We start from the raw sequence: 86,150 nt of genomic DNA, 5'->3' as shown, positions 1-86,150 counted from the left end.
CTGCAACTACGACGGCTACCAAAAGCACCAAACCATCATTGAGGAGGGGGTCTTCATGGGGAGCAACACGGCCCTGGTGGCCCCAGTCAAGATCGGGAAGGGGGCCTTGGTGGGGGCAGGATCGACCATCACCAAAGATGTCCCCCCCTATGCCCTGGCGGTGGGCAGGGCCAAGCAGAAGAATATAAAAAAGTGGGTAATAAAGAGGAATAAAAAGAACCGATGAGGATGAGCAGATCATGTGCGGGATAGTCAATCATCGAGCCCCTCGAACCTCCCCGTCCCCGTACCGATGAGATCCTGTAACGCACGAAAATGGTTTGTATTACGAGACTGACAGGGGAGAGGCAGCCTATCCCAGTAAGCAGGTATCGGGATGTCTGAAAAAATGTAAATCCTCTACCTTTTGAGAAGCTCTTTGATCGCTTATGTCCTCAATTTCAATGCCCTTATCGGTTATAGTGCTTATATGATCCAGCACATATTCGGCAGCCTCTCTGTCGATAACATAGATCATAGTACCCCCATTTTTAGACAATATGTGCCCGTAAGACATAGGTATTTCGGGGGTGGGATCATTCATGAGTGATTCCATGACCGGCTTTGCCTTACGACCTCCGTTGGCAAGCAGTACCACGGTCTTTGCCTGATAGACAAGCTCAGCCCCCATGGAAATAGCATACCAGGGGCTCTCTTCCTTGCTCGCAAAATGTCCATCCGCTACAGCATTCTCCACGGTGTTATCATCGAGCTTCACCAGGAGCATCTCGTTGCCATCAAAGGGGATACCCGACTCGTGGAACGCCACATGGCCCCGTCCGCCGACTCCCACGATATGTAAATCGACCCCTCCCCGTTGTCTGATCTTCGCGGCATAGGCGTCCAGAATCGACGTCCGAATCCAATAGAGGTACTCCGATCGGGCATCGCGTAGGATAACAATCGCCTTCCCCTTATCGACCCCCTGCTCTTCCCAATCCTCGGGATGGGCCTTGAGCTCCGCTTCAAGCCTTTCCTGATCAACGAGCGTCCCCCAGGGAACATTCACCTCTTGAAACTTCTTCTGCAGTAGGCCGAAGAGTTCCTGGATCATAAAAAAGCTGTAGCTCTCTTTATGCAAGGTCCGCTGCTGTGCGTTCTCTCCCGGAAGGCCGATATATTCATCGAGATTAAAGCTCTCGATCTTCGACGAATCGAATTCTCCAGTATTGGCAGCCTTGGCAAGATGTTTATAGAGACCGGTCGGTGAGTTGCCGGTTGCCAAACCCAAAACATAGCTGTCCTTTGTGCTCAGGGTCGTTTTGATATGGTCAACAACGATGCGGGCGCCAACTTCGCTCATATGATCGAAATCACGCGTTATAATGACTTTGAACGGCATATCTTCAACCCCCTTAGGATTTTAGATGGCTGTGTTTTATATTCCGGGCTTAAAACCCTATGTATTCGTCTCACAGATGAGATCATCTATCCGAGTTTCGCTTTAACGACATCGGCGATTTGCCGACAATATCTCTCGGTCGCTTCATCCGTCGGTCCCTCCACCATGACTCTACACATATTCTGCGTCCCCGAATAGCGGACAAGGACCCTCCCCTTGTCGCCTAATGCTTTTTCCGCGGCCTCGACAACCCGGACAATTTCCGGCACTGTGGATAGCTCGGGTTTCGATTTCACGCCAATGTTGATCAGCTTTTGGGGAAAGACCGCCATGATCTTCGCCAACTCAGACAACGGCTTTTGTTCCTTCGCCATCGCCGCCATAACCTGTAACGCCGTGATAATACCGTCACCTGTGGTATGATGTTGCAGAAAGATCACATGACCCGATTCCTCACCACCGATACTGGCACCTTTGGCTCGCATTTCTTCGAGGACGTATCGATCACCGACCCTGGTAACAGATTGCTCGATCCCGAGCTCCTTCAGAGCCGCGCTCAGCCCGATATTACTCATGACGGTGCTCACGACCAGATTATTGGTAAGCCTGCCTGTGTCCTTCATCACCTTGGCACAAATGGCTATCACCTGATCCCCGGTCAGCACGTTCCCCTTTTCGTCAACGGCGATGAGGCGATCCCCATCTCCGTCAAAGGCAACGCCCACGGCTGCATTTTGTTTGACCACTTCTTCAGCCAGTGTCTCGGGATGCTGTGACCCACACTCGACATTGATGTTCTCTCCATTCGGCTTATCAAAGAGAGTGATCACGTCGGCCCCCAATTCGAAAAACGTCTCCGGGGCAACCCGATAGGTAGCCCCATTGGCACAATCAAGGACGACCTTCATTCCCTCGAGGTTATACTCTTTAGGGAAACTGCTCTTCAAAAAGACGATGTATCGACCCATGGCACCTTCAATTCGATATGCCTTGCCCAATTCCCGGGGTGAGGGGTGAAGGGTATGCATATTATTTGAAAAGATGAGTTCTTCGATCTCGAGTTCCTTTTCATCAGGGAGCTTAAACCCGTCGCTGGAAAAGATCTTAATGCCATTATCCTGGAAGGGATTGTGAGAGGCAGATATAACAATACCTGCGTCAGCGCGCATGCTACTGGTTAAAAAAGCAACCCCCGGTGTAGGCATGGGGCCAAGCAAAATGGCATCCACTCCCATGGAACAGATACCAGAGACCAAAGCATTTTCAAGCATATATCCGGAAATCCGTGTATCCTTGCCGATAATAATCCTGGCGTGGTGCCCTTTCCGCTTAAACAAATGGGCTGTTGCCCTTCCAATATTTAAGGCCATTTCAGCAGTCATCGGGTATTCATTAGCTACCCCCCTCACCCCATCGGTGCCGAACAAAGCTCCCATAATCCTCTCCCTGAAATACCTGAAAGATCTCTAAAAATAAAATTACCACGCAAGACAAGAAAAAAGCAAGAGCGGAAAAGGCGAAAAGACCCTGCACGGTTTGTGAAAATGGAGAGGATTTCAGCCCAGCTTTAGATTTGTTCCTTCTTGACAGGGAATCGGTCTTAGATATAAGGTGATGAATCAACTGAAACCCATTGCCAAGAGCGTCACCGTGGAGTGAGGCCCCTGCTTAACAGATGACCGATCTCAACCCTGTAAAAGAGCTGCTGCGCTCTCTCAACCCTCCCCAGAGGGAGGCGGTCACCGCCCAGGAGAAGGCCATCCTGGTCTTTGCGGGGGCGGGAAGCGGGAAGACGAGGGTGTTGACCTACAGGATCGCCTTCCTCCTCCTTTCGGGGAGGGTCGCCCCAGAGGAGATCTTGGCAGTGACCTTCACCAACAAGGCCGCCGGTGAAATGAAAGAGAGGGTCTGTACCCTGATGGGCACGCAGGGACAAAGGGCCTGGGTCAGCACCTTTCACTCAGCATGCCTGCGGATCCTGCGCTCCCATATCCATCACCTGGGTCTCCCAGGGGACTTCGTCATCTACGACGAAACGGATCAGCAGCGGTTGATGGAGGGACTCTTGAAGTCCGCAGGCGTGGGGCTACACGCCTATCCTCCCAAGACCATCCTGAAGGAAATCGAGCGGGCGAAGAATCGGGGGATAGGCCCTGACGAGTACCACCCCGAAGACTTCAACCCTTATCAGAAGAAGGCGGCGGAGTTCTACCCCCTCTACCAAGAGGCCCTGAGGGCGGCCAACGCCCTCGACTTCGGCGACCTCCTCTACTTTGCTCACCTCCTCTTTCAGCGCATCCCACAGGTCCGGGATTATTATCAGAGGAGGTTTCGCCACATCTTGGTGGATGAGTATCAGGACACGAACTATATACAACACCTCCTCATCAAGGACCTCCTCGGCCCGGATGCCTCCCTCTGTGTGGTGGGGGATGATGATCAATCCATATACCGCTGGCGGGGGGCTGAACCCGCCAACATCCTGAGCTTTGAGCAGGACTTCCCCATGGCCAAGGTGGTCAAGCTGGAGCAGAACTACCGCTCCACCCAAATGATCTTGCAAGGGGCCAACGCCGTGGTCTGCCGAAACCGCTGGCGCCAGGAAAAAAGGCTTTGGACGGCCAACGAACCCGGGACCCCTCTCACCCTCTTTCTGGCCGAAGATGAGGAAGAGGAGGCCAGTTGGGTGGCGGGCCGCATCGCCGCGGAGGCGAAGGGGCAATACCGGCGCTGCGCAGTCTTTTACCGGATAAACGCCCAGTCCCGCGCCCTGGAGGAGGCCCTGATGCGCTGGGGGATCCCCTATACCCTGGTGGGTGGGGTAAGGTTTTATCAGCGCAAGGAGATCAAGGATCTCTTGGCCTATCTCCGGGTCATGGTGAACCCTGAGGATGTGGTCAGCCTAAAGAGGATCTTGAACGTTCCCCCCAGGGGAATTGGTCCCAAGACCCTGGACACATTAGAGGAATTGGGCCATCAGAAGGGGTGCTCCCTTTACCAGGCCCTGCAGGAGGCCCTTGTCAGGGAAGATATCTCTCCGGCGGTGAGAAAAAAGGCCCAAGAGGTCTTCTCCCTATTGGAAAGTCTAAGGGCCCAGACCCATTCCCTCCCCCTCTCCGAGCTGGCCTCTCAAATCATAGAGGGGACGAATTATATGGAATTTCTCATGGCCCAAGGTGAAGAGGGGAACACAAGGATAGAGAACATCAAGGAGTTTCTCGGGGTACTTAAGGCGCACAAGGGAACAGGGATCGAAGGATTAAAGGAATTCCTCGACCAGGTGGCCCTCCTCACCGACATCGACGAATATGAGGATGGGGCCAATCGGGTCAGCCTCATAACCCTGCACAGCGCCAAGGGTCTGGAGTTCCCAGTGGTCTTTATAGTAGGACTGGAGGAGGGCCTTCTGCCCTATTACCTACGCCTGGGCAATCCAGAAGACCTGGAGGAGGAGCGACGCCTCTGCTATGTGGGGATGACCCGGGCCCAGGAGAGACTCTATATGAGCTGTGCGACCAGGAGGACCCTCTTTGGGGGGGGAGGGAGGAGGATCCCCTCCCGCTTTCTCCGGGATATCCCCCAAGAGATCATCTGCCCGGAGGGCAGAAGGACCCCCTTGCTGCCATCCTCTTGGGCCTGGGAGGAGGGGTTGTTTTCCGAGGATACGTATTATGAATATGAATAAAAAGAGGGGGGGACTAAGACCCTTTCCTGTAGTCTTGCGGTTGGGATGAGAATTTTCACCTCTTGCAGGTTTTATTATATTAAGCATGCTCAGGCAGTAAAAGGCCCATGGTGTGGGGCTGGGGTGGCTGATTCTCTCAGTTGATTAAATGAAAAAGAAATGCTAATAAACGAACGTTCATAGGCTAATATGTTAGACCAATAATTTAATGAGATATGATACTGAACGATCAACAAGAAAGATTCCTTGATAAGAGAAGAAAGCTTGTAAGAGCTTGGCCAGTGGTTGGAATGGGAGTCCTATTAGTAAGTTTTGGTTTCCTGGTTTGGCTATTTCTTCATAACCCGCTGCTGGTAAATCCTGCAAAGGTTTTCTCAAGACTGGAAGCTGGTGCGATTGAAAAATCAACTCTCCAGCTAATGGCAGGTATGCTGCCGATGATGTTTTTGTTTTGTTTTTTCCTTCTTGTGGTGCTTGTTCTGTTTGTGTTTGCCGCGTTCTCCAATGATAAGAAGCATATAAAGATTATAGATACCCTGCTCGCTAAATCGATGGACAGGTAGAACTGTTCAAGGTTATGCAGGACTTCTTTTAAGATTAATCGATTTGGTCGCGCGAGTTGCCTAACAACAGCTTCAACTCGGGCGCACATGGAGCGCAGCGAAATGTGCGCCGGTTAAGATGGGCGTTACAGCCCCTTAGCAGTCTCAAAAGAGAGGGGACTTTTACCCCTTATCCCCCTTCACCTCCTCGAAATCGGCGTCTACGACATCCTCCTCCTTTTTCGTCTCTCCTCCGGAGGCCGCCTGTTGGGAGGCCGCGGCGTACATTGCCTCGGCCAGCTTGTGGGCCGCCTGGACAAGCTCGTCATGGGCCCCCTTTATTTCGGCTATATTCTCTGCGCCCATGGCCTTCCTCGCTTTCTCCAGGGCCTCCTCCACCCTCTTTTTGTCCCCGGCATCTATCTTATCCCCTTGCTCGCGCAAGGACTTCTCCGTGGAATAGATCACCCCATCCAGCCTGTTGCGCTCCTCGGCCAACTCCCTCTTGCGGCGATCATCCTCAGCATGAGACCCGGCCTCCTTGACCATCCGCTGGATCTCCTCCTCACCAAGGCCGCTGGAAGAGGTAATCCTAATAGACTGTTCCTTTCCGGTGCCCAGGTCTTTGGCCGTCACATGGACGATGCCGTTGGCATCGATGTCAAAGGTGACCTCTATCTGGGGGATACCCCGGGGGGCCGGGGGTATGCCTACCAGCTCGAACTGCCCCAAGGTCATATTATACGCCGCCATCTCCCTTTCGCCCTGCAGGACATGGATGGTCACAGCCGTCTGGTTGTCGGCGGCAGTAGAGAAGATCTGACTCTTGCGTGTGGGGATGGTGGTGTTGCGCTCGATGAGTCTAGTGAAGATTCCTCCCAGGGTCTCAATCCCCAGGGAGAGGGGGGTGACGTCCAGCAACAACACATCCTTCACCTCCCCCTTTAGGACCCCCGCCTGGATGGCCGCCCCGATGGCCACCACCTCATCGGGGTTGACCCCCTTGCCCGGCTCCCGGCCGAAGATCTCCCGCACCTTCTCCTGAACCCGGGGCATCCTCGTCATCCCCCCAACCAAGAGTACCTCATCGACATCTGAGGAGGAGAGACCGGCGTCGGCCAGGGCCTGACGACATGGCCCTTCCACCATTTCAATAAGATCGGCCACCAGGGCCTCCAGCTTTGCCCGAGTGAGCTTCATGGCGAGGTGTTTGGGACCGGAGGCATCGGCGGTGATGAAGGGGAGGTTGATCTCTGTCTCCAAGGATGTGGATAGCTCTATTTTGGCCTTCTCCGCCGCCTCCTTCAAACGCTGCAGGGCCATCCGATCTTTGCGCAGATCGATGCCATTCTCCTTCAGAAACTCATCGGCTATATAATCGATGGTCCTCTGATCGAAGTCCTCCCCGCCCAGGTGGGTGTTACCGTTAGTGGACTTCACCTCAAAGACCCCATCCCCCAGCTCCAAGATAGAGATGTCAAAGGTCCCTCCGCCCAGGTCGAAGACGGCTATCCGGACCTCCTTCTTCTTGTCGAGCCCATAGGCTAAGGAGGCTGCCGTCGGCTCATTGATGATCCGCAGGACATCGAGCCCGGCGATCCTTCCCGCATCTTTGGTTGCCTGACGCTGGCTGTCGTTAAAATAGGCCGGGGTGGTGATGACTGCCTCAGTCACCTTCTCCCCCAAATAGTCCTCCGCTGTCTGCTTCATCTTCTGCAGGATCATGGCTGAGATCTCCTGGGGGCTGTAGTCCTTCCCCTGGGCGCGGACCCAGGCGTCCCCGTTGCTCGCCTCCACGATCTTGTATGAACAGATCTTTACGTCCTTTTGTGCCTCGGGATCTGAGAACCTTCTGCCGATGAGCCTCTTGACGGCATAGATGGTATTCTCGGGATTGGTGATGGCCTGGCGTCGGGCGATCTGTCCTAACAGCCTCTCCCCCTTGTCGGTGAAGGCCACCACAGACGGGGTGATTCTACTGCCTTCAGCGTTGACGAGGACCTTCGGTTCGCCTCCTTCCATCACCGCTACCACTGAGTTAGTCGTCCCCAGATCGATCCCTACAACCCTTGCCATATCTTAAGCCTCCTCTTTTCCCTTTCCGGCATCCCCTTGGGGCTTGGCCACCACCACTTTGGCTGGGCGCAGGAGCCGGTCATTGAGCAGGTAACCCTTCTGTGGCTCCGAGACAACGTGCCCAGGGTTACAATCCCCAGTAGCCAGTTCCATGACCGCCTCGTGTCTCGTGGGATCGAAGCGCTCTCCCACAGCGGAGATGGGGGTGACTCCGAACCTCTGTAATGTCTGGAGAAACTGCACCAGGGTCATCTCCACCCCCTCCATGATCCCCTCTTTCTCTCCCTGCCCTGAGGCGTGCTCTAAGGCCCTCTCCAAATTATCTATTACAGGCAGAAGCTCCTTGATCAGCTCTCCGTTTCCATACCTTATCAGCTCGGCCTTCTCCCTGGCCACCCGTTTTTTGTAGTTCTCAAAGTCCGCTGAGACCCGCAGGAGGTGCTCATAGTTCTCCTTCGCCTCCTCCTGGGCCTTCTGAAGGGCGGCCTCCAATTCCTCTATAATCTCCTTGCTGCTGCGTCTCTTTTTCTCCTTCCTCTCCTGTGGCCTTTGTGCGGCTTGTTCTCTGGCCTGTTCCCTTTCTTCCTCGACCATAAGCAATATCCCTTTAAGCTCTAAATAATTTTATAGAGGACTGTTCCACTCAGATTCCAAGATATCGGTGAGGAGTTTGGCGGTAAAGTCCACTACCGGGATCACCCGGGAGTAGTTCATGCGCACCGGGCCAATGACTCCTAGGATACCCAGAAAGCGGCCGGGGTGACCATAGGTAGAGGTAATCAGGCTGCACCCTTCTATGGCCGCTACCTCACACTCCGAGCCGAAGAGGATCTGTACGCCCTCCCCTTTCATGCTCCGGTCCAAGAGCTTGACCAAGAGGCTCTTCTCCTCAAAGGCCTTAAAGAGTTCCTTCATCCGCTCCACGTCCGCGAACTCCGGCTCATCGAGGATGTTTACCTGCCCCTCTATATACAGGTCCATCTCCTCATTCGTGACCAGGGCCTTCCCTCCCAATTGTAAGGCCTTCTGCAGCAACTCGTCATAGGCCCTCTTCTCCCTCTTCATCTCCTCCACGATTCGCTCCCTCACCTCTCGGAGGGGGAGCCCTGTCAGGAGATCGTTTAGGTAGTGGGTAATCTTGCCCAGTTCGTCCTGGCTTAGATCCTCCTCCAGCTCCACCACCCGGTTCTGGATAAGGCCCGAGGAGGCCACAAATATGACGAGGATTTGATTCTTCCTGAGCCTGATGAACTCGATATGTTTGAAGATGGTCTCCCGCAGGGGAGGGGGCATGACGATCCCCGCATAGTGGGAAAAGGCGGAAAGGATCCTACAAGTCCTCCTCATGAGTTCGGACATGTCCGCCTTACAATCCTGGCAAGTACTCCTCATCTCCTCCCTCTCCGGGAGGGATAGCCCCTGTAGATCTAAGAGGACATCGACGAAGAAGCGAAACCCCTTCTCTGTGGGGACCCTCCCCGCCGAGGTATGGGGTTGAAAGAGGAATTCCATCTCCTCCAGATCGGCCATCACGTTTCTGATGGTGGCCGGGCTCAGGTTGAGATCGGACTTTTTGGCCACCGTGCGCGAACCCACAGGCTCGCCGTTACTTATATAATCCTTTACGATTATCTTGAGGACCTTCTTGTCCCTTTCGGACAGAGTAATCATCTTTTTATAAACCCTCCTCTCATGAGGGTTTACGTTTCCTCACCCCCGCTGATGAAAATGCCGCCCTCCCTTATTCGAACTCACTTTGAGGGGGTACGGCCCCCTCAAGCTCCCCAAAGAGGAAAGGTTTACCTTATTAGGGGTTTCAGGGGGCGAAGCCACCTGAAGAGGGAGTGAAAATAACATTAAAGGCTGAAAGACCATCCAGTATCTCTTTATACCGTGCATTTTCACGGTAATATTTTTACAAAAATTCCTTACAACTTCTTTAAAGTAATGATCTCCCCCCATTTTGTCAAGATACTAGAGGAAGGACAAGAAGATATGCAGGACGACATGGGCGTAGATCCCAGCCAGCACATCGTCTAGGACCACCCCGTAGCCCCCTTTTACCCTCCTCTCCAAGAAGCGGATAGGTGGGGGTTTGAGGATGTCGAAGACACGAAATAGGACAAAACCAGCAAGGATATAGGACCAGGAAGGGGGGAAAGAGGTCATGGTAACCAAAAAACCCACCACTTCATCTACAACTATGTCCCGGCTATCCTGCTGCTGGAAGATAAGCTCTGCCTTCCCTGCCAGCCAACAGGCTAGCAGAGCGATGCATAACAAAAGGGGGAGGTAGACCGTTAGAGGGAGAAGAGAGAGGAGAAGAAAAAGGGGGACCGCTGCGGCAGTCCCCGCCGTCCCAGGGGCCAAGGGGCAAAACCCCACCCCTCCCCATGTCGCCAGCAGAATAATCAACTTCCTCATCTAAATGCTTACCCTAACCCCCTCTGCCGGAGATACTCCTTCACCCCATTGACGGTATAATCCTTTTGGCCAACATCCTCTCAGCCCCCTTTGGCTACCCTGATAGCCTCGGCCAGGTCCAAGGTCCCCTCATAAAGGGCCCGGCCCGTGATGACCCCTATAACCCCATAGGGGACCAACCCCTTCACCGCCTTTATATCCTCCAAAGTGGCCACCCCTCCGGAGACGATGACCGGGGTCTCCACTGCCTGGGCCACCTCCTTGGCCTGATCCAGATCGATCCCTCCCCCCATCCCGTCCCTGCTGATATCGGTAAAGATGATAACCGCTACCCTATATGTCTCCATCTCTCTGGCCAGGTCAACCGCCCTCAGGGAGGTCCCCTTCCGCCACCCCCTCACCATGACCTCTCTCTCCCGGGCATCGATCCCCACCGCTATCCTGCCTGGATATCGCTGGCATGCCTCCTTTATCAAGGAGGGACCTTCATAGGCGGCCGTGCCCAAGATTACCCGCTCTATCCCAAAGGAGAGCCACTCCTCGATGGCCCGCAGGTCCCTGATCCCTCCTCCCAGTTGGAGGGGGGCCCTTACCTGCCTCCGTATTTCCTTTACTGCCTCGATGTTCATCGGGCGGGCGGCCACGGCCCCATCTAGATCGACCACATGGATCCATTCAGCCCCAGCGGACTCCCACCTCATTGCCACCTCTCCCGGTGCGGGCGAGTAGACCGTCTCCTCCTCCATCCTCCCCTGGCGGAGTCGGACGCATCGCCCCCCCTTCAGGTCTATGGCCGGTACCACCAGCATCGAGGAGCTCTAAAGGGTCAATGAGGGGAAGGTGCGCAGGACGGATTCGACGCCTATGGCCGTCAACTTCTCCACCGTTACCCAACGCCCCCCAGCTTTGACAAATGTGGAGGCCTTAAGGAGGTTTTCGCTCAGGGAGCGTTGAGTCTCGTCAAACCTACCACTCCAGATCACCTTTTTATCCTTGAGCCTGACCAAGTGGGCGTCAAAGGCTACTGAGGCTGGCCTCTCCACCCCCAGGGCGCTACCCTGGCGTTGCTCAAAACGGTAGACCCCTCCTATAACCACCGCATAGACACCTAGCTGCCTTCCCAGCCGCACCGCCTCCCCCAACGGATCCTGTCTGAGGACGATAGGGTCCACTCCCTCCACGGCGGCCATCGCCTGACCCAAAGGGGTCACCTCACATCGCCCTAGATGAAAGAGCTGGCGGTAGAGGATAGCCATCACCTCAGATCCTGCTCGGGAGGGGACCTCTCCGGCCCGGAAGAAAAACTCTCCCCATAACCCTTTGGCCATCGTCTCCCCCTCCGCCGGCCTGATGATCAGAAAGGGGAGAACCGCCACCTTCCTGAGGGGCACAAACCCTTGACCTCCCCCTTGAGAATGGGATGGGAAGGGGAGCAGGAAGATGAGGAGCCCAAGAATTGCCCCCAAGATCATTTCCCTTCTTTTTTTCATCTGGAAAGCCATAGGCACCTCTCCCATTATAATTATAGGCTGCCCTTAGTGGATGGGACCCCGGACCTCCTCTCATCCAAGGAGGAGGCCCGATCCAGGGCCCTGCCGAACCCCTTAAAGATCGATTCGACGATGTGATGGAGGTTCTTACCGTAAAGGAGGTCGATATGGAGGGTGAGGCCGGCGTGGTCCACCAAGGCCTTGAAGAAGGGCTCCACCAATTCCAAGTCGAAGTCCCTGAGCCTCCCAGCAGCCTTGACGCGATAGCCCAGATAGGGGCGGCCGGAGATGTCCAAGACCACCCTGCTCAAGGCTTCATCCATGGGTACCAGGGCCTCCCCAAACCTCTTTATTCCTGTCGCATCCCCCAAGGCCTTCTTGATCCCCTCGCCCAAGGCGATCCCCACATCCTCCACGGTGTGGTGAAAATCGACCTCCAGGTCCCCCTTTGCCCTTAAGGACAGATCGAAGAGGCCGTGCATGGCCATCAAGGAGAGCATGTGGTCGAAGAAGGGTATCCCTGTGGAGATCTCCGAATTTCCACCTCCGTCCAAGTGGATAGAGAGAGAGATATCCGTCTCTTTGGTCTTCCTCTCTGTCTGGGCTCTGCGCTGCATCTGTCTCAATCCTCCTTTGCCCTCACCACCACGGCCTGGGCATGGGCCTCCAGCCCCTCCAGGCGGGCCAATCGGGCTACATCCTCCTTCACCGCTTCCAGGGCCTCCCGGGACAAGAAGAGGAGATTGGTCCTCTTTAAAAAGTGCTCAACCCCCAGAGGGGAGAAGAACCTGGCCGTACCCCCAGTGGGCAGCACATGATTGGGCCCTCCCAGATAATCCCCTATTGCCTCTGGGGTGTAGGGGCCGAGGAAGACGGCACCAGCATTATGCACCTCCCCCAACCACCGGAAGGGGTCTTCGAGGGCCAACTCCAGATGCTCAGGGGCGATCCGGTTGGCGATCTGTATCCCCTCCCCCAGATCCCGCACCAAGATGATGAGTCCGTGGCGTTCAAGGGAGGCCTCGATAATCCCCTGGCGTGGGAGGGCCCCCTTCATCCTCTCCACCTCCTCATGCACTTGATTGGCGAACTCCTTGGAAGGGGTGATCAGGATCGGCCAGGCCATCTCATCGTGTTCTGCCTGGGAGAGGAGGTCAGCGGCAACAAAGGTGGGGGGAGTGGATCCATCGCAGACTACCAGGATTTCACTGGGCCCCGCCACCATATCCACCCTTACGACCCCGAACAACAACCGTTTGGCCGTGGCTACATACAGATTTCCCGGCCCCACTATTAAATCGGCCCGCGGCACGGTCTCCGTACCATAGGCCAAGGCTGCGACGGCCTGGGCTCCCCCGACCAGCAGGACCCTATTCACCCCTACCATCCGGGCGGCGGCCAAGATGTAAGGGTTCACGCCCTCTCGGGAGGGAGGGGTCACCACCACCACCTCTCTCACCCCCGCCACCTTGGCGGGGATGACGCTCATCAACAGTGAGGAGGGGTAGGCCGCCTTCCCCCCGGGGACATAGACCCCGGCCCTGGCCAAGGGATGCACCAACTGTCCCCTCACTACTCCTTTATCCGTATCAAACCAAGAGCGATAGAGCTCCTGGCGGTGGAAGGACTCGATCCGCCCGGCGGCCCGTTGAAGGGAGATGAGGGCCTCCCCCTCTACCTCCTGCCAGGCCCTCTCCCAGTCTTTTTGCGGGACCTCCATCTCCTGCCGGGAGATCTCCACCCCGTCGAACTGTTGGGTATAATGGAGTAGGGCCTCATCACCTCTGCCCTTCACCTCCTCAATAATCTCCCGCACGGCCCCCTCGACACCCTCCATCTCCTCTCGCCTCTGGGCGAGGAGGATCTCCAATTCTGCCTCAAACTCCTTACTCTTGCTGTCCAAAACCCTCATCCAGATCCACCTTCCTCACTTTGGCCCCCAAGGCGCCAAGCTTCCCTTCTAGATCCTCATATCCCCTCTCCAGGTGATACGGCCGGGAGACCACCGTCGTCCCTTCAGCAGCCAGGCCTGCCAGCACCAGCGAGGCGCTGGCCCGCAGATCAGTAGCCATAACCGGGGCCCCGCTCAACCTGGGCACGCCATTGACGATGGCGGTAGCGCCCTGCACCCGAATGTCGGCACCCATCCTCCTGAGCTCACTGACGTGCATGAACCTGTTCTCGAAGATGGTCTCCGAGATGACGCTGAGCCCATTGGCCAAGATCATCAGCGCCATAAATTGAGCCTGCATATCGGTGGGGAATCCCGGATAGGGGAGGGTCTTCACATCAGCGCTCCTTATCCTATGGTCTCCCACAACCCTCACCCTCCTCTCCCCTAGGGGGGAGATATCCATCCCCACCTCCCGTAACTTCCCCACCACGGCCTCCATGTGTTCCAAGCGACACCCCTTGATCAGGATATTCCCTCCGGTGATCCCAGCCGCCACCATCAGGGTGCCTGCCTCTATCCTGTCGGGCATGATGCTGTAGGCCACCGGCCGCAACCTCTCCACCCCCCGGATGGTCACTACCTTGGTCCCTGCCCCCTCTATCTGGGCCCCCATCTCTTTGAGGATCTGGGCCAATTCCTCCACTTCTGGCTCACAGGCGGCATTCTCGATGACTGTGGTCCCCTGGGCATTCACCGCCGCCATCATGAGATTCTCTGTTCCGGTAACCGTGGGGATATCTAGATATATCTGGCCCCCCTTGAGCCGGGGAGCACGAGCCTTGATATAACCGTGCTCCAGTTCGATCTGAGCTCCAAGCTGCTCCAGCCCCTTTATGTGAAGGTCCACCGGCCTTGCCCCTATGGCACAGCCACCGGGGATGGAGACCACTGCCTCCCCCATCCTGGCCAGCAATGGCCCCAGGACCAGGATGGAGGCCCGCATGGTCTTCACCAATTCATAAGGTGCGGTCACCCCCTCTATGCTGGGGGTGCCCACCTCCAGCTCACCCCTCCCCCTCCAATTGGTCCTAGCTCCCAAGTTCTCCAGCAGGGCCCGGAGGGTCTCCACATCCCGCAGGTGGGGGACATTGGTGAACTTACAGGTCCCCTCGACCAGGAGTGCGGCGGCCATGGCTGGCAAGGCCGCGTTCTTGGCCCCACTGACCGTTACCTCTCCCATCAATCTCTCTCCCCCTTCGATAACTAACCCCTTCATCCCCTCTGTGCCCTGACCACCCTCTTGATCCCGGCATAGTCCGGGACCAGTTCAATATGCGTGAACTTCTCCCCCTCCAAGATATCGGTTACCTTCTGGGCCTGCCCCTTCCCCATCTCCAAGAGGAGCCAACCCCCTTCGATCAGAAAACCCGGTGCCCCTTGAGCGATCTCCCGGAAAAAGCGCAGCCCATCCTCTCCCCCATCCAGGGCGTTGAGGGGTTCATAATCCCTCACGTCCGGGGCCAGTTGGAGGATCTCGTCGGTGGGAATATAGGGGGGATTGGAGACGATGAGGCAGAAGGGTGTCCCTACACATGGGAAAAGATCCTTTTGTACAAACCTGATCCTCTCCCCTACCCCGTGCGCCTGGGCGTTCTCCTGCGCCAAGGAGAGGGCATGGGCTGAGATATCCGTGGCCACGATTTGTGTCTCCTTTAGTTCCTTGGCCAAGACAATGGCCACTGCCCCGCAGCCGGTCCCTATCTCCAGCACCCGCAGCGGAGGTTGCAACTGTCCGCCTATTCGCAAGACCTCCTCCACCAAGTGCTCGGTCTCCGGGCGCGGGATGAGGCATTCAGGGCTCACCTTAAATCTCAAGGACCAAAACTCATTATACCCCAAGATATAGGCGATAGGCTCCCAAGCGGTGCGCCGTTGGATCATCTCCCGATATACCCTCCGCTCCTCCTCCTTGAGGGGTTTGTCATAGTTGAGATAGAGCCCCACCCGATCTACCCCCAAGAGGTGGGCCAGGAGCACCTCGGCCTCCAGGCGTGGTTTTTCCATCCCCTTTTCCCGAAAGTACTCCGTCGTCCACTCTAGGACCTTCAGCACCGTCCAGCGCTCCTGGGCCATCAGCGGCTAACTGCCCCCTCCTTTTGTCGAATGGCCTCGGCCTGATAATGGGTGATGAGGGCATCGATGATCTCTCCCAGGTTCCCCTCCATGACCTCCTCCAGTTTATAAAGGGTGAGGCCAATGCGGTGGTCGGTTGCCCTGCCCTGGGGGAAATTATAGGTCCTGATCCGCTCACTGCGGTCCCCCGTTCCCACTTGGCTGCGCCTCCGTTGGGTAATCTCCTCTTGCTGCCTCTGCCTTTGCATATCGAGGAGCCTCGCCCGCAGGACCTTCATTGCTTTGGCCTTATTCTTGTGCTGGGACTTCTCATCCTGGCAAGTCGCCACTATGCCGGTGGGAAGGTGGGTTATTCTGACCGCTGAGTCTGTGGTGTTGACATGTTGCCCGCCGGGGCCCGAGGACCGGTATACATCTATCCTGAGGTCCTTGGGGGTGGTCTCCACCTCTACCTCCTCAGCCTCGGGCAGAACCGCCACAGTGACCGCTGAGGTGTGGATCCGCCCCTGGGACTCGGTGGCGGGGACCCGCTGCACCCTGTGTACGCCACTCTCATATTTCAACTTGCTATAGACCCCCTTCCCTTCGATGAGGGCGATGATCTCTTTGAATCCCCCAACACCGGTGGGGTGCTGGCTTAGTACTTCTACCCGCCAGTTATTCATCTCGGCATATTTGGCATACATCCGAAAGAGATCCGCCGTAAAGAGGGCGGCCTCTTCCCCTCCTGTACCAGCCCTAATCTCCAGGACGATGTTCTTTTCATCGTTGGGGTCCTTGGGTAGAAGGGAGACGATCAGCTCCCGCTCCACCCGCTCCCTTTCTTCCATGAGGTCGGCGACCTCTTCACGGGCCATATTTTTGAGCTCCTCTTCTTCTTCCTTAAGCAGGGCCTTATCCTCCTCTATTCGCCTGAGGAGGTCCTTGTACCTCCGGAAGCGTTCCACTATCCGCCCCAGATCCGCATGTTCTTTGGCGTATTGCTGGTACTCCTCCTTCCGGGCCACCACCTGGGGGTCACCCAGGAGGCACTCCACCTCCTCATACCTGGCCTCCAGCTCGTCCAACTTCTCCAGGACCTCCATATTCAAGATCCACCTCCTCCTTATAAGGCCACAATGGCCGCCTTTATCTGAGTATCAGAGGGCTCATCAACGGTCAACCTCTGCATAGGACAGGCCCGCCACAACGTGGAACAGCAGATTCCCCTTGTCTTTAACCTATCCCCCCTCACTCTCTTTCGGGGCAAAAAAATATCACCGGCTGGGCAAAGGATACCTCTCCCTTCGGCCGGTGAGGAGTCCCCCTATCCCTTCTTCTGCCCCTCTTTCTGGAGGTGTTTGTACTTGCGGGTAAACTTCTCTATTCTGCCCGCCGTATCCACCAACTTTTCCCTGCCCGTAAAGAAGGGGTGACAGCGGGAACATACATCAACAGAATAGTCCCTTCGGGTGGACTTGGTTTGAAAGGTGGCCCCACAGGCACAGGTAATGGTGATATCGTACAGCTCAGGGTGGATCCCTTTCTTCATCCTTCAACCCCCTTTTTAGATAAAAATAGCGTATCTTGTCCTTATTTTCAACCCCTTCTCACTGGTTCATGGTATCTAAAAATTCCCTGTTGCTGGTGGTCTTGCACAACTTGTCCAACAGGAACTCCATGCTGTCCACCGTGTTCATAGGTGTCAGCACCTTGCGCAAGAGCCAGATGCGGTTTAGGTCGTTCTCGTCCAGCAAGAGCTCTTCCTTCCTCGTCCCCGAGCGGTTTATATCTATGGCCGGAAAGATCCTCCTGTCCACTAGGCGTCTATCCAACACCAACTCCATATTACCTGTCCCCTTGAACTCCTCGAAGATCACATCATCCATCCTACTCCCCGTATCGATCAGGGCCGTGGCGACGACGGTCAGGCTCCCTCCCTCCTCGATGTTTCTGGCGGCGCCGAAGAAGCGCTTAGGCTTCTGGAGGGCGTTGGCGTCTATCCCACCCGAGAGGACCTTTCCGCTGGGAGGTATCACGGCATTATAGGCCCTGGCCAACCTAGTAATGCTGTCCAAGAGGATGATCACGTCCATCTGGTGCTCCACCAGCCTCTTGGCCTTTTCGGCCACCATCTCAGCCACCTGGACATGTCGTTGAGGGGGCTCATCAAAGGTGGAGCTTATCACCTCCCCCTCTACCGAACGCTCCATATCAGTCACCTCCTCGGGCCGCTCATCGATGAGGAGCACGATCAGGATCATCTCCTTGTGATTGGCCATAACGCTGTGGGCGATGGACTGTAGGAGCATAGTCTTCCCTGTCCTTGGAGGGGCAACAATCAAACCCCTCTGCCCCTTTCCTATGGGGGTGAGGAGGTCCATCACCCTCGTAGAGTAGTTGTTGGGATCGTACTCCAATTTGACCTTCTCCTGCGGATATAGGGGTGTAAGATTGTCAAAAAGGATCTTGTCTTTCGCCACCTCGGGGTCTTCGTAGCTGAGCTTCTCCACCTTGAGGAGGGCAAAGTATCTCTCCGTTTCCTTGGGGGGCCTTATATGCCCCGAGATGGTTTCCCCTGTCCTCAGATTGAACCTCCTTATCTGCGAGGGGGAGACATAGATGTCGTCTGGACCCGGCAGATAGTTGTAGTCCGGAGAGCGGAGAAAGCCGAAACCGTCGGGCAGGATCTCCAGGACCCCCTCCCCATAGATGACCCCGTCCTTATCAGCCTGCGCCTGCAGAATGGCGAAGATCAGCTCCTGCCTGCGCATATTGGCCGCCCCACCCACCTTCAGCTCCTTGGCCAAGGCCGCCAGCTCCGATATTTTCTTGCTTTTCAAATCTCTAAGGTTTATAACCTCTGTATTCATGGCGTTTCTTCCCCCTTTATTACCTGATAAAACCTGAGCACCTGTTCCTCCGTCTCCTCCACGGACCCAGTGTTGTTGATAATATAATGGGCATGAGAGACCTTCTCCTTCAACGGGAGCTGGGTATCTATCCTCCTGGCGGCCTCCTGCCTGGATATCCCATCCCTGCGTATGAGGCGCTGGATTTGGGCCTCTCTGGTGACATAGACCACTACTACCAGGTCTACCTTCTCATGCTCCCCCTTCTCGATCAAGAGGGGTACCTCCAAGACCACGTCTCCGCTGCTCCCCTGCACCCTCTTCCACATCTCCTCTTGAATAAGTGGGTGAAGGATCCTTTCCAAGACCTTCCTCCTCTCCAGGTCGCGGAAGATGATCCTCCCCAGCTTCCCCCTGTCGATCTGGCCCCCCTCTTTGAGCACCTCCTTCCCAAAGGTCTTCACCACCTCCTGTCTTACGGGAGCATATTTCGCCATGATCTCCCGGCCAATATCATCCGCATCGATTACCACCGCACCCACTCCCATCAGGATGCGGGATACCAGGCTCTTACCACTCGCGATTCCCCCTGTCAGGCCAATCACCCTGGGCATCAAATGTCCAGATTCTCCACCTGGAGGGCATTTTGCTCGATGAAGCGCCTGCGCTCTTCTACCTGATCCCCCATAAGGATAGTAAAGATCTCATCCGCTACCACGGCATCCTCCACCCTCACCCGGAGGAGGCTCCGGCTCTCGGGGTTCATGGTAGTCTCCCAGAGTTGTTCAGGATTCATCTCCCCGAGACCTTTGTATCTCTGGATATATAGTCCTTCCTTTCCTATGGTGGTGATATAGTCCAACAGTTCCCCCTTGGACCCTATCCTCTGCTGTCCTCCCTTGTGGTAGATAACAAAGGGGGGGGTTTCAAAACCGGCGATCGATTGATAGAGGGCCAGGACATTTCTATATTCAACAGATTCCACCAGTTCCCTGTTTATCTTCCTCTCCACCCTCCTCCCATTTATCCTCCCCTGGAGGGAGAATTCAAAAAGGTTATGCTCCTCGTCGGTGGTGATCTCTCCCACCTCCATTCCCTCTCCCTGCAGGGCCTTGTGCAGGAACATGAGCCGCCCCTTGTCTCCGAAATCCTCGGGGCGAGAAACCCCTTGTCGCAAAAGGACCTTTACAGCCTCCCGGGGGTAGCCTCGGCGCTCGAGCCTCCTCTGGTAGTAGTCAAAGCGGGAGAGTTTGTTCAGGAGATCAAGAAGTCTCTTCCCCCCCAATCGGGTCTGAGATCCCGTCAGCTCCAGTTCCACCTTTTCCATGGCCCTCTCTAACAGAAATCTGTTTATCTCCTCCTCGTCCTTAAGGTAGGTGTCCTTCCTCCCTATCCTTACTCGATATAGGGGGGGCTGGGCGATGCACAGATATCCTCTCTCAATCACCCCCACCATCTGCCGGTAGAAAAAGGTCAAAAGGAGGGTTCTGATATGTGAGCCATCTACATCGGCATCGGTCATGATGATGATCTTATGATATCTGATTTTCGACACATCCACCTCATCTTGATTGATCCCAACCCCCAAGGCGGTGATGATGGTCTTTATCTCCTCATTGGACAGCATCTTGTCAAATCTGGCCTTTTCTACGTTGAGGATCTTCCCCTTTAAGGGAAGGATGGCCTGATATCTCCTGTCCCTACCTTGCTTTGCCGAGCCACCCGCTGAATCCCCCTCCACGATGTAGAGTTCACTGTGGGCCGGGTCACGCTCCTGACAATCTGCCAGCTTGCCAGGGAGAAGACTTGTGTCCAGTCCCCCCTTCTTCCTGGCAAGCTCCCTTGCCTTGCGAGCCGCCGCCCGTGCTCGCGCGGCATCGACCACTTTGGCCAATACCTTTCGGGCCACCTGGGGGTGTTCCTCAAAGAAACTTCCCAGCCTCTCGTTGGTCAGGGCCTCCACATATCCTTTTACCTCGCTGTTGCCCAGCTTTGTCTTCGTCTGCCCCTCAAATTGGGGGTCAGGCAGCCTCACGCTGATTACCCCCACCAGTCCCTCCCTCACATCCTCACCACTTAATCCCTCCTTGAGGTCCTTTAGGAGGTTGTTGTTAGCGGCATAAGTGTTCATCGTCCTAGTTAGGGCCGATTTAAAGCCCACCAAGTGGGCCCCCCCCTCATGGGTGTTGATGCTGTTGGCAAAGGTGAAGATGGTCTCTTTATAGCTGTCGTTATACTGCAGGGCGACCTCAATGTAGGTATCGTTTTTCCTTCCCTCAAGGTAGATGGGCTTGGGATGAATGCCATTCTTGTTGCGATTGAGGTACTCGACGAATGAGATAATCCCCCCTTTATAAAAGAACTGGTTGCTCTTGTCGCTCCTTTCATCCTCAATGGTTATGGTAATCCCTTTGTTGAGAAAGGAGAGTTCGCGCAGACGCTGGGAGAGTAATTCATAACTATACTCCAAATCCCCAAAGATCTCAGGATCGGGCTTAAATCTTATGGTAGTCCCGGTCTTTTTGGTCTTGCCCACAATCTGCAAGGGGGTCTTCTTCTGTCCCCGTTCATATCTTTGATGATATACATTTCCGCCCCTCTTTATCTCCAACTCCAAGTACTCAGAGACGGCATTTACCACAGAGAGACCTACCCCGTGAAGCCCCCCGGAAACCTTATAGCTCTTTTTGTCGAATTTCCCACCAGAATGCAGTTTTGTAAGGACGACCTCCACTGCAGGTCTTCCCTCTTGTCGGTGTTTGTCAACGGGAATTCCTCTGCCATCGTCCTTCACTGTGACGCTGTTATCTAAATGGATCACCACATTTATCTTCGTGCAATAGCCAGCCAAGGACTCATCTGTGCTGTTGTCCACCAGTTCCTCTACTAAGTGATGCAGTCCCTCTATCCCTGTATTGCCAATGTACATGGAGGGTCTCTTCCGGACAGCAGCCAATCCATCTAATACCTTAATTTGTCTGGCATCATAAATTTCTTCCTTTAAGGACTTTGTCATTTCTCCTGCTTCTCTTTCCTGATGGGGATTTTAATCTATGAAATGAACAGGAAAAGACATTTTTATAGGAGGGGATATCTCTGGTCTTAAGGGCGCATGGGCATTATTACATATAAAAACGCCTCTCCATCCACAGGTCTTATCACCCCAGCAATCAATTCTTCTTTTAACTCCACCCTTACCTCATCCGCATCCATTATATTCAAAACATCTAGGAGGTATCTGGCATTAAAGGATATTTCTAAGGGGTCCCCTTCATAATCGATCTTTATCTCTTCTTGTACACTGCCCACATCTGGGCCTCCCGTGTTGATCTCCATTAGACCACCCTTTATGGAGAATCTAACCCCTTCTCCTTTTTCGCTGGCGATTACTTGGGCTCGACGTAAAGAACCCATAAACTCTTTTTTGTTAACCAATATCAGCTTGTCGTTAGCTGTGGGAATAACCTGTTGATAGTCAGGGTATTCTCCTTCTAATAGGCGAACTACTACCGTATTGCGATTTGTCTTAAAAATACAGTTGTTGTCCTTGATAGAAATGGCCACCTCCTCCTCTTCTTCCCCTAAGATCCTCCTTAACTCTATCAAACCTCGGCGGGGGATAATAACACCCTTGTCTAGGGTTGACTCCACCTCTTTATCTATTTTGGATAACCTGTGTCCATCAGTAGCCACCATGCGTAAAAACTCTCTGTTTTCCTCCTTCACCTTCTCCATATAAATTCCATTAAGATTGAACCTAGATTCCTCTGTCGAAGCTGCGAAAACAGTCTTTTCAACCATTCCTAAGAGGTCGGAAGTCCTTAAATTAAAATAATTAGCGCCCTCAGTATCGGGAAATTTGGGAAACTCGTCGGGGTCTACCCCAGGAAGGCTGAAGATTGTTTTACCAGCCTTTATCGAGATCCAAAAGTTCCCTTCTCGTTGTATTTCAACCTTCTCTTCGGAAAGCTCTCTGACAGCATCATATAGCTTTTTCGCAGGGATACAGATGTCGCCCTTTTCCATAATGTTGGCCTCAATACTTTCCTTCACTCCTATTTCGAGGTCGGTGGCCACTATATTTAACCTGTTCTTCTCTCCTGAAATTAATATGTTTGAAAGAATGGGAATGGTACTTCTTCTTTCTGCAATCCCTTGAATTTTTCCCAAACTTGTCTGAAAAAAGGCCTTTTCTACTATGAACTTCATATAAGTTTCCTTAGTTCTTAGTAGTAATAATAGGTGTTAAAAGGTTAATATCTCCTATAATTCACTGATAATAAAGAGAATAAGTTTGTTTACTATTTTCACATATCGAAGTTCATCTCTGTGCAAAACTACTCCCTAATTTTTGCCATTAGATCATCGACTACACTTTTTATGTATTTATCGTGGGAAATCTTTTCTTCAGTCTTCTTTATAGAGTGGATAACCGTAGAATGATCCTTTCCACCGAACTTTTCCCCAATCTCTATGAGGGAACAAGTAGTGAGCTTTTTGGCAAGATACATGGCTATCTGCCTGGGTATCACCACTTGTTTCAATCTCCTTTTAGACCTCAGATCTTTTGGCTTTAGGTTAAAATAGGATGCAACCCTCTTTTGTATATTATCGATGGAAATTGTCGCCTCCCTGTCTTTTATAAAGCTTCTCAATACCTCCTTGGCCATTTCTAGGGTAATTTCCCTCTTGGTAAGAGAAGCAAAGGCCCCCAGTCTTATGAGACAGCCCTCCAATATGCGGATATTAGAATTGATGTGAGAAGCCAAAAAAAATGCTACATCATTAGGTATATATATATTTTCTAGCTCTGCCTTTTTCTTTAGAATAGCCACCTTTGTCTCAACATCAGGAGGTTGGATGTCGGCGATGAGACCCCACTCAAAGCGGGATTTGAGACGCTCCTCAAAATCAGGGATTTCTCGAGGGAACTTATCGCTCGTGATTACAATTTGCCTTTTGTTCTCATACAAAGAGTTGAAAGTATGGAAAAACTCTATCTGCGTCCTCTCCTTCCCAGAAATAAACTGGATATCGTCTATCAGAAGTACCTCGACACTCCTGAACCTCCGCCTAAATCCATCCATGCGCTCAAAACGAATGGAGTTGACCAGTTCATTTGTGAACTCCTCAGAAGAGATATAACACAGCTTGTTGGGGTCAGAGACGGTCCTGTTTTTTACCATTCGGTGGCCGATGGCGTTCAATAGATGTGTCTTCCCCAACCCAACCCCGCCATAAATAAACAGGGGGTTATATCTTCTCCCTGGTGTGTCGGCTACTGCCTGTGATGCTGCATGGGCAAATTGGTTCCCCGCACCAGCCACAAAATTTTCAAAGGTATACCGGAGGTTGAACATGCGGCTGGCCAAATCTTCATCAACCGCCACTTTCTTTTCCGAAGCCCCTTTCAGGTAGGGAGGCTTCATCTTCTTTGTCTGTAGGGATACCAAAAAATCTTCACCAGTTAGGTCATAAAGAGCCGTTTTTATAGTATTTAAGTAATGCTCGGCGACCCAGTCACGGAAGAAGTTATTGGGCACCTCGAGGATGATCTCCTTCTCTAATAGGGACCCAACCTGAATGGGTTTAATCCATGTCTCAAAGCTGTTTATATTTATCTGTCCCTTGATGGCCTCTAAAACCTGTAGCCAGAAATCTTCCATGATTTATACCAAAGATTTTTAAGGGGGTCACAGTTTTTCATAAATGGATTTTTCGACATTTAATCCACAATTTGTGGATATCTTTTTAAGATAGATAGGAGAAGGGAAAAAATCTTGAAAGCCTGTTAACCCATTTTAAATTCCAAAGCCGAAGGCTTTTAAAGACCAAGATGTACAACAATTTCATATTTATCAAAAAAACAATTCTAGGTCAAGTCCTTTTTCTCTTTTTCCACGAGTTTTGCCAAACCCACCACCCTTGCCCCTTCCTCCAGGCCGATGAGCCTGACCCCTATGGTATTTCTCCCCCGCAGGGGGACGTCTTCCACCGAGAGTCTCAATACCTTACCTTTATCTGTAATCAAGATCACCTCGTCCTCCTCCACAACCTGCAGAATACCCACTACTGGTCCATTCTTCTCGGAGACCATGGTGTTGATCACCCCTTTCCCTCCCCGGTTTTGACACCTGTACTCTGATAAAGAGGTCCTTTTCCCGTAGCCCCCTTCGGTCACGCTGAGGATAAAGGCCCCCTCTTGGATGATTTCCAAGGCGACCAAGCGGTCATGCGGCCCGAGGTTGATCCCCCTAACCCCTCTGGCTCCTCTGCCCATCTCCCTAAGCTGAGTCTCCTTGAACCTAATCGCCTTTCCCATGCGCGTCCCCAAAAAGATCTCCCTCTTCTCCATAGAGAGCTTAGCAGCTACCAGACCATCCCCTTCCCCCAGGCGTAGGGCGATGATACCGTCGGAGCGCGGATGACTGAAGGCCTGCAGGGCGGTCTTTTTCAACATCCCTTTTTTGGTAGCCATGATGATGGATATTCCTGACTTGAACTCCTTAACCGGGAGGATGGCCGTTATCCTCTCCTGGGGAGAGAGGGTGATGAGGTTGACCAGGGCCTTACCCTTGGCTGAGGGGGCAGCCTGGGGTATTTGATGCACCTTCAACCAATAGACCTTACCTCTATCGGTAGAAAAGAGGATGTAATGGTGGGTGGAGGCGATAAAGATGTGTTCCACGAAGTCCTGATCCTTTACAGTGATACCCAACCTCCCCTTCCCACCTCGGCGTTGGCTGCGATAAAGTCCAGGCGACGTCCTCTTGATATAGCCGGTATGCGTTATGGTGACCACCATATCCTCCTCCAGGATGAGGTCTTCCAGACGAACTTCCCCCTCCTCCTCGATGATCTGTGTCTGACGGGGGTCACCGAACTCCTCTTGGATATCCCGTAGCCCCTTGACGATCACCTCCATCAAGAGCCCTTCATCGCCGAGGATCTGTCTAAGCCTAGCGATCTCCTTGCTCAGCCCTTCGAACTCTTCGGCGACCTTCTCTCGTTCCAAGCCAGTGAGGCGTTGCAGCCGCATGTCCAAGATGGCCTGAGCCTGAGCCTCGGTGAATGCGAATCTTTTAACCAGTGTTTCCTTCGCCCCAGCTGGTGTTTTTGAACCCTTGATCAGGGCGATAATGGCATCTATCTGGCCCAAGGCCTTCAGCAGCCCTTGCAGGATGTGGGCACGGGCCTCGGCCTCACGCAGTTCGTGGCGGGAGCGACGGGTGACTACCACCTTGCGATGTTCGATAAAATGGCCGATAAGTTCCTTTAAATTTAAAACGGAAGGCCTGTTGTCCACTATGGCCAGGAGGATGATCCCGAAGGAGACCTGCATCTGGGTGAGCTTATAGAGTTGGTTGAGTACCACCTCAGCCACCTCGTCCTTTTTGAGCTCCAATACTATCCTCATACCATCTCGATCGGACTCATCCCTTACTTCGGAGATCCCCTCGATGCGCTTCTCTTGCATCAACAGGGCGATTTTCTCCACTAGGCGGGCCTTGTTCACCTGATAGGGGATCTCAGTGATGATGATCCGATCACGCTCCCCCTTTTGCTTCTCCACCAAGGCCCGGGCCCGGAGATGGATGACCCCCTTACCCGTCTGATAGGCCGCCCTAATCCCCTCCTTCCCATAGATGATGGAACCGGTGGGGAAGTCGGGCCCAGGGATGAACTCCATCAACTCCTCGATGGTTATTCTCGGATCCTCTATCTGGGCCACGATGGCGTCGATGACCTCAACTAGGTTGTGGGGTGGTATATTCGTGGCCATCCCCACGGCGATGCCTGCTGAGCCATTGACTAGGAGGTTAGGGAAAGGGGCTGGCAGAAGCAGGGGTTCCTGAAGGGAATCGTCATAGTTGGGCCCAAAGTCTACCGTATCCTTATCGATGTCTGCCAGTAGTTCATGGGCCAAGCGGGTGAGCCTGACCTCTGTATACCTCATGGCAGCTGCAGAGTCCCCGTCCACTGAGCCGAAGTTGCCTTGCCCTTGCACAAGGGGGTAGCGTAGAGAAAAGTCCTGGGACATCCTGACGATGGTATCGTAGACCGCAGCGTCCCCATGGGGGTGGTATTTCCCGATAACGTCTCCCACCACCCGGGCCGATTTCTTGAAGGGTTTGTTCCAATGGTTTCCGAGTGTGTGCATGGCATAGAGGACTCGCCGGTGTACGGGCTTGAGTCCATCCCGCACATCCGGGAGGGCCCGCCCGATGATGACGCTCATGGCATAATCCATATAGGATTTGCGCATCTCATCTTCGATATTCACCGGCAAAGGCCTTTTGGCAGGAAGCATCACAACATACTCCATTGGTTAATTTTTTTATATTTTATCAGAAATTAGGCCCCTTATCAAGGAAAATGTTCATAGAAGCCCAAAATCATTTAGAACGGCTTATCAGTTTGCAGGGGGCTTTGGGGTTCACTCCCTTGACAAGGGGAGAGAGGAGGCTATAAGATGCCCATGAGGTGAAGGAAATGGTCGATTATGAGCGCCGCGATCTCGCCCCTTATGCCTCCTGCAGCCGCAGCTCCAAGGGCAGGAAGTATCCAGAGGAGTTCAAGGACGATCGGCCTGCCTTCGAGAGGGATCGGGATCGGATCATCCACTGCGCCGCCTTCAGGAGGCTGGAGTATAAGACCCAGGTCTTCGTCAACCACGAGGGAGATTATTACCGGACACGCCTCACCCACTCCTTGGAAGTGGCCCAGATCGCCAGGGGGATTGCGCGTAAGCTGAGGCTCAACGAGGAGCTCACCGAGGCCATCGCCTTGGCGCATGACCTGGGACATACCCCTTTCGGCCATGCGGGAGAAAGTGCCCTAAACGTCCTGATGTCCGATTACGGAGGCTTTGAGCACAACCTCCAGAGCCTGCGGGTAGTGGAGATGCTGGAGGAGAGATATCCCAATTTCCCTGGTCTGAACCTGACCTTTGAGACGAGGGAGGGATTGGCCAAGCATTCTTCCTATCACGATTCACCATCCGTTGACCTTTCCGAATACGAGATGAGCCTGGCCCCCACCTTGGAGGCCCAGATAATAAACTTGGCCGATGAGATTGCATACAACAATCACGATATAGATGACGGGTTGGAATCGAGCCTTATCCAGATGGAGGAGCTCATGGAAGTCCCTATATGGCAGGAGGTCTACCAGAGGGTGGAGAGAAAATATCCTCATGCTATACCAAAGGCGAAAAAATATACGGCCATAAGCCACCTCATCGGCCTTCTAATCCAGGACGTAGTGGCACAGACCCAAAAAGCAATAAAAGACAGCGGCATAGAGACACTAAAAGATGTAAGATGTATAAGGAGAAACTCGGTCAGTTATAGCCCTCAAGTCCAAAAGGATAGCGACCTCTTAAAGGCATTCCTATATAAAAGGCTATACCGTCACTGGCGGGTGGAGAGGATGAGGATAAAGGCAGAAAAGTTCATAACGGAGCTTTTCAATGCCTACATAGAAAACCCCACGTTACTTCCCGAGAAATACCAGGGGCGTATGGCTGAAGAGCCCGCACCCAAGGTGGTATGCGATTATATAGCCGGGATGACCGACCGGTTTGCACTGGGTGAGTACAAAAAACTCTTCGACCCTTATGAAAGGGTGTGAAGATGGTAGAGCTTTCCCCATTGATAAAGGCGATGCTTGATCCCGCCTTCTATCCCCATCGCCCTCCCAAGGTGGACCTTCTTCAGACACATATCTCTTACATATTCCTCACAGGAGAACTGGTCTATAAGGTCAAAAAACCTGTGGATTTCGGGTTCTTAGATTTCACCACCTTGGAGAAACGCCGCCATTTTTGTCAGGAGGAGCTCCGGCTGAACAGACGATTCTCTCCAGATGTCTACCTGGAGGTGGTCCCCATCTCCGTTGATGGTGACTCTTTCCGCCTGGGAGATGATTCAAAGGTGATAGAATACGCCCTCAAGATGAGGCGCATTAGCGAGGATCGCATGCTCTACCGGCTCCTGGAGGCAGGCAGGGTAACCTCTGACCATATGCAGCGCATCGGCAGCCACCTTGCCAGGGTGTATGCGGCCATCCAAAGCGATGAGAAATCCCGGGCCTTCGGCGGGCTGGATGTCATCTCCACCAACGTGAAGGAAAACTTCGAGCAGACCAGAAAGTATATCGGCGGCCCTATTTCAAAGGAGATATTCGAATCAATCGAATCGTGGAGTCTATCCTTTATGGAAGAAAATGCAGCACTGTTCGAACAGAGGGTGGTCCAGGGCTGCATCAAGGAATGCCACGGCGATCTGCATTTGCAGCACATCTGCATAGAAGGTGAGGGAATATACATCTTCGACTGCATTGAGTTCAACGAACGGTTTCGCTTCGGTGACGTGGCCTCAGACGTGGCATTCCTTTCCATGGATCTGGACCTAAACGGATATCCTGAGCTCGGCAGGATCTTTGTGGAGGCATATACCGAGGCCTCGGGTGATTCCACCCTGGCACGTGTCCTTCAGTTCTACAAGGTCTACCGGGCCTATGTGAGAGCCAAGGTCACCTCCTTCATGCTCGATGATGAGGGGCTCGACAAGAAGGTGAGGGATGATGCCTTTCAGAGAGCAAAACAATACTATGACCTGGCGCTCGAATATGTCAAAGGCAATATCTGAGAGGGGTCTTCGCCCCCTCTCTCTGGGGGCGCAGCCCCCTGAAGGTCGTCTCAGGAGTGGACAGGGTTTGTAGCCTTACTGAGAGCATAGAAGGGAAGGAAACCTAAAAGAAAACATGAAGATAGATCTTCACATACACTCGAAAGACGGCTCGGACGGGCGCTGGAGCCTGGAGGAAATCTTTGCAGAGGCAAAGAGAAGGCAGATCGATCTGATCTCGATCACCGACCACGATGCCATCCACGCTCAGGGACACGCCCTTGAGCTGGCCCAATCCTACGGCATCCAGTATCTCACTGGGGTGGAATTGAACGTGACGTTCTCCCATCCGGACTATAATAAAGCTAAACCCATCTCCCTGGATTTTCTCGGATATCAGTACGATATCCACAATCCTTCTTTGGTTGAGAAACTAAAGACCATCAGAGACTATAGGAAGAGGCGGGCAGAGAAGATCCTGGAGAACCTGAATCGCGAATTCGTCAAAGAAGGCCTACCGGAGTTTACCTCTGCGGACCTCGATGCGATCCAGGCCAGTGTTGACGGGGCCTTCGGCAGGCCCCACATCGCCAATTACATGATCAAAAAGGACATTGTGGCCACCAAACAGGAGGCATTTGGCCGATATCTGATCAAGTGCGATGTGCCCAAGATGCCATTGAGTTTGAAGGAGGCCTCTGAACTCATCCGTGGTGCAGGAGGAAGGATTCTGCTCGCCCACCCCAACGATCCGAACGGCACCTCTCTGGTGAATCTGAGCCCCTCGCTGAAGGAACAGCAACAGATTATTCAAGATGCCATGATGGACTATATCGACGGGGTTGAGTGCTGGCACTCCCGGCATGACAAAAAGACCGCGGAGGCATACCTGGCCTTTGCCCGGGAGATGGGGCTCATGGTCTCCGGAGGTTCCGACTGCCATCAGCAGCCCGTGCTCATGGGAGAGGTGGATGTACCGGATTATGTGGGGAAACAATTTGTGTTATAGAAGACCGCATAACCAAAATCTTAACACGGTTTTTAAAGGAGCTGCTATATGAGAGAATCATTTAAGGAATTTGTTAAGAAGGAAATTGTGGATGATGCTGTCCTGATCGCCTGCGGGCTTCCCGCCACCAACAAGACTGAGACCACGGAGGTCATCGCACGGCTAAAGGGCTATGAGATGTTGCGCACGGATCTCATTCGCCAAGAGGTGCTCAAGGGGGAGGACATCTTTGATGAAAAGGTGGCCTCGAATATGGATAAGCGAAAGATGGTCTATGAAAAGATGTTTTCCATGGCAGACGATCTCGCCTCCCAGGGCAAAGGGGTCATTCTGGATGCCACCTTCATCAGCCAGAAGCTCAGGATAAGGGCTGCGGAGGTGGCCTCGAAAAACAACAGGGCCTTTATTATCCAGCAGACCCAGTGTCCTGAAGACTATTCCCTCAACAAGATCTCAAAGAGGACAAAGGAGAATTATGAATCCAATGCCTTGACTCCACAGGCATATTTCAACAACAAGGAGAGATTTGAACCCGTCGACCTCAATGAGCTGAAGGGGCGCTTCCCAAACCTTTCCATCGTGCATCTTTTGGTTGACACAGCCTCGGATTCAGAAGACGAGTGGTATGTGATCGACAAGATCACCAGGTAACCAAAGGAGTATTTGCCGATCGTTGATATCTTTTGGATGGAGGTAAGTCATGTCCAGGTTTACAAAAATCATAGCCTGCTTCCTTCTGGTGTTGTTTATCGGTGGTCTTTTTCTCTCCTGTGCCCCACGACGGCGGCGTTGTCCACCGGGGTATCACTGGGTCCCGGGCCACTATGGACCCCGTGGGCACTGGATAGGGGGGCACTGCGCGCCGAATAGATAGGCCGATATCGAGTCCTGCAAGATCCGGAGAGGCCTGTTAACAAATCCTGAGGAGAGGCGTGTGTTGAGGGGGTGGCCTTTGCCCTTATTTTTATACCCTTAGCTCGATCACCTTCACCTTGTTCAGGTCCATGGTCCCCAGCCCTAGCCTCTCGGCCACTCTCAGGTAGGGCAGTATCATCTCGGTGGTGTAGGTCTCGTCGTGCTCCTCCATGATCCGCGAGCAGTAGGTGTCCAAGGCCACTATATCACCGCTCAGGATGAACCTGTTGACCCCCTTCTTGAGCTCTCCCTTCCCCCTGGTGGGGCCTCCTTTGATGAGGATGGTCCTGGCGTCCACGATGGAAAGTTCGGGGCGCACCGCATCGGCGAACTCGGCCAGAGCAGTCATGAAGTGGGTTTCATCCCGGAAAGGGGTCTTGGCCCTCTCACTAGCCCCTTTGATCCCCTTTCGGAAACCCTCTCCCCGGATGTGAGCATCCCAGCGCTGGGGCCCATAGATGGCACCAAAGTTGTTCTTCAGGGCGCAGGTCAGGAAGGAAGTATGGTGCCTCTTAAGGCAGGGCATGTTGACGATTACCTGGGCTTGATAAACCTTCTTGTGCACGATGATCTCCTGGTAAGCCCGCCACCCCTCCTTTCTGGTCTTCACATATTCCCGGCGGCGGCCCGCATCACCGTAGGTGACTGTAATCCCTCTTTCCTTTCCTTTGTGTATGAGGTCATAGAAGTCAAAGGTCTCCCGCTCGGTTCCTACCAGGTAGGTCCCCGGGGAGTCGAAGACCTCCACCCCTGAGGCCCCTGACTCCCGCAGGAGGTGGGTCATCAAAAAGATCATCTCCGGATCTGTGGTTATGGGGAAAGGCTGGGGGAAGACAAAGTTGGGCTTGATGAGGGCATCCTTTCCACCCCCCACCAGAGGCTTGAGGCCACCCAGGGCCTCCAATGCGGCGCGGAGCATCTGCTCCGGGGCCTTCCCCTGGACAGAGACCACCAGGGGCTTGTCCCCCTCCACAAAGGGGTTGGGGATCCCTGCTCGGGCATCTTGTGCCCCGGGGACCACTGCCTGGCTGAAGGGCAGGTGAGGGGGTAATCGTGGTGAAAGCTAGCAGTGGTCCCCCCGATAAAGGCCCCTGCCACCACCAACCCTAGCACGTCCATGTCGTAGTCAAAGGTGGTGGGAAGCCCTAGGTACGGCAAGAGGACCATGGTGATCAGGGGGAGGGTGCCTATCCCCAAGAGTCCACCCAGAAGGCCGACCAGGCCCCCGCCGATCCTCCAACCCAACCCGTTACGAGAGCAGAGGGTACCGAAAACCGCCCCCAGGAGGGGCCAGGCGAGCCAGACGGGATATCCTATCACCCTGCCTAGGTACCAGCCGACTAGGATAGTGCCACCCCCTATAAGTCCCCACCAGAACCACCTCCCCTTGGCAAGGTGAGGGACCTGGGAGACTATTCCCAGGAGGATCCCGGTGGTCAACCAGCCCCAGATCCATTGGTCAATCAATTCATAGACAATAATCCCGACCCCACCGGCTGCTGCCCCCAGAAAGATGGCTATAGCTACCCTCTTCATCACCTACCCCCTTTATGCGGTAGAGATTTTAAGACGTTTGTGACGATACGTGGGTCTTTCCCGTCGAAGACCAGGACCAAGAGATCCCCCACCAATTTGGCCCCTCCGTATCCCCTCCTGCTCTTTCCCCCAAAGACCCCATCTTTCAAGACGCCTTCTTTGATGACTTTAGATGAACAAAAGGCCTGGAAGGCCTCATCGGCCTGGGGACTACCCGGATAGCGCACCATGATGGCCCTGAGGGGTTGAGCCCCTGGCGTATATTTAAAGGTGATCCCCTCGGCGCCCTCCCCCAGGGAGAGGACGTTCTGGTGGGAGAGGAAATAGGCGTTGTTCAGGGCGATCATCCCGCGGAAATAGAGGAGGGAGTCCTGTATCATTCCTTGTTGGGGGAGGGAGATCAGAATATCGGGTCTGGCCCCTTCCTGGGGGATCTTTTGGGCGATGGTCTGCCCCAGGGCCAGGATAGTCTCCTTGAGCCCCTCGTTCTGGGAGAAGACCCTGACGAAGTAGCTCCCCTTCCAGAAGGTCAAAAGCCCCCTCTCATAGGTGGCGTCCTGTCCTATCAAGGGGTGCTCCCCCTGGGTGTCGAAGGTGTAGATCCCATAGGCATGGGCGGGGAGGTCCATCTGGTATATCTCCACCGTGGCTTCCCCGTGGGGGGTCTGATACCTCTGCACGCACGCCTGCTCAAAGTGGTATTCGTAAAAGAGCTCCGCCCCCCCATCCATGTAGTCGAAGAGCTTTGTTCCTTTATAGACCTGAGCTCAGCCTTCTTTCGTGACCCCCTGCACCTCGGTGGGAGAGGGGAGGAGCCCTTTCAAACCCACCTCCCCTCCTGTGCATCCCAGCATCAAGAGGAAAAGGAGAAGGGCCAAAAAAAGATTCTTCCTCAATTTCAGCCTCCAGCCCGCATTTTTACCATTGCTAACATACCCCCCCTTGGCAAGTCAAGCCTCACATCAACGTCCAAGGCTGAGCCGTTCCACTCTTCCAGGGAACCTTGGTCCACCTGAGCCTCTCCCCCCTGAGGATCTTTTTGCGGACGAAGCGACGTTGAATGAGGTTAAAAGGGAAGTAGATAGCTTTGTTGACCAAGGTGGGCGGATACTCCCACTGAAACCTCCTCAGGATGGAGGGATAGGAATAGTACTCCTGCCAGGCCCATTCCCACCCCTCCCGGAGCTCCTCCCTGGTCATCCCCCGGGGGTGGAAATGGGGGGCGTAGGCTTCCTGATCCTTTAATAACCACCACCTCTCATCGGTCAGCCTCCCTTCCTCATTTAGGCGTTCGTAGAGGGCGGTGCCGGGGTAGGGGGTGAGGATTGCGAAGACCACCGAGAAGAACTTGGCCTCTATGGCGAAGCGTACCGTCCGTCCAAAGATTTCTTTGTCATCGTGGTCGAAGCCGAACAGAAAGGAGGCCCAGATGGCGATGCCGTGCCGGTGCAGGTTGTGAATGATCCCCTGATATTCAGCAGGCCGGTTCTGATACTTTCTCGATAGTTTGATGTTTTCCTCGGAGATGGACTCAAAGCCGATGAGAAGCCCCACACAGCCGCTTTTCACCATGAGCTTGATCATTTCCTCATCCTCTAAGCCGGCCAGGGAGGCCTGGCCGATCCACCTCTTCCGCAGGGGGATGAGGGCCTCTAGTAGCTCTCTGGAGTAGCGGGGGTGGCCCACGATATTGTCATCGGCAAACATGATCACCTTGTGATGCAGGGAGCGGATCTCCTCTATTACATCCTCTAAGGGGCGGTAGCGAAAGGTCCCCCCGAAAAACCTCCTCACAGAGCAGAAGTCACACAGATAGGGGCAACCTCGGGTGGCCTGCAGGGAGTCAATGGGAAAGTAGTCCTTGGGGTTGTAGATGTCGCGGCGGGCCTGAGGGATCTGTTCCGGAGGGGTGAACCCCCCCTGCCGATAGATCCGCTCCAGTTTTCCCCTTTGGAAGTCCTCTATCAGGGAGGGCCAGCTCTCCTCTGCCTCCCCTACCACCACGGCATCGCAGTGCCCCAGGGCCTCTTCGGGCATGGCCGTGGGGTGGATTCCCCCCAGGACTACGGGAGTTCCCTGCTCGCGATAGGACCTGGCGATCTCGTAGGCCCTGGGGGCGGTCTTGGTAGAGCAGGTGATCCCCACTAGGTCCACGTCTTTCAGGTCGCCATCCAGGTCGATAGGGTTGACGAGGTCATCGGTGAAGGAGATCTCAACCTCGGGCGGGGTCAGGGCGGCCACCGTGGCGAGGGAGAGGTTGGGGATGGGGGCATTGTCCTCCACCGCCGGGGTGATGAGCTCCAATTTTATCCGCGCCTTCATCTTATCTCCTTATGTAATTGCCCTTGGCAGAATATTAACAAAGTTGGCCACAAAAAGCGAGGGATGTAGTTGTATATTGAATTTTAGACATTTGAGATAGTAAATCTTGACAGAAAAGATGGGGTAGGTATATAGGTGTATATGGGACTAGAGTTGGGATGGAACTATATACTGGAATCCCTTATCAAAACGGTGAGATCACCCCGCAAGAGGCCTGGGAACTCCTGCAGGAGTTCGGCGTCCCTCACCATATAATCGAACACAGCAAAAAGGTAGCCGAGGTGGCCTGCTTTCTGGGCCGTGAACTTAGAAAGGCGGGTTATACCTTGGAGCTTTCCTTGGTCGAGGCTGGGGCCTTTCTGCACGACGTTGCCAAGGCCCACAGCCTCAAAACGGGTGAGGATCACGCTCGCCTGGGAGGAGAGTGGCTCAGGGAGAGGGGGCTTTATAAGGTGGCCGATATAGTCTACTACCACGTCCACCTCCCTGACGAGGAGATGAGGATCTCCGAGATAGCGGTGGTCAACTATGCGGACAAGAGGGTGATGGAGACAACGCTGGTGAGCATTAAAGAGAGGTTCGAGTACATAATCAGGAAGTATGGAGTGGATGAAAGCAGGAAAGATCGCCTTAACTTTCTTTATGAAAGGATAAAAAAACTGGAACAAATCATCTTTGCCCCCCTTCCCTTCGGCCCCGAGGGGTTGTTGGGGAAGATGGCAATGGAGCAGGAGCTGTAGCAGCCGGTAAGGCCTACTTTTTTCCTGTAATGCCTCACTTATCAGGGGAGGAGGACCTCTTATCCCCTCGCTTCAGAGCTTTCGCGGCGACCCTAGGCGGGGCTTTCCCCTTCCTGCTCACCCTCGGTGGGTGCCCCACCGCTCCCAGCAACTTCGCTCGGGGACAAGAGGCCCTTTGAAACCCATCCCACCAAGACTGAGGTATTACTTTTTCCCCACCTTTCCCTTTGACAAAAAGGGGATCTTGTGGTTTTTTAGATGGATTGAATTCATACGAAGATTACCTCAAGGAAAGGGGAAGGCCTCTAGCACCTGGGCTATGAAAAAGGTAATAAGGATCGGTACCCGAGGGAGTAAGCTTGCCCTGCAGCAGACCGCATGGGTGCAGGGCAGGATCACCGCGAGGTATCCAGGGCTTCCCTGGGAGGTGGTCCGGATCCGGACCACCGGAGACAAGATCATGGATGTGCCGCTGGCCAAGGTGGGGGGGAAGGGGCTCTTTGTCAAAGAGATAGAGGAGGCCCTCCTGCGCGGGGAGATAGATCTGGCTGTGCACAGCATGAAGGACGTCCCCACCGAACTTCCTCCAGGTCTTCACCTTGGGGCCATCACCGAAAGGGAGGACCCCAGGGATGTGTTGGTCTCTAGGGAGGGGCGGGGACTGCAGGAGATCCCCCCTGGGGCCAGAATCGGGACCTCCTCCCTACGCAGAAAGGCTCAGCTTTTAGGGGTCAACCCAGATTGGGAAATAGTCCCCATGCGGGGAAACCTGGACACCAGGATCAGGAAGCTGGAGACTAAGGGGCTTGATGCCGTGATCCTGGCCGCTGCCGGGGTTTGCCGAATGGGGCTGGAACAGTGCATCACCGAATACCTTCCCTTCGAGGTGATGCTCCCGGCCGTCGGCCAGGGGGCCCTGGGGATTGAGTGCCGACAGGATGCCGAGGTCAACGAGTTGATCGCCTTTGTCCATCACCCCGAAAGCGCCATGGCTGTGAGGGGGGAGAGGGCCTTTCTGCGCCGGCTGAAAGGGGGGTGTCAGGTCCCCATCGCTGCCTACGGAGAGGTGCACGAGGGGGGGCTCCTGTTGCGGGGGATGGTGGCCCGTCTTGACGGCTCCCACCTTATACGCGCTGAGGCCCAGGGGGAGGACCCTGAGGAGGTGGGGAAGAGGTTGGCCGAGGATCTCTTGGCCCAGGGGGCAGAGGAGGTCCTGCGGGAGATATATCCAGCTTACGTTGAAAGTAAACCTTAGACATTTCCTCTCCCGATGTTGCCATCCACTTCGGTATTTTCATTGCCAGCAGCAAGGTAAACCCTCATGAGGGTTTAGGAGGAGTAGAACATGGCGAGCACGGTCTATTTCGCTGACCTTAGGGCCGAGGTCAAAAGAAATCTTCTGGACAAGGTGGGGGAGTTATTAGAGAGGGTGGAGCTCCCCAAGAGGATCAGGCCCAAGGGGACGGTGGCCATCAAGCTCCACTTCGGCGAGCGGGGAAACACCGCCTATATCAGGCCCATCTTCCTGCGCCGGATCGTCGAGCGGGTGAAGGAACTGGGGGGGAAGCCCTTTCTCACCGACACCAACACCCTCTATGGTGGCACCAGGTCCGATGCGGTCTCCCATCTCATAACGGCGGTGGAGAACGGCTTTTCCTTCTCTGTGGTGATGGCCCCGATCATTATTGCAGACGGCCTGAGGGGTAACGCCTCTGTTCGGGTACCAATAGAGGGGAAGACCTACCATGAAGTGAGCATCGCCCATGAGATCTACTTTGCTGATTCTCTGCTTGTGGCGACGCACTTTAAAGGTCACGAACTCACCGGCTTTGGTGGGGCTATAAAAAACGTGGGTATGGGGTGTGCCAGCCGGAAGGGGAAGCTGAGCCAGCACTCCACCGTAGCACCGAAGGTGAAGAGGAAAGCGTGTGTTGGCTGTGGAACCTGCGTCGAGTGGTGTGCGCATGGGGCCATCGAGATAAAGGACGAGAAGGCCTTTATCGACCCTGATAGGTGTGTGGGGTGTGGAGAGTGTTATGTGATCTGCCCGCAGGGGGCCATCAAGATCCAGTGGGATGAGGTTGCTCCGGAATTCCAGCGCAAGATGGTGGAGTATGCGGCGGGGGCGTTGAAAAATAAAGGGGAGAGGGTGGCGTTTGTGAGCTTTGTCACCCAGGTAAGCCCGTACTGCGACTGCTACGGACACAGCGATGCCCCCATCGTGGGGGATGTGGGGATCCTCGCCTCAGATGACCCGGTGGCCATTGACCAGGCCTCTGTCGATTTGGTAAGGGCGCAACCGGGCAACCCGCACTCACCGTATACGACAGGGCTCCCCCCCGGGGAGGACAAGTTCCGGGCGGTACATCGGGAGGTAGACTGGGAGGTCCAGTTGGCATATGGTGAGGAGATGGGGCTGGGCAGTAGGGGGTATGAGCTGGTGAGGATATGAAGGGTCTCTGGCCTGAGGGGACCATAAGAGCGGTATCTTAGCCCTCCTCTGCTAAGCAGTACTTCAAGCTGGCTTTAAGGGCCTCTTCGTTGAGATGGCGACCGATGAAAACCAGTGTATTGGGCCCGGGATGGGGTTTGGGCGGGGTTTCAAATTCATAGCGGCCGGCAACATATTGTAGCAATTGGGTTTTTTCCAAACCCTCTATATTAACAAATCCTTTCAATCGATAGACAGAGTCAGACAGATTATCCAATAGCTGAATTAATTTGACTTCCTTAAAGCGACCTTCCAGCACTACGGTGACGGTCTCGATGTTTTGTGAGTCAAGGGCCAAACTGGGGCGTTCGGCCAAATGACGCTCAGACAGGGGCATTTTTTTCCTATCCGAAGGCTGTCCTGGATGAGGTGTATCAATGTCGTCTTGGGTGCAGAGCAAAAGCCCTGGAGGAATTTGGGCATTGACAGTATGAACAATGGTCGCCCGTGGATTGATCCTCTCAAGCGTCGGCTGTGCCCAGGCAAGGGTTTGATCGTCCATCAGGTCGCATTTATTCAAAAGGACTAAGTCTGAGGCCTCAATCTGTGCTGTAGCCACAGGGTATTCCTTTAGTATCCGTTCAAGGTTGGCCCCATCCACGACTGTGACCATAGAGTCAAAGCGCACAAAGGGCTTGAGTTGAGGCAGTTCCGCCAGGATATTGTGGGGATCGGCAACTCCGGTTGTCTCCACAATGATCAAGTCTGGTTCATACTCGATACAGATCTTGCGGATGGCCCTTCGAAACTCCCCGAGAAGGGTGCAGCAGACACAACCCTCCTCTAATTCAGTAACAGCGATTGCTCCATCTGTGGATTCGCCGTCCACGTTAATTTGCCCCACCTCGTTTTGGATTATGGCTACGAATTCGTTGCGCATCCCGGAGTAATGTTCGACAACCTGGTTGAGCAGTGTGGTCTTGCCGCTCCCCAAAAAGCCAGTAATAAACAATAGAGGGGGTCGGTAGTCTAATCCTAAGGCCTTGACCCCCTTCAGTTTAAGCGTTTCCTCCCAAGAGGGGGCTTCCCACCAGAGAGGGTTCCCCTTTGCGGGATCTGGCTGTTGTGATGTTATAGACCAGATCACTCTTGAGGGAGGGGGAGAGGGAGAAGAGGCCTCTGCGGGGAAGAAGCTCTTCACCAAGTCGAGTCGAGGATCATCTGTTCCCTCTCCCAGTTCAGGGCCGAACCCAACGGAGAGACACCGTTCTTCGATATCCGGGTTGTGTTTAATTGTGTATTGATTTTCGCCAGTGATCTCGAAGACCTGGGCTGGACGCCCCTTTAAGGTCACAAAGACTGGAGGCTGCTTGAGGTGGTACGCAGCAGTAAGAACGATTTTGTCAAAAAAGGGCCACGATAGAGTATAGGCTGGGACATCGCGGTCCATCCCCCCGGCGGGAATAGCCTCAACCATAGTACCATCATCTTGAGGCAAACTGAGCCCATCTTTGAGGATCTCGCGCCATTTTTCAGGCGCCCAAAGAGAAAGAAAGAGGTTGTTCTCCTCAGCGTCGATAGACAGAATCAACCTTCCCACGATGAATTGAGCATCGAGAGGATCAATCCCTGGTGGTCTCTCACGGAGTAAGCCTTCGAATGATGGGTCTTGACGGAGGATATTTTCGTGTATGGAGAAACAATCTAAGATATCCTCATCCGCAGCAGGAAAGTATTGGATATAGAAGATCCCGTGATTCCAGGTGGGATCTTCCTTCTCACATCCCCCGTACTGGAGGCCGTAGATGCCCTTCTGCCCCTTTACCCTGATGGTCCAGCCTCTTGAGGAGGTCTCACTATAGGCAATACCGATCCAGCCGATCAGTTCCTTGATGCGGGGTTCATAGAAGAGTCTGATAAAAAAATTTTCAATTAGATCCGGAAATCCCAAATCAGGTTGGGTTACGATCCCCGAAGGCTGTAGATCTTTAAGCGTTGCCACGACAGATCATTCTCCTTAAACATATTATATCATAACCGCTTAGGTATAGCAAACAAGGCGAGGGGTAATCACTGCTATATTTTTTTCAAAAAGTGCTTGACAAAGAAAAACAGATGAAATAGGTTGTCCAAAACACACAAAACGAACAGATAACAGTTATGGGGATAAAGAAGAGCTTTACAACAGGTGCAGTGGCCAAATTATGTCACCATTCACGGGAGACAGTAAAACGATGGCTCCAACAGGATAAACTTAAGGGGTATAGGATTGGTAAAACGGGCCATTGGCGAATTTTACCCAAAGATCTGGTCGCATTCTTAAGGAAAAATAGAATTCCATTTCCAGACCCGCAAGAAACAGGTGTGGACTTAAGCGTCTACGACCATACCGACGAGACCACAGCATTTTGCTGGGAATTCTATGGCACAACAATAGATACTCACGTCCGCCCTGGCCTAAGTTGTGAGCAGTGTCTCGTATACAAAACTAAGGCCCTAAACTGTTATGCCCTCAGGGAGGAGGTGGGGCATCAGAAAATTAATTGTACAGTTCCATGCGAAGAGTGCGATTATTTCCGGTTTAACAGGAAGCGATTGTTGGCCGCTTGATCGTGAGGTAGATGAAGTTTGTTTATGTGGAGACAGAACAGTGTAAGTCCTGTGGAGAATATGGATGGCCATTGATAAGAGCAGAAGAGATTTTCTAACCAGAGATGTTTTTTCCAAGGCTGCTCGGTTTCTCAACGAAATGATGGATTCGTATAAAGAGGGAGATTCTCTGAAAGAAGAGGATGATTACTTTAAGTCCTTTGAAAGTTGTTATCCGCTGCTCTCCGAGTCTGGTGAGCTCCTCATAGAGGAGGCGATGAAGATGGGGATTGAGGTTGAGGGCAAGAGCAAGCTGGAGATCGCCAGGGAGGTCTTTAAACCCGAGCAACGGGTGAAGAAAAGATCAAGGGAAAGGAGGTGAGACTAGTTAGTTCCCAATGAGGGGGTTTTTAAATGTTAGTATGTATCTCAAATTAAGGAGGGTGCAATATGGCTAAGGCAAAAGAGATATTTGGAGAGGATTATCTGGAGGAGCGGAAATTGGTTCCCAGGTGGCCAGCACCATGGCCGCAGATTGCAAATACCGTTTTCTTGTTAGTGGTGTTCTATATTACTTGGTGGATCTTCCAGGACCCCAGAGGTTGGCTCAGGATGTATACCCCTTATGTTGGCTACATGTACACCAGGTGGATACTTATCGTTCTGATCTGGCAGGTCTACATCATGCACTACTGGCCCTTCAGGCGTCGGCAGATTGAGAACTGGAACCCGGTGTTGAAGGGGATTGTGATGACGGCCCTAATGTTCGTGATATTGATGGTATTGATAAAAGGATTCTTTGAAGGGATCTTGGGGAACTTTGCCATGGCCTATTTCAATCCGGCCCAGTCCACTAAGATACCCGGAATCACGGACTTCTTTGCCATCGAGTATGCGGCATTGGCCTGTCTGATGTTTGCGGCCCTCGCTTCCTGGTTGAGCCCTGCCTGGCCGGTATCGTTCAGCAATATGTGGCCTTGGCAAGACCTTAGGCAACCTGCCAAGGGGGTTACCGTGCTCATCTTCACCTTCTTCCTGTGCACCATCATCTACTTATGCACCATGCATTCGCATATGGGCATCCTTTCCTATCCTTGGCAGTATTTTTGCGCCATATGCCCGCCCTATTGGGAGAAATTTGCCAATACGGTAAGTGGAAACTTCCATGTGGCCTGGATTATGTGCTGTACCATATCGGTGTGGTTGACAGAAACTATCTGGGAGCGCTACCCCTACAGACTTATTAAGAGGCCTGTCCTGCGAGGGTTTTCTTCCTTCTTTGGGATCATCGCTGTTGCCTTCTGCTTCTTTTTCTTCCTCTACTTTGCCCAGGAATTGTGGTGGGGTGAGGCCATCCGCGGCACACGCAGGCTCTTTGCCCCTGATTGGCGCTGGCTGCATGTAGGAGAGACCATGGTCTTCTTCTTGCTCCCGGCCCTGTTTCTTACCTTCTACTGTGGTAACTGGCCCAATAGATTCAGCACGCCTGTCAACTGGGTGATCCGTACCCTCGTCGCCATCTTCGGCGGGATGGCAGTGTACTGGATCTACTACAATATCAGCCACCTGACCCTGGGGACTCAGAAGGGCTACTCCCATCCGCAGCAGTTTCCTATGATCCCGACTATCTGGTTGATCAACTTGATGCTGATTAATCACTGGTTCATGGACAACTGGCCAGGATGGAAAAAGGTAAAAAAATAAAACCTTTGAGGAGGAGGATAGAAGATGTTTAAAGCAGGGTTTGTCATAGGGATAGTCTTGGGAGTGGTAATTTATTTCGTCACCGTATGGCTGCTCCCGGTCTTGGGAAAGCTAACATGGCTTTACACCTAGAAAAATCTAAAACTTGCTGTCCTGCGCAGGGGTTTTTGCCCCTAGTGATGGGACAGTGAAGGAGGTGAAGACGATGGCAAAAAAGCAAGAAGGCGTTAGTCGGCGGGATTTTATCAAAGGCTTGGCCGCCGGAGGTGCGGTAGGGGCCATCGGAGCGATGGGTGTCTACTCCTATTCTCCATGGCGCAAGCGCCACTTTCCCGCTGTAAAGAGGGGAACCGCTGATATTGGAGAATGCAAGAGCATCAAGATCACCAATATTAGCGAAACGAGCTGGTTCGATAACGATAACCTGATGGGTGATATCAAGGGCGCAGGTGGTCTGCTCGTCAACCAGTATACCTATAATTGGCCCCCCTTTGCTGAGAAAAATGGCAAGCTTGGCAAGGGTTCCTACGAAAAGGGGATGAAAGAGATCAAGCAGTATCTTCCTGATAAGCTGGAGAAGGCCTGGGAATTTCAGATGGAGAATGCGGTGCATCCGGAGAATGCAGGCGGGTATGCTTGCCTGATCGATGTGGAATTCCTTGATGGGAGCCGTAAAAAGCTACTCCTGGATTCTGGATGGTCGTATGCATGGACCGAGGAGTGTTTTAAGCGGGAAGGTATCGATAGGATGCTGGCGAATAGGGAGATTGAGTGTCTGTTCATCTCCCATGAGCACTTTGACCACTTCTGGGGCCTGCCAGTAACCATGAAATACGATCCGACAATAACGATGTATTGTGCTGATGGGTTCTACCCGGAAGGGCGCCAGTACGTCAAGGACAGCGGACACCGGGGCAAGGTTAATTACCTCAAGGCCGGATTGCACCCCTTCATGCCTGGTGTTGCGATGTATGTGTTCGCCATACCGATCATCTGTCGTGTCTATGGTGAGCTATCCCTGTACTTCAATGTCAAAGATGCTGGGTTGGTTTCTGTGACCGGATGTTGCCACCAGAGCATCATCCAATTCGCCGAGACCGCGTATCGGGAGATCAAGTATGAGAAGCTCCACGGTGTCTATGGCGGTCTGCACATCTCACCGTTTGAGGACTGGGATCCAAAATATGACGACCTGGTCATCTCATTGGGGAAATACGGCTTTGAGAAGGTGGGATGTAATCACTGCACCGGGATCGTTACGGCCAAGAAGTTTATCGATGCTGGATACCCGGTGGTGAGGGGTACGGCCCGGTACCGTTCTAAGGATACGGCCTACCTCGGCAACGGCGACACCATTGAGTTTAAGGCTGGGTAAGGACTGAGACGGGCTGGGACGCTTCGAGACGTTCCAACCCGTCTGCAACAGAGGTTCACAACACAGTTTTTGTTGGGGCATTTGAGCTTACTGCAGGGGTGAATCTTGCGCCTGTTTTTCAGCAAAGCCTGTGTCTAAAATCTACGTGCAAGGGTTGGAGTAACAAAATTGTCATCTCCAACCCTTTTTTGTTTCAAGCCGTTGAAGAGGAGGTGATAGCTATCAAGAGAATCTTTAAGATGTAAGGAGATTTGTTTTAAGGACATAGTAGAAGGGAGGTGATAATGGCAGAGTTAATTTTATTGTTTGTCGCCATGGTGAGGGGGCTAGTTTAAAAACGCGGCAACAGATAAGGAGGGGGAAAATGAAGAGGTTCATTACGTATTTTATTGTGTTAATGGTGGCCTTTGTCTATCTCTCAGGCTGTGCTGCCCTTCGTCCAGCAAAAGAGATCAGCATTGTCCAGAAGGAATACATGGTCAAGACACCGCAGGGGTTGGATATCTATGTAGTAGGGAAAAAGGCAGCCAAGGGCGTTCCCTCAAACGTAGTGCTCATGGTTCCGTGGGTCAAGAGTGGGGCCACACTGTATAACCTGCCTGTCGAAGGCTATAATTTAATGGACTACCTCGTCAAGAAGGGCTTTGCCGTCTATGCAGTAGACCATAGGAGTTACGGCAAGAGCACAAAAACAAAAGGACCAGACGTCGTCGCAGAGAACTGTTCAGAGGATATGAAAGCAGTTGCTGATTTTATTGAGTCCAAAGAAAACGTTGACAAGGTTGATGTGGTTGGCCTCTCTTTCGGAACGGTGATTTCACTAGCACTTGCTGCAAAGTATCCAGAAGAAGTAGAACGTATGGTATTAATGGGGTTGCCCTACAAAACGGTTAATAAGAAGGTGAAAAAGGGGGTTGCCAAGTTGAGTCATATGGCCGAAACAGGGAAAAATTTCGTTCCCTCAAATCCTGTGTCAGCCAAAGGTATTTGGTATAAATATGATGAAAAAGTTCTGAATAAATTTGTTGAAATTGTCCAGAAGCGAACTCCCAAAATACCTACTGGTCCTTTCATAGACGCCCAATATTGTCCCCACGCAAAATATGTACCAATGCTTAAATGTCCTACGCTTTTCATGTATGGCGAACATGAAGTGTTTGTCGATTTAGAAGATGCAATGAATTGCTTCAAAGACTGTAAGGTCGAGAAGAAGGCCTATATGCTGATTGGCAACGCCTCTCATGGGCTGGTCTTGGAAAAATCTCACGATATGGTGTTCCGGACGATCTATGGTTGGCTTTCCGAATAGCAGGAATGGATCGAGGGTGGAGATTGCAACATCTCCACCCTCAACGTAACCTGGGAAAAGAGTAACAATTACCTCAACAAAGGAGAAGAAACCCTAATTTTTCAAAACACCACCTAATCTCCATTGCCCACATATAGATTCTGAACAGCGCCATATCTCACCGACTCTTTTATCATCGATAATCACACCTCTACATATAGCATCCTTTGGGAGGGGGGCAGGATTGACGGTTACTTCTAGGAAAACCTCTTAAAGAGAACGGATACGTTGGCTCCACCATTGGCAAAGCCGTTGAGGAGGGCAGATTCAATCTTTTTCCTCCTGGCCCCCTGGACCGTATAATCCAGGTCGCACTCTGGGTCGGGTTCTCGGTAGTTGATGGTTGGGGGAACGACCCCTTCCTTAATGCCCAGAACCGCGGCACATCCCCTTATACCCCCTGAGGCGTCAAATTCTCCGGTCATCGACTTGATGGCACTGATGGATATCCCCCTTGCCTTTTTTCCAAATACTTCCCTGATGGCCTTAGTTTCAGCTCGATCCAGGGCCTGGGTGGAATTGGCAGCAGCGCAGATGTAATCCACTTGCGGGAGATCTGCCACTGCCTGCGAGATCGCCCTGGCCATGGAACGGCCGTCACTGTCATAGCTCAAGATACCGTAGTTACCCCCGGTCATCCCATATCCCACTATCTCTGCATAGATAGTGGCGCCACGTCGATGTGCATGTTCGAGGGTCTCCATGACCATAATGCCGCTTCCCTCTCCTAGTACGATCCCGTTTCTGGTGCGATCAAAGGGCCTCATCCCCTCCGGATACTTAGACCTTTGGGGGGAGAGACCCCCCAAAGTGGCGTATACATTATAAAGGGGTTCGCTGATCTCATCTGCTCCACCGGCGAAGATCACCTCTGCCTTACCACGGCGCAAGGCCTCGAAGGCGTGGACGATGGCGCTCTCAGCTGAGGCCTCTTTTTGGGAAAAGGTGGAATTGATCCCCTTGATCGCAAACTCGATAGAGGCATGGCTGCAGATGGCGTTGGGGACTGAGGTCTGAAACAGCAGGGGGGCTACCTCATTAGGGCCGTCCCGCACCAGGTCCCGGAAGAAGAGGTCCACCGTTTTAGAACTACCCAGCCCGGTTCCGATCATGATCCCCACCCTCTCAGGGGCTTCCTCCTCTATCAGCAGGTCCGCATCTTCCATGGCGAGCTTCACCGAGGCCACCGCCATCCTGCTGATGCGGTCCATACGGCGAAGGTTGCCCGCCTTTATATATTTCTTGTAATCTGGGTCCTCCACCTGTCCGCCCAGCCCGCAGCGGAGGTGACCCACTTCAAAACTCTGGATGGGTCTGATGCCGGATTGTCCCTCCACACAACCCTGCCAGAACTCCTCCCTGCCGATCCCGATGGGGCTGATGACCCCTATCCCTGTAATTACAACCCGTTTCATTGCTTCCCAGCATACAAATTTTATGATAGGTATGCAACCTTAAAAACCTTTGCAGGGACCCCATAATTAGGCTAAAATGGTGCTCAAAAGGAGGGAAAGATGCCCCTAGTAGGATTAAAGGTAAGTCTTTTGGAGATGAGTGAGGACCCCCTCTCTTTGCTCTATGTGGCCTATCGCCAGTGTTACTCTTCCCGCTGGGCAGGGGATATGTGGGAGGAGGATATAAGCGAGGGGCGCAAGGCCACCTTTATCAGGGAGATGATGGTTTCTGGCCACGATAGCCCCCTGGAACATGTAAAGTTCACCTTTGCCATCGAAGGGATCTCCAGGGCCTTGACCCATCAGCTGGTGAGATACAGGATAGCCTCTTACTCCCAGCAGAGCCAAAGGTATGTGGACATGGAGCGATTTAACTACATTGTTCCACCCTCTATCGCAGAGGATGAGGTCCTTCGAAAAGAGTTCTTGCGGCTCATGGACGATATCCAACGGGGTTATCTGACCCTGGTGGCTGGGTTTAAGGAGAAGGGGATCGTAGGGGAAAAGGCCTATGAAGATGCGAGATTCGTCCTCCCCCAGGCCGTGGAAACCAAGATCGTGGTCACCATGAACTGCAGGGAATTATTACATTTCTTTGCCCAGAGGTGCTGCCAGCGGGCACAGTGGGAGATACGGGCATTGGCGAACAAGATGTTGGAGATATGCCGCAAGGAGTTGCCCCCTGTATTTGAGAATGGAGGTGCGAAGTGCGAGCGTCTGGGGTATTGCCCAGAGGGAAAGTTCAGCTGCGGTAGATTCCCTCTCAAGGAGGAGGTCATCGGTAAAGAGGTGTAATAAACGTAATATATGAGTCAAAAGCTAACCGCTCGTTCTCTTTTTAATTCGCTGATAAACATCTTTTCGATTAATAATACCCAGAATAAGAATATCATCAGCGGATATTTTATAAACAATTCGATATTCTCCTACCCTCAATTTCCAGTACCCTTTAAGTGTTTTTCGTAATGGTTTACCATAAAGCTCTGGTCTAGTTGCGAGGCGTTCTTCAATAGCTCTTTTTATCATAGCCCTGTTCTTCTTGTCGATCTTTGGTAGATCGACTTTTTTAACATCACGATGGTAAAGAGTTCTGAAAGCCATCGCCTTTTTTCAGAAGTAGAGCTCTAAGACCAGACCTCTTCATGTGTAAGGGCCGCAGATTCATCCCATGATTCCTCTCTTTCTTCAGCAAAAGCGGCCAGGTAAAGGTCTTCCTGTAGCTCAAGGGCCTCTTTTAGGAGGTTTCTCACCTCTGTAGATAGGGATACGCCATCCTTTTCAGCTAGAAATCTAACGTCTTGGTAGATATGCTCGTCAAGTACCACATTGATACGAGGATTTTTTGAAGGCATATTGTTTTCCTCCTTCAGTAGTTTTCTAAGTGTAACACAAGTGATGCACCACGTCAATGTGAAATTTGCAATAGATGAAAAGGAAAGGTGTTGCGGCTCTTAAGTGAAAAAGGGAAAGCCTCTATCCTCTAAAGATATGGACCGCTGATCTTACGGAATTCCGTCGGCCTGGGGTGTTTGGCCAAGTCCATGATAGGAGAGGGGTTTATTTTTTCTTGGCCACAGCCTTATGTTTTTCGTAACCAAATCGTTCATCCCTTGTGAAGGTACCCTCTTTTAATTTAATTCCAAACCCCTTCTCCAGGGCGCCCAAGATTGCCTCTCGAAATTCCTCGTCGGTGGGCCGCCTCCCCAACTCCTCCTGGATCGAGGTCAAGGGCTCTAAGACCTTGTCCTTTACCTCTGGTGGAACCCAGATGACGGAAAAGAAGTCCGAGGGGTCAAAAGGGGCAAGGAAACAGATGATATTTAAGATATATAAGCCTTCGATTTCGGAGAAATAAAAACCCGCCAGCTTCCTTCCCCCTATCCGCAGGCTTCCCCTGTGCTTATACCATATCTCTTTCAATCCCAACTCCCACAACCCCTGTACTAAGGCATCCCCTATCTTCCTATAGGCATCATCTAGGTCCTTGAAGATACCCTTGGATAACACCCCCTGGAGGAAGAGCGTGGATTCAGGATCGGCAAAGGTCAGGTTGCGCTCCCCGGTAGTGATGATGTATTGCAAATGGGGAAGTTCTGGTCGGATCTCATTGATAAGGGGGACTGCGCTGTTAAGGGTGATGATAGCCTTGGCCGCGCAATCTTTAAGAATGTAAAGTATCTCACCACCTTTGTGCATTGTATTAAAGGGGACCGCTATTGCGCCCAGCTTCTGGCATGCAAAGAAAGAATAGACAAACTCCGGTGTATTGGGGAGCATGAGGGCCACCCTGTCCCCTCCCTCTATACCGAGACCCTTCAGGCCATTTGCAAGCCGATTTACGTTCTTGTTGAGCTCCTCAAAGCTTATGGCCTTTCCCTCATAGAGGAGGGCGGCCTTTTTGGGATACTCCTTGGCCCTTTCCTCTAGAAGTCTTCCTAAATTCATCCCCTCTCTATGACCCTCATGTCTTTATATCCCTGCCGCAGCTCCCTTCTCACTACCTTGCCGGTGGCACTCTTAGGCAGGCCTTCCGTAAACTCTATCTCATCAGGCACCTTATAGGGGGCCAGTTTCATCCTGCAGTATCCGATGATCTCCGCAGGGGTTATCTCCTCCCCCTCAACAGGGACTATAAAGCCCTTTATGGCCTCCTCCCTCCCCTCCTTTTCCTTCTGGCCCACTACGGCTGCCTCCTTCACCTTAGGATGGGAGCACAAGAGCTCCTCTATCTCCGCCGGGGAGATGTTGAATCCTGCTTTTATGATGATATCCTTCTTTCTCTCGGTGATATAGAGGTATCCCTCCTCGTCTTGATATCCTATATCGCCTGTGCACAACCACCCATCTCTCAAGACCTCTTGGGTCTCCTCCGGGAGGTTATAATACCCATTCATCACCACCTTGCCCTTTACGAGGACCTCCCCTGCCTTGTGAGGAGACAACGCATTCCCCTGGTCATCCCCTATCTTTATCTGCACGCCCTTAACTGATATACCCACAGATCCTGGTTTTGTCTTTTCCCGAGGGTTTACTGCCACGGCGGCCGTGGTCTCGGTAAGACCATACCCCTCGGTGATATCGACCCCGAAGGCCTCCTTGAAGGCCTGGATAACATTTACGGGCAAGGGAGCAGCCCCAGATATGCAGTATTTTAGAGAGGGCTGGGCGAAGGACCTCTTCTTGGCGGCAAGCAAGAGGTGATGGTATTGAGTGGGGATGGCGATGAGGATGGAGACCTTTTCCTTACCCATCCGCTTCAGGAACTGGCGTGGGGAGTATTGGGGGAATAAGACCGAGCCGCACCCTCGAAAGAGGGAGACCACCAGACCTATGGCCAGACCATAGATATGGAAAAAGGGGACCAAGGTGGCGAATCTATCCCCCTCAGTGGTGGTTATGATCTCTGAGGTCGCCTCGCACTCGGCCAGGAAGTTGCCGTGGGTGAGCATTACCCCCTTGGGATTTCCCGTAGTGCCAGAGGTATAGATGAGGGCTGCGGTCTCATCAGGTGGGTTATCCACTGGGGTGAACTTGTCCTTTGCCTTAAGCATCAGCTCCTGAAGAGAGATCGTCTCTGCCGGGCGCATACCCCCACGCCCTCCTCTGGGCTGCACGGCGATCTCTATTTCCTCGCTTTCTGCTTCCTCCCTGTCTACCACCACCTCCGCACCAGCTAAAATTCCTTTTTTCTTAACCCGTTGAATGATTATCGTCTCCGGTATGGGTTTTGAGGTGAGGATATAGCGCCCCGCTATTCTGGCCTCAGCCACGGCCGCTGGCAGGGCCAGCAGGTCTGCTACCTCTCCCTCGCTATTATTGATCAGCCTCCATTCCATCAGGCCTTTTCCTTTAAGAATTCCTCCACCTCATCGAAGAATATCCTCTCGACTTGGTCCGAGGGTTTAGGGGTCAAGAGGCTGACTACTATGTAGATGAGGGTGTTGATAATAAAGGAGAGGATTATGGCATCCGTGAAATGGCAGATAAACCCTACAATCAAAAGGGCCGTTCCTGCAAGGACCCCTGCGATAGCCCCCTGTTTTGTACCCCTTTTCCAGAGGATCCCACCCGCAAGGCACGGTGCCCACTGGGCAAACCCGGGCACGGCCACGTGCGTGAGATAGAGGGCCAGGGCCATGGGGTTCCAGACGGCTATCCCCAAGGATAAGATGATCAGACCTATGACCGCGAACTTTGTCCAGGTGATGAGTTGTTTATCAGTGGCATCGGGCTTAAAGAATCCGTGGATCAGATCCCTGGAGACCAGGATAGCCGATGTCATTAGCTGTATAGCGGCGGTAGAGAGGGCAGCAGCGACGACCCCCATGAGGGCAAAGGCTGAGAACCAGCCGGGGAGATATTTGGTGATGATCACCTGAACAATATTGTCCGCCGCCTTGCCACTAGCCACAGGGACCAGGGTCCCATCCATGTGGCTTATGGCAGGGGCCACGAGAGAACCCCAAAGGAAGGGGATGGTGTAAAAGCCTATCCCTCCAGCCGCTATACCCAATAGGGGAAGCCATTTAAAAATGGACTTGTCCCTCACGGTTAAGGCTCCCATTACGATATGGGGCCAGGAAAAGGCCATAAATCCAGTGATGAATACGCCCACGATAACCGGATGGGTAAAGAGGGGTTCACCCACCACCTTTGGTCCTGGGGCGTAGAGGAGTTTTGGCCCCTTGGCGGCGAGGATCTGGACGGCTTGAGGAAGGCCGTGGGGGAAAACTATATGTATTATCCATAAGAGGGAACCCAAAAAGGTAGTAGTATAGATGATGCCGAGAAGGATATTGGTCCAGGCGGTCATCCTCATCCCCCCCAAGAGGATGATGAAGATCAAGAGGATTGTCGTATAGATGATCCCTATTGCCGGATGAAATCCTGCAAAGGCCTTAAACCCCAATCCCACACCCAAGGACTCCAGACCGATATAGGGGATGATGGAGGCGAGCAGGACAAGGGCCAGGACGAAGCGCAGGGTATTTGATTCATATCTTTTGGAAAGGATCTCTACAGGGGAGAGGAAGTGGTTGAGCTTGGCCACCGCCCACAACCTGGGCCCCAAAAACATATAGAGCGATACAAACCCCACCACACACCCCCACACAAAGTAGACAAAGGAGGGGCCATGGCGATATAAAAATCCGGGATATCCGTAGAAGGTCCAGGCGCTTGATATGCCAAAGAGGGTGAGGAAGAACATCACTATGATCCCGATCCCCCTGCCGGCCAGCATGTAGTCTTCCGCGGTCTTGGCGGAGATCCTGTAGCCGTAGACAGCCATCCAGAGGACCGCGATCCCGAACAGACCCAAGATAACTATGGACATGGCGCCTCCTTTTAATCTCTGAAGGGCCAGTATCTAAAGAAATAGATGAGATAGGCAACGAGCCAAACGAGGACGAAGATAATACCAGCGAGAAAGGGTGGGGGCAACCAGCCGAAGAAGATATGGGGCTCAAAGAAATACCTGGGGACCCAGAGCATAGCTATTATTGATAGCAACAGGATAGTGAGAAAGATCCGGCCTGAGTTATGTTTGAATATCTCCCTCATATTCCATTCCCTTTTTGAGCCCTTATTAAACAGTGGTTATATATTTTTGTCAAGGAGGAGTTGGGTGGGAAATCATGAAATTTGCTCCCTCGGGTAATTTCTTGAAGGCCCTTCATAATTCCGTTATATCGGCAAGTGGAGCCACTGGAAGACCCCGATCATCTTCAGCCCCATGTAGAACATGACGATGATGAAGATGAGTTTGAGTTGCTTGGCGGGAAGCAAATGGGCCGTCCTGGATTGGGTGAGGGGATACCCGGCACCCCCCAACCGTTTGTAATGTAACCGATTAAACCACCGATGCTGGTATGGTGGCGCCGATGATGGCGCCGATGAGTCCGCAGATGCCCAGCACAAAGGCCGCCTTCCACCACACCGCCCCCTTTCTATGATGGCCCATGGAGCCGCTCATTGCCGTGGGCAGCACCACAAAGAGGTTGGTACCAAAGGCCACCTTGATGGCGGTACCCGGCTCTACACCCATGGATACATAGATCCAGTACTGGACCGGTATCATGATGAAACAACCGCCGATTCCCAGAAGGCCACTGGCAAAACCTACGCCTAAGCCGGTTACCAGCAAGGCCAATACATGGTTAAACCCCATCTTTCCTTACCTCCTTATCTAAGGCCTGAAGAGTTTTGGGACGGTGAGGAAATTCGGGGAACCGAGCACACCCTTACTGCCTTTTTCAATGCTTCTTTGTCTTTTCTTACCGTATCATTGTCCTCCAAGAGCCCCTTTATCAGCTCGAGTACAGATCCAGCATAAGGGTTAAAGGCAGCAGGCTGAAGGCTATAATGCACCCATTTCCCCTCTCTCCTCCCCATTACAAGTCCTGCCCGCTTGAGGATGTTCATGTGTCGGGAGATAGTGGACTGGGGCATCTCCAGGACTTGCATCATCTCGCAGACACAGACCTCCCTTTCGCCGAGGAGCTTCAAGATCCTGAACCTCGTCTCATCGGAGAGGGCCTTGAATATCTCCTGTAGTTGATGCATGGAAATTATATTAATTAGCATATCCACATTTGTCAATATATAAATTTATTTTTAATGACCTAAGCTTACCTTCTCGGCATTATCGAAAATCGCCTGAATGGGACTGCAGGCAATGCTTGACAAGAAAGTATATGCTATGATTAAATATTATAATTCAGAGATCTATTTTTATAATCGGTGAAGGGAGCGGGTTAAATGAAAAGGACTTATCAACCCAGTAATATCAGCAGAAAGAGGACACACGGATTTTTGCAGAGGATGAGCACAAAAGGGGGAAGAAGGATATTGAAACGCAGAAGGGCTAAGGGGAGGAAGAGGTTGACAGTATAAAAATGCCCCAACAAGGCAAAGGCGAGGGTCTGCGCAAAGAAGAAAGATTGAGAAAGAAAAGAGATTTCCAACGTATTGCTAAAGAGGGCAACAGGAGGAATACAAAAAATTTTCTGATCATCGCGAGGGGAAACGATTGGGGATTTTCCAGAGTTGGGGCAGTGGCAAGCAAAAAGATGGGCACGGCCGTGGAGAGAAACAGGGTGAAGAGGTTGATAAGGGAATTCTTCCGGAGGAATAAGGATATGTTACCCCCTTCCACTGACTATGTAATCGTGGGGAAAAAGGGGGCTCAGGATTTAAAGTATGACCAGGTGGTGGAGGAATTACGCTCCCTTTTGGAGCTGCGAAAGGAGGATGGCCGAAGGAGTGGAGAAGGTTTCCTTTAGGAGGCATATCTGGAGGGATTTGGCCATAGGGATCATCAAGGCATATAAGATTTTCATATCCCCCCTACTTGGCCCCTCTTGCCGTTTCTATCCATCTTGTTCCAGTTATGCCATTGAGGCTATCAGGGTTTATGGATTGTGGCGTGGCATCCTTCTTTCCGCCAAGAGGATTCTCAAATGTCACCCCTTACACCCTGGCGGTTATGATCCCGTAAAATAGCCCTTGGTGTCGATGATATTCTAGGAGGTTGGCATAATGAACCAGCGGTTGATCATTGCTATGATCCTTGCCATATTGGTGTTGTTCCTCTATCAAGGATTGGTTGACCAGAAGACGAAGAAAAAGGTTCCCAGTAAGGAGGGGGCCAAGGTTGAGCAACAAGTGGAGGAGCGAAGGTTCGAGCCTAAGGAAGAGGTGGCCAAGGCTGTCACAAGGCCCAGGCTGCCCTTAAAGAAGGTCTCCTGTCAAGATGTAGTGGTGGATACTCCCCTGTATACAGCTACCTTCACTACCTATGGGGGGCGGCTGAAGAGCTGGAAGCTGAAGGGATATAAGGACCGGGTCCCTATGCACCCCCTGGGAAGGTACGTGCAGAACTTGGTGAGGGGGGTCCTTGGACGAAAAAAGGTGGAGAAAACCCCTGCTAAACCGGTAGATATCGTGAACACCACGGCCCTGGATGAGTTACCTCTGGGGATCAGGTTTAGAAGGGGGGGGATTGGATACGACGAGGGGATACCCTTTGTTTCCTCCTCAAAAGGAATAAAATTGAGACACGAAGGAGAGGAAGGGGTACTCACCTTGCACTGGAGGTCCCCTGCGGGGGAGCAGATCGAAAAGAGGTTTAAATTTTACGCCGGTAGCTACAGGTTGGATATGGAAGTAGTGGTCTCCAACTCTGTCAACCCGGGTTTAGTCAAAGACACGCTGGAGCTGGAATGGATAGGTAAGGTTGAAAAAAAGAAGGGATATTATGGGTTCTTTGGCCCTATCTATTATACTGATGGTGGCTTGGAAAAGATCAAGCCGAAGAAGATAAAAGGAGAGGGAAAGGCCGTCAAGGAGATGGAGTGGTTTGCCTATAACGAAGACTATTTCATCTCCCTGATCTATCCGTCGATTAAGGGGACAAGACTGATATTAAGCCGTGTCCCTGAAGATGTCATCCACAATGTCCTCCTCACCCCCATGGATATCAGGCCAGGGGAGAAGGGGATGGTATCCTACACCCTCTTTCTGGGGCCAAAGCTTTCTCACCTTCTCTCGCAGATAGCTCCTACGGCGAAGAAGGCCGTTGATTATGGTTGGTTTAGCATTATAGCAGTTCCTATCCTGAAGATCCTCAGCTTCACCAACAAATTTACGGGCAACTATGGTCTGGATATCATCATTCTGGCCTTGTTTCTTAAGATTCTCTTCACCCCCCTTACCCACAAAAGCCAGGAGTCGATGAAAGAGATGCAGAAGTTGCAGCCAGAGATAAAGAAATTACAACAGAAATATAAAAACGATAAACAGCGTTTAAATAAGGAAATTATGGAAATGTATAAAAGGCGCAAGGTGAATCCCTTCAGCGGGTGCTTCCCCATGCTCCTGCAATTGCCGGTATTTTTTGCCCTCTATCGGGCATTTCTGAACTCTATAGAGCTCAGGCATTCCCCCTTTATCTGGTGGATAAGAGACCTGGCAGATAAAGACCCTACCTATATTGCACCATTGCTCATGGGGGGAACAATGTACTTACAACAAAAGATGACTACTGCACCCACCGCAGACCCTGCCCAGTCTAAGATGATGTCCCTCATGCCCATCTTCTTTACCTTTATCTTTCTAAACTTTCCCTCTGGGCTGGTCTTGTATTGGCTGGTGACCAATGTCCTTACTATCGGACACCAATTTTACATAAACAGGAAGAAGTAAGGAGGCGGCAAGATGTTGATAGAAAAAGAGGCCAGGAACGCCGAGGAGGCCATCGAGGAGATATGCAAGGAACTAGGAAAAAAGAGGGAAGAACTGGAGTTTGAGGTCATCGAGGAGAAGTCCCGTGGGATATTCGGTTTAATAGGGAATAAAAAGGTGAAGGTGAGGGCGAGACCAAAAGGGCCCCAGGAGGCAGAGGATGAGGACCTCAACTATGCGAAGATGGTCTTGGAAAGGATCATTGCGGGCATCAACGTACCTGCCCAGGTAGAGGGAAGAGTGGAAGGGGGGAGGATCTATTTAAACATCAAGGGAGACGGAAGTGGCCTGTTGATCGGGCGGCATGGCAAGACCTTGGATGCCATCCAATATATGGTGGAGAGGATCGTGGCTAAAGGCCTAGGGGAGAGGAAGATAGTAGTTGTAGATACAGAACAGTACCGCGAGAGAAGAAATGAAGCCCTAGAACGATTGGCGCTGCGCATGGGGGAGAAGGTCAAAAGCGCGGGGAGGGCGGTCAGTTTGCAGCCCATGAACCCAAGAGACAGGAGGGTAGTGCATCTTGCCTTGAAAGATTACAGCGAGGTAGAGACCAGAAGTGAGGGGGAGGGGGAGATGAAAAGTATAAAGATAATCCCCCGGCCAAGGGGCGCTAAGTGAATGTTCCACGTGAAACACTGACCTGAATTAGGGGTTTGCCCGCATACCTCAGAGGTCAAGACCCTTTGAAGGCTCCGAAAGCTATATAATCTTAAGGATCTTATCCCATTTAGTTGGTGGAATTGAACGTATTCAAGTGGTTAACCTTCAAGAAGAAGCAATTTTAAAAGTCCTTTTGGAGAATGTTTCAGGGAGATGAGAATGACACCATTGCCGCTATAGCCACTCCTTATGGAGAGAGCGGTATCGGCATTGTGCGGATAAGCGGTCCGGATGCGAAGAGGATCGCGGAGAGGATCTTCCAGCCGCGGAGAGGTTCGTCAGTCCTCAAATCCCACCAAATTCGCTACGGGGAGATCGTAGATCCCAAAGAAGGGAGGACCATCGATGAGGTCCTCCTTACCTTTATGGCCCTCCCAAAGACATATACTAGGCAAGATGTGGTGGAGATCAACTGCCATGGGGGGTTTTTGGTCATACAACGGGTCCTGGAGGTGGTTTTGCGAGAGGGGGCCAGGGAGGCCCTTCCAGGGGAGTTCACCAAGAGGGCCTTTCTTGCGGAGAGGATAGACCTTGCGCAGGCCGAAGCCGTCCTGGACATCATCCAGGCCAAGACCGAGGAGGGGCTGCGGCTGGCCAGAGAACAACTTCGGGGGAGGCTCTCCCAAGAGGTAAAGGGGCTGAGGGAGGAGCTTGTGGGGGTCCTCGTCCCCATCGAGGCGTATATAGATTTTCCTGAGGAGGATATAGACCCCCCCTCTATAGAGGAAGTAACGGAGGGGCTTCATCGCATCTTGGCCAAGTTAGATGGGTTGATAGGGGCCTATGAGGAAGGGGAGATCTACCGGGATGGGGTGAAGGTGGCCATAGTGGGGAAGACCAATGTGGGAAAGTCAACCCTTCTGAACCAGTTGCTAGAGAGGAGGCGAGCCATCGTCACTACAATCCCCGGGACCACCACCGATGTCATCGAAGAGGTCATAAACCTATCGGGGGTCCTTATCAGGCTTATGGATATGGCCGGATTAAGGGAGCCAAGGGATGAGGTGGAGCAGGAGGGGGTGAAGCTCGCCAAGGAGAAACTGTCCGAGGCTCATCTAATCCTCCTTGTGGTGGACAGGAGCCGTCCCCTGGACGAGGAGGACCGAGGGATCTTCAGGGAAGCGAAGGGGAGAAAGGCCGTTGTTGTTCTCAATAAGATAGATCTTCCCCATCGTCTTTCTGAGGAGGAGGTAAGAAAGGAAGCGGAGATAAAGGATATTTATCCCATATCCGCCCTGAGGGGGGATGGGATCGAGAGGTTAAGGAGGGGGATGGTAGATGCCATCGTGAAGGGGAGGGTGAGGAGGGGGGCAGGGGAGCTGGTCCCCGTGAACTTGCGCCACAAGAGGGTCTTAGAGAGGGCAAAGGAGGCCCTTAAGGAGGTCCTGGAGGGGCAAGGGATACCATGGGACATTACCGCCATCGAAATCAAAAGGGTCCTCGGCATCCTGGGAGAGATTGTGGGGGAGACGACCCCTGAGGAGGTCTTAGGGGCGATCTTTTCCCGATTCTGCGTCGGGAAGTAGGGCTAAAAAAGATATAGAGAGAAACACCAAGGATACTAGCCATAATGAGGTTTTTTGAAAGTAAATGTTTTTGATTTTTCTCCAAAAAAGTTGCTAAAAAGGGTCCAAGGATTCATCTCATAGGGTTCCAGGGGGCTAGGGGCCAATAGATACAGGGTTCCAGGGGTCCAGTGGTCGAGTGAAATACACTAGAACCCTAGGATCCTGGAATCCTTGAACCCTGCTTGAAGGTTGACCCCTTGCATCCTTTCAATTCCACCAACTAAATTGAAGAAGATCCATATTTTTAAACACTCTCTATCTCCAAAATCTTGCATAAGGCGTAATACCCCACCATGGGCATAAAATCTCTCTTGACAAATCGGAGAGGTTAATATAATAAATTGCATTTAATGACTAAAGGCAACAAAATTAATCGGAAAAGGGGCCTTTGAACAAATCAAAAAAATTTTAAAAGGAGGTTAAAAAATGGCGTACGATCCCACAAAACTTGCCGATTGGCAAATTGCAGAGGATGCAGAGAAGAAGATGCCAACCCCAGAGGAGTGGCGCGAAAGGCTGAACCTGCAAAGGGATGAAATCATACCTTACGCGAGACTCTGTAGGCTCGATTTTCTGAAGATCATCGAACGGCTCAAGGACAAACCGGACGGCAAGTACATTGAGGTAACCGCCATAACCCCCACGCCATTGGGTGAGGGTAAAACAACGACCACGATGGGTATCCTGGAGGGTATGGGCAAGCGTGGCAAGAATGTCGGAGGGGCCATTCGTCAGCCCTCTGGCGGTCCTACCATGAACATCAAGGGGACAGCTGCTGGTGGGGGGAACGCCCTCTGGATTCCTATGACAGAATTTTCCATGGGCCTCACTGGAGACATCAACGACATCACCAATGCCCACAACCTGGCCATGGTAGCACTGACCGCCAGGATGCAACATGAGCGCAATTACGATGACGAGGAATTGATCAAGCGCAGCGGGATGCGCCGCCTGGACATTGACCCCACCAGGGTGGAGATGGGCTGGGTCATGGACTTCTGTGCCCAGAGCCTCAGGAACATCGTCATAGGCCTCGGTGGTCGCATGGACGGCTTTGCCATGCAGTCCAAGTTCGGTATCACCGTGAGCTCTGAACTCATGGCCATGCTCTCCATTGTCAGGGACCTGGCAGACCTGCGCGAGAGGATGGATAACATTACCGTAGCCTTTGACAAGAAGGGCAATATCGTCACCACCGGCGACCTCGAGGTGGGAGGTGCCATGACCGCCTGGATGCGCAACACCATCAACCCCACCCTGGGCTGCACCGTGGAGTATCAGCCTTGCATGGTGCACGCTGGCCCCTTTGCCAACATCGCTGTGGGTCAGTCCTCCATCATCGCCGACCGTGTTGGTCTGAAGCTGTTTGACTACCATGTTACTGAGAGCGGCTTTGGCGCAGATATCGGCTTTGAGAAGTTCTGGAACGTCAAGTGTCGCTACAGCGGTCTCACGCCGCATGTGTCGGTCCTCACCACCACCATCAGGGCCTTGAAGATGCATGGCGGTGGCCCCAAGGTGGTGGCTGGTCTGCCCATACCTGATTCCTACGCCAAGGAGGATCTGGGGCTATTGGAAAAGGGCATTTCTAACATGCTGCACCACATCAAGATCATCAAGACATCAGGCATCAACCCGGTGGTGTGCATCAATGCCTTCCATACCGACACCAAGGAAGAGATCGCCATGGTCCGAAAGGCAGCCGAGGGGGCCGGGGCACGCTGCGCGGTCAGCGAACACTGGCTCAAGGGCGGCGATGGCGCCTTGGAGTTGGCCGATGCAGTGATGGAAGCCTGCGAAGATACGAACGATTTTAAGTTCCTCTATCCCGTGGAAATGAAGCTGCGGGAGCGGGTCGATAAGATCGCCAAGGTGGTCTATGGAGCTGACGGGGTGTCGTGGACCCCTGATGCCGAGGCCAAGGCCAAGATGCTTGAGAGCGATTCCAAATATGATGACTACGCCACTATGATGGTGAAGACCCACCTGAGCCTGACACACGATCCAGCTATTAAGGGCACCCCCAAAGGATGGACCCTGCCTATCCGCGACGTGTTGATCTATTCCGGGGCCAAGTTCCTCTGCCCGTGCGCCGGGACCATCAGCCTGATGCCAGGTACTTCCTCTAGTCCTGCCTTCCGCAAGGTTGATGTGGATGTAGAGACCGGCTTAGTTCAAGGGCTTTTCTAAGAGAGGCGAAAAAACATCCGTTCATAAGGCCAGGCAAATGCCTGGCCTTTTTTTGTCGGAGCGTGGTTAATATAGTAAAATTATAAAAAAAGAAAGGGAAATTTTCAACTGCAAAGTCACGCCCGATCTCCAGCGACAGTAATTCCAAGAAGTTACGTCATTGGAGGGTAGCCGACTTTGGGAAAGGGGCCAAATTAGACTAAAATAACTGACAAAAATTGTCACATAGACTCCAAGGTCAACCTCACCTCACCGCAGAAAACCAGTGCTATCAAGGACTTACCAAAACCATATCTTAGCACAAATTTTGCACCAAAGTTGTCATGGATATAACCGAGCACATAGAGGTAATCAAAAATTATTCAAGGAGGTTGCCGAGATGAACGTGTACAGGGGCATAATCTTAGGGATGATGGGTATGTTCTATGGATTTTTGGTCTTTTTGTTCTTTTTGTAAGATGGCGTATAATCCATTTCATATCTGAGGTCAGCCTGTTGACATTGGACAAAGTAGATATCCTGCCTATCATAGGATTAAGAGGCAAAATAAGACCGTAACATATATTATTAGTTTTAAACCCCTTTACAACCCCCCTTAAAGGCCCTATACTAGCTTCTAGCCCCTTGCAATTTAGCGAGATATTATCATGAAAAAGATGGGTCTTATAACCATGGGGGTGGCGGCTCTATTGCTCGCCTGTGCCACGGTGTCCACATACCCCATCCACCTCCGCTATGTCCCCGAAAAGGAGCCTCCCCAAGTAAGCACAGAGCTCAGGGGGAAGGTGATCACCGTAACCACCTTTGGGGATAACAGGGGGGTGGCCGATTTGAGGACCATCGGCACGAGGGTGGACTCTGAGGGTAAAGAAACTCCTTTTGTCTCGTCACGAGAGGCCCCCTCAGCCAACGTCACCAAGGCCTTTAAGACATATCTCTTCAAAAAGGGGTATACAGTTCGAGGGGAGACCCCCGGCTGGGGTCTGGATTCTCAGACCATAAGCCCTGAGTGGGGGGGCTGGGTTATCGGTGGCTCACTAGAGGAGCTCTCTGTCGAGGTGAAGAGCTATGTGAGGACCTTCTATGAATGCAAACTCAAACTCAGGGTGGTGGTTGCCGATGTAAAGGAGAAGAAAGTCAGATATAACCAGACAATAGAGCTCTCCTCTTCTTATAAGACGGTGACATTTCGCCTGAAAACCGCCGAGAGGATGATCAACAAGCTACTCGCCGAGGCCATAGAAAGGACGTTGGTTGACCTCGAAAAGGGGTAATCTTGGTCATCACCAATCGCCTCTACGACGGCCTCGCGCACCTCTGATTCCCTTTTTGTCACCCTGCCTCTGTCCCTTGCAATAATTGCCAGAATATGTTAACTAGATTTCTAAAATTATTAGCACGGTTCAATGATCCAATTCTTTCAGGTCTACAAGACATACCCGGGGAATATCGAGGCCCTGGCCGAAATTAGCTTCAGGATAGAAAAGGGTGAATTCGTCTTCATCACCGGACCCAGTGGGGCGGGTAAGACGACGCTGTTGAAATTGATCATCCGGACTGAGAGGCCTGACCGGGGGGAGATCTTGGTCAACGGAAGGAATGTGGCCAGGCTCAAAAACTCCCAGATCCACCTTTTACGCAGGGAGATTGGCTTTGTCTTTCAAGACTTCAAGCTGTTAAGCCACAAGACCGTCTATGGAAACATCTCACTGCTCTTGGAGACCCTGGGGTACAAGAAGCAGGAGATCTCGAAGAGGGTCAGACAGGTCTTGAGGTTGGTGGGGCTGGAGGAGAGGGTGGTGAAGCAAACCCCCTTTAAGCTCTCCGGGGGGGAACAACAGAGGGTGGCCATAGCTCGGGCCCTGGTCAATACTCCCTCCATCCTCATGGCGGATGAGCCCACCGGGAATTTAGATCCTGGGCTCACGGTGGAGATAATAGACCTTTTGGAGAAGGTCAACTACTTGGGGACGACGGTGGTGGTGGCGACCCACGATACAAACCTGGTAGCCAAGTATAAAAAGAGGGCCCTGCCCCTTTACAGAGGAAGACTGGTGGGGTGAGGAGGAAGGATGGGCACCTCTTATTTCATCCGAAGGGCCTTGGGGGATATGAAGGAGAATGGTCCCGCCCACTTCATGAGTATAGGGACCATCGCTACCTCCTTTTTTCTCTTTGGATCTTTTCTGCTCCTGTTCCTCAATTTCGACTTCTTTCTGGAGACCTGGGAGAAGAAGGTACAAATTATTCTCTATCTAAAAGATGGGGTAAGCGAAAAAAGGGCTCTTCAGCTCAAGACAGACCTGCAAAAGGAAGATGGCATAAGAGAGGTGAGGTATATCTCTAAACGGAAGGCCATGGAGTCCTTTAAGCGGGATCTCGCTGGCTATGGGGGGGTGCTGGAGGGGGTGAAGGAGAAGATCTTCCCGGCCTCTTTGGAGGTCGAATTGGGTGAATCCTTAAGGACCCCTGAGCGAATACGGTCCTTGTCCACGAAATTAAATAGGATAAAAGAGGTAGAAGAGGCCCAATACGGAGGTGTTTGGTTGGAAAGGCTCTCCCTCTTTCTCTACATCCTCAGGTGGGGGGCATGGATCCTGGGGGGAATTCTGGTAATCATCATTGTCTCGGTCACAGCTAACACCGTTCGCCTCACACTCTATAATAAAAGGGAGGAGATCGAGATCATGAGGCTGGTGGGGGTGGCGGAGGCCTTTGTCAAATCCCCCTTCTACCTGGAGGGGGGGCTACAGGGGCTCTTGGGGGCCGGGGGTTCCCTCCTGCTGCTCTTTTTTCTGTTCCATCTCTTTTCCCTCAAGGTATCTCCCTATTTGAGCCTCTATTTCGGCCAGCTGCGCCTGAGTTTTCTCCCCCCTGACTTGATTGTCGGGATCCTGGGGGTGGGGATGGCCTCGGGTCTGCTGGGAGGGCTCCTCGCCTTGAGGAAAGCGGCGGGGGTTTAGGGTATGAAGGTCCTTCTTTTTGTGCCCATCATCGCTGTGCTCCTCTCCTGCCCTTCTTGGGGCAAAGGGGTGAAGGAGCTGGAAAAGACCATCCAGAAGAAAAAGGGAGATCTTACGGAGGTCCAAAAACAGCTACAAGAAAAGAAGAAGAAGGCCCGTAAGAAGTGGTGGGAGGAAAGGAAGATCACAGATGCCCTCGATGAGATCGGGCGCAGGCTGAATCGTAAGAAGAGAGAGCTCAGAAAACTGAACACAGAGATGAAGGTGCTGGGGAAAAAGGTGGCCCAACATGAAGGTGAGATAGCGAGATTGGAAAGACTCCTGGCGGCCTTGGAAGAGAGATTTACATCCAGGGTGAGGGCCATGTATAAACTCCATCGGGTGGGTGTGGTGAGGGTTCTCTTCTCTGCTGAGGGTTACAGCGACGCCCTGAGAAGGTATAAGCTCTTTCGCCTGATCGTGGAGAGTGATCTGCGACTTCTGCAGGCATATCAGAGGGCCATCGGAGAGAGGGAAGGAAGAAAGAAGGAATTGATACAGGAAAGGGGGGACCTGCTGAGGAAAAAGAGGGAGATAGAGGCCAAAAAAAAGGAAATAGAGAGGGAAAAGCGGAAAAGGTCCAAAATGTTGGCCGCCGTAAAGGCCGAAAGGCGGGCCTATCAGAAGGCCATTGCTGAGTTGAAGGAAAGTGAGAAGGACCTGCGCTCCCTGATCGAAAAGTTGAAGCTAAAGGCCGCCTCCTTAAAAGGGGCTGGTTTTAAGGCCCTGCGGGGAAAGCTTCTCCCCCCTGTTAGAGGAATCCCCTTTTCCCCGCAGGGAAGGAAAAAGGGAATAGGGATCAAGGCCCCGGAGGGAGCGGAGATACAGGCGGTCTTCAACGGTAAGGTAGCCTATGCCTCTTGGTTCAAGGGATATGGGAATCTGATGATCATCGACCATGGAGATGGGTACTACACCATTTCTGCCCATGCCTCTCGCCTTCTGAAGAAGGTGGGGGAGGAGGTAAAGATGGGCGAGGTGGTGGCCTTGGTGGGGAGCACAGGATCCATAGAAGGCCCCATGCTCTATTTTGAGATCAGACACCACGGCAGGTCTGAGGATCCTTTAAAGTGGCTGGCCTTCTCCCACAAGGGGAGGTCAAAGAAGAAATGAAGAAATGGAGGGAGATATGTTCAAGAACAAAAAGATAGGTTGGTTGATACTCCTCTGCTTTGTATTCGGCCTTCTTGTAGGTGGCCTCTATGTCCACAAGGTCTCGGCCTTGTCCAACAAGACCTACGAAATGCTGAGGATCTTCACCGAGGTCTTGGAGATCGTCAAGAAGAACTACGTGGAGGAGGTAAAGACAGAAGACCTCATCAGTGGAGCGATAGAGGGGATGCTGAACAGCCTCGATCCCCACTCCGCCTACCTCACCCCTGATATGTACCGGGAACTCCAATTGGAGACAAAAGGGAGCTTTGGGGGGTTGGGAATAGAGATCGCCGTAAAGGATAGGATCCTGACGGTCATCGCCCCTATTGAGGACACCCCAGCCCACCGGGCGGGGATTAAGGCAGGGGATAAGATCTTGAAGATAGAGGGGCACTCGACCAAGGGGTTGAGCCTTATGGAGTGTGTGAAGAGGCTGAGGGGTCCCAAGGGGACCCAGGTTACCATCACCATTATGCGAGAGGGGTTCACTAAGCCCAAAGATTTCACCATCATGAGGGATATCATCAAGATCAAGAGTGTAAAGTTCAAGACCTTGGAGAAGGGATATGGGTACCTCCGGATATTGCAGTTTCAGGAACAGACCACTGCTGATGTCAGAAAGGCCCTGGAGGCCTTGAAAAAGGAAAACCCAGAGGGGATAAACGGTATGATCCTGGATCTGAGGAACAACCCCGGAGGTCTTCTGGATCAGGCGGTGGAAGTGGCAGATTTCTTTCTGGACCAAGGGGTGATCGTCACCATCAAGGGGCGAGGAGACCCGGAGAAGATGGTCTTTAAGGCCCACAAGGAGGGGACCTTACCTCCTTGGCCAGTAGTCGTCCTGGTGAACCAAGGCAGTGCCAGCGCCTCGGAGATCGTGGCCGGGGCCCTCCAGGATTATGGGCGGGCGGTGATCTTGGGGACCAAGACCTTTGGCAAGGGCTCTGTGCAGACCATCATCCCTCTGGGAGACAGCTCTGGCATTAGGTTGACCACCGCCCTTTATTATACCCCCAGCAATCGTTCTATCCAAGATAAAGGGATCCAACCAGATATCCCCCTGGCCAAGGAGGTATCTCACGGGGAGATAAAAAAGGAACGCAAGGAAGATCACCAATTGAACAGGGCCTTGGAGCACCTTAAGGGGCTGAGGATCTTTCAGAAATTCCTCGGTTCTGCGGTGAGATAAGCGGAAGTGGCCGACAAAAGGGGCAACAGGAAGGGAAGAACTACTCCCCCTAAGGCAAGCACCAGTCGAAGGTCCACCGTCAAAAAGAGGTCCCCTTCTACGAGAAAAAAAAAGAAGGGCAGAAAAATCCCCATCTGGTTAGTGGTCCTTTTATGCATGGGGGCTGTTCTGGGGATCACCCTGTATTATCTGCACCTGAGACCCCCCCCCACCCCTTTCCCTCAGAGGGTGAGGGTGGTGGATCAGGTGCTGCTTGCCCAGTTTTATCAGTTGGAGATCCCCCGCAACGATATCCACAAGTGGGGGGAAGCGCGAAGGAGGGAGGGAAAGGCCTGGACCCTATCCTACTGGGAGGTAATTTTGCCCCAAGGGGCCGGGCCGGAAAAGTTCACCTCCCAGCTGGTGCAGAAGATAAAGGAGGTCTGCCCAGAGGTCACCCTAACCAGGGCGAGGGCCCCGGACGGCGCTTGGGGGATAGAGCTAAGGACCGATGGCCTCTTGACCCACCACCTGATCCTCCGTCCCCCAAAATTGAAGCCACCTAAACCTATACCTCTGCGGCACCGTATAGTCATTGTGGTGGACGATCTAGGGCTGGACAAAAAGGCCGCCGAGGAGTTTTTGCGTCTGGATGTCCCCCTGACCTTCTCCATCTTACCCTTGCGTTCCTTTTCCCGCCGCATCGCCCAAAGGGCCCATGCCCAGGGCAGGGAGGTCATCCTTCATCTGCCCATGGAGCCACGTGGATATCCTTTAAAGGACCCAGGAGAAGGGGCCCTCTTTGTCTCCATGGGCGAAAAAGAGCTCTTGCGCCAGTTGAGAGAGGATCTAGAAGCGATCCCTTACATCAGGGGGGTAGACAACCATATGGGCTCTCGGTTCATGGAACATGGGGAAAAGGTGAGGTTGGTGCTGCAAGAATTGAAAAAAAGAGACCTCTTCTTTCTTGATAGCCTCACCACATCCAAGAGCAAGGGCTATCGGATCGCCCAAGAGATGGCCCTGAAGGTGGGCAAAAGAGACCTCTTCTTGGACAACGAAGCCAATGTGAAGGATATCGAAGCCCAATTGAAAAGGTTGATCCGAATCGCTCAGACCCACGGCAAGGCCATCGGGATATGCCACCCCCACCCCGCTACCATCACCGCCCTCAAGGAGGTGATTCCCAAGCTACAGGCAGAGGGGGTGGAAATTGTCCCCCTTTCCCAGATTTTGGATTAGTCAACCATTTTGCCGCGAAAATACTGTACGGTAAATTGAGTCCCTGTGCCATTTCGGCCCTTATGTGGTTTCAGGTCTACTTCAGGGGGCAAGGCCCCCTGAAACCCCCAATAAGGTATTTCCTTTCTTCTTCCTGAGTCATGAACGTGGAAGTCTTAAAGGAATAGTAAAGTTTCTATCAATCCATCTTTTTAAAAACCATCAACCATTCTACTTCAATTAACCCTGCTGTATAATTACGTTTTGGTGTAAGTCCCCTTGACTTTGTGAGGTAATAATTAAGGTTCGACGATGAATCTTTCCCTTTTTTCATAATGTTCGACTGCTGATTTCTAGAGGGCTATTACATCTTTGAAGCTTCGATAGAAGAAAGAATTTTTTAACGATTGATAAGGGTTTGTGTTTATTCTCTTGTTGAATTGGTTTTCTTTAAAAGTTGGTGCAACAAAATAAAAACTGACCTTGAAGTCTTGCAATTGATAAGCACGATGTAATGCCTTTGTAAAATCAGTGCTTTTCTCTACATCAAAGGTATGTTTTGGGGCTATTGCCAATGCCCGTTTTTTAAACCAAATAACATCTATCTCCTTTGCAACATCTATTACTTCTTTTGAAGAAAACACAGGAAGCTCGTCTAAGGACGTTAGGGCTGAAAGTCTTTTGTCGTTGAATAGTTCGTTTGGATCGGCAGTATATGTTGAAAAATTATAAATATTTCCTAACCCTATCAACATTCCTTCAATTTGACCATGCCTTGTTTCATCTGGAATATTTTTAAGGATTTCCTTTTCGCTTCTGCCACTCTTAATTTCTTCATAAATTGTCGGAATAACCCTACTGTCGCTCAGACTATAAATGCCAAGTCCAGTTCTTCTTAACTTTCCTTTTATTCTTACAAAGCGTCTTAAGAAGGCCCTTATAATCTTTCTCCAATCCTTATCTATGGGTACTTTTTTAATTGTAGGAATTGTTTGATATAATTCTTTTAACGTGGCTGAACCCCCACATTTTTCAATTGCTGTTAGTATTGCATTTTCCCACATAAGACCGGCATTTCGTCTTTGCATAACAAACTCCGTCATCTAAATATTGAAAGCCCAACAGGAATACACTGCTTACAATACCATTTACCCTCTTTTTCTACCCAAATCATATTTCCTTCTCTGTCACACCTATTGCATCTATAGTTTCTGAAGACAGAACTACTTTTTGGAATATGATTATCACAATACCAACTTGATAATTCTTCTACCCAAGTTAAAGATTCATTAAGGACAACAGGTGGTTTGTGACATATGTGGCATTTAAAGTGGTAGCACTCCAGGCAGTCCTTCCAATTCATAACAAAGAGTATTTCCTCTGTCTCTTCATCAAAATTATAAATATTCAATTCTTCTGGATGGTAACCGAGAATTTCCTTATAAAATTTTTCATGGAAAATATCTCGACAAACCCTACAGTTTATCTGAAACTTTGTTATTTTTTTGGTTATTGTACCCATAACGCCTTCCTTGCCCCACTACCTCTCTTGTCTCTTTTGCCTCCTGTGCCCTTTAGCCCTGCTTTCACAAGTTCATCTTCAAAATCCAATTGCACTGCCGAGCCAGTCAGCCATTCTTCACCTACATAATTGACAAAAATTTTGATTGCCTCTGGGATAGGATTCAGATATCTTCTCGGTCTGGTAACCCACCATGTATTATAAGGCATACTATGTATCCATATTGTCTGTTACTTTTTATATCCTGATTAAACCAATTACTTTACCCTGAACCTTAAAATCTCTTTCCACATAGATCGGCTCGTAAAGAGGATTTGCAGGTTGAAGCCTGATCCTGGTTTTCTCTCTGTAAAATCGTTTTATGGTAGCTTCATCATTGACTAAGGCAACAACAATCTTCCCATTCTCTGCTGTCTCCTGAGGTTTCACAATGGCAAGGTCTCCTTCTAGGATATGATCCTCCACCATACTATCACCCTGAACCCTTAAGAGAAAGCATCCATCAAGCCCCTTCCTTAAATCTTTTGATAAGGATACTTCCCCTTCAATGTTTTCAATGGCTAAGATAGGCAGACCTGCCTGGATTCTTCCGATAATGGGTAAGGTAACTATATCTCCATTTCCGCTGACTGAGGTCTCTTTATCCAAGGGCTTTATTACCCTGATACCCCTAGCTATGGAATCTCTTTCAATATATCCCTTTTTTACGAGGGCATCCAAGTACCCCCTAACAGCATTAGGGGTTATCTTCATCGCAGCCCCGATCTCTCTTAGGGAAGGAGGATACCCCAATCTCTTAATGCTTTCTACTATAAGATTGTAGACTTCTTTCTGTTTCTCAGTAATTGTCTCCATATCTCTGTCTTATAAACTATACAGTTGTCACCTTTACAAATGTATACTATACATATATAGACATGTCAAGAACTTTTTTATTTAAATCCCTAATAAGGACTCCCTCTTGTGAGGGTTTGGGGTCAGGGTCCCCAAAGGGACGCCTAAGAAACACGTCGATAGTTGCATAGGCGGAGTCAAATGGTAAACCACTATGGTGATTTAGGTTGACAACTCCCTTCCTCCTGTGCTATGTGTCCATCAAAATCAAGGTGTCATCATGCAGGAATTCATCGAGAGATGTGTCCAGGAGGCCATAGAAGAAGAGGGGCTGACCCCCCCCACGGCCCAGGACCTCCTGGGGATAGAAAACAACTTTCTACCCCTCCTTCTTTATGGGGCCTGCCGCATCCGGGGCCACTTCAAGGGAAATGGGGTGAAACTCTGCGCCATCGTCAATGCCAAGTCCGGACGCTGCCCTGAGGATTGCGCCTTCTGTGCCCAATCTGCCCACCACAAGACCCAGATCGAGGTCTATCCACTAATGGACCCTCGGCAGATCCTGCAGAAGGCCCAGGAGGCCGAGCACATGGGGGCGAGGCGTTTTTCCGTCGTCACCAGCGGCAAATCCCCTGGGGGGGGAGAGATGGGGAAGGTCGTTCAGGCCCTTCGTTTAATGAGGGAGGAGACAGGGCTTGTCCTCTGTGCCTCCTTGGGAATCATCACCCAACAAGCGGCACACCAGTTGAAGGAGGCCGGACTCAGGTGTTACCACCATAACCTGGAGACGGCCTCCTCCTTTTTCCTCAAGATCTGCACCACCCATGGATATGAGGAGGACCTAGATACATTGAGATGGGCCAAAGAGGCCGGATTGGAGGTATGCAGTGGGGGGATCTTGGGCCTGGGGGAGTCAGCAGAGCAGAGGTTGGATCTTGCCTTTACCTTACAGGAGATTGGGGTAGACTCTGTGGCCCTCAACTTCCTCCACCCTATCCCCGGGACCCCCTTGGAGGGGACCAAACCCTTGCCCCCCTTGGAGATCTTAAAATCTGTGGCCCTCTTCAGGTTTATCCTCCCCGATAAGGACATCCGGATCTGTGGGGGGAGGGAATTCGGCCTCTGTGACCTCCACCCCCTGGTCTTCTGGGCAGGGGCCAACGGGATCATGATCGGGAACTACCTAACCACCAGGGGGAGGGATCATCGAGCAGACCTACGGATGATCCAAGACTTAGAGTTGGAGGTGGCCGATGGGTAACCTGACTTTCCTCTCGACGGCACTGGAAGAGATCAAGGGTCGGGACCTGTACCGCCGGCTAAGACTCATCCATGGAGCCCAGTCGGCCAGGGTGCAAATAGAGGGGAAGGAGGTGGTGCTCATCTCTTCTAACAACTACCTGGGTCTGGCCGAACACCCCGCCTTAAAGGAGGCGGCTATCCAAGCCCTGGAGCACTATGGATGCGGCGCCGGGGCATCGAGGTCCATATCGGGTACCATGGAGCTTCACAAAGAGCTGGAGGAAAGGATGGCTCGCTTCAAGGGATGTGAGGCAGCCCTGCTGTTCAGCAACGGCTATATGGCCAATCTAGGTCTCCTCACCACATTGGTCGGCGAAGAAGATCTGATCTTGAGCGATAAGCTCAACCACGCCAGCATCGTCGATGGGTGTCGTCTCTCCAAGGCCGAGGTATGGGTATACCGCCATCGGGACATGGACCATCTGGAGACCTTGCTGAAGATGTCATCACATCGCAGAAGGCTCATCGTTATCGACGGGGTCTTCAGCATGGAGGGTGATATCACCCCCCTACCTCAGATCAGGGAATTGGCCAATCGTTATGGGGCCATGGTCATGGTGGACGATGCCCATGCCATGGGGGTCCTGGGCAAAGGGGGCCGGGGGACAGCGGAACATTTCGGTCTGATGGGTCAGGTTGAGATCCAGATGGGGACCTTGGGAAAGGCCCTGGGGGGATTCGGGGCCTATGTGTCCGGCAGCAGGGTCCTGATTGATTACCTCATCAACCGTTGCCGTACCTTTATGTACACCACGGCCCTGCCCCCAGCAATAGCGGCCATGGCCCTGGCGGCCCTGGAGATAGTAGAGGCAGAACCGCAGAGAAGGGAAAGGCTCTGGGAGAATACCCACTATTTTACGAATGGGCTAAAAGAGATGGGGTTTGACACCTTGGGGAGCGAGACCCCCATAGTACCCATCCTCATAGGGGACAACGCCCTCACCATGGAGGCAGATCGCCGGCTTATAGAGAGGGGGATATTCGCCCAGGGGATAAGGCCACCCACAGTACCGTCGCAGAGCTCCAGATTGAGGGCCTCGCTTATGGCCACCCACACCAGGGAGGACCTCGATCTTGCCTTGGACAGCTTCCAAGAGGTAGGGAAAGAACTCGGTTTGATCTAGGAGGAGACATGTCCTGGCACAGGAGATTAGAGCAAGACGACAAGAGGTATATATGGCACCCATTTACCCAGATGAGGGATTATCAGGAGATGGAGCCGGTGATCATCGAACGGGGTGAAGGGGCTTATCTTATCGACATCTACGGCAGGAGATATCTGGATGGGGTCTCCTCCCTATGGGTCATCATCCATGGTCACCGCAGGGAAGAGATAGATCAAGCCATCGTCGAACAGATGGGCAAGATCTCCCACTCCACCCTCTTGGGCCTCTCCAATCCCCCGGCCATAGAGCTGGCCAAGAAGTTAGTAGAGATCACCCCTCAGGGTTTGGAGAGGGTCTTTTATTCCGACAACGGCTCCACCGCCAATGAGGCCGCTCTGAAGGTGGCCTTTCAATACTGGCAACATAGAGGCTATAAGGGTAAGACCACGTTTATTTCCTTTAAAAACGCCTACCACGGTGATACCTTGGGGGCGGTGAGCGTGGGGGGGATCGACCTCTTCCATCAGGCCTACCGCCCCTTGCTCTTTCCCGTCTTTCAGGCCGAGGCCCCTTACTGTTATCGTTGCCCTCAGGGGCGCACCTGGCCGGGGTGCGGGCTGGAGTGCCTGCGAGACCTGGAGGATATTCTAGAAGGACATCACCAGGAGGTCGCCGCCCTCATTATCGAGCCCCTGGTCCAGGGGGCAGCGGGGATGATCACCCACCCCCCTGGCTTCCTCCAAAGGGTGAGGGAGCTCTGCACCCGCTATGGGGTCTTGATGATCGCCGACGAGGTGGCTGTGGGCTTCGGCAGGACAGGAAAGATGTTCGCCTGTGAACATGAGGGGGTGAAGCCGGACCTCATGGTCCTGGCCAAGGGGATCACCGGAGGTTACCTACCTCTGGCCGCCACCCTAACCACAGAAGAGATATACCAGGCCTTTCTCGGGGAATACCACGAGTTCAAGACCTTCTTTCATGGGCACACCTATACGGGTAATCCCCTGGCCTGCGCTGCGGCCCTGGCCAACCTGGAGGTCTTCGAAAGAGATGAGACCCTGGAGAGACTTGCCCCCAAGATCGAACTTCTTACTTGGAGATTGGAGGAGTTCAATGCCCTGCCCATTGTGGGTGAGGTGAGACAGAGGGGGTTTATGGTGGGCATAGAGCTGGTGGCCGACAAGGGGACCAAGGCCCCTTTTCCCCCTCAGGAGGAAATAGGCATCAGGGTGATCTTGGAGGCGAGAAAGAAGGGTGCCATCATTCGCCCCCTGGGGGATGTGATCGTCATCATGCCTCCGCTGGGCATTACCGAAGGGGAATTGGAACAACTCGTGGAGGTGATCTATCAATCCATAAAGACGATATCAGAAGGGAAAGGACGTTGATAGACTTTCACACCCATATCTTTTCCCGTTACGCCAGAGACCATAGGGATCAGTTGGCAAATGAAGACCCCATCTTCTCCCTCATCTACTCCGACAAGAAGGCGGGGATGATCGGCGTTGAGGAGCTCCTGCGGGTCATGGAAGAGGAGAAGGTAGAGGCATCGGTGACCTGCGGGTTCCCCTGGCAAAGGGGGGATCTCTGTCAAAGGGAAAACGACTATCTCCTGGAGTGCCACCAAAGGTATCCCGAAAAGATCATCCCTTTTGTCACCCTCCCCAAGGAGCAGAAGGCGGGGATCTCAGAGCTTCAGAGGTGCGCAGCAGCAGGGGCGCTGGGAATAGGGGAGCTTGCCCCGGGGACCTATGGCGAGGAGCTATGGGACGCAGAGGCCATTACCGCCATCTTCGAGCCCATCAAGGAAAAGGGTCTCCCTGTGCTCATCCACTATAACGAGCCCTTGGGTCACTTCTATCCTGGGAAGGGGAAGGTGAGGCTGCACCAGATGCAGAACCTGTTGCATGCCCTGCAGGGGATGAAGGTCGTCCTGGCCCATCTGGGAGGGGGGTTCTTCTTCTATGAGCTCATGCCGGAGATCGCCGCCATCTGCCAGGGGGTATATTACGACACGGCAGCCTCCCCCCTTATCTACGACAAAAGGGTCTATAAGATCGCCATCTCCATCATAGGTTCTAAAAGGATCTTGTTCGGCTCAGACTATCCCCTTATCCACCCCCGGCGGTATGTGAGGGAGATGAGGGAGGCTGACCTCGGCGAGCAGGAGCTAGAGGATATCTTGGGGCTGAACGCCAAAAGGCTCTTGGGCCAATCCCTTTGAATTCTAATATTGGGCAGCCTGGTCTAAAGGTTTGACATCCCCTCTCCCCATTGTTAAAATGATCACAAATGTATGAGTTGGTAGTCAGGTCGCAGTTTTCTGCGGCCCATAACCTGAGGAACTACAAAGGCAAATGTGAGGCCCTGCACGGCCATAACTGGCAGGTGGAGGTCTTTGTGAGAGCCGACTCTCTGGGTAAGGGGGGGATGGTCCTGGACTTCAACATCCTGAGGGAGGAGACCGAAAGGATCCTTCAGACCTTAGATCACAAATACCTCAACGACCTCCCCTCCTTCCAGAAAGAGGAGCCGTCATCGGAGAACATCGCCCGCTATATATATGAGGCCCTGGAACAAAGTTTGCGTACCTACCGCCTGAGTCCTTATAAGGTCACCGCCTGGGAGTCGGAGGGAGCAGGGGCTTCTTACTTGGGAGGGGAGAGATGATCGACGTCCAAAACCAGCAAGACTACCGCCATGTCGAGATAAACAAGGTTGGGGTGAAGAATATCCGCTATCCCATCACTGTGCTGGACAAGGTCAAAGGGATGCAACATACAGTGGCGAGCGTCAACATGTATGTGGACCTCCCTCACCATTTCAAGGGGACCCATATGAGCCGATTCATCGAGATCCTCAATAAATACAAGGGGGATATCGCCATCAAGAACTTGACCAAGATCCTCCAGGAGATGAAGAAAAAGCTGAAGGCCAAGTCCGCCCACCTGGAGGTCGAGTTCCCCTACTTCATCGAGAAAGATGCCCCGGTGACCAAGGCCAGGGGGCTCATGGAATACATCTGCCGTTTCTGCGGCAGCAGCAATGAGGGGGAGGGAGAGGATTTCTATGTGGGGATCGATGTGCCTATCACCACTGTCTGCCCCTGTTCCAAGGAGATCAGCGATCAAGGGGCCCACAATCAGAGGGGTATCGTCACTGTTAACATCCGCTTCAAAAGATTCATCTGGATAGAGGACCTCATCCAACTAGTGGAGGACTCGGCCAGCTGTGACGTATACTCCATCCTCAAGCGTCCCGACGAGAAGTACGTCACTGAAAAGGCCTATGAAAACCCCATGTTTGTGGAGGACGTAGTGAGGGAGGTTGCCAAAAAGCTCTCCGCCGACCCCAACATCACCTGGTTCTCCGTGGAGTCGGAGAACTTCGAGAGCATCCACAACCACAGCGCCTACGCCTATGTGGAGAAGTAATATCCAACCACAGCTTTATATAAAAAATATCAGAATTACATAATTCCTTGAACGTTCCCTAATTTTCTAATTTTCCCTTTGCCGGCACAAGCTTCCGCTCCAGAAGAAACTTCTGGAACTCCGGCAGGGTCACTTTGGCTGTATTGGACAGATTTCCCATATTATACGAATTGCGCTTTTAGTCCATATTACCGAAAATTACGACATCGTATACCCTTCACAACTTGATTTTTAAAGGATTTTTTCTTTTCACCATTCTTAGCGTGTGCTATAGTGTACTCGTATCAAGAGCAAACAGGAATTTCGTATATTAATTGTTAGCCTTCGAAAAAGCTTTGCATCATGAAAGCTAAGAACAAAATTCCAGACTCACCTGAATCTTGGCTTGGGGAAATCGCAAGAGCTTACATTGACGCCCTTGAAACTTTGCCATTTGGTGAATTGGCAGGAGAAAAGATTGAGCCGAAGGATCTTTTCCGCTTGGGTCCACCTATATGCCTCAAACTCAGAGGTATCAAAAGCTCAAATAGGAACTTGAAAAGAGCAACCGACGCTGCTTTATCTAGTTATGTTGCCACAAAGGAAATAGCTGGCGATTTTTTCGACATACCCCAGATGTCTTTTGCATTCTGTTATCTTGCAAGTCACCTTGGGCTTGAACTCGTAGATGAAAGTCGATTGATAGAGATATTGGATTTTGTCGAATCACACTTGAACAATCTTGTTGAAATGACAACCATGACTTAAAAAGGCTAACAAGTCAATCCAGCTGACCTGGAAAAAGCTGCCGCTTTTCCCAGGCATCTGATCTCGACGTTGGATGTTTGTGAAATGAGAATCATGGTAGGCATTTTTGTAGCATTTATCGGTTTTGTCCTTCTGAGGGGATTTCTTCATTCCAGTGGTCCACCGTGGTGGCAGCGTTTTGGTCCAACTACCAGAAACTTGCTTTTTGGGGGTGAACAAATTCTGAATTGGGGACTATTTATTGTTGGGTTATCCCTTGCCTTTTCTACTTCTATACAAATCGGTTTGGTAGCTTTAGGTTGCTTCATGTTTTCTACAACACCTCGGTATCAAAAGTTAAATGGAAAAGAATCCCTATACTCGACAACGCCTTGGTGTTATTAAGCGGTCTGCTGATCTTCATTACTGGGGTTATCTTGTCATTCATGATTTCTGCCAAGCTTGGCTTCCTTGCCATTCTCGGATCTTTAATCGCCCTAATGGCTGTCAATATTCTTATGCGAATTGAGAAAAATTGAGCAGTAAAGGGACTGCCTGAACAGCATCTCGATGATCAATGGGAGAAAAAGGGAACGGTTCTATTTTCTTGACACTATAAAACTTCAGACCAACTTCTCTTTGCTTTTGACGTTGTGAAGTTCCGTGTTGGTTCGATGCTCATTTAAGTCCTGCCGGATGGAAGAAGTTTCCGACTTGAGGTCCTTAAGGTCTTTCTTCACTGTCACCATATCGGCTTGCAGATCCAAGATGTCCTTTTTGAGTTCCTCATGCCCTTGTCTGTTTTCATCCCTGAACTGGTCAAGGTTCTCCTTCACCATATTGGAGGCCTCAATCACGGTGTCGAACTTCTTATTTACATCCTCTAAAACTATTTTCAGTTCATCCAACATGACAGTCTCACAAAATTAATCATTTAATCACCCTGAATCTTTTCAAACTTCCTGTCAACCTCCAATATGGCCACAGAGAGGGAAAAATGTGGTCGAATCTTTACTCTTTCATAATGAAGTAAGGGCTACAAGAAAGAATAGGCCCGCCTTACTCCCCCTTCCCAAAAAATGATGAGAATGCTTTTACTCAAACACCCCCTTGATCTCCTCGTGCTGCTGGACCAGAGGGGCAGGGGGGAGGCTCTGGAGGAAGACCTTTCCGTACCCCTTGGTCAGGAGGCGACTGTCCAGGATGGAGAGGACCCCCCGGTCCTCTCTGCTCCTGATGAGTCTTCCCAGGCCCTGCTTCAGGGTGATGATGGCTGTAGGGACCTGATATTGATAAAAGGGGTTCCCGCCCTGGCTGGCGATCCTCTCGATCCGTGCTTGGACCACCGGTTCGGTGGGAGGGTCGAAAGGGAGCTTGTCGATGATGACGCAGCTGAGGGCCTCCCCCGGCACATCCACCCCCTCCCAAAAACTGCCGGTGGCAAAAAGGACCGAGTTCACATCCGCCTTAAACTCCTCCAGGAGAAGATGTTTAGGTCCCTCCCCCTGGATCAGGAGGCGGTAGGCCAATTTCCCCTTTAGGATCCTATAGACCTCCCGCATGTTCTTGTAGCTGGTGAACAGCACGAAGGCCCTCCCCTTGGTGATCTCCAAGATGGACTCGATCTCTTTGGCGGCCGCCTTGGGAAAGGTAGGGGAGTGGGGTTGTGGAAGCCCGTCGGGCAGGTAGATCACCACCTGCCTTTGAAAGTCAAAGGGGGAGGGGAGGATGAGCTCCTCGGTCTCCTCTAGGGCGAGCCTCTCTCTGAAGTAATTGAATCCCCCCTGGGTGGAGAGGGTGGCGGAAGTGAAGACCATCGCCTCAACCCGGGGGTACAAACTCCTGTTCAACTCCGGCCAGACATCGATGGGTGAGGCCCTGAGGAAGACACCCCTCCCCCTGTTCTCACACCAATAGACATAGGCTGGGTCCCCCATGGAGAGGATGAACTCGAGGTCTCCCCTCAACTCCTGCGTGCGGCGGATCAAAGAGGCGATTTCCTCCCTCCAATGTCTCTTACCCAGGATCTCTGCCAGGGCGCTGAGGCCCCTCTTAATGTCCGAAAGGAGGCTCAAGACCATCGGGTCCAGCTCCTGAAACCGATACCTCTCCTCCCCTTGAAAGAGATAGAAGAGGTCTGCCGCCTTCTCCAGAAGGTCATCCACTGCCCCCTGCAGCCCGGCCGCAGGCCTCCTCCCTTTTGCCAACTCTCTATGCACGTCTCGGGCCAATTCCTCCACCCGATAGTTGCTGACGGCTAGGCCAAAATAGTTGGTGATCACCTCCTCCAACTGGTGGGCCTCATCGAAGATTACCCTCTTGTACCTTGGGATCACCTCTGCTCCCACATCCCTGATGGCTAGATCGGCGAAAAAGAGGTGATGGTTGACTACGATCAGCTGGGCCTTTGCCGCCTCCTGGCGCATGCGTGTGAGGAAACACCTTTTATGATCGGGGCACTCTGTCCCGAGACACTGATCGCGGCTACAGCATATATCCGCCCAGGTGGAGAGGTCCTCCGGTATCCCCCCCAACTCGGAGCGATCACCAGTTTGGGTTCGGGATACCCACTTCTTCACCTCTCCGAAGAAGGAGGCCTCCTCCATGACCTTGAAGAGGGGCTGTCGCTCAAAGAGCTTGAACCGACGCCAGCAGAGGTAGTTTTCCCTCCCCTTCATATAGGCAACCTCGAACTTTATCGGGAGGAGCTTCTTTAGGAGGGGAATATCTTTAAAGAAGATCTGCTCCTGCAGGTTCTTGGTCCCAGTGGAGACCACCACCTTCTGGCCACTGTAAAGGGCGGGAACCAGATAGGCGAAGGTCTTCCCTGTCCCCGGTCCTGCCTCCACGATCAGATTTCCCCCCTCTGTCAAGGACCTCCAGATTGCCTCGGCCATCTCTACCTGTTGAGGCCTAAACTCGTAGACCTGCAGCCCCTCGGCCAGCAAGCCTCTCCTTCCCAAGATATCTTTCATGGCAGGCCTTTTCAAGGAAGCTCCTCCAATTTTCCTAAAACCAGTTGTCGGGCCTTTGGATCTATTAAGATGGAAGCATCTCCCTGATAGGGATCGGTCCAAGTCCTTTCGGTCATGCCCAAGCCGCGGACGAGGATAAGGAGGGGGCGAGAGGGGCTTCCCCTATGGACCCTCATTATCCTCTTTTAAGTAGAGCACCATCTCACATTCTATCTCCATCGGTCCCACCCGACGAAAACCCAACTTTTCGTATATATGGATGGCCTTGAAGTTTATCACCTCCACCGTAACCCAAATCTGGCGGTAACCCATCTCTTCGGCCAGCTCCTTCATTACCTGGGTAAGCACTATCCCGATGCCCCGATTCTGATAGTCCTGATGGACAAAGACCAAATATTCACAACTCTTGCGGGGCTCCATCTCAAACAGGGCGGCATGTCCTATGGCCTGCCCCTCCATGATAGCCAGGATGTTGATCCCGTCTCGTAGCACACACCTCAACCACTCTTCCCTCCTCTCATCAGAGCGAGGGGGGAGGCCCTGGGTCCACTGTTTGGGCTCAAACCGATCGTACATCTCTTTTAAAAGAAGGTAGTCCCCCTTCTCATCGTTATACTGACAGATGAGAAGGGGGTTTCCAAATTTGTCATTTAATAGGCGAGTTCCCTGCATTGTGTAGGATGAAAGACGTGAGCCTATTTTTTAAGCCGCCAATCTAACAGAAGGGGGATGGAAAGTCAAGTTGTGCTCCCTGAGAGCCGAAAAAACCTTGAACGTCTCCTCTTACCGTGATATCTTCACCGCAAAGGTGGTCTATGGAACCTAAATGTTACGAAAGATCGTTTTGGATCATCTCGGTCTATTTCTGCGAGGGCTTTAAAGGCCTCTTAGGGAAAGATGCACATATTTCTAATAAGTAGAGGGTGATTTTAAGATTGCTCCCTTTGTAGTAAAAGATTTCAGGGAGGCAGGGTTTCCAGTAGATCATAGGATCATGATGAAAAGAAGAAAGAAAAGGGGATGGAAAAGGTTGTGGTGGGAGGTCCGCTACCAGCTCGCCTGCTGGTCCTTGAGGACCCTTTTTCTCTTCACCCACTTCTTCCCTTTGAGGTGGGCCCTGTTCCTGTTGGGAGAAATGGGGGGGAGGATCGGCTGGCGCCTGGCCGGGCAGTACAGGAAGAAGATGCTGGACAACCTCACCCTCTCCTTTCAGGACTCCTTGACCCCGGAAGAGAAGAGGCGCATCTCCCAGGAGAGCCTTCGCCACATGATCAGGGGCTTCGTGGAGACCATGTACTGCGTCCCATTTTATAAAGAGAAGTTCGACCCAAAGATAGGATTGGAGGGGAGGGAAAACCTCGAGGAGACCTTGGCCCTGGGCAAAGGGGTGATTGCCGTCAGTGCCCACCTGGGCAACTTCATCCTCCTGTGTGGGAAGTTGAATGCCAGCGGCTTTCCCTTCTCCATAATCGTAAAAGAGCCAGCCCACCCTGGCTTTGCCCAGATCCTTCGGTGGATGAGGAAAAAGGTGGGGGTGCGCGCCATCCACCTCGACCCCCCCTTGAGGTGTCAGAGAGAGATCCTGCGTTCTCTGCGCCAGGGGGAGGTTGTGGGATTTATCTCCGATCAGAACCAGAAGAGAGGGGGGGTACTGGTAGAGTTCCTCGGACGCGTCATGGCCATGCCCGTGGGTCCGGCCATCTATCACCTGAAGACCGGAGCCCCCATCCTTCCCATCTTCATCCTAAGTCAGAGAGATGGAGGGCATAAGGTCATCATCGGCACCCCCCTCAAGGTGGAGCTGAGCGGTGATGAGGAAAGGGATATCTTCACCATCACGGCACAGATCACTCAGGTTATAGAATCCTATATCAGGAAATACCCTGGCCAGTGGCATTGGATCAGCAAGAGGCGCATCCGGACTAAGACGAGGAGAAAGACCTTCTTAGAGGAAGGGGAGACCTCCCATCCGTAACATCTCCATAAGTTCCAAAGGGATAATATATATGCAGGGTTAGGTTCTTCTCCAAAAAAGTTGCTACAATAGTTCATAGCTGATAGCTGATTAATCCCTTGAATCCTTTCAACACCACCAACTAAATTGTAGAAGATCTAAGATTTATACATTAAAAATTTGTAATAAATAAAAGTTTAGATTAATTCTTGACAAAGAATGATTTTTGTATATAATTAGTATAAGGGAGAATAATGACCATAGAGGAAAAGATCGCCAGGCTCAAGGAGAAGGGAATCCTGCTGACCATCCAGAGATACGCTATCTTAGAGTTTCTCCAGGGCAATAAACTCCATCCCACGGTCGAAGAGATCTACCAATCCTTAAGGGGGGTTTATCCCGCCATCTCTCGAGCCACGGTCTACAATACCCTTGAACTATTTAAACAACAAGGGCTTATTCAGGAGATAACCATCGAACGGGATAAGGTCCGTTACGACTACAGGATCGAACCCCATCACCACTTCCTCTGTCGTCGATGTGGTCAGGTATATGACGTAGAGGTGAAGGGATGCCCTATTGCAGAAAGAGAGAGGGTGGACGGTCATAAGGTAGAGGAGTTAAGGCCCTACATCATCGGCATATGCTCAGAATGTCTCAAGGAGGGGGGAGATGCCGGAGCTGCCTGAGCTAGAGACCCTCTGCGACCAACTACGCCAGGTGGTTTTGGGTGCCGAGATATTGGAGACCCAGGCCCTCGATTCGAACCTGATAAACGTCACGGGTCTTGAGGGACGCACGGTTCGATCGGTAAACCGCCGCGGTAAACAGCTAGAGATACAACTTGATGACGGTCGCATCCTTCTACTGCACTTGCGTATGACAGGCAGGCTCCTTTGGCAGAACGGTGATGGGCTGCCACCCCAATATGCACGTTTTGTTGTCTCCTTCCCCAAAGGAAGGATCTTCCTCATAGATCCCCGGCGCTTTGCAACCTTGTCAGTTCGAAAGGAAGATAGATCCCCTTTTGAGGGGAGCGACCTGCTTGAGGATTTCGACCCATCCCACCTGTGGGGAATCTCTCAAAAAAGCCGCCTCCCCGTAAAATCATTCCTCATGGATCAACGCCATATAGCTGGCGTCGGCAACATCTATGCCTGTGAGATCCTCCACCAAGCACACATAAGCCCCTGGCGGAAGGCCTGCGATCTTTCTCTGGCTGAATGGGAGAAGATTGGGGGAATCACAGGGACTATCCTCAAAAAGGCCATCGCCTGTCGTGGAACCACCATCTCCGACTGGCATGACCTCTTTGGCAGAGAGGGGGAGTATCAGAACCATCTACTAGTCTACGGTCGGGGGGGAGAGGGGTGTTTTGAATGTGGAGGGGAGATTCAGCGACAGAAATTAAATGGCAGAGGGACCTATTTCTGTCCCTCCTGTCAAAAATAAAGAAGGAGGTTTGAAATGAAGGATCTAAAAGGGACAAGGACGGAGAAAAATCTTCTTACGGCCTTTGCCGGGGAATCCCAGGCACGCAACCGCTATACCTACTTCGCCTCCCAGGCGAGAAAGGAAGGTTTTGAACAGATCGCCGCAATTTTTGCCGAGACCGCCGACAACGAGAAGGAGCACGCCGAAAGGCTCTTCAAGTTTCTCGGAGGGGGGGAGGTGGAGATTGCGGCTTCCTTCCCCGCCGGGGTGATCGGTTCTACTGAGGAAAACTTGAGGGCGGCCGCTGCGGGAGAGAATTATGAGTGGACCCAGATGTACCCTTCTTTTGCACAGGTGGCTGAGGAGGAAGGATTTGCCGAGATCGCCGAGGTCTTCAAGGCCATAGCCGTCGCAGAAAGGCAGCACGAACGCCGCTATCTGGGCCTTTTGCGGAACGTCCAGGAGGGAAAGGTCTTCCGCAAAGATAATGTGGTGAAGTGGCGATGTCGCAACTGTGGCTACATCCACGAGGGGAAGGAGGCCCCGGACAGGTGCCCTGCTTGCGATCATCCACAGGCCTACTTCGAACTACTGGCGGAAAATTGGTAGAAATGTATAGCATTCTTGAAAAAGCTACCAATACAGGACCAGAAATATAAATAAGAAGGAAGGAGGGATACTATGGCTGAAGCAAAAGATCAATGTGTGGAACCGGCACGAGGACCAATCTTGCCGGAAGCTGAGGCATCTGTACCAACACAAATTCAAAAGGAGGGACCTAAGATGATCGCTCAAGTTGGCAAACCAGCTCCAGATTTTGAAGCGAGCGCCTTTGTAGGTGGTGGCTTTAAGAACATCAAGCTATCAGACTATAAAGGCAAATGGGTGGTTCTGTGCTTCTACCCTGGTGATTTTACCTTTGTTTGACCCACCGAGCTGACGGCAGTTGCCGTCAAATACGAGGAACTCAAGTCGCTGGATGTGCAGGTTTTAGCGATGAGCGTTGATAGCCGTTTCACCCATAAGATATGGCAGGAGGAAGAGCTATCCAAGATGGTGCCTGGTGGTGTGCCCTATCCGATGCTTTCAGATGTCGGCGGGCGCATCGGCAGGGTTTACGGGGTCTATGACGAAGATGCAGGCGTTGATATCCGGGGTCGCTTTCTGATCGACCCTGATGGTGTGATTCAGGCGATGGAGGTTTTGACTCCTCCTGTCGGTCGCAATGTGGCGGAGCTGATCCGGCAGGTAAACGCGTTCCAACATGTCCGTGCAACAGGCGAGGCCACTCCTTCTGGCTGGCAGCCAGGCAAGGTAACTTTAAAGCCCGGTCCCGACCTCGCAGGCAAGGTATGGAAGATCTGGAAGCCAGAGATGGCCTTCTAAGAGAGGGATTGATTTGGTGGGGAAGACATGAGCGCTATGGACATAAAAAAGGAGGAGGCCATGGACACCAAGATCTTACGCAAGATCAGCTACGGCGTTTACATCGTGAGTTCCAGAAAGGGAGAACGCATCAACGCCCAGACGGCCAACGCAGTAATGCAGGTTACATCAGACCCTCCGCAGTTTGCCTTGGGGATCAATAAGGAGAATCTCACCCATGAATTCATCAAGGAAAGCCGTGTGCTTGCCGTCTCAGTCCTCTCGCAGGAGGCCCCTTTGAACCTCATCGGGAAGTTCGGGTTCAAGTCGGGTAGGAAGGTGGACAAATTCGATGGCGTCTCCTACCGCCTGGGCAAGAACGGCTGCCCGGTCCTTCAGGAGCACACCGTGGGCTATCTGGAATGCAAGGTGGTAAAGGACCTTGACGCAGGAACCCACACGATCTTCATCGGGGAAGTGGTAGATGGTCAGGTCTTCAAGGAGGGGGAGCCTATGAGCTACGCCTATTACCACCTGGTGAAGAGGGGGACCACGCCCAAGACGGCCCCTACTTATGTGGAGACAAAAAAGGAGGAGAAACAATGAAGAAATATAGATGCACGGTATGCGGGTATATCTATGATCCCGAGGAGGGGGATCCGGACAATGGAATCGCCTCTGGTACCCCCTTTGAGGAGCTTCCTGACGATTGGGTATGTCCGTTGTGTGGGGCGAGCAAGGACGATTTCGAACTTGAGGAATAAGACCATACGTAGGAGGAGGGAGATGAAGGAATACTGGGAGTTCGGCATTGAAGATTGCGGAGAGAATAAGACAAAGGAATAAGAAGGAGGAACAAAATGGGTGTTCCAAGACAATTAAAACCAAATATTTACTCAGTCGGTGCAGTTGACTGGGATAGGAGGTTATTTGATGAACTCATACCCCTGCCCGATGGAACAAGCTATAATGCCTATTTGGTGAGGGGGGGAGAAAGGACAGCGCTGATAGATACGGTGGACCCAACGATGACGGAAGTGCTGACGAAGAATCTCCACCAGCTTGAGGTCAAGGATATTAATTATGTCATCGTCAATCACGCCGAGCAAGACCATTCAGGGTCATTGCCGCAGATACTGGATATGTATCCTCCTGCCAAAGTTGTCTGCACAAAAAAATGTAAGGTTATGCTCATGGATTTGCTTTTAATCCCTGAGGACAAGTTTATAACGGTGGAAGATGGAGAGACTCTGTCATTAGGGGACAAAACCCTGGAGTTCATTCATGCGCCCTGGGTCCACTGGCCAGAGACGATGTTCACATATTTAAGGGAAGACAAAGTACTTTTTACGTGTGATTTTCTTGGTTCCCATCTGGCCACCAGCGGTCTGTTTGTAACCGATGAGGCCACTGTATATGAGGCAGCCAAGAGATACTATGCAGAGATCATGATGCCGTTCAGGACAACCATCAAGAAGAACTTGGAGAGGATAAAGGATCTGGATATAGAGATAATTGTGCCGAGTCATGGGCCGACCTATAACAGGCCGGAATTCATCCTAAGTGCTTATAGAGATTGGGTCTCTGATGAGGTAAAGAATGAAGTGGTTATACCTTATGTCTCAATGCATGAGAGCACAAAGAGGATGGTCGATTATCTGATGGACGCTTTGATCGAAAGAGCTATCACTGTTAAGCCCTTCAATCTGACAAAGACCGACATTGGAGAACTGGCCATGGCCCTGGTAGATGCGGCAACAATAGTAATAGCATCACCCACGGTCTTAGTTGGCCCACATCCAAATGTGGTTTATGCGGTCTATCTTGCCAATGCCCTGAGACCAAAGCTGAAATTCGCATCGATTATTGGATCATATGGCTGGGGTAGCAGGATGGTGGAACAAATTAAGGGGATAACTTCAAATTTAAAGGTAGAGTTGTTTGATCCCATCGTTGTAAAAGGCCTTCCTAAAGAAGAGGATTTCAAGGCATTGGACAGCCTGGCAGATGAAATATTAAACAAGCATAAGGAATACAATATCATTAAAAGTGAGGGATAAGGGAGGTGAAAAGATGGATAGGAAAGAGTGGGAAAAGAAGAAAGAATCCTTTGAGGTCATAGATGTGAGAAAGCTGACGGGCAATTTCCTGCCAATGGTCCTCAAGAAGGCGGGAACCCTTTCTGTTGGTGAAGGAATATGTGTAATTCAGAGCTTCGAGCCCATTCCGCTGTATTCTGCCCTGGCTGATTTGGGCTTTGAACATTTGACTGAAAAGATCTCAGACAACGAATATCGGGTATATTTTTATAGAACTGAGCATAAGGAATCAATCCTTCCAGGAGGAATGGATGTTCCGCTGAAGCCGACGGCTATGCTGAATTTTAAAGAGATTGACAATGAACTGGCAAATATCATTGTCCCATTTTGGAAATTGATATGGGAGAGGGAAGCCCCCGCCATTGATCAGAAAACAAGGTACCTGCTGTCTTTGGCAAACGGTGTTGGGGGAGGGCGATACCGCCAAGCGACGAGAGAACTGGTAAAAGGGTATGCCGCTGGTGTTACTGTAGCGGAACTGGATGAGATCTTTTCCATGTTTGTCTGGAACCAGGGAGTCGGCACCTTCGCCTCAGAGATTGGGCCTTCGCCACTATTTGGCGCATATATCCCAAGTTTGACAAGTCTTTTGTAAGTAGTTGAAATATAAGCACAAAAATTTCCAGTTACACTAGGAGATTAAATTTTTCTTATATATCACTATGTTACGGGACTATCT

General features: G+C 52.1%; 84 protein-coding genes and 2 pseudogenes. 46 read left to right on the top strand and 40 right to left on the bottom strand.

The features are described from left to right. A partial coding sequence (gene glmU, locus JRI46_02205) for a bifunctional UDP-N-acetylglucosamine diphosphorylase/glucosamine-1-phosphate N-acetyltransferase GlmU (protein MBW2038399.1) occupies positions 1–226 on the top strand: 226 nt, incomplete at its 5' end. 126 nt (positions 227–352) lie between these two features. Here glmU and JRI46_02200 read toward each other — a convergent pair. Beyond that, entirely contained in the window at positions 353–1,381 is a 1,029-nt protein-coding gene (locus JRI46_02200) for a 6-phosphogluconolactonase (GenBank protein MBW2038398.1), read from the bottom strand. An 86-nt stretch (positions 1,382–1,467) separates the two neighbouring features. Then, positions 1,468–2,817 carry a phosphoglucosamine mutase gene (locus JRI46_02195; GenBank protein ID MBW2038397.1) on the bottom strand — a complete coding sequence of 450 codons (1,350 nt, stop codon included), beginning with the start codon at positions 2,815–2,817 and terminating at the stop codon, positions 1,468–1,470. Between the two features lie 239 nt (positions 2,818–3,056). On the opposite strand from JRI46_02195, the gene JRI46_02190 reads away from it, so the two are divergent. Together JRI46_02190 and JRI46_02185 are read left to right on the top strand one after the other, a co-directional pair. Then, positions 3,057–5,066, top strand: coding sequence for a UvrD-helicase domain-containing protein (locus tag JRI46_02190; protein MBW2038396.1), 2,010 nt, complete (start codon positions 3,057–3,059; stop codon positions 5,064–5,066). Positions 5,067–5,281: 215 nt separating this feature from the next. Further along, the gene (locus tag JRI46_02185; protein MBW2038395.1) at positions 5,282–5,629 is read left to right on the top strand and encodes a hypothetical protein; all 348 of its coding nucleotides are present in this window, start codon (positions 5,282–5,284) and stop codon (positions 5,627–5,629) included. A gap of 162 nt (positions 5,630–5,791) precedes the next feature. On the opposite strand, the gene dnaK is transcribed toward JRI46_02185, so the two are convergent. From dnaK to gyrA, 18 genes are all read right to left on the bottom strand, one after another. After that, entirely contained in the window at positions 5,792–7,684 is a 1,893-nt protein-coding gene (dnaK, locus tag JRI46_02180) for a molecular chaperone DnaK (protein MBW2038394.1), read from the bottom strand. A gap of 3 nt (positions 7,685–7,687) precedes the next feature. Next, positions 7,688–8,278, bottom strand: a complete 591-nt coding sequence (grpE, locus tag JRI46_02175; GenBank protein MBW2038393.1) for a nucleotide exchange factor GrpE — start codon at positions 8,276–8,278, stop codon at positions 7,688–7,690. A 30-nt stretch (positions 8,279–8,308) separates the two neighbouring features. Beyond that, positions 8,309–9,355, bottom strand: coding sequence for a heat-inducible transcription repressor HrcA (gene hrcA / locus JRI46_02170; GenBank protein ID MBW2038392.1), 1,047 nt, complete (start codon positions 9,353–9,355; stop codon positions 8,309–8,311). Positions 9,356–9,658: 303 nt separating this feature from the next. Next, the gene (locus tag JRI46_02165; GenBank protein MBW2038391.1) at positions 9,659–10,108 is read right to left on the bottom strand and encodes a phosphatidylglycerophosphatase A; all 450 of its coding nucleotides are present in this window, start codon (positions 10,106–10,108) and stop codon (positions 9,659–9,661) included. Between the two features lie 80 nt (positions 10,109–10,188). Then, positions 10,189–10,917, bottom strand: a complete 729-nt coding sequence (gene hisA / locus JRI46_02160) for a 1-(5-phosphoribosyl)-5-[(5-phosphoribosylamino)methylideneamino]imidazole-4-carboxamide isomerase (protein ID MBW2038390.1) — start codon at positions 10,915–10,917, stop codon at positions 10,189–10,191. Between the two features lie 9 nt (positions 10,918–10,926). Further along, positions 10,927–11,610 carry a hypothetical protein gene (locus tag JRI46_02155; GenBank protein MBW2038389.1) on the bottom strand — a complete coding sequence of 228 codons (684 nt, stop codon included), beginning with the start codon at positions 11,608–11,610 and terminating at the stop codon, positions 10,927–10,929. Positions 11,611–11,630: 20 nt separating this feature from the next. Further along, the gene (gene hisB, locus JRI46_02150; protein MBW2038388.1) at positions 11,631–12,215 is read right to left on the bottom strand and encodes an imidazoleglycerol-phosphate dehydratase HisB; all 585 of its coding nucleotides are present in this window, start codon (positions 12,213–12,215) and stop codon (positions 11,631–11,633) included. A 5-nt stretch (positions 12,216–12,220) separates the two neighbouring features. Beyond that, complete coding sequence (gene hisD, locus JRI46_02145) at positions 12,221–13,510, bottom strand: histidinol dehydrogenase (GenBank protein MBW2038387.1); 1,290 nt, start codon at positions 13,508–13,510, stop codon at positions 12,221–12,223. Continuing rightward, entirely contained in the window at positions 13,485–14,768 is a 1,284-nt protein-coding gene (murA, locus tag JRI46_02140) for a UDP-N-acetylglucosamine 1-carboxyvinyltransferase (GenBank protein MBW2038386.1), read from the bottom strand. The genes hisD and murA overlap by 26 nt, the downstream gene beginning before the upstream one ends. Beyond that, positions 14,765–15,625, bottom strand: coding sequence for a peptide chain release factor N(5)-glutamine methyltransferase (gene prmC / locus JRI46_02135; GenBank protein MBW2038385.1), 861 nt, complete (start codon positions 15,623–15,625; stop codon positions 14,765–14,767). The genes murA and prmC overlap by 4 nt, the downstream gene beginning before the upstream one ends. After that, the gene (prfA, locus tag JRI46_02130) at positions 15,625–16,710 is read right to left on the bottom strand and encodes a peptide chain release factor 1 (GenBank protein ID MBW2038384.1); all 1,086 of its coding nucleotides are present in this window, start codon (positions 16,708–16,710) and stop codon (positions 15,625–15,627) included. Before prfA ends, prmC begins: the two co-directional genes overlap by 1 nt. A 221-nt stretch (positions 16,711–16,931) precedes the next feature. Continuing rightward, on the bottom strand, positions 16,932–17,156 hold the full coding sequence (rpmE, locus tag JRI46_02125; GenBank protein MBW2038383.1) for a 50S ribosomal protein L31: 225 nt from the start codon (positions 17,154–17,156) through the stop codon (positions 16,932–16,934). A gap of 58 nt (positions 17,157–17,214) precedes the next feature. Next, on the bottom strand, positions 17,215–18,477 hold the full coding sequence (gene rho, locus JRI46_02120) for a transcription termination factor Rho (GenBank protein MBW2038382.1): 1,263 nt from the start codon (positions 18,475–18,477) through the stop codon (positions 17,215–17,217). Further along, positions 18,474–19,070 carry a dephospho-CoA kinase gene (locus JRI46_02115; protein MBW2038381.1) on the bottom strand — a complete coding sequence of 199 codons (597 nt, stop codon included), beginning with the start codon at positions 19,068–19,070 and terminating at the stop codon, positions 18,474–18,476. Before JRI46_02115 ends, rho begins: the two co-directional genes overlap by 4 nt. Next, positions 19,070–21,472, bottom strand: a complete 2,403-nt coding sequence (gene gyrB / locus JRI46_02110; GenBank protein MBW2038380.1) for a DNA topoisomerase (ATP-hydrolyzing) subunit B — start codon at positions 21,470–21,472, stop codon at positions 19,070–19,072. Before gyrB ends, JRI46_02115 begins: the two co-directional genes overlap by 1 nt. An 86-nt stretch (positions 21,473–21,558) precedes the next feature. Further along, complete coding sequence (gene dnaN, locus JRI46_02105) at positions 21,559–22,665, bottom strand: DNA polymerase III subunit beta (protein MBW2038379.1); 1,107 nt, start codon at positions 22,663–22,665, stop codon at positions 21,559–21,561. Between the two features lie 128 nt (positions 22,666–22,793). Beyond that, positions 22,794–24,122: a chromosomal replication initiator protein DnaA gene (gene dnaA, locus JRI46_02100; protein ID MBW2038378.1), complete on the bottom strand. Its 1,329-nt coding sequence runs from the start codon at positions 24,120–24,122 to the stop codon at positions 22,794–22,796. Between the two features lie 206 nt (positions 24,123–24,328). Then, complete coding sequence (gene gyrA, locus JRI46_02095; protein ID MBW2038377.1) at positions 24,329–26,767, bottom strand: DNA gyrase subunit A; 2,439 nt, start codon at positions 26,765–26,767, stop codon at positions 24,329–24,331. A 182-nt stretch (positions 26,768–26,949) separates the two neighbouring features. Between gyrA and JRI46_02090 the strand changes: the two genes are divergently transcribed. The 5 genes from JRI46_02090 to JRI46_02070 all read left to right on the top strand — a co-directional run bounded on the left by JRI46_02090 (position 26,950) and on the right by JRI46_02070 (position 30,970). Continuing rightward, a complete protein-coding gene (locus JRI46_02090) occupies positions 26,950–28,089 on the top strand; it encodes a deoxyguanosinetriphosphate triphosphohydrolase (GenBank protein MBW2038376.1) in 1,140 nt (379 codons plus the stop codon). A 2-nt stretch (positions 28,090–28,091) separates the two neighbouring features. Continuing rightward, on the top strand, positions 28,092–29,108 hold the full coding sequence (locus JRI46_02085; GenBank protein MBW2038375.1) for a hypothetical protein: 1,017 nt from the start codon (positions 28,092–28,094) through the stop codon (positions 29,106–29,108). Between the two features lie 115 nt (positions 29,109–29,223). Next, positions 29,224–30,096, top strand: coding sequence for a PHP domain-containing protein (locus JRI46_02080; protein MBW2038374.1), 873 nt, complete (start codon positions 29,224–29,226; stop codon positions 30,094–30,096). Between the two features lie 48 nt (positions 30,097–30,144). Then, complete coding sequence (locus JRI46_02075; protein ID MBW2038373.1) at positions 30,145–30,747, top strand: AAA family ATPase; 603 nt, start codon at positions 30,145–30,147, stop codon at positions 30,745–30,747. Positions 30,748–30,796: 49 nt separating this feature from the next. After that, positions 30,797–30,970, top strand: coding sequence for a hypothetical protein (locus JRI46_02070; GenBank protein MBW2038372.1), 174 nt, complete (start codon positions 30,797–30,799; stop codon positions 30,968–30,970). A 90-nt stretch (positions 30,971–31,060) separates the two neighbouring features. On the opposite strand, the gene JRI46_02065 is transcribed toward JRI46_02070, so the two are convergent. The 3 genes from JRI46_02065 to JRI46_02055 form a co-directional block, all read right to left on the bottom strand. Next, positions 31,061–31,963, bottom strand: coding sequence for a DUF362 domain-containing protein (locus JRI46_02065; GenBank protein ID MBW2038371.1), 903 nt, complete (start codon positions 31,961–31,963; stop codon positions 31,061–31,063). 583 nt (positions 31,964–32,546) lie between these two features. Further along, positions 32,547–33,278, bottom strand: coding sequence for a hypothetical protein (locus JRI46_02060; protein ID MBW2038370.1), 732 nt, complete (start codon positions 33,276–33,278; stop codon positions 32,547–32,549). A gap of 226 nt (positions 33,279–33,504) precedes the next feature. Further along, positions 33,505–34,869 (bottom strand): B12-binding domain-containing radical SAM protein, encoded by a 1,365-nt coding sequence (locus JRI46_02055; protein ID MBW2038369.1) that lies wholly within the window; start codon positions 34,867–34,869, stop codon positions 33,505–33,507. Between the two features lie 158 nt (positions 34,870–35,027). On the opposite strand from JRI46_02055, the gene JRI46_02050 reads away from it, so the two are divergent. The 3 genes from JRI46_02050 (at position 35,028) to JRI46_02040 (ending at position 38,061) form a co-directional block, all read left to right on the top strand. After that, positions 35,028–35,609 carry an HD domain-containing protein gene (locus JRI46_02050; GenBank protein ID MBW2038368.1) on the top strand — a complete coding sequence of 194 codons (582 nt, stop codon included), beginning with the start codon at positions 35,028–35,030 and terminating at the stop codon, positions 35,607–35,609. Positions 35,610–35,928: 319 nt separating this feature from the next. Then, the gene (gene hemC, locus JRI46_02045; protein ID MBW2038367.1) at positions 35,929–36,864 is read left to right on the top strand and encodes a hydroxymethylbilane synthase; all 936 of its coding nucleotides are present in this window, start codon (positions 35,929–35,931) and stop codon (positions 36,862–36,864) included. Positions 36,865–36,954: 90 nt separating this feature from the next. Then, positions 36,955–38,061 carry a DUF362 domain-containing protein gene (locus JRI46_02040; protein MBW2038366.1) on the top strand — a complete coding sequence of 369 codons (1,107 nt, stop codon included), beginning with the start codon at positions 36,955–36,957 and terminating at the stop codon, positions 38,059–38,061. Positions 38,062–38,098: 37 nt separating this feature from the next. Here the strand turns inward: JRI46_02040 and JRI46_02035 are convergent, their stop codons facing one another. Further along, complete coding sequence (locus JRI46_02035; protein ID MBW2038365.1) at positions 38,099–40,042, bottom strand: GTP-binding protein; 1,944 nt, start codon at positions 40,040–40,042, stop codon at positions 38,099–38,101. 191 nt (positions 40,043–40,233) lie between these two features. Here JRI46_02035 and JRI46_02030 point away from each other — a divergent pair, with 191 nt between their 5' ends. The 5 genes and pseudogenes from JRI46_02030 (at position 40,234) to JRI46_02010 (ending at position 45,017) form a co-directional block, all read left to right on the top strand. Then, positions 40,234–40,650: a helix-turn-helix domain-containing protein gene (locus JRI46_02030; GenBank protein MBW2038364.1), complete on the top strand. Its 417-nt coding sequence runs from the start codon at positions 40,234–40,236 to the stop codon at positions 40,648–40,650. A gap of 64 nt (positions 40,651–40,714) precedes the next feature. Continuing rightward, on the top strand, positions 40,715–41,011 hold the full coding sequence (locus JRI46_02025; GenBank protein ID MBW2038363.1) for a hypothetical protein: 297 nt from the start codon (positions 40,715–40,717) through the stop codon (positions 41,009–41,011). 68 nt (positions 41,012–41,079) lie between these two features. Next, a pseudogene (locus JRI46_02020) lies at positions 41,080–42,465 on the top strand (hypothetical protein). Positions 42,466–42,538: 73 nt separating this feature from the next. Next, the gene (locus tag JRI46_02015; GenBank protein MBW2038362.1) at positions 42,539–43,708 is read left to right on the top strand and encodes a twin-arginine translocation signal domain-containing protein; all 1,170 of its coding nucleotides are present in this window, start codon (positions 42,539–42,541) and stop codon (positions 43,706–43,708) included. A 364-nt stretch (positions 43,709–44,072) separates the two neighbouring features. After that, positions 44,073–45,017 carry an alpha/beta fold hydrolase gene (locus JRI46_02010; GenBank protein MBW2038361.1) on the top strand — a complete coding sequence of 315 codons (945 nt, stop codon included), beginning with the start codon at positions 44,073–44,075 and terminating at the stop codon, positions 45,015–45,017. 236 nt (positions 45,018–45,253) lie between these two features. Here the strand turns inward: JRI46_02010 and JRI46_02005 are convergent, their stop codons facing one another. Beyond that, a complete protein-coding gene (locus tag JRI46_02005; protein MBW2038360.1) occupies positions 45,254–46,471 on the bottom strand; it encodes a beta-ketoacyl-[acyl-carrier-protein] synthase family protein in 1,218 nt (405 codons plus the stop codon). A gap of 99 nt (positions 46,472–46,570) precedes the next feature. Between JRI46_02005 and JRI46_02000 the strand changes: the two genes are divergently transcribed. Next, positions 46,571–47,305 carry an FAD-dependent thymidylate synthase gene (locus JRI46_02000; GenBank protein MBW2038359.1) on the top strand — a complete coding sequence of 245 codons (735 nt, stop codon included), beginning with the start codon at positions 46,571–46,573 and terminating at the stop codon, positions 47,303–47,305. 24 nt (positions 47,306–47,329) lie between these two features. Here JRI46_02000 and JRI46_01995 read toward each other — a convergent pair whose 3' ends face one another. The 8 genes and pseudogenes from JRI46_01995 to JRI46_01960 all read right to left on the bottom strand — a co-directional run bounded on the left by JRI46_01995 (position 47,330) and on the right by JRI46_01960 (position 53,095). Beyond that, entirely contained in the window at positions 47,330–47,611 is a 282-nt protein-coding gene (locus JRI46_01995) for a type II toxin-antitoxin system RelE/ParE family toxin (protein MBW2038358.1), read from the bottom strand. A gap of 23 nt (positions 47,612–47,634) precedes the next feature. After that, positions 47,635–47,862 carry a toxin-antitoxin system, antitoxin component gene (locus tag JRI46_01990; protein MBW2038357.1) on the bottom strand — a complete coding sequence of 76 codons (228 nt, stop codon included), beginning with the start codon at positions 47,860–47,862 and terminating at the stop codon, positions 47,635–47,637. A 205-nt stretch (positions 47,863–48,067) separates the two neighbouring features. Continuing rightward, on the bottom strand, positions 48,068–48,955 hold the full coding sequence (locus JRI46_01985) for an AMP-binding protein (GenBank protein MBW2038356.1): 888 nt from the start codon (positions 48,953–48,955) through the stop codon (positions 48,068–48,070). Beyond that, positions 48,952–50,346: an AMP-binding protein gene (locus tag JRI46_01980; GenBank protein MBW2038355.1), complete on the bottom strand. Its 1,395-nt coding sequence runs from the start codon at positions 50,344–50,346 to the stop codon at positions 48,952–48,954. The genes JRI46_01985 and JRI46_01980 overlap by 4 nt, the downstream gene beginning before the upstream one ends. Continuing rightward, positions 50,346–51,845, bottom strand: a complete 1,500-nt coding sequence (locus tag JRI46_01975; protein ID MBW2038354.1) for a sodium:solute symporter family protein — start codon at positions 51,843–51,845, stop codon at positions 50,346–50,348. Before JRI46_01975 ends, JRI46_01980 begins: the two co-directional genes overlap by 1 nt. A gap of 11 nt (positions 51,846–51,856) precedes the next feature. Next, a complete protein-coding gene (locus JRI46_01970; GenBank protein MBW2038353.1) occupies positions 51,857–52,072 on the bottom strand; it encodes a hypothetical protein in 216 nt (71 codons plus the stop codon). A gap of 123 nt (positions 52,073–52,195) precedes the next feature. Further along, positions 52,196–52,679 (bottom strand): annotated as a pseudogene (locus JRI46_01965) (sulfite exporter TauE/SafE family protein). Positions 52,680–52,693: 14 nt separating this feature from the next. Continuing rightward, positions 52,694–53,095, bottom strand: coding sequence for a metalloregulator ArsR/SmtB family transcription factor (locus JRI46_01960; GenBank protein MBW2038352.1), 402 nt, complete (start codon positions 53,093–53,095; stop codon positions 52,694–52,696). Between the two features lie 174 nt (positions 53,096–53,269). Between JRI46_01960 and rpmH the strand changes: the two genes are divergently transcribed. The 13 genes from rpmH (at position 53,270) to JRI46_01895 (ending at position 66,741) form a co-directional block, all read left to right on the top strand. Next, positions 53,270–53,404, top strand: coding sequence for a 50S ribosomal protein L34 (rpmH, locus tag JRI46_01955; GenBank protein MBW2038351.1), 135 nt, complete (start codon positions 53,270–53,272; stop codon positions 53,402–53,404). Positions 53,405–53,406: 2 nt separating this feature from the next. Further along, positions 53,407–53,793: a ribonuclease P protein component gene (gene rnpA, locus JRI46_01950; protein MBW2038350.1), complete on the top strand. Its 387-nt coding sequence runs from the start codon at positions 53,407–53,409 to the stop codon at positions 53,791–53,793. After that, positions 53,762–54,013 (top strand): membrane protein insertion efficiency factor YidD, encoded by a 252-nt coding sequence (yidD, locus tag JRI46_01945; GenBank protein ID MBW2038349.1) that lies wholly within the window; start codon positions 53,762–53,764, stop codon positions 54,011–54,013. The genes rnpA and yidD overlap by 32 nt, the downstream gene beginning before the upstream one ends. A 36-nt stretch (positions 54,014–54,049) precedes the next feature. Then, the gene (yidC, locus tag JRI46_01940; GenBank protein MBW2038348.1) at positions 54,050–55,714 is read left to right on the top strand and encodes a membrane protein insertase YidC; all 1,665 of its coding nucleotides are present in this window, start codon (positions 54,050–54,052) and stop codon (positions 55,712–55,714) included. Between the two features lie 12 nt (positions 55,715–55,726). Beyond that, positions 55,727–56,374, top strand: coding sequence for a Jag N-terminal domain-containing protein (locus tag JRI46_01935; protein ID MBW2038347.1), 648 nt, complete (start codon positions 55,727–55,729; stop codon positions 56,372–56,374). Between the two features lie 182 nt (positions 56,375–56,556). Then, a complete protein-coding gene (gene mnmE / locus JRI46_01930) occupies positions 56,557–57,942 on the top strand; it encodes a tRNA uridine-5-carboxymethylaminomethyl(34) synthesis GTPase MnmE (GenBank protein MBW2038346.1) in 1,386 nt (461 codons plus the stop codon). Positions 57,943–58,410: 468 nt separating this feature from the next. Then, positions 58,411–60,174: a formate--tetrahydrofolate ligase gene (locus JRI46_01925; GenBank protein MBW2038345.1), complete on the top strand. Its 1,764-nt coding sequence runs from the start codon at positions 58,411–58,413 to the stop codon at positions 60,172–60,174. Between the two features lie 647 nt (positions 60,175–60,821). After that, positions 60,822–61,448, top strand: coding sequence for a hypothetical protein (locus JRI46_01920; GenBank protein ID MBW2038344.1), 627 nt, complete (start codon positions 60,822–60,824; stop codon positions 61,446–61,448). 132 nt (positions 61,449–61,580) lie between these two features. After that, a complete protein-coding gene (gene ftsE / locus JRI46_01915) occupies positions 61,581–62,237 on the top strand; it encodes a cell division ATP-binding protein FtsE (GenBank protein MBW2038343.1) in 657 nt (218 codons plus the stop codon). A gap of 9 nt (positions 62,238–62,246) precedes the next feature. Continuing rightward, entirely contained in the window at positions 62,247–63,137 is an 891-nt protein-coding gene (locus JRI46_01910) for a hypothetical protein (protein MBW2038342.1), read from the top strand. A gap of 3 nt (positions 63,138–63,140) precedes the next feature. After that, complete coding sequence (locus tag JRI46_01905) at positions 63,141–64,289, top strand: peptidoglycan DD-metalloendopeptidase family protein (GenBank protein ID MBW2038341.1); 1,149 nt, start codon at positions 63,141–63,143, stop codon at positions 64,287–64,289. 16 nt (positions 64,290–64,305) lie between these two features. Next, complete coding sequence (locus JRI46_01900; GenBank protein ID MBW2038340.1) at positions 64,306–65,520, top strand: S41 family peptidase; 1,215 nt, start codon at positions 64,306–64,308, stop codon at positions 65,518–65,520. A gap of 6 nt (positions 65,521–65,526) precedes the next feature. After that, a complete protein-coding gene (locus tag JRI46_01895; GenBank protein ID MBW2038339.1) occupies positions 65,527–66,741 on the top strand; it encodes a divergent polysaccharide deacetylase family protein in 1,215 nt (404 codons plus the stop codon). A gap of 332 nt (positions 66,742–67,073) precedes the next feature. Here the strand turns inward: JRI46_01895 and JRI46_01890 are convergent, their stop codons facing one another. From JRI46_01890 to lexA, 3 genes are all read right to left on the bottom strand, one after another. Next, positions 67,074–67,808 carry a hypothetical protein gene (locus JRI46_01890; protein MBW2038338.1) on the bottom strand — a complete coding sequence of 245 codons (735 nt, stop codon included), beginning with the start codon at positions 67,806–67,808 and terminating at the stop codon, positions 67,074–67,076. An 11-nt stretch (positions 67,809–67,819) separates the two neighbouring features. Then, positions 67,820–68,242: a hypothetical protein gene (locus tag JRI46_01885; GenBank protein ID MBW2038337.1), complete on the bottom strand. Its 423-nt coding sequence runs from the start codon at positions 68,240–68,242 to the stop codon at positions 67,820–67,822. Between the two features lie 237 nt (positions 68,243–68,479). Then, the gene (gene lexA / locus JRI46_01880; GenBank protein ID MBW2038336.1) at positions 68,480–69,097 is read right to left on the bottom strand and encodes a transcriptional repressor LexA; all 618 of its coding nucleotides are present in this window, start codon (positions 69,095–69,097) and stop codon (positions 68,480–68,482) included. 259 nt (positions 69,098–69,356) lie between these two features. Between lexA and bioB the strand changes: the two genes are divergently transcribed. From bioB to JRI46_01845, 7 genes are all read left to right on the top strand, one after another. Continuing rightward, positions 69,357–70,337, top strand: a complete 981-nt coding sequence (gene bioB / locus JRI46_01875; GenBank protein ID MBW2038335.1) for a biotin synthase BioB — start codon at positions 69,357–69,359, stop codon at positions 70,335–70,337. Further along, the gene (bioF, locus tag JRI46_01870) at positions 70,330–71,502 is read left to right on the top strand and encodes an 8-amino-7-oxononanoate synthase (protein MBW2038334.1); all 1,173 of its coding nucleotides are present in this window, start codon (positions 70,330–70,332) and stop codon (positions 71,500–71,502) included. The genes bioB and bioF overlap by 8 nt, the downstream gene beginning before the upstream one ends. Positions 71,503–71,510: 8 nt before the next feature. Next, entirely contained in the window at positions 71,511–72,872 is a 1,362-nt protein-coding gene (gene bioA, locus JRI46_01865) for an adenosylmethionine--8-amino-7-oxononanoate transaminase (GenBank protein MBW2038333.1), read from the top strand. Further along, a complete protein-coding gene (locus tag JRI46_01860; GenBank protein ID MBW2038332.1) occupies positions 72,869–73,708 on the top strand; it encodes an amidohydrolase family protein in 840 nt (279 codons plus the stop codon). The genes bioA and JRI46_01860 overlap by 4 nt, the downstream gene beginning before the upstream one ends. A gap of 68 nt (positions 73,709–73,776) precedes the next feature. After that, a complete protein-coding gene (gene queD, locus JRI46_01855) occupies positions 73,777–74,154 on the top strand; it encodes a 6-carboxytetrahydropterin synthase QueD (GenBank protein MBW2038331.1) in 378 nt (125 codons plus the stop codon). Further along, complete coding sequence (locus JRI46_01850) at positions 74,151–74,918, top strand: GTP cyclohydrolase I FolE2 (GenBank protein MBW2038330.1); 768 nt, start codon at positions 74,151–74,153, stop codon at positions 74,916–74,918. Before queD ends, JRI46_01850 begins: the two co-directional genes overlap by 4 nt. Positions 74,919–75,260: 342 nt before the next feature. Continuing rightward, positions 75,261–75,665, top strand: coding sequence for a hypothetical protein (locus JRI46_01845; GenBank protein MBW2038329.1), 405 nt, complete (start codon positions 75,261–75,263; stop codon positions 75,663–75,665). Between the two features lie 602 nt (positions 75,666–76,267). Here the strand turns inward: JRI46_01845 and JRI46_01840 are convergent. From JRI46_01840 to JRI46_01825, 4 genes are all read right to left on the bottom strand, one after another. After that, positions 76,268–76,555, bottom strand: a complete 288-nt coding sequence (locus JRI46_01840) for a hypothetical protein (protein ID MBW2038328.1) — start codon at positions 76,553–76,555, stop codon at positions 76,268–76,270. A 183-nt stretch (positions 76,556–76,738) separates the two neighbouring features. Continuing rightward, a complete protein-coding gene (locus JRI46_01835) occupies positions 76,739–78,634 on the bottom strand; it encodes an ATP-dependent DNA helicase (GenBank protein MBW2038327.1) in 1,896 nt (631 codons plus the stop codon). Continuing rightward, a complete protein-coding gene (locus JRI46_01830; GenBank protein ID MBW2038326.1) occupies positions 78,631–78,795 on the bottom strand; it encodes a hypothetical protein in 165 nt (54 codons plus the stop codon). Before JRI46_01830 ends, JRI46_01835 begins: the two co-directional genes overlap by 4 nt. Continuing rightward, positions 78,782–79,195, bottom strand: coding sequence for a GNAT family N-acetyltransferase (locus JRI46_01825; protein ID MBW2038325.1), 414 nt, complete (start codon positions 79,193–79,195; stop codon positions 78,782–78,784). The genes JRI46_01830 and JRI46_01825 overlap by 14 nt, the downstream gene beginning before the upstream one ends. Before the next feature lie 418 nt (positions 79,196–79,613). Here JRI46_01825 and JRI46_01820 point away from each other — a divergent pair, with 418 nt between their 5' ends. The 9 genes from JRI46_01820 (at position 79,614) to JRI46_01780 (ending at position 86,066) form a co-directional block, all read left to right on the top strand. After that, positions 79,614–80,594 (top strand): lysophospholipid acyltransferase family protein, encoded by a 981-nt coding sequence (locus JRI46_01820; protein ID MBW2038324.1) that lies wholly within the window; start codon positions 79,614–79,616, stop codon positions 80,592–80,594. 233 nt (positions 80,595–80,827) lie between these two features. After that, positions 80,828–81,262, top strand: coding sequence for a transcriptional repressor (locus JRI46_01815; protein MBW2038323.1), 435 nt, complete (start codon positions 80,828–80,830; stop codon positions 81,260–81,262). Further along, a complete protein-coding gene (gene mutM, locus JRI46_01810) occupies positions 81,246–82,025 on the top strand; it encodes a bifunctional DNA-formamidopyrimidine glycosylase/DNA-(apurinic or apyrimidinic site) lyase (GenBank protein MBW2038322.1) in 780 nt (259 codons plus the stop codon). The genes JRI46_01815 and mutM overlap by 17 nt, the downstream gene beginning before the upstream one ends. A gap of 15 nt (positions 82,026–82,040) precedes the next feature. Further along, positions 82,041–82,616, top strand: coding sequence for a rubrerythrin family protein (locus JRI46_01805; GenBank protein MBW2038321.1), 576 nt, complete (start codon positions 82,041–82,043; stop codon positions 82,614–82,616). Positions 82,617–82,688: 72 nt separating this feature from the next. Continuing rightward, positions 82,689–83,393 carry a peroxiredoxin gene (locus tag JRI46_01800; protein ID MBW2038320.1) on the top strand — a complete coding sequence of 235 codons (705 nt, stop codon included), beginning with the start codon at positions 82,689–82,691 and terminating at the stop codon, positions 83,391–83,393. 60 nt (positions 83,394–83,453) lie between these two features. Beyond that, positions 83,454–83,978: a flavin reductase gene (locus JRI46_01795; GenBank protein ID MBW2038319.1), complete on the top strand. Its 525-nt coding sequence runs from the start codon at positions 83,454–83,456 to the stop codon at positions 83,976–83,978. Further along, complete coding sequence (locus JRI46_01790; protein ID MBW2038318.1) at positions 83,975–84,136, top strand: rubredoxin; 162 nt, start codon at positions 83,975–83,977, stop codon at positions 84,134–84,136. Before JRI46_01795 ends, JRI46_01790 begins: the two co-directional genes overlap by 4 nt. A gap of 96 nt (positions 84,137–84,232) precedes the next feature. Then, positions 84,233–85,432 carry an FprA family A-type flavoprotein gene (locus JRI46_01785; GenBank protein ID MBW2038317.1) on the top strand — a complete coding sequence of 400 codons (1,200 nt, stop codon included), beginning with the start codon at positions 84,233–84,235 and terminating at the stop codon, positions 85,430–85,432. Positions 85,433–85,445: 13 nt separating this feature from the next. Beyond that, on the top strand, positions 85,446–86,066 hold the full coding sequence (locus JRI46_01780) for a DUF2249 domain-containing protein (GenBank protein MBW2038316.1): 621 nt from the start codon (positions 85,446–85,448) through the stop codon (positions 86,064–86,066). The last annotated feature ends 84 nt before the right edge of the window (positions 86,067–86,150 follow it).

Source organism: Deltaproteobacteria bacterium (genome assembly GCA_019308925.1).
Taxonomy (GTDB): Bacteria; Desulfobacterota; B13-G15; order B13-G15; family RBG-16-54-18; genus JAFDHG01.
Note: the sequence above shows the minus strand (reverse complement) of the source record. Positions and strands in the feature narration are given on the sequence as shown.

Excerpts from the sequence above, each read along its gene's own strand:
- JRI46_01960 (MBW2038352.1), bottom strand. The coding sequence starts at position 53,095 with ATGCTAATTAATATAATTTCCATGCATCAACTACAGGAGATATTCAAG.
- JRI46_01845 (MBW2038329.1), top strand. The coding sequence starts at position 75,261 with ATGAAAGCTAAGAACAAAATTCCAGACTCACCTGAATCTTGGCTTGGG.
- JRI46_01840 (MBW2038328.1), bottom strand. The coding sequence starts at position 76,555 with ATGTTGGATGAACTGAAAATAGTTTTAGAGGATGTAAATAAGAAGTTC.
- JRI46_01975 (MBW2038354.1), bottom strand. The coding sequence starts at position 51,845 with ATGTCCATAGTTATCTTGGGTCTGTTCGGGATCGCGGTCCTCTGGATG.
- JRI46_02050 (MBW2038368.1), top strand. The coding sequence starts at position 35,028 with ATGGAACTATATACTGGAATCCCTTATCAAAACGGTGAGATCACCCCG.
- JRI46_02015 (MBW2038362.1), top strand. The coding sequence starts at position 42,539 with ATGGCAAAAAAGCAAGAAGGCGTTAGTCGGCGGGATTTTATCAAAGGC.
- hrcA (MBW2038392.1), bottom strand. The coding sequence starts at position 9,355 with ATGATTACTCTGTCCGAAAGGGACAAGAAGGTCCTCAAGATAATCGTA.
- hemC (MBW2038367.1), top strand. The coding sequence starts at position 35,929 with ATGAAAAAGGTAATAAGGATCGGTACCCGAGGGAGTAAGCTTGCCCTG.
- rho (MBW2038382.1), bottom strand. The coding sequence starts at position 18,477 with ATGAATACAGAGGTTATAAACCTTAGAGATTTGAAAAGCAAGAAAATA.
- yidD (MBW2038349.1), top strand. The coding sequence starts at position 53,762 with ATGGCCGAAGGAGTGGAGAAGGTTTCCTTTAGGAGGCATATCTGGAGG.
- queD (MBW2038331.1), top strand. The coding sequence starts at position 73,777 with ATGTATGAGTTGGTAGTCAGGTCGCAGTTTTCTGCGGCCCATAACCTG.
- JRI46_01890 (MBW2038338.1), bottom strand. The coding sequence starts at position 67,808 with ATGCAAAGACGAAATGCCGGTCTTATGTGGGAAAATGCAATACTAACA.
- JRI46_02055 (MBW2038369.1), bottom strand. The coding sequence starts at position 34,869 with ATGAAGGCGCGGATAAAATTGGAGCTCATCACCCCGGCGGTGGAGGAC.
- JRI46_01820 (MBW2038324.1), top strand. The coding sequence starts at position 79,614 with ATGATGAAAAGAAGAAAGAAAAGGGGATGGAAAAGGTTGTGGTGGGAG.
- gyrB (MBW2038380.1), bottom strand. The coding sequence starts at position 21,472 with ATGACAAAGTCCTTAAAGGAAGAAATTTATGATGCCAGACAAATTAAG.
- JRI46_01970 (MBW2038353.1), bottom strand. The coding sequence starts at position 52,072 with ATGAGGGAGATATTCAAACATAACTCAGGCCGGATCTTTCTCACTATC.
- JRI46_02080 (MBW2038374.1), top strand. The coding sequence starts at position 29,224 with ATGAAGATAGATCTTCACATACACTCGAAAGACGGCTCGGACGGGCGC.
- JRI46_01995 (MBW2038358.1), bottom strand. The coding sequence starts at position 47,611 with ATGGCTTTCAGAACTCTTTACCATCGTGATGTTAAAAAAGTCGATCTA.
- JRI46_01830 (MBW2038326.1), bottom strand. The coding sequence starts at position 78,795 with ATGAGGGTCCATAGGGGAAGCCCCTCTCGCCCCCTCCTTATCCTCGTC.
- prfA (MBW2038384.1), bottom strand. The coding sequence starts at position 16,710 with ATGGAGGTCCTGGAGAAGTTGGACGAGCTGGAGGCCAGGTATGAGGAG.
- dnaN (MBW2038379.1), bottom strand. The coding sequence starts at position 22,665 with ATGAAGTTCATAGTAGAAAAGGCCTTTTTTCAGACAAGTTTGGGAAAA.
- dnaA (MBW2038378.1), bottom strand. The coding sequence starts at position 24,122 with ATGGAAGATTTCTGGCTACAGGTTTTAGAGGCCATCAAGGGACAGATA.
- JRI46_02115 (MBW2038381.1), bottom strand. The coding sequence starts at position 19,070 with ATGCCCAGGGTGATTGGCCTGACAGGGGGAATCGCGAGTGGTAAGAGC.
- JRI46_02200 (MBW2038398.1), bottom strand. The coding sequence starts at position 1,381 with ATGCCGTTCAAAGTCATTATAACGCGTGATTTCGATCATATGAGCGAA.
- bioF (MBW2038334.1), top strand. The coding sequence starts at position 70,330 with ATGGGTAACCTGACTTTCCTCTCGACGGCACTGGAAGAGATCAAGGGT.
- JRI46_01795 (MBW2038319.1), top strand. The coding sequence starts at position 83,454 with ATGGACACCAAGATCTTACGCAAGATCAGCTACGGCGTTTACATCGTG.
- JRI46_01850 (MBW2038330.1), top strand. The coding sequence starts at position 74,151 with ATGATCGACGTCCAAAACCAGCAAGACTACCGCCATGTCGAGATAAAC.
- gyrA (MBW2038377.1), bottom strand. The coding sequence starts at position 26,767 with ATGCTTCCTGCCAAAAGGCCTTTGCCGGTGAATATCGAAGATGAGATG.
- prmC (MBW2038385.1), bottom strand. The coding sequence starts at position 15,625 with ATGGCCCAGGAGCGCTGGACGGTGCTGAAGGTCCTAGAGTGGACGACG.
- ftsE (MBW2038343.1), top strand. The coding sequence starts at position 61,581 with ATGATCCAATTCTTTCAGGTCTACAAGACATACCCGGGGAATATCGAG.
- JRI46_02070 (MBW2038372.1), top strand. The coding sequence starts at position 30,797 with ATGTCCAGGTTTACAAAAATCATAGCCTGCTTCCTTCTGGTGTTGTTT.
- JRI46_01985 (MBW2038356.1), bottom strand. The coding sequence starts at position 48,955 with ATGAATTTAGGAAGACTTCTAGAGGAAAGGGCCAAGGAGTATCCCAAA.
- grpE (MBW2038393.1), bottom strand. The coding sequence starts at position 8,278 with ATGGTCGAGGAAGAAAGGGAACAGGCCAGAGAACAAGCCGCACAAAGG.
- JRI46_02190 (MBW2038396.1), top strand. The coding sequence starts at position 3,057 with ATGACCGATCTCAACCCTGTAAAAGAGCTGCTGCGCTCTCTCAACCCT.
- hisA (MBW2038390.1), bottom strand. The coding sequence starts at position 10,917 with ATGCTGGTGGTACCGGCCATAGACCTGAAGGGGGGGCGATGCGTCCGA.
- mutM (MBW2038322.1), top strand. The coding sequence starts at position 81,246 with ATGCCGGAGCTGCCTGAGCTAGAGACCCTCTGCGACCAACTACGCCAG.
- JRI46_02025 (MBW2038363.1), top strand. The coding sequence starts at position 40,715 with ATGGCCATTGATAAGAGCAGAAGAGATTTTCTAACCAGAGATGTTTTT.
- lexA (MBW2038336.1), bottom strand. The coding sequence starts at position 69,097 with ATGGAGACAATTACTGAGAAACAGAAAGAAGTCTACAATCTTATAGTA.
- rpmH (MBW2038351.1), top strand. The coding sequence starts at position 53,270 with ATGAAAAGGACTTATCAACCCAGTAATATCAGCAGAAAGAGGACACAC.
- JRI46_01900 (MBW2038340.1), top strand. The coding sequence starts at position 64,306 with ATGTTCAAGAACAAAAAGATAGGTTGGTTGATACTCCTCTGCTTTGTA.
- JRI46_02165 (MBW2038391.1), bottom strand. The coding sequence starts at position 10,108 with ATGAGGAAGTTGATTATTCTGCTGGCGACATGGGGAGGGGTGGGGTTT.
- JRI46_01785 (MBW2038317.1), top strand. The coding sequence starts at position 84,233 with ATGGGTGTTCCAAGACAATTAAAACCAAATATTTACTCAGTCGGTGCA.
- JRI46_02155 (MBW2038389.1), bottom strand. The coding sequence starts at position 11,610 with ATGGCTTTCCAGATGAAAAAAAGAAGGGAAATGATCTTGGGGGCAATT.
- JRI46_02005 (MBW2038360.1), bottom strand. The coding sequence starts at position 46,471 with ATGAAACGGGTTGTAATTACAGGGATAGGGGTCATCAGCCCCATCGGG.
- JRI46_01925 (MBW2038345.1), top strand. The coding sequence starts at position 58,411 with ATGGCGTACGATCCCACAAAACTTGCCGATTGGCAAATTGCAGAGGAT.
- JRI46_02040 (MBW2038366.1), top strand. The coding sequence starts at position 36,955 with ATGGCGAGCACGGTCTATTTCGCTGACCTTAGGGCCGAGGTCAAAAGA.
- hisB (MBW2038388.1), bottom strand. The coding sequence starts at position 12,215 with ATGCAGCGCAGAGCCCAGACAGAGAGGAAGACCAAAGAGACGGATATC.
- bioA (MBW2038333.1), top strand. The coding sequence starts at position 71,511 with ATGTCCTGGCACAGGAGATTAGAGCAAGACGACAAGAGGTATATATGG.
- yidC (MBW2038348.1), top strand. The coding sequence starts at position 54,050 with ATGAACCAGCGGTTGATCATTGCTATGATCCTTGCCATATTGGTGTTG.
- dnaK (MBW2038394.1), bottom strand. The coding sequence starts at position 7,684 with ATGGCAAGGGTTGTAGGGATCGATCTGGGGACGACTAACTCAGTGGTA.
- JRI46_02185 (MBW2038395.1), top strand. The coding sequence starts at position 5,282 with ATGATACTGAACGATCAACAAGAAAGATTCCTTGATAAGAGAAGAAAG.
- bioB (MBW2038335.1), top strand. The coding sequence starts at position 69,357 with ATGCAGGAATTCATCGAGAGATGTGTCCAGGAGGCCATAGAAGAAGAG.
- JRI46_02075 (MBW2038373.1), top strand. The coding sequence starts at position 30,145 with ATGAGAGAATCATTTAAGGAATTTGTTAAGAAGGAAATTGTGGATGAT.
- JRI46_01935 (MBW2038347.1), top strand. The coding sequence starts at position 55,727 with ATGTTGATAGAAAAAGAGGCCAGGAACGCCGAGGAGGCCATCGAGGAG.
- JRI46_01980 (MBW2038355.1), bottom strand. The coding sequence starts at position 50,346 with ATGGAATGGAGGCTGATCAATAATAGCGAGGGAGAGGTAGCAGACCTG.
- JRI46_01825 (MBW2038325.1), bottom strand. The coding sequence starts at position 79,195 with ATGTACGATCGGTTTGAGCCCAAACAGTGGACCCAGGGCCTCCCCCCT.
- JRI46_02085 (MBW2038375.1), top strand. The coding sequence starts at position 28,092 with ATGGTAGAGCTTTCCCCATTGATAAAGGCGATGCTTGATCCCGCCTTC.
- JRI46_01805 (MBW2038321.1), top strand. The coding sequence starts at position 82,041 with ATGAAGGATCTAAAAGGGACAAGGACGGAGAAAAATCTTCTTACGGCC.
- JRI46_02090 (MBW2038376.1), top strand. The coding sequence starts at position 26,950 with ATGGTCGATTATGAGCGCCGCGATCTCGCCCCTTATGCCTCCTGCAGC.
- JRI46_01815 (MBW2038323.1), top strand. The coding sequence starts at position 80,828 with ATGACCATAGAGGAAAAGATCGCCAGGCTCAAGGAGAAGGGAATCCTG.
- rnpA (MBW2038350.1), top strand. The coding sequence starts at position 53,407 with ATGCCCCAACAAGGCAAAGGCGAGGGTCTGCGCAAAGAAGAAAGATTG.
- mnmE (MBW2038346.1), top strand. The coding sequence starts at position 56,557 with ATGTTTCAGGGAGATGAGAATGACACCATTGCCGCTATAGCCACTCCT.
- JRI46_02195 (MBW2038397.1), bottom strand. The coding sequence starts at position 2,817 with ATGGGAGCTTTGTTCGGCACCGATGGGGTGAGGGGGGTAGCTAATGAA.
- JRI46_01920 (MBW2038344.1), top strand. The coding sequence starts at position 60,822 with ATGAAAAAGATGGGTCTTATAACCATGGGGGTGGCGGCTCTATTGCTC.
- JRI46_01885 (MBW2038337.1), bottom strand. The coding sequence starts at position 68,242 with ATGGGTACAATAACCAAAAAAATAACAAAGTTTCAGATAAACTGTAGG.
- JRI46_02010 (MBW2038361.1), top strand. The coding sequence starts at position 44,073 with ATGAAGAGGTTCATTACGTATTTTATTGTGTTAATGGTGGCCTTTGTC.
- rpmE (MBW2038383.1), bottom strand. The coding sequence starts at position 17,156 with ATGAAGAAAGGGATCCACCCTGAGCTGTACGATATCACCATTACCTGT.
- murA (MBW2038386.1), bottom strand. The coding sequence starts at position 14,768 with ATGAAGGGGTTAGTTATCGAAGGGGGAGAGAGATTGATGGGAGAGGTA.
- JRI46_02000 (MBW2038359.1), top strand. The coding sequence starts at position 46,571 with ATGCCCCTAGTAGGATTAAAGGTAAGTCTTTTGGAGATGAGTGAGGAC.
- JRI46_01910 (MBW2038342.1), top strand. The coding sequence starts at position 62,247 with ATGGGCACCTCTTATTTCATCCGAAGGGCCTTGGGGGATATGAAGGAG.
- JRI46_02060 (MBW2038370.1), bottom strand. The coding sequence starts at position 33,278 with ATGGATGGGGGGGCGGAGCTCTTTTACGAATACCACTTTGAGCAGGCG.
- JRI46_01780 (MBW2038316.1), top strand. The coding sequence starts at position 85,446 with ATGGATAGGAAAGAGTGGGAAAAGAAGAAAGAATCCTTTGAGGTCATA.
- JRI46_01990 (MBW2038357.1), bottom strand. The coding sequence starts at position 47,862 with ATGCCTTCAAAAAATCCTCGTATCAATGTGGTACTTGACGAGCATATC.
- JRI46_01790 (MBW2038318.1), top strand. The coding sequence starts at position 83,975 with ATGAAGAAATATAGATGCACGGTATGCGGGTATATCTATGATCCCGAG.
- JRI46_01905 (MBW2038341.1), top strand. The coding sequence starts at position 63,141 with ATGAAGGTCCTTCTTTTTGTGCCCATCATCGCTGTGCTCCTCTCCTGC.
- hisD (MBW2038387.1), bottom strand. The coding sequence starts at position 13,510 with ATGAGGGTTTTGGACAGCAAGAGTAAGGAGTTTGAGGCAGAATTGGAG.